Origin of the sequence: Brumimicrobium mesophilum, assembly GCF_003025005.1 — a bacterium.
GTDB classification, from domain to species: domain Bacteria; phylum Bacteroidota; class Bacteroidia; order Flavobacteriales_D; family Crocinitomicaceae; genus Brumimicrobium; species Brumimicrobium mesophilum.
In genome coordinates this window covers 57,672-173,014 of record NZ_PVSS01000008.1, presented here as the reverse complement: position 1 = coordinate 173,014, position 115,343 = coordinate 57,672, and the positions used below count along the sequence as shown (strand labels likewise).

93 protein-coding genes and 1 riboswitch (2 of these 94 cut by a window edge) are annotated in these 115,343 nt (G+C 33.8%); of the genes, 57 read left to right on the top strand and 36 right to left on the bottom strand.

The features are described from left to right. From C6368_RS10135 to C6368_RS10115, 5 genes are all read left to right on the top strand, one after another. Window positions 1-644: the 3' portion of a CvpA family protein gene (locus tag C6368_RS10135; protein WP_107039089.1), read on the top strand. 13 nt of this gene lie to the left of the window's left edge; the window shows 644 of its 657 coding nt (coding positions 14-657); its start codon lies beyond the left edge, outside the window; it ends in the stop codon at window positions 642-644. Beyond that, on the top strand, window positions 641-1,171 hold the full coding sequence (locus C6368_RS10130; RefSeq protein WP_107039088.1) for a hypothetical protein: 531 nt from the start codon (window positions 641-643) through the stop codon (window positions 1,169-1,171). Before C6368_RS10135 ends, C6368_RS10130 begins: the two co-directional genes overlap by 4 nt. Before the next feature lie 99 nt (window positions 1,172-1,270). After that, the gene (locus tag C6368_RS10125) at window positions 1,271-1,780 is read left to right on the top strand and encodes a hypothetical protein (protein ID WP_107039087.1); all 510 of its coding nucleotides are present in this window, start codon (window positions 1,271-1,273) and stop codon (window positions 1,778-1,780) included. 92 nt (window positions 1,781-1,872) lie between these two features. Continuing rightward, complete coding sequence (locus C6368_RS10120; protein WP_107039086.1) at window positions 1,873-3,147, top strand: metallophosphoesterase family protein; 1,275 nt, start codon at window positions 1,873-1,875, stop codon at window positions 3,145-3,147. 2 nt (window positions 3,148-3,149) lie between these two features. Further along, entirely contained in the window at window positions 3,150-6,053 is a 2,904-nt protein-coding gene (locus C6368_RS10115; RefSeq protein ID WP_107039085.1) for an AAA family ATPase, read from the top strand. 211 nt (window positions 6,054-6,264) lie between these two features. Here C6368_RS10115 and C6368_RS10110 read toward each other — a convergent pair whose 3' ends face one another. The 4 genes from C6368_RS10110 to C6368_RS10095 form a co-directional block, all read right to left on the bottom strand. Then, on the bottom strand, window positions 6,265-6,924 hold the full coding sequence (locus C6368_RS10110; protein ID WP_107039084.1) for a hypothetical protein: 660 nt from the start codon (window positions 6,922-6,924) through the stop codon (window positions 6,265-6,267). Between the two features lie 493 nt (window positions 6,925-7,417). After that, window positions 7,418-10,147 (bottom strand): T9SS type B sorting domain-containing protein, encoded by a 2,730-nt coding sequence (locus C6368_RS10105; RefSeq protein WP_107039083.1) that lies wholly within the window; start codon window positions 10,145-10,147, stop codon window positions 7,418-7,420. 2 nt (window positions 10,148-10,149) lie between these two features. Continuing rightward, entirely contained in the window at window positions 10,150-10,521 is a 372-nt protein-coding gene (locus C6368_RS10100) for a hypothetical protein (RefSeq protein WP_107039082.1), read from the bottom strand. A 273-nt stretch (window positions 10,522-10,794) separates the two neighbouring features. Further along, window positions 10,795-11,337 (bottom strand): hypothetical protein, encoded by a 543-nt coding sequence (locus tag C6368_RS10095; protein ID WP_107039081.1) that lies wholly within the window; start codon window positions 11,335-11,337, stop codon window positions 10,795-10,797. Window positions 11,338-11,710: 373 nt separating this feature from the next. Between C6368_RS10095 and bcp the strand changes: the two genes are divergently transcribed. The 3 genes from bcp to C6368_RS10080 all read left to right on the top strand — a co-directional run bounded on the left by bcp (window position 11,711) and on the right by C6368_RS10080 (window position 14,276). After that, entirely contained in the window at window positions 11,711-12,178 is a 468-nt protein-coding gene (bcp, locus tag C6368_RS10090; protein WP_107039080.1) for a thioredoxin-dependent thiol peroxidase, read from the top strand. A gap of 133 nt (window positions 12,179-12,311) precedes the next feature. Next, complete coding sequence (gene recA, locus C6368_RS10085; protein ID WP_107039079.1) at window positions 12,312-13,349, top strand: recombinase RecA; 1,038 nt, start codon at window positions 12,312-12,314, stop codon at window positions 13,347-13,349. A 126-nt stretch (window positions 13,350-13,475) separates the two neighbouring features. After that, window positions 13,476-14,276, top strand: coding sequence for an NAD(P)-binding domain-containing protein (locus C6368_RS10080; protein ID WP_107039078.1), 801 nt, complete (start codon window positions 13,476-13,478; stop codon window positions 14,274-14,276). A 378-nt stretch (window positions 14,277-14,654) separates the two neighbouring features. Here the strand turns inward: C6368_RS10080 and C6368_RS10075 are convergent, their stop codons facing one another. Genes C6368_RS10075 through C6368_RS10065 form a run of 3 tightly spaced genes read right to left on the bottom strand, consistent with a single transcriptional unit; the run spans window position 14,655 to window position 19,164 of the window. Beyond that, window positions 14,655-16,319 carry an MBOAT family O-acyltransferase gene (locus C6368_RS10075; RefSeq protein WP_107039077.1) on the bottom strand — a complete coding sequence of 555 codons (1,665 nt, stop codon included), beginning with the start codon at window positions 16,317-16,319 and terminating at the stop codon, window positions 14,655-14,657. Beyond that, window positions 16,320-17,738, bottom strand: coding sequence for a GDSL-type esterase/lipase family protein (locus tag C6368_RS10070; RefSeq protein WP_107039076.1), 1,419 nt, complete (start codon window positions 17,736-17,738; stop codon window positions 16,320-16,322). It abuts the gene before it with no gap. Then, entirely contained in the window at window positions 17,725-19,164 is a 1,440-nt protein-coding gene (locus tag C6368_RS10065; protein ID WP_107039075.1) for an SGNH/GDSL hydrolase family protein, read from the bottom strand. The genes C6368_RS10070 and C6368_RS10065 overlap by 14 nt, the downstream gene beginning before the upstream one ends. A 192-nt stretch (window positions 19,165-19,356) precedes the next feature. Between C6368_RS10065 and C6368_RS10060 the strand changes: the two genes are divergently transcribed. Both C6368_RS10060 and C6368_RS10055 read left to right on the top strand, forming a co-directional pair. Beyond that, on the top strand, window positions 19,357-21,519 hold the full coding sequence (locus C6368_RS10060) for a PKD domain-containing protein (RefSeq protein WP_107039074.1): 2,163 nt from the start codon (window positions 19,357-19,359) through the stop codon (window positions 21,517-21,519). 457 nt (window positions 21,520-21,976) lie between these two features. Then, the gene (locus C6368_RS10055) at window positions 21,977-22,288 is read left to right on the top strand and encodes a GIY-YIG nuclease family protein (protein WP_107039073.1); all 312 of its coding nucleotides are present in this window, start codon (window positions 21,977-21,979) and stop codon (window positions 22,286-22,288) included. Between the two features lie 11 nt (window positions 22,289-22,299). Here the strand turns inward: C6368_RS10055 and hemW are convergent, their stop codons facing one another. Further along, window positions 22,300-23,421 (bottom strand): radical SAM family heme chaperone HemW, encoded by a 1,122-nt coding sequence (gene hemW, locus C6368_RS10050; RefSeq protein WP_107039072.1) that lies wholly within the window; start codon window positions 23,419-23,421, stop codon window positions 22,300-22,302. A 247-nt stretch (window positions 23,422-23,668) separates the two neighbouring features. Next, window positions 23,669-25,957, bottom strand: coding sequence for a T9SS type A sorting domain-containing protein (locus C6368_RS10045; protein ID WP_107039071.1), 2,289 nt, complete (start codon window positions 25,955-25,957; stop codon window positions 23,669-23,671). A 328-nt stretch (window positions 25,958-26,285) separates the two neighbouring features. On the opposite strand from C6368_RS10045, the gene C6368_RS10040 reads away from it, so the two are divergent. The 3 genes from C6368_RS10040 to C6368_RS10030 all read left to right on the top strand — a co-directional run bounded on the left by C6368_RS10040 (window position 26,286) and on the right by C6368_RS10030 (window position 31,823). Then, window positions 26,286-27,512, top strand: a complete 1,227-nt coding sequence (locus C6368_RS10040) for a hypothetical protein (protein WP_107039070.1) — start codon at window positions 26,286-26,288, stop codon at window positions 27,510-27,512. 2 nt (window positions 27,513-27,514) lie between these two features. Next, window positions 27,515-28,132, top strand: coding sequence for a uridine kinase family protein (locus C6368_RS10035; RefSeq protein WP_107039069.1), 618 nt, complete (start codon window positions 27,515-27,517; stop codon window positions 28,130-28,132). Window positions 28,133-28,388: 256 nt separating this feature from the next. Next, window positions 28,389-31,823, top strand: a complete 3,435-nt coding sequence (locus C6368_RS10030; RefSeq protein ID WP_159038542.1) for an ATP-binding protein — start codon at window positions 28,389-28,391, stop codon at window positions 31,821-31,823. A gap of 221 nt (window positions 31,824-32,044) precedes the next feature. Here the strand turns inward: C6368_RS10030 and C6368_RS10025 are convergent, their stop codons facing one another. From C6368_RS10025 to C6368_RS10005, 5 genes are all read right to left on the bottom strand, one after another. Further along, a complete protein-coding gene (locus C6368_RS10025; RefSeq protein WP_107039067.1) occupies window positions 32,045-32,797 on the bottom strand; it encodes a succinate dehydrogenase/fumarate reductase iron-sulfur subunit in 753 nt (250 codons plus the stop codon). Between the two features lie 56 nt (window positions 32,798-32,853). Then, window positions 32,854-34,857, bottom strand: a complete 2,004-nt coding sequence (locus C6368_RS10020) for a fumarate reductase/succinate dehydrogenase flavoprotein subunit (RefSeq protein ID WP_107039066.1) — start codon at window positions 34,855-34,857, stop codon at window positions 32,854-32,856. 6 nt (window positions 34,858-34,863) lie between these two features. Beyond that, window positions 34,864-35,547 carry a succinate dehydrogenase cytochrome b subunit gene (locus tag C6368_RS10015; protein WP_107039065.1) on the bottom strand — a complete coding sequence of 228 codons (684 nt, stop codon included), beginning with the start codon at window positions 35,545-35,547 and terminating at the stop codon, window positions 34,864-34,866. Between the two features lie 400 nt (window positions 35,548-35,947). Then, on the bottom strand, window positions 35,948-36,874 hold the full coding sequence (locus tag C6368_RS10010) for a PorP/SprF family type IX secretion system membrane protein (RefSeq protein WP_107039064.1): 927 nt from the start codon (window positions 36,872-36,874) through the stop codon (window positions 35,948-35,950). Continuing rightward, window positions 36,871-38,148, bottom strand: coding sequence for a gliding motility-associated C-terminal domain-containing protein (locus tag C6368_RS10005; protein WP_107039063.1), 1,278 nt, complete (start codon window positions 38,146-38,148; stop codon window positions 36,871-36,873). Before C6368_RS10005 ends, C6368_RS10010 begins: the two co-directional genes overlap by 4 nt. Before the next feature lie 510 nt (window positions 38,149-38,658). On the opposite strand from C6368_RS10005, the gene C6368_RS10000 reads away from it, so the two are divergent. Further along, window positions 38,659-39,045: a hypothetical protein gene (locus tag C6368_RS10000; RefSeq protein ID WP_159038541.1), complete on the top strand. Its 387-nt coding sequence runs from the start codon at window positions 38,659-38,661 to the stop codon at window positions 39,043-39,045. 55 nt (window positions 39,046-39,100) lie between these two features. Then, window positions 39,101-39,928 (top strand): penicillin-binding transpeptidase domain-containing protein, encoded by an 828-nt coding sequence (locus C6368_RS09995; protein WP_107039109.1) that lies wholly within the window; start codon window positions 39,101-39,103, stop codon window positions 39,926-39,928. 125 nt (window positions 39,929-40,053) lie between these two features. Here the strand turns inward: C6368_RS09995 and C6368_RS09990 are convergent, their stop codons facing one another. Next, entirely contained in the window at window positions 40,054-40,914 is an 861-nt protein-coding gene (locus C6368_RS09990) for an OmpA family protein (RefSeq protein ID WP_107039061.1), read from the bottom strand. A 271-nt stretch (window positions 40,915-41,185) separates the two neighbouring features. Then, window positions 41,186-46,675, bottom strand: coding sequence for a S8 family serine peptidase (locus tag C6368_RS09985; RefSeq protein WP_107039060.1), 5,490 nt, complete (start codon window positions 46,673-46,675; stop codon window positions 41,186-41,188). A gap of 375 nt (window positions 46,676-47,050) precedes the next feature. Between C6368_RS09985 and C6368_RS09980 the strand changes: the two genes are divergently transcribed. The 18 genes from C6368_RS09980 (at window position 47,051) to C6368_RS09905 (ending at window position 60,710) form a co-directional block, all read left to right on the top strand. Beyond that, on the top strand, window positions 47,051-47,806 hold the full coding sequence (locus C6368_RS09980; RefSeq protein WP_107039059.1) for a DUF5995 family protein: 756 nt from the start codon (window positions 47,051-47,053) through the stop codon (window positions 47,804-47,806). Window positions 47,807-47,926: 120 nt separating this feature from the next. Next, entirely contained in the window at window positions 47,927-48,550 is a 624-nt protein-coding gene (locus C6368_RS09975) for an MCP four helix bundle domain-containing protein (protein WP_107039058.1), read from the top strand. A gap of 45 nt (window positions 48,551-48,595) precedes the next feature. Beyond that, entirely contained in the window at window positions 48,596-49,510 is a 915-nt protein-coding gene (locus tag C6368_RS09970) for an SMP-30/gluconolactonase/LRE family protein (RefSeq protein ID WP_107039057.1), read from the top strand. Between the two features lie 66 nt (window positions 49,511-49,576). Then, window positions 49,577-49,909, top strand: a complete 333-nt coding sequence (locus C6368_RS09965) for a hypothetical protein (protein ID WP_107039056.1) — start codon at window positions 49,577-49,579, stop codon at window positions 49,907-49,909. A 50-nt stretch (window positions 49,910-49,959) separates the two neighbouring features. Continuing rightward, a complete protein-coding gene (locus tag C6368_RS09960; RefSeq protein ID WP_199851616.1) occupies window positions 49,960-50,307 on the top strand; it encodes a ribosomal maturation YjgA family protein in 348 nt (115 codons plus the stop codon). 87 nt (window positions 50,308-50,394) lie between these two features. Next, on the top strand, window positions 50,395-50,778 hold the full coding sequence (gene rnpA / locus C6368_RS09955; protein ID WP_107039054.1) for a ribonuclease P protein component: 384 nt from the start codon (window positions 50,395-50,397) through the stop codon (window positions 50,776-50,778). A 46-nt stretch (window positions 50,779-50,824) separates the two neighbouring features. Further along, entirely contained in the window at window positions 50,825-52,462 is a 1,638-nt protein-coding gene (locus C6368_RS09950) for a S41 family peptidase (protein ID WP_107039053.1), read from the top strand. Window positions 52,463-52,472: 10 nt separating this feature from the next. After that, window positions 52,473-54,053, top strand: coding sequence for an O-antigen ligase family protein (locus C6368_RS09945; protein WP_107039052.1), 1,581 nt, complete (start codon window positions 52,473-52,475; stop codon window positions 54,051-54,053). A 192-nt stretch (window positions 54,054-54,245) separates the two neighbouring features. Beyond that, complete coding sequence (locus tag C6368_RS09940; RefSeq protein WP_159038540.1) at window positions 54,246-55,217, top strand: hypothetical protein; 972 nt, start codon at window positions 54,246-54,248, stop codon at window positions 55,215-55,217. A gap of 92 nt (window positions 55,218-55,309) precedes the next feature. Beyond that, entirely contained in the window at window positions 55,310-56,125 is an 816-nt protein-coding gene (locus C6368_RS09935; protein WP_107039050.1) for a hypothetical protein, read from the top strand. A 5-nt stretch (window positions 56,126-56,130) separates the two neighbouring features. Then, window positions 56,131-56,307 (top strand): hypothetical protein, encoded by a 177-nt coding sequence (locus C6368_RS17290; RefSeq protein ID WP_159038539.1) that lies wholly within the window; start codon window positions 56,131-56,133, stop codon window positions 56,305-56,307. Window positions 56,308-56,392: 85 nt separating this feature from the next. Further along, the gene (locus C6368_RS09930; RefSeq protein WP_107039049.1) at window positions 56,393-57,202 is read left to right on the top strand and encodes a hypothetical protein; all 810 of its coding nucleotides are present in this window, start codon (window positions 56,393-56,395) and stop codon (window positions 57,200-57,202) included. A 10-nt stretch (window positions 57,203-57,212) separates the two neighbouring features. Then, window positions 57,213-57,380: a hypothetical protein gene (locus tag C6368_RS17285; RefSeq protein WP_159038538.1), complete on the top strand. Its 168-nt coding sequence runs from the start codon at window positions 57,213-57,215 to the stop codon at window positions 57,378-57,380. Between the two features lie 57 nt (window positions 57,381-57,437). Beyond that, entirely contained in the window at window positions 57,438-58,223 is a 786-nt protein-coding gene (locus C6368_RS09925; RefSeq protein WP_107039048.1) for a hypothetical protein, read from the top strand. A 6-nt stretch (window positions 58,224-58,229) separates the two neighbouring features. Beyond that, window positions 58,230-58,682, top strand: a complete 453-nt coding sequence (locus C6368_RS09920) for a hypothetical protein (protein WP_107039047.1) — start codon at window positions 58,230-58,232, stop codon at window positions 58,680-58,682. 326 nt (window positions 58,683-59,008) lie between these two features. Then, window positions 59,009-59,455, top strand: coding sequence for a single-stranded DNA-binding protein (locus tag C6368_RS09915; protein ID WP_107039046.1), 447 nt, complete (start codon window positions 59,009-59,011; stop codon window positions 59,453-59,455). A 92-nt stretch (window positions 59,456-59,547) separates the two neighbouring features. Then, a complete protein-coding gene (locus C6368_RS09910; protein WP_159038537.1) occupies window positions 59,548-59,820 on the top strand; it encodes a hypothetical protein in 273 nt (90 codons plus the stop codon). Between the two features lie 104 nt (window positions 59,821-59,924). Continuing rightward, window positions 59,925-60,710 carry a tRNA pseudouridine synthase A gene (locus C6368_RS09905; protein ID WP_107039044.1) on the top strand — a complete coding sequence of 262 codons (786 nt, stop codon included), beginning with the start codon at window positions 59,925-59,927 and terminating at the stop codon, window positions 60,708-60,710. A 225-nt stretch (window positions 60,711-60,935) separates the two neighbouring features. On the opposite strand, the gene alaS is transcribed toward C6368_RS09905, so the two are convergent. Beyond that, window positions 60,936-63,548, bottom strand: a complete 2,613-nt coding sequence (alaS, locus tag C6368_RS09900; protein ID WP_107039043.1) for an alanine--tRNA ligase — start codon at window positions 63,546-63,548, stop codon at window positions 60,936-60,938. A gap of 105 nt (window positions 63,549-63,653) precedes the next feature. Here alaS and C6368_RS09895 point away from each other — a divergent pair, with 105 nt between their 5' ends. Together C6368_RS09895 and C6368_RS09890 are read left to right on the top strand one after the other, a co-directional pair. Further along, the gene (locus C6368_RS09895; protein WP_107039042.1) at window positions 63,654-64,625 is read left to right on the top strand and encodes a M23 family metallopeptidase; all 972 of its coding nucleotides are present in this window, start codon (window positions 63,654-63,656) and stop codon (window positions 64,623-64,625) included. Window positions 64,626-64,796: 171 nt separating this feature from the next. Continuing rightward, window positions 64,797-65,129, top strand: a complete 333-nt coding sequence (locus C6368_RS09890; RefSeq protein WP_394336210.1) for a MerR family transcriptional regulator — start codon at window positions 64,797-64,799, stop codon at window positions 65,127-65,129. A gap of 227 nt (window positions 65,130-65,356) precedes the next feature. On the opposite strand, the gene C6368_RS09885 is transcribed toward C6368_RS09890, so the two are convergent. The 4 genes from C6368_RS09885 to C6368_RS09870 all read right to left on the bottom strand — a co-directional run bounded on the left by C6368_RS09885 (window position 65,357) and on the right by C6368_RS09870 (window position 67,736). After that, on the bottom strand, window positions 65,357-65,641 hold the full coding sequence (locus C6368_RS09885; protein ID WP_107039040.1) for a hypothetical protein: 285 nt from the start codon (window positions 65,639-65,641) through the stop codon (window positions 65,357-65,359). A 75-nt stretch (window positions 65,642-65,716) separates the two neighbouring features. Further along, window positions 65,717-66,244, bottom strand: coding sequence for an AAA family ATPase (locus tag C6368_RS09880; protein WP_159038536.1), 528 nt, complete (start codon window positions 66,242-66,244; stop codon window positions 65,717-65,719). A 456-nt stretch (window positions 66,245-66,700) separates the two neighbouring features. Further along, window positions 66,701-67,054, bottom strand: a complete 354-nt coding sequence (locus tag C6368_RS09875; protein ID WP_107039038.1) for a hypothetical protein — start codon at window positions 67,052-67,054, stop codon at window positions 66,701-66,703. Between the two features lie 106 nt (window positions 67,055-67,160). Beyond that, the gene (locus C6368_RS09870; protein ID WP_107039037.1) at window positions 67,161-67,736 is read right to left on the bottom strand and encodes a hypothetical protein; all 576 of its coding nucleotides are present in this window, start codon (window positions 67,734-67,736) and stop codon (window positions 67,161-67,163) included. A gap of 177 nt (window positions 67,737-67,913) precedes the next feature. On the opposite strand from C6368_RS09870, the gene C6368_RS09865 reads away from it, so the two are divergent. Then, window positions 67,914-69,005 (top strand): transporter substrate-binding domain-containing protein, encoded by a 1,092-nt coding sequence (locus C6368_RS09865; RefSeq protein ID WP_107039036.1) that lies wholly within the window; start codon window positions 67,914-67,916, stop codon window positions 69,003-69,005. 168 nt (window positions 69,006-69,173) lie between these two features. On the opposite strand, the gene C6368_RS09860 is transcribed toward C6368_RS09865, so the two are convergent. Next, on the bottom strand, window positions 69,174-71,837 hold the full coding sequence (locus tag C6368_RS09860) for an AsmA-like C-terminal region-containing protein (RefSeq protein WP_107039035.1): 2,664 nt from the start codon (window positions 71,835-71,837) through the stop codon (window positions 69,174-69,176). 582 nt (window positions 71,838-72,419) lie between these two features. On the opposite strand from C6368_RS09860, the gene C6368_RS09855 reads away from it, so the two are divergent. The 16 genes from C6368_RS09855 to C6368_RS09775 all read left to right on the top strand — a co-directional run bounded on the left by C6368_RS09855 (window position 72,420) and on the right by C6368_RS09775 (window position 87,039). Continuing rightward, window positions 72,420-72,872, top strand: coding sequence for a hypothetical protein (locus tag C6368_RS09855; RefSeq protein WP_107039034.1), 453 nt, complete (start codon window positions 72,420-72,422; stop codon window positions 72,870-72,872). Window positions 72,873-72,982: 110 nt separating this feature from the next. Beyond that, window positions 72,983-73,699 (top strand): hypothetical protein, encoded by a 717-nt coding sequence (locus C6368_RS09850; protein WP_107039033.1) that lies wholly within the window; start codon window positions 72,983-72,985, stop codon window positions 73,697-73,699. 100 nt (window positions 73,700-73,799) lie between these two features. Next, window positions 73,800-74,729 carry a PfkB family carbohydrate kinase gene (locus C6368_RS09845; protein WP_199851619.1) on the top strand — a complete coding sequence of 310 codons (930 nt, stop codon included), beginning with the start codon at window positions 73,800-73,802 and terminating at the stop codon, window positions 74,727-74,729. An 11-nt stretch (window positions 74,730-74,740) separates the two neighbouring features. Then, complete coding sequence (locus tag C6368_RS09840) at window positions 74,741-76,444, top strand: DUF349 domain-containing protein (RefSeq protein ID WP_107039031.1); 1,704 nt, start codon at window positions 74,741-74,743, stop codon at window positions 76,442-76,444. Beyond that, window positions 76,437-77,117, top strand: coding sequence for a hypothetical protein (locus C6368_RS09835; protein WP_107039030.1), 681 nt, complete (start codon window positions 76,437-76,439; stop codon window positions 77,115-77,117). Before C6368_RS09840 ends, C6368_RS09835 begins: the two co-directional genes overlap by 8 nt. A 77-nt stretch (window positions 77,118-77,194) precedes the next feature. Continuing rightward, the gene (gene rseP, locus C6368_RS09830; RefSeq protein WP_317045980.1) at window positions 77,195-78,526 is read left to right on the top strand and encodes an RIP metalloprotease RseP; all 1,332 of its coding nucleotides are present in this window, start codon (window positions 77,195-77,197) and stop codon (window positions 78,524-78,526) included. 214 nt (window positions 78,527-78,740) lie between these two features. Next, entirely contained in the window at window positions 78,741-79,217 is a 477-nt protein-coding gene (locus C6368_RS09825; protein WP_107039028.1) for a hypothetical protein, read from the top strand. A 36-nt stretch (window positions 79,218-79,253) separates the two neighbouring features. Then, window positions 79,254-79,445 (top strand): hypothetical protein, encoded by a 192-nt coding sequence (locus C6368_RS09820; RefSeq protein ID WP_159038535.1) that lies wholly within the window; start codon window positions 79,254-79,256, stop codon window positions 79,443-79,445. A 35-nt stretch (window positions 79,446-79,480) separates the two neighbouring features. After that, the gene (locus C6368_RS09815) at window positions 79,481-80,206 is read left to right on the top strand and encodes a hypothetical protein (RefSeq protein ID WP_107039026.1); all 726 of its coding nucleotides are present in this window, start codon (window positions 79,481-79,483) and stop codon (window positions 80,204-80,206) included. A 36-nt stretch (window positions 80,207-80,242) separates the two neighbouring features. Next, window positions 80,243-81,067: a hypothetical protein gene (locus C6368_RS09810; RefSeq protein WP_107039025.1), complete on the top strand. Its 825-nt coding sequence runs from the start codon at window positions 80,243-80,245 to the stop codon at window positions 81,065-81,067. A 117-nt stretch (window positions 81,068-81,184) separates the two neighbouring features. Beyond that, a complete protein-coding gene (locus tag C6368_RS09805) occupies window positions 81,185-82,747 on the top strand; it encodes a hypothetical protein (protein ID WP_107039024.1) in 1,563 nt (520 codons plus the stop codon). A gap of 294 nt (window positions 82,748-83,041) precedes the next feature. Continuing rightward, window positions 83,042-83,695, top strand: coding sequence for a hypothetical protein (locus C6368_RS09800; protein ID WP_107039023.1), 654 nt, complete (start codon window positions 83,042-83,044; stop codon window positions 83,693-83,695). Window positions 83,696-83,713: 18 nt separating this feature from the next. Then, a complete protein-coding gene (locus tag C6368_RS09795; protein WP_107039022.1) occupies window positions 83,714-84,379 on the top strand; it encodes a hypothetical protein in 666 nt (221 codons plus the stop codon). Window positions 84,380-84,393: 14 nt separating this feature from the next. After that, entirely contained in the window at window positions 84,394-85,320 is a 927-nt protein-coding gene (locus C6368_RS09790; RefSeq protein WP_107039021.1) for an alpha/beta fold hydrolase, read from the top strand. 42 nt (window positions 85,321-85,362) lie between these two features. After that, a complete protein-coding gene (rdgB, locus tag C6368_RS09785; RefSeq protein WP_317045979.1) occupies window positions 85,363-85,953 on the top strand; it encodes an RdgB/HAM1 family non-canonical purine NTP pyrophosphatase in 591 nt (196 codons plus the stop codon). A 696-nt stretch (window positions 85,954-86,649) separates the two neighbouring features. Beyond that, window positions 86,650-87,039 (top strand): hypothetical protein, encoded by a 390-nt coding sequence (locus C6368_RS09775; RefSeq protein WP_107039019.1) that lies wholly within the window; start codon window positions 86,650-86,652, stop codon window positions 87,037-87,039. 15 nt (window positions 87,040-87,054) lie between these two features. On the opposite strand, the gene C6368_RS09770 is transcribed toward C6368_RS09775, so the two are convergent. Continuing rightward, the gene (locus C6368_RS09770; protein WP_107039018.1) at window positions 87,055-87,705 is read right to left on the bottom strand and encodes a response regulator; all 651 of its coding nucleotides are present in this window, start codon (window positions 87,703-87,705) and stop codon (window positions 87,055-87,057) included. Window positions 87,706-87,761: 56 nt separating this feature from the next. Next, on the bottom strand, window positions 87,762-89,585 hold the full coding sequence (locus tag C6368_RS09765; protein ID WP_107039017.1) for a tetratricopeptide repeat-containing sensor histidine kinase: 1,824 nt from the start codon (window positions 89,583-89,585) through the stop codon (window positions 87,762-87,764). A 310-nt stretch (window positions 89,586-89,895) separates the two neighbouring features. Between C6368_RS09765 and radA the strand changes: the two genes are divergently transcribed. Continuing rightward, entirely contained in the window at window positions 89,896-91,260 is a 1,365-nt protein-coding gene (gene radA, locus C6368_RS09760) for a DNA repair protein RadA (RefSeq protein WP_107039016.1), read from the top strand. 8 nt (window positions 91,261-91,268) lie between these two features. Here the strand turns inward: radA and C6368_RS09755 are convergent, their stop codons facing one another. From C6368_RS09755 to C6368_RS09735, 5 genes are all read right to left on the bottom strand, one after another. Further along, window positions 91,269-91,616: a Rieske (2Fe-2S) protein gene (locus tag C6368_RS09755; protein ID WP_107039015.1), complete on the bottom strand. Its 348-nt coding sequence runs from the start codon at window positions 91,614-91,616 to the stop codon at window positions 91,269-91,271. A gap of 103 nt (window positions 91,617-91,719) precedes the next feature. After that, a complete protein-coding gene (locus C6368_RS09750; RefSeq protein WP_107039014.1) occupies window positions 91,720-93,399 on the bottom strand; it encodes an AAA family ATPase in 1,680 nt (559 codons plus the stop codon). A gap of 401 nt (window positions 93,400-93,800) precedes the next feature. Next, on the bottom strand, window positions 93,801-96,506 hold the full coding sequence (gene metH / locus C6368_RS09745) for a methionine synthase (protein WP_262494873.1): 2,706 nt from the start codon (window positions 96,504-96,506) through the stop codon (window positions 93,801-93,803). Between the two features lie 111 nt (window positions 96,507-96,617). Further along, a complete protein-coding gene (locus C6368_RS09740; protein ID WP_107039012.1) occupies window positions 96,618-97,622 on the bottom strand; it encodes a homocysteine S-methyltransferase family protein in 1,005 nt (334 codons plus the stop codon). 131 nt (window positions 97,623-97,753) lie between these two features. Further along, a riboswitch (SAM riboswitch) is annotated at window positions 97,754-97,861 on the bottom strand. 128 nt (window positions 97,862-97,989) lie between these two features. Continuing rightward, a complete protein-coding gene (locus tag C6368_RS09735; RefSeq protein WP_107039011.1) occupies window positions 97,990-100,788 on the bottom strand; it encodes a CocE/NonD family hydrolase in 2,799 nt (932 codons plus the stop codon). A gap of 208 nt (window positions 100,789-100,996) precedes the next feature. On the opposite strand from C6368_RS09735, the gene C6368_RS09730 reads away from it, so the two are divergent. After that, window positions 100,997-101,338: a hypothetical protein gene (locus tag C6368_RS09730; RefSeq protein ID WP_107039010.1), complete on the top strand. Its 342-nt coding sequence runs from the start codon at window positions 100,997-100,999 to the stop codon at window positions 101,336-101,338. Window positions 101,339-102,125: 787 nt separating this feature from the next. Here the strand turns inward: C6368_RS09730 and C6368_RS09725 are convergent. Continuing rightward, window positions 102,126-103,973, bottom strand: coding sequence for a T9SS type A sorting domain-containing protein (locus C6368_RS09725; protein WP_107039009.1), 1,848 nt, complete (start codon window positions 103,971-103,973; stop codon window positions 102,126-102,128). Window positions 103,974-104,112: 139 nt separating this feature from the next. Between C6368_RS09725 and C6368_RS09720 the strand changes: the two genes are divergently transcribed. The 3 genes from C6368_RS09720 (at window position 104,113) to C6368_RS09710 (ending at window position 109,405) form a co-directional block, all read left to right on the top strand. Next, complete coding sequence (locus C6368_RS09720) at window positions 104,113-106,920, top strand: alpha/beta hydrolase family protein (protein WP_107039008.1); 2,808 nt, start codon at window positions 104,113-104,115, stop codon at window positions 106,918-106,920. A gap of 155 nt (window positions 106,921-107,075) precedes the next feature. Further along, window positions 107,076-109,160, top strand: a complete 2,085-nt coding sequence (metG, locus tag C6368_RS09715; protein WP_107039007.1) for a methionine--tRNA ligase — start codon at window positions 107,076-107,078, stop codon at window positions 109,158-109,160. Window positions 109,161-109,195: 35 nt separating this feature from the next. Then, window positions 109,196-109,405 (top strand): hypothetical protein, encoded by a 210-nt coding sequence (locus C6368_RS09710; protein ID WP_107039006.1) that lies wholly within the window; start codon window positions 109,196-109,198, stop codon window positions 109,403-109,405. A 65-nt stretch (window positions 109,406-109,470) separates the two neighbouring features. Here C6368_RS09710 and C6368_RS09705 read toward each other — a convergent pair whose 3' ends face one another. The 6 genes from C6368_RS09705 to C6368_RS09680 form a co-directional block, all read right to left on the bottom strand. Then, window positions 109,471-110,964, bottom strand: a complete 1,494-nt coding sequence (locus tag C6368_RS09705) for a glycine betaine ABC transporter substrate-binding protein (protein WP_107039005.1) — start codon at window positions 110,962-110,964, stop codon at window positions 109,471-109,473. Then, on the bottom strand, window positions 110,954-111,634 hold the full coding sequence (locus tag C6368_RS09700; protein ID WP_199851615.1) for an ATP-binding cassette domain-containing protein: 681 nt from the start codon (window positions 111,632-111,634) through the stop codon (window positions 110,954-110,956). Before C6368_RS09700 ends, C6368_RS09705 begins: the two co-directional genes overlap by 11 nt. Before the next feature lie 151 nt (window positions 111,635-111,785). Beyond that, window positions 111,786-112,700 (bottom strand): Ppx/GppA phosphatase family protein, encoded by a 915-nt coding sequence (locus tag C6368_RS09695; protein ID WP_107039003.1) that lies wholly within the window; start codon window positions 112,698-112,700, stop codon window positions 111,786-111,788. A gap of 3 nt (window positions 112,701-112,703) precedes the next feature. Next, window positions 112,704-114,014: an ABC transporter permease gene (locus tag C6368_RS09690; RefSeq protein WP_107039002.1), complete on the bottom strand. Its 1,311-nt coding sequence runs from the start codon at window positions 114,012-114,014 to the stop codon at window positions 112,704-112,706. Further along, window positions 114,007-114,936 carry an ABC transporter ATP-binding protein gene (locus C6368_RS09685; RefSeq protein WP_107039001.1) on the bottom strand — a complete coding sequence of 310 codons (930 nt, stop codon included), beginning with the start codon at window positions 114,934-114,936 and terminating at the stop codon, window positions 114,007-114,009. The genes C6368_RS09690 and C6368_RS09685 overlap by 8 nt, the downstream gene beginning before the upstream one ends. Window positions 114,937-115,003: 67 nt before the next feature. Further along, window positions 115,004-115,343, bottom strand: the 3' portion of a protein-coding gene (locus C6368_RS09680) for a Crp/Fnr family transcriptional regulator (protein ID WP_107039000.1). The gene runs 305 nt beyond the window's last position; only the last 340 of its 645 coding nucleotides appear in the window; the start codon falls outside the window, past its right edge — the gene reads right to left on this strand; it ends in the stop codon at window positions 115,004-115,006.

Sequence of the window (115,343 nt, the reverse complement as noted above, 5' to 3'; positions counted from 1 at the left end):
ATATTGTCATCCTTGTGCCGTTATTGTATGCCGCTTGGGTAGGTTTTAGAAAAGGATTAATAATTGAAGTTTTCACCTTGTTGGCTTTGTTGGTAGGTATTTATGCTGGAATTCATTTTTCTGATTGGACTTCAAACTTAATCAAAGACAAAATCAACATTGAGGGTAGATACTTACCTGTGGTGGCATTTACTTTGACTTTTTTAGGAGTTGGTGCAATGGTTTATTTCGCTGGAAAAATGATTGAGCGCATGTTGAAAGTCGTTAATTTGAGTCCAGTAAATAAAATTTTAGGATTGTTTTTCGGAGTTATCAAAATGCTTTATACTCTATCTATTTTGATCATTTTGATTGAAACTTACGATGAAAGGGGTAATTTTATTCCAAAAGACGTCAAAAATGAATCATATTTATACAATCCTGTGAGGTTAACCGCATCTGCAACTATCCCAGCAATTGAGGAAAGTACAATTTGGTTGAAAAATAGTGTAAATGATAATTTCTTTGATGGTCAAGATTTAAATCTGGATAATTTTCAAGAATTAAAAAATAAAGCAGACAGTTTGGGTTTAACACTTGAAGATTTGAAATTGCTAAAGGAGCAATACAAGGATTCATTAAATTTGAATTTAGAACAAAATTGAAAAAAGTATTTCATCTTATAGTTGTAATTAACTTAATAGTTTTGAGTCTACCTCTTTCTGCTCAAAAGTCGAATAAAAAGCCATTATTGGATCCAAGCGTTAGAAAAATGGGACCATATTTTGGAATTCAAAAAGGAGCTTTTTTTGTTGGAGAAGTAGGCATGGAAATTCAATATAAAGATATTAAATTGAGAAAGCCAAAAACACATAGCTTACATGCTGGACTGGAATATAATATACCAAATAGTGCACTCGGTCTAAATATGGGATATTGGCACAAACCAAGTAGATTAGATTTAACTTATGGATTTGATGTCGCTTTACGTTCAAATTTTGAAGTCGAACGCTTTGGGATAGCACCAGTTATTGGATATAAAATCTTTGGGTTGCACGTAAGGGCTGGATATATGTTTCTTACCCCTTCAAATATATTTACGGAAACCAATCAACTATTTATCAATGCTCGATTTACTATCATAAATAACCGAAATTTCAAGTGGAATAACCGCAGGAAGAAAAGGAAATAGATTAAACATTCCTGTCCCAACTTTTTATTTAGAGTTCTCGTGGAAATAATATTCTTTTCTAATTCTTTTGTAACTGAAGATAAAACTTAATAATGAATTGTGATAAAGGACTATGAAAAATTAGCTGCGGCATACGAAGGTGCACAATTGCAATTCAAAGATGACAAAATTAGATGCTCTTTATCAGGAGTGGTCCATTCTGTAAGTAATGTTTGGATTACGGTACCATATAAGCATCATCAAATCCATATTGACAACGAATATGGAATTAGTAATACTGCAACTGTAGAAATGAAAGTTGTAAATGGATTTATTCCAGATTTTGAAATTAGAAATAGAAGCCATTTTAGTATTCTTTTTTCCTTCAATAAATCACTTTTTTCTATTGATTGCAAAAACACCCAATTCAAATTAAAAATTGAGGAGGCGCTACAAATCTCAGGAATCCATCAAATAGCTAAAGAAAATCTATTCGAACCCAATATTAAGCTCATCAAAAAAGAAGGTATTCAGTTCATTCATTCAGAATATCACCTGCAGTTTGGAGATAAAATTGGTGCAGCTAAAGCTTTAATTGAATTTTATAAGATGATAATTGATACAATATAAAATGTCTTGCCACTATATTCGCCCAATTCATCTCCATCATCTATCCTTCAATAATTCACCCAAACTTTATTAACTTTGAATAAAGCCATTTTATGTCAAAGTTTAAATTTATTCATGCCGCCGATTTACACATTGAAAGTCCTTATAAAGGATTGAGTCAAATGAATGAGCAATTAGGTCGTTCTTTGGTTGAACATGGCGTAAAAGCATATGATAAGTTAATTGAAACAGCTTTGAATGAGCAGGTCGATTTCTTATTGATTGCTGGCGATAGTTTTGATAGTGAATCGGGAAGTTTGAGTGCTCAATATCGATTTGTGCGTGGATTAGAAAAGCTAAATAACGCACAAATTCCAGTTTTTATAATTACGGGTAATCATGACCCACTGTCCGTTTGGTCAAAGCATTTAAAACTGCCTAAGAATGTAACACTTTTTGAAGCGGATGAAGTTCAGCAACATACTGTAATTAAAAATAACGAAAAACTGGCTGAAATTTACGGTGTTAGTTATGGTAATAAGGAGGAGTTTAATCCTTTGGCAAAGCAATTTCTAAGGAATGATTCTGCCTCTTTTGCGATTGGGTTATTGCATGGAACGATTGAAGGAAACGACGCACATAATGCTTATTGTCCATTTGATATGGATACTTTGAGGGCTTCCAATATGGATTATTGGGCTTTGGGTCATATTCATAAACGGGAGGTTATTTCTAAACGAAACCCAATGGTGGTTTATGCTGGAAATATTCAAGGGAGACATTTTAATGAAACAGGTGATAAAGGCTGTTCACTGGTCACTGCGGAGCATGGACGCGTTACAAAGCATGCCTTTATTTCACTTTCAGACATTGTTTATGCTTATTTCGACTTGGATGTAAGTGAAATAAAGAATCTATCACAATTTTTTGAAGCAATTCATGAGCTTAAAAGTGATAGAACTCATCAGGATAAATCTTATTTAGTGCGTATTCGATTAAAAGGAAAGAGTGAATTACATAGTGTTTTTTCTAATCACTCCGAAATGGAAAATTTAATTCAAGAATTAAATAATGAAGTTGTTTATCAAGACCGATTTGTGTTTATCGATAAATTCATCAATGAAAGTTACCCTGAAATTGATCTTGAAGCGAGGAAAAAATCCTCTGACTTTATTGCCGATTTATTGGTGAGATTTGAAGAGTTAGAATTGGACAAAAGTGCTTCAAAAAAAATGATTTCTAATATTTTAGAGGAAGTTTCTAGCACCAAGTTTGGAAGAGAATTAAAGAAGACAGATTTCGATGAAGAAATTCTAACTGAAATGCAGCAACTATTTTCAGCAGCCAAATGGAAATGTATTGATGGTTTAATTAATAATAAAAACTAACCATGAAAATAGACAAAATTCATATAGACGGATTTGGTATTTTTCATGACCACTCTATCCAAAATTTTAAGAAAGGAATCAATGTAATTTATGGAAATAATGAAGCTGGAAAATCTACACTTTTAGATTTTATTCGTTTTACATTATTTGAATATCCGAGGTCACATGCAGAGCGAAGAAAGCCACTTTTAGGTGGAACTCACAGCGGAAGAATTTGGCTAAATAATAGTTTAAGAGAATCGCTTTCTGTTTATCGACACGGAAATGCAAAAGATTTTCTTTTAGAATATAAAGGTGAGAAATTTGAGGATGAAAAGTTGTATCATAAATTAATAGGAAATGCGTCTATCGATTTATTTAAGAATATTTATGCCATAACGATTGATGAACTTACTAGCGTTGAACAATTGGGCGAGTCAGGAATGGAAGACAGAATTTTCAGCATGGGAATGGGGCTTTCCGGAGTTGATTTTGGTGGGTTTGAGAAAAACCTTATCGATCATTCATCTGCTTATTTCAAAGCCAGGGGCTCCGTTCAAGTACTGCCTAAATTGTCCAATGATATCGTAGAAAAAGAAGAAGCGATTAATAAATTACGAAACAAACTGGGAGAATACAACAGACTTTCAGAGCAAAAAGAGAAGCTAGAAACTGATTTAACGTTGTTGAATGAAAAGCGTTCAAAGTTAGGTAAAGATAAAAATGAATATTCCGATTTATCAAAAGCTTATCCTGAATACATAAAATATAAGTCAGCACAAACACAAATTTCAGAGATTGGAAGAATTCAAATTTATTCTTCCAAAGTTTTAGAAGAATATGAATCACTTAAGTTTAAGTTGAATGCTGAGCGTGAAGAATTAGAAAAAATTCAACAACAATTAACACAAATAGAAAAGGATTTAAACGAGTTAAAATGGAATTCAGATCTTTCTAAAAAAGCTAATTTACTTGACTATTTAAAAACTAACGTGAAGCTTTATGAGGACGCAAAAGCGAAAAGAAGTCAAGAAAACGAGAAATTATTTAATGCTCATTCGCAAATTGAAACTATTTTAAAACGCTTAGGTGTCAATTTGAGTAAGACGAATTTATTAGAATTAAAAGGAACTTTTGAATTACAAACTAAAGCGATTCAAATAGGGGAGGGTCAATTAAAATTAGATCGATTAATTGACACTAAAAAAGCATCAAAAGAACGTATTTCGGATGAACTTTCTGCATTGGAAATACGCCATGAAAGTTTGATTCCAGAAACAAAGAATTTAATCATTCAAAGTGATGAGCAAAGAACTAAAGCCAATCATAGAAGAATAGAGTTAGATACGGCATTCAAATCTGCATTAGAAAATAGAAGTCTTCCATACAAAACAACAAGTAAATTTCCTTTGATTTTATCAATTGTATTCTTGTTAGTTGGAATTGGATTAATTTTCATTGATTTCATTTCTGGAGGTATCGTTATTGGAATTGCATTGATTGGTTTAATTGCTGTTCTTTTTCAAAATAGAGACACTTCTTTTTCTGGAATTCCAAATCAGAATCTAAACGATATCAATAGGGAGTTAGATGTTATAAATACATCGATTCAAGAATTTGATCAATGGAAAGAAGCTAAGGAGGAAGTCAACAATCAATTAAAATTTAAGTCTAATGAATTTCAAAAAATAGAAATAGAATTAAATAGGCTGACTAATCAATTTTCGGCGCTGGAAAGCGAATGGCAGTCATTACTCGAAAACAATCAATTGCCTTCCTCCATTGTTCCTTCTCGAATTAATGATTTCATAAGTAATGTTGAGGAAATAAAAAGACAAAATTCGAATGAAATTGAAGCTCGGAAATCCATCCAGAATATTGATTACTTAATTACTTCTTTCGAGGATAAGCTAAATGAAGTAGCTCCAGAAAATTCAGCATTAGACACTTCTTTTGTCTATACAATCATCTCTAAAATGGAAGAGAATGAGTTGATAAATTCGAAAAGAGAACGTTTTTTAAATGAAATCAGTAGTTTTTCAATTAAAAAGGATTTAAAACAAGAAAATGTAAAAAAACTAAATGAAGAAATTGATGCAATTTTTAAATCATTAAATGTAGAAAATGAATCAGCGCTTTATTATCATTTTAAACTTCAAAATAGTCTTCAAGAAGAGAAAGAAAAATTAGAAAATTCTGCTGCTACAATTCAAACCTTATGTGGAGAAAACTTATTGAAAGAAACCATCTTGAAGTTATCTAGATTCTCGCCTTCAGAGTTAAATACAAAAAAAGAAGAAACATCAGTTGATTATGAATTGGCTAAAACAAAATATGATGAATTGAACAAGGATTTAGCTGGAATTGAAGCTGACATTCGACACATTTTGGAAGTAGATGAAATGTATGGACTTCAAAACGAAAAGGAAAGTTTGCAAGCGCAATTAAAAGAAGAAACCAAAGAATGGTTGACAACAAGATTAGCGTTGGAAGTTTTGAATCAAAGTAAGCAGAAATACGAGAAGGAACGTCAACCAGAAGTGATTACCCAAACCCGGGATTATTTCCGTTCGATTACTAATAACGCTTATGAAGATATACGCATTTCGCTTAGCGAAAAACATGTGAGTATTATTGATGCTGCTGGAAATAGTAAAACCGTTCAAGAATTAAGCAGAGGAACAAGAGAACAATTGTTATTGGCTTTACGCTTGGGATTAATTGCAGAATACGAAAAAAATGCTGAACCGTTACCCGTTGCTTTTGATGATATTATGGTGAATTTTGATACTGTAAGAACAGAAAATTTGGCTAAAATTCTCATAGATTTCGCAGCTGATAGACAAGTGTTGTATTTTACATGTCATGCGCATACACGAGATATTTTTGAAGGACTTGGAGCAAATGTAGTTGAATGGGAAAAGTAGTACGGAGTATAGATTATATAGTTTTGAGTATATAGTTTGAAGTTGGACTTTGGTTAGGCTCATTCTCCTAAGGGAGAAATTTTAGAGATAGGTTTTGGGCAGATTAAAAAGTTCAAATTTTTCCTTCTGAGGCCTTGTTCTTTGGTCAACTGATGAAAAAAAAACGAGGAGCTAAATTAGCTCCTCGTTGTATCTTTTGTTAAGTAATATGTTAATCTAAATTGATAGTAGCTTCATATAATTTATTCGAACATAAATCGGATAACTGAAAGTTCGTTTTTTGACTATTGGTTTGATAATCATTAATGTAATAACTGACTTCCATTAATGGTTCTTTTCCGTAAGAATAACTACTCATCATTTTACAATTCCACATTGTGTCTATGATTATACTTTCGAATGGGCCAGCAATTTTTTTCATCCAAAAATCAGCACCATTCTGCGGATAATTGCAATCTTGATAAAACAAAGTGTCTAAATTAGAGTATGCATTCTCAACTTCGAGTTTAACAACGAAATCAAACCTAGGTAAACTAAAATACACATTTCCCAAATCAATATCTTGGAAGACAGGAATATCTCTCAGTATTTCACCGTTTTTCAGAATCTTAAAATCTGAATTTGTTCCATCTCCTCCGAGATACTTTACTTCAAAATAACCATCTTCATCTGTTTCGAAATAAATAATCATTCCCTTTTTTATACCTAATGAGACATTTTGCTTCATTGAAATGCCAGAAACGTTGGACGCTGGAGTTTCACAATCGAGCATCAATCTACCTTCGATAGTGTATTCCTTATCTTTATCTCTGCAGCCAAAAGCTATAGTTGATAGAAATATAATTGTGGCAATATATATTAATGTTTTCATAGTGTATGGTTTTTACCTTATAATTAATCTTTTAACTTCATATTTTTCCAAATTGTTAATTCTTCATAAGAATATAGTTTTAGTTCACTTTAAGGTAAACAATAATTATTTATTAATAAAATTTTATGTAAAAAATATTTGACGATATTATAGAATGGTTTACTAAGAATGATGAATAGGTATTCGAACGTTTAAAAGAGATATTACTTTTAGAAGACGAATAACTCACTCGTTCTCTCTATCTATGTTACCAACTTCTCAAATTTTGTTGCCATTCAGAGCAAAAACTACTAGGTTCTATTAGTCATTAAATATAATCCTCTCCCTCGGTCCCTCTCCAAAGAGGGATGTAGAATAGAGCGCCATTTTGAATATTATCTCGAAATCATTTTGGAGTTTTAGAGTTGACAATTAGTTGTTTTTTATTCAAAAAAAAACGAGGAACTAAATCAGCTCCTCGTTATAATATTTATCAGTCTTCGAATCTTAATTGTTATTTATCTCTAACCAATTGAACGAACCCGTGTTCTTCAATGAGGTCTGTACTGCTACCTTTAATTTTCAACGTGTAGAAATAAGTTCCATCTGTACATTCAGCACCATCGTTACCTACATTTCCATTCCATGCAAAGTTAAGATCAGAGCTTTCATAAACCAAATTACCCCATCTATTTACAATAACTACTTCAACTTCAGTTGCATATTGAGCATTGATTGTAAAGACATCATTTTGTCCATCTCCATTTGGTGTAAAAACGTTCGGAAGATCATAAGACATAGGAAAGAAAACAGTTATCGTTTTGCTAGTAATATCAGAACATGCACCTTCAGTAATTTCTAATGTCACGGTGTACACTCCTTCATTTACATAAGTTGCATATTGGTCACTCATGTCATTCACTGTGTTTCCTGTTCCATTTCCAAAGTCCCAAACATAGGTAGTTCCAGGATCTGAGTTGTTGATAAAAGTAACATCAAGAGGTGCAGCACCTTGGTTTGGAGTAGGAGTAAAGTCTGCAACTGGAGGGTCTTTTTGTTCTAAGAAAATACTATCGAGAACATTACAAACATCGTCTTTAATAGTGAAGTAGTACCATCCAGAAGGTTTATTCCCCCATACAGATGCGGTTGTGAAATCTGTATTTCCTGAACCGGGTCCTGTCCATCTGAATTGTGGGGTTCCTGTGAATCCACTTCCCATTCCTGAAAGGGTTCCGTTTTCCATGCCACAATCTGCAGGAGTTTGAATCATTGTGTCTATTGCTAGGGTTTGATTCAAAGTTATAGTTGCCGTATCTTTAACAGAAATTCCACATGCGTCGGTAACAGTTACATAATAATCAATAGATTCGTTGTTAACCGCAGCATAATAAGCAGTGTCTGATGATTGGCCATCAGCCCATTGGTAAGAAAAAGGAGAAACAGTTCCTGTAGCTTGAGCCCAAATAGCAACACTATCATCAGCACATAATAAATCTTTGCCAAAGGTGTTAACGTTAATAATAGTATCTAAAACATGTAGAACTACGGTTGTGTCGTAAGAACATCCGAAATTATCAACAACATTAAAAGTATAATCATAATCTCCTATTCCAGGTGGTTCAACTGTTATCAAAGTGTCGTTATTGGGATTAGAGGTAATTGTTGGATCAGGAGACCAAAAGGCATCAGTAATTGTATTTTGATAAAATTCATTATTTGGATAAAGTGAAGGATCAAAGAAGATACCCCATTCAAATATATATCCATCATCAGAACCAATATTATCTTGAACGTTAAGTGTCCAATCTCCATTTAAAGGACAGCCAATAAAGTCAGCCAAAGAGCCTTCTGGTTCATAAATACCATTTGGATTCATGGTGTTTCCTACAGTTGGAGCAGTAGGAGGAGTAGGGATTGTATTTGTATTCCATTCAGCTGCAAAATCTCCAAAAGTGTTGTTTATTGAAGAAAAGCAATATTCATAACCATTCCCAGGTAACCCGGTAATTGGGAAATTATCATCAGGTTCACCCAGAAAAGTACCTCCCCCACCAAATCCACCAGGAATATGTCCTGGATTATAGCCATTAAAAATAGCAACTTCGGTTCCATTTGGACATTCTAACCACATTTCTAAATCACCTAAATAACTATGCTCCATATTTACACATATACTTACAATATCTGATGCAGAAGTAACTGTAGAGCCAGGATCAAAGTCAGACATGTTAATAGAAGTAGTATAAACAGCTCCATTCCCATCAGGTAAGAAGGTTAATCCTGCAAATGTTCCTCCTAATTGAAAACTACCGAGTGGTACATCCACACCTACAGTATCGCCAGGGATTATACCTCCTAAAAGATTAGTAACTTGATTAAAACAAACACTGTCTTCAATTGGTCCTGTGGCGGAAAATAAAGGTGTTGTACTAATTCTAATTTTAGCGCTCATTGAGGTATTATGAGGATAAGTATCAGTTATGTTTAAACTAACGAAAATTCCGTTTTGACCATTTGGAACATACCAAATACTATCATTATTTGGACCAACTTGGCCATCGCTAAAATTCCACAAGTAATCAATATTTGTAAGTGTTTGAGAATAACCACTACCAGTATTTTCAAAAGAATAAGGGAAAATTGGTTTAGCAACTAATAGAACGGAATCACCTTGACAAATATCAACATATCCAGTATCTAAAGGAAACATGTTGTTTGTAGTTGAAGTGTTCACAAAAGCTTCCATATGCATTTCAATATCTTGAGAAGGAGAAATACATCTTATATTTGCGTCCCAACCCGTTCCTTGATTACTCCCATCAGAAACAAAAACAAAAGTCAAACAACCAGAAGTATTTGCCCAAGAAGCAGTATGAGAAAAACCTGTTGGAGCATTCGAACTATTGTAAGCCCCAAGCAAAGGAGAGTTCGCGTCTGGTCCGTCATAAACATAGAGTGTATCACTACTATGAACATTCCAAGTTAATCCTGTTGCATTTCCAAATGATCCTATAATTTTTAGTCCACCAGCTGTCAAGTCTGGACAAACAGTGAAAGTTTCGTTACTATTTGGAGAATAATCTGCAGCACCACCATCATCTACAAAGTTTGCAGTGAGTACATTGTAATTTGCACAATTCAAAGGGTTAGTTTGTAAATAATCAGGGTCTGTAATGCTTAATTGTCCATAAACTAGAGTAGAGAACAATAAAAATGTGAATAAACTATATAATGTTTTCATACTTATTTAATTTGAGTGATTAAATTTTTAGGACGTACAATAACCATTTTATTGGTTCCTTTGAATTTGTAGTATTGGTATCGACCATCAATTAGTTCTAACCCCAAACTAATATAAGTATGTTGTAAATTTGGGTCTTTATCGATTTCTCCGTCGAAAACAAGGTCTTTACCCTTTTCAGTTGGTATTTCACCTATAGAAATTCCAACTTCTAATGCATGATTAAGAATTTTGTATTCTTCAGGATCGGTATTTTGAAGGTTAGTAAGTTCTTCAGCCGAATATTTTTCTAATAATCGGGAGTCGTGGTTTTCTTGTGAGTAGCCTATGAAGGTTAAAGAGAACAGAAAACAAATCATAATCGTTTTTAACATAACTGGTTTTTTTTTATAAGACGTGATAGCATAGCTAAGGTTGCATTCGTGTAAATGTAAGATTTTATTGATTAAGATTGAAATTTATTTCAATCTCTAAAAAGTACTTTTTGGAAGAATAGAATTTCTTTTTCAGAACCGCCTGGCTATAAAATAGAGTACTATTTTTTAGTTAAATTATTTATTTTGAAGTGTGAAGTCCTTTAGAGAAGGGTAAAGTAAAAGAATACATCAAGATAAGTTTAACTACCTAAACTCATTTTAATCAATGGTTTACTTATTTTCACATTCAACAATCCCGAAATCCTTTTTTTTCTCTCCATTCGCAGGAAAAAGCACTAATTCTTTTGATTTCAAATCATATTCGGCCAGATAATATTCATTTCGCCAGTTTTCATACTCTTCAATTGGTAAATAATTGTTTTCGTCTTTAAATGGATCGTCATCAATAATAAAAAACACTTCGTCTTTATAGTTAGCGTACTTTTCATCTGTGAAGAATGATATATTAGACCTTTCTGTTAATTGGTAATTTCCAAAAATGTCACAAATTGCATTTTGCATAACTTCAATATTAATAGAATCAATTACTACAAATACTCTTTGTATTCGACGATCTATTGAGTCTATTAAGACTACTTTAAAATCATTGGTAAGGTTATCAGCGTTCTCTAAGGTATCTATATTTTGATGAATAGAGTTATCTTCAAATTTACCTGAACTGTTTTCATTTTTATTAATTGAGGAATCACAAGAAAGGAAAGCAAGTGAAACAATAAATAGAATCATAAAATGGTACTGAAGAATTGATTTCATAATTAAAGTTTAATTGTGAAAATAAATTTTTAAGGTACTTATCATTATCTACCACCAAGATGACATCGCACTCCCTAAATTTCCCAGTGTATTAAAAATCCACTGGAATAATGATTTTATTCTTTTAAGAATTTGTTTCATAATTTAAATTCTTAAATACCTACTAGGTAAAAGTTTCTTTCTTTACAAGAAAATAAAAATAATTGCAATTTAACTTTTTACACTTCAATTATTTCATTAACTTATATATAAACATAACATCAATTGTTGTGTTTTTTAAAAAGAAAATAATTTCGAAAATTGATGATAATTAAAATAAAGTTGTTACTTTTGATTATAATATTGTCAATAGAATGTTTAAAATAATATCAAAATGACGAATTTACAAAAAGGAGATACAGCTCCAACATTTACAGCGAAGGACCAAAACGGAAAAGAGATTTCACTTTCTGATTATAAAGGAAGGAAAGTAGCTTTATATTTCTACCCGAAAGACATGACACCAGGATGTACAAATCAAGCGTGTAATTTGAGAGACAACTATTCCGCACTAGGTAAAGAGGATGTTGTTATTTTAGGAGTGAGTCCAGATGCTGAAGCACGTCACCAAAAATTCATTGACAAATATGATTTGCCGTTTCCTTTAATTGCAGATACCGAGCATGAAGTTATAAATGCTTATGGAATTTGGGGGCCGAAAAAATTCATGGGAAAAGAATACGATGGATTACACAGAACTACTTTTTTAATTAACGAAGAAGGAAAAATTCATGATGTGATTAAAAAGCCCAAAACTAAGGCGCACGCGGAAGAAATATTAAAAAGTTTTGAAGCTGAGTAAATAAGTAGTAGGTCTTGATAATCAGGATAATATAATTGATAAAAAAGAATAGAAACCAACCAAATCATAACAATTTTATCAGGACGTAAAAAGATTACGTTCTGCACACCTAAATTTGCTAAAAATAAACGATATGGCAGAAGTTAAGAAAACAAAAGAAAAATCAAAAGTAAACGAAGACAAGCTAAAAGCGCTTCAACTTACGATGGACAAAATGGACAAAACCTACGGGAAAGGGTCTGTAATGAAATTAGGAGATAGCGCTGTAGTTGATGTAGAATCAATTTCATCTGGATCTGTTACATTAGATATTGCACTTGGTGTTGGTGGTTATCCAAAAGGTCGTGTAATTGAAATATATGGTCCTGAGTCATCAGGGAAAACAACATTGACAATTCATGCTATTGCTGAAGTTCAAAAAGCAGGTGGTATTGCTGCATTTATTGATGCAGAGCATGCCTTTGATCAATTTTACGCGAAGAGTTTAGGAGTTGATACAGATAATCTAATTATCTCTCAACCAGACAATGGAGAGCAAGCATTAGAAATTGCGGATAACTTGATTCGTTCAGGTGCTATCGATTTATTAATTGTCGATTCAGTAGCTGCACTTACACCAAAGGCAGAGATCGAAGGAGAAATGGGAGACAGTCAGATGGGACTTCAAGCACGTTTAATGTCTAAAGCATTGCGTAAATTGACTGGATCTATCCACAAAACTGGAACTTGTTGTATTTTCATTAACCAATTAAGAGATAAAATTGGTGTAATGTTCGGAAATCCAGAAACAACTACGGGAGGTAACGCATTGAAATTTTATTCTTCTGTACGTGTTGATATTCGTCGTTCAAGTCAAATTAAAGATGGGGACGAAGTAATTGGTAACCGTACAAAAGTGAAAATTGTTAAAAATAAAGTAGCTCCTCCATTTAGAAAAGCAGAGTTTGACATCATGTATGGTAAAGGAATTTCTAAAGTTGGAGAAATCCTAGATATTGGTGTCGATTTAGACATCATAAAGAAAAGTGGTTCTTGGTTCTCATACGGAGAAACACGTTTAGGACAAGGACGAGATGCAGTAAAACAAATCATTGCAGATAACGATGAGATGATGATTGAGTTAGAACAAAAAATTAAAGAAGCTCTTGATGCTCAAAAGGCACAAGCGTAATTGCATATCGTTTATGTGAGAGGTGTGGAGCAATCCACACCTTTTTTGTTTACGTTAAGTTAGAAATACTACTTGAAATTAAATGGATAATTCATAAGTTAGCTCTTTAAACTATTATAGAAAAACATGAGTGAAAAAATATACGGGGTAGTAGGTTGTGGTTGGTTAGGTCTTCCAATGGCGAAAAAATGGATTCAAGAACAAAAAACTGTTCAAGGATCAACAACTTCAAAAGACAAAATTGAGAAGTTGGAGAAAGAAGGAATTGTTGGACATATTTTGGATAGCGAAAAGACCAATGAGGAAATAAAATGGCTTTCTGAGTTAGACTATATTTTGTTGAATATTCCACCGTCAAATTTGAAGGAAGAATATGGCAATTTTATGATGAAAATTGTGAAGCAATTGAAACCAACAGCGAAAATAGTTTTCATTAGTTCAACTTCTGTTTATGCGAATAATAATCAAGAAGTCACTGAAGAAGCTGAACTCGAAGGAACCCGAAGGAATTCGGCATACATCATTAATGCTGAAAAAGCGTTGGAAGACTTTGCAAAAGACAGGTTGACTATTGTTCGATTTTCAGGATTGGTTGGTGGAGATAGAAATCCTGCAAAATACATGACAGGAAGAACAATTTCTGGTGGTGAGGAACCGGTAAACTTAATTCACCAAGAAGATTGTATGGGAATTATAGAACATATTATCGAGAATTCAATCTGGGGTAAAATTTTCAATGGATCTGCTGAAATGCATCCGTCAAAAGAGGAATATTACACCTTCGCAGCGAAAAAATTGAATATTGAACCGCCTACTTTCGATGAGAAAAATAAAGATTATAAAATTATTGATGGAAGTAAGATAACGGAGAAATTTAGGTATGAATATCAGCATAAGGATCCTTTTGATTTTCCTATGAAAAGATAATTTATATAAGGTTTCGAAAATCAGTAAAGACGTTATTAAGAAAAACGCTTGTCTATTATATCAGTAAAGAGAGGTTAGTGCGCACATCCCTCTTTGGAGAGGGAACTAGGGAGAGGATCAAATAGTTTAACTAAAGTTTCCAAGTCAGATATTAATAATGGATTGACAACAAAAATGGTTTTGTAAGGTATTCTCAAATATGCTTCCTTTCATATGAAATTTTAATAAATTCATCAAATTTAAACAGTCCTCCCCCTTAATCCCCCTCCGAAGGGGGAGGCGTTCATTAACAACAGTTTAAAGGTTAATCGCAAGTTAATTATAGTCTAACATACATTCCATTACTTAAGAAATAAATAGAAGTGCATATTCAAAAAACTAAAAATAGAAGTACACAAAATGCTTCGAGGTATCCGCAACCAATTGATAAATTCCAATCACAAACACACAACTCGCTACAATTTGTATTGCAAAAGGTGTTTTAGAGAATCGATCTTCTAACCATGTTTCACTTCTTTCTGGAAGCCAATGAAGAATCAATCCTAAAACCAAAATAATCAATGGAATTGAGAAAGTAGTACACATCAAGAGGAAGGCGTCCATATTCCATTGAAATTTAGAAACCATGTGGTTGAAATAATCGAAAGGTTCGGATTTTCCCTCCACCCTAAACCAGATTCTAGCGATGGTCATAAATGTAAATGTGGAGAATATTTTCCAAATCCGAACTAACCAATGATTTGAATTTTCATAAGGTGAAATTTTCTTCCAATGATTATAAAACACCAAACCTAATCCATTGAGCGCTCCCCAAATCAGATAGTTTTGGTTTGGATTATGCCAAAGTCCTCCCACAACCATAGTAATCAACAAGTTCATGTCGCGATAAATGATCTTTTTAGCATGTGGAAATAGCCACAGAATGGTAAAGTAAATTGCGATAAAAGCCAGCAAAACATACAATAACCAAAACCATTTCGTGAAGAAAAACAGGAATAAAAATATAATAGAAATCGTTGTTATTGATGCTAATCCACCTGTTCTGTTTCCTCCTAGCGGAATATATAAATAGCTTTTCCACCATTTACCAAGTGAAATATGCCATCTTCTCCAAAACTCGGCTGTGTTCAAGGATTTATAGGGCGAATTGAAGTTCTTCATTAATTTGAATCCCATCAATCTGGCTACTCCAGTGGCCATATCGGTATAACCAGAAAAGTCTCCATAAATTTGTAAAGAATATGCAAAAATGGCTACTAAACTCACAAATCCGGGGTAAGATTCTGGTGAATCAACAATTTTGTCAATAAAATGAACAGCGATATAATCTGCAAGAACCAACTTCTTGAATATCCCTTTTAGTATTTGAAATATGGCCCACCCAAATTCTTCTTTATTTAATGAATAAGGTTTACTGATTTGTGGAACAAACTCTTTTGCTCTCACAATTGGGCCTAAAATTAAATGCGGGAAAAAAGAAATAAAGAATGAATAATGAAAAACGTTTTTAATTGGTGGAACTTCTTTTCGGTAAACATCAACGATATACCCGATTGAGCTAAAAGTAAAGAATGAAACTCCCGCTGGAAGAAGTAATCGCCCAAAAATATCGTTTGCACCATAAGAACTAAATCCATTTTTAAAATAGGAAATCATGTTGAAAACCTCGTAATTCGTATGGAAAAAGTCGTTGAATGAAGTGGTAAAGAAATAAGCGTATTTGAAATAAGCCAATACAAATACATTCAAGATTACGCCAATAGCCAAAATAAATTTCCTTGAAGATTGTTTGGTTTGAGCGGCTATCAAATGACCAAAACTATAATTTGAGGCCAAAGCAAAAACTAGAATAAAAACAGAAAGTCCAGACGTTTTATAGTAAAAGAATAAACTAATTGCTGTGAGATAAATACTTCGAACAAGCTTGTTCTTGTGAAGGAATGAAAAGAAAATCATTACCACCAAAAAGAACAACCAGAAATCTAACCTTGAAAAGGTTAAATCCACAGGATTCAAAGAAAAAACGTCCAGCAGGCGTTGCATTTAGTTTTTATTTAAAATTGTTACCGGAGGTTTATTCTCCATTTGCTCTATCCATTTCAAAAAGGCTTCAAAAAATAAATCGCCTTTAAGGTGATAACCACCTACCGAAAAATGAACTAAATCGGATTTCATTAATTTGTTGGTTGACCAAGTTTTTGACGAACCCAATTCACCCATAATTCCATATAAATCCCAAACAGGAATCTCATATTTTTTAGCTAGCTCAATAATTACAGTTCTTTCTCTATCAATATTTTTATTCAAATACCTTCTTTTGTAATAGGAGTCATTGGGCACAGTCAAAAGAATCGCACAATCGGGATTTGCAAGCAATACTTTTTTCATCATTGCTTCCAGGTTCTTTTTATAAACTTGGGGATCAAAATCATCATAAGGGACATTGGCATCATTTGTTCCTACAGAAAAAGCGAAAAAATCTGGTGGAGCTTGAGATAATTGTTCCGTAAAATTCTCATTTTCTAAATAAGTATATAATCCAGCACCGTTAATTCCAATTGCCGTATATGAAATTCCAGGATGATTATTCATGAGTTGAAATCCATAAATATAAAGCGCTTCATTTCTTACCGAATCAGACAACAAACTATCAGCAATTTTGATAAACTCAACATCAAAAGTGGTAAATTCCTTTTTGAAATAAGTATCTGTAAACCCAAGTAGTTCATTCGTAAACTGACGAATTATCGGATTTTTAACTGAATTGTATTTAATTTCATAAGGCATTTCCCCCTTGTTATGATAAACGCGAATGTGATCAATCGGAGAGTTTTCATTATCTCCTTTGTATCTAAATGACAAATCAATTTTTGAATCTGTACAAGCAATTGCGGCTCCTAGCAATCCATAATGAACAGAATCCGGCCTGTGAATTACAGATCTATAACCTTTCCATTCATTATTTGATGTAAAAGCATAATTCCATGGATTATTTGTTCTTGCCATTTTAAAAGGAAAAACAAAAGCCCTTTCTCCAGGTAAATCATCCCAATAATTTAATAAGTATTCGCGCATATCATTAGTATAAATATCTGCTTGAATATGCGACCCTCCAATATGATAAAAATTTAACTTTCCTTTCTTCGTTTTTACCATTTGTTGAAGTTCAAAAAACAACTTTTCAAACGTCGGACTTTCTTTGGTATAAAACTGATAGTTGTTTTTATCAAATTGTATGAAAGGATATTGGTTTTGAACAGAAGTGTCGATAATTCCGAATAAATCATCATTCAAATAACCATTCAATGAATCGCTGTCTTTGCTCAATAATGATTGAGTGATTGAATCAAGCTTTTCCGACATGGATAAAGAGTCATTTTCAACTAAATCGGGCTCTTGTCCAAATAAATTGAACATTAAAAATACAAACGTAACAGATAATCTAATTTTATTTTGAATCATTGATTTTGGATAATTTATTATAAGATGTCATGAAGGCATCATAAAACTTTTGTGTTGAAATACTTGCTCCTTTCAAGGTGAAATGCACATGGTCTTGACTTGCTAAACCGTTTTCAACCCAAGCAGCCATTGCATCTTCTCCTCCCATTGCGGCGTACATATCAAAATATGCTCCACCAATTTCTTTGGTCATTTTACGAAGTTCGTCAACATAAAACGGAAGCAAAGGATAAGTTCTGTACTCTTCTTCAATAAGCGTTGACATGTCGCTAGGGCCAATCACAATAATCATTGCGTTTGGTCTTAATCGTTTTATCACGTTTAATTGTCCTTTAAAATAACCTACTACTTGAGAAACATCCGTAGAATCCTTAATGTAAGGAACCGCATTCCCTCCATATTGCATGATGAATAATTCTACATTTTGATCGTCATAAATTTGCTTTGCCAAACTGTTGTCAATTTTCCCAAAAAAAGTACCACTTGATCCTCTCATGGCGATATTGTCAACCTGTAAACCGCTAATTCCATCTAAAGTATAACCCAACACATTTGGACTCATTTTAGCAGAATATTCAAACTTTATTTTTCCAACTTGACCAGGGAAAGTGTATTTCAACTTATGGTATTTTCCATCTGGAATCAAGGAATCTGTTTTTACCAATACATCATTGTCATAAATTTTCACCTCACATTTAGCAAAAGCATCGGAATAATGTAAAGTGATACTTTGATAACTTTTTGCTTTGCTGTAACCCAATCTTCCTGGTTCAACTTCCATCCAAGCGCTAACAATTTCCAGACTGTCGCGATTTACAGAATCTCCAAATTCAGGGGTAAATCTCCCAACAGAATTCATGATTCCATATCTTTTATTGGACAACTTTTCTCCTCCGAAGTTTGTAAATCGTTGGAAATTATCTGAAACAGTTTGTGTGTAAGTTATCGTTTCGTAAACATTAACAGCGGGAATGAATCCGGGACCATTACCACCAAATTGAGTTTGTAATCTTTGCCTCAAAAATGCGGTAACTCGATCACCTTCAATTTGTGAATCTCCGTAATGCAAAATTCTAATTTTACCTGTTCCAATAGAATTCAACTGTTTAAAGAAAGCTGTGAATTTTTCTTTTCCATTTTCAGAATAAGCCAACAAATCTTCATCAGTAATTTTGTAGTTTTTCACATTGCCTAATGAATCTTCCTTTAAATCAACCATTGATGTGTCAACATCTACAAAAAGTGAATCTACATTGACTTCATTTCGCTTTTCATTCTTTAAAAGTTTGGATTGAGACAAAAAGCGGAATTCATAACCAAAAAAATCTTTTCTGCCTGAAGGAACTGCAAAAGTGACTATCCCCAAAATAATTAGGCATACTAAAATAAACAAGACAATATGAAAAGGTTTAATCTCTTTTTGCATCGCATACAAATGTAGTCAAGAAGTTGTTTATTGAACTGAACGCTTATTTAATTTTCAAAAATTTTCTACTGATTATTTAAATTAAATTTGATTTATTTCTTGTAACTCTTTATTAATCGGCATTCTTAGACCTCTATATTTTTATTAATTTCAGAATAGGTGATTAATCTGATTTTATGTAATTTAGATGCAATGAAACACCTACTTGTAATCATATTACTTATTGTTGGCTTTCAACTTAATGCTTCGCACATAGTTGGAGGTGAGATGTATTATGATTGTTTAGGTAATGATCAATACCGCGTTACCATTAAGGTTTATCGCGATTGCAATAGTAATGGGGCCGATTTTGACACGCCATTATATTTAGGTATTTTCAATAAAGCAACAAATGCGCGAATTCGAACGGAATCTGTTGGTTTTCCCGGAAGTGTTAATCTTCCCGTTATTTTTAGCAATCCATGCGTAACACCTCCAACAGACATTTGTGTTCAAGAAGCTGTTTATCAAAAGGTAATATCACTACCTTCAACGCCAGATGGCTACATTTTGGCCTATGAAAGATGTTGTCGTGGTCCTGGAATAATTAATTTAATGTCTCCGGCTGCTGAAGGTTTAACACTCACTTCGGAAGTGCCGGGCTCATCAAGTGGGGTTATTTGTAATAGTAGTCCTCGTTTTCAGAATTATCCTCCACTTTTATTATGTAATAATGACATTTTGAATTTTGACCACAGTGCAACTGACCCTGATGGAGATGTTTTAGAATATGAACTGTGTACTCCTCTACATGGTGGTTCTAGTGCTAATCCAGCACCTAATCCACCTAATTTACCTCCATATTCCAATGTCGTTTGGGAAAATGGTTTTACTGAAACTACACCTTTTGGGGCTAACGGACCAATATCAATTGACCAAAATACGGGACAATTAATTGCTGCTCCCGATTTGATTGGGAAATTTGTTGTTGGTGTTTGTGTAAAAGAATACAGAAACGGAGTTTTGATCGGTAGTACAAAAAGAGATTTCTTATTTACTGTGTTTAATTGTGATATTTCCGCAGCTGCAGAGATAGTAGCACAAGTGGATTTATCCACATACGTTGGCGAGTGTGGAGGTTTGACTATTGAATTTGAAAACAATAGTTACGGAGGTACAAATTATTTGTGGGATTTCGGTGTACCAAGTGATCCTAATGCCAATAGCACACAATTTGAGCCAACATATACTTTTCCATCAGATGGAACTTATGATGTGACCTTATATTTGAATCCAGGTTGGCCTTGTTCTGACTCTTCAGTTCAAACTTTTACTGTTTTCGATGGTATAAATGTGAGTTTTGAACCTCCCAAAGATCAATGCGTCGATGGGAATTCTTTCGATTTTGTAGGAGAAGGAGATTATGATGTTGGGGCAACTTTTGAATGGGATTTTGGAATTGACGCAACGCCTAATCAAAGTACAACCGAGGATGTTGTTGGAGTAGTTTATGCCGTTCCAGGTGTTTACCCTGTTACCTACACGGTAAATTGGAATTCTTGTGTGGGAACTTATGTGGATACAATAGAAGTACATGCTCAACCAATAATTAATTTTGGATTTGAACCTAAGCTTTTTTGTGCTCCCGGTGAAGTTCAATTTTTAGATAGCTGTATTACAACTTCTGATATGGTTTATTTATGGGATTTTGGGGATGGTTCAACTTCAACCCAAGCAAACCCAATCCATATTTATGAAAATCCAGGCTATTATGATGTATCGTTAATCATGATGACAACTGAAGGTTGTATTGATACTTTGGACTTAACAAAGCATAAACTAATTCAAGTTTTTCCTCGGCCTATTGCTGATTTTACAGTTACACCACCTGTAACAAATGTATTTGAAACGGAATTTTTTATTAGTGATCAAAGTATAGACAGTGAACAGCATTTTTATCAACTTACACCCACGGTTGATACTACAAAAAGAAATTTAAGTTATCAGTATATTGAAGGAGGTTATCATCATATATATCAAGTAGTAACTAATGAGTTTGGTTGTAAAGATACTGCCCACAACCAAGTTTATGTAGAGCCTCAAACTACTATGTATGTCCCTACTGCATTCACTCCTGATAATGATTCATACAATGGGATTTTCTTACCAATTATATTGGACGTAACCAATTACCAATTTGAAATTTATAACCGTTGGGGGAATAAAATTTTTGAAACAGACAATACTAAAGAAGGCTGGGATGGAACTTTTCAAGGTAAAATGGCACCTGATGGAGTTTATGTTTGGAGAATTAAATACAGGAATCACCGTCAAATTTTCCACGAACATCAAGGACATTTTAGTTTGTTGAGGTAGTTGGAAAGTTTGGTTACTCCAAAAACAACATCGCTGCGATATGTATTCAAAAGCACAAAAAAAGAAAACTCTATTAGTCTATATAGGCTTCGCTCTCCAACAAGATCCTTCAATCAATATAAATCTGTAATTTATATCGATCAAAGGATGACATCTCAAGTGTGTGTTTTGGATGAAAAAAGGGGATAAAAAACCTGACGCGCAGCATCAGGTTTTTTATCCCCTTTTTTCAAAAGATCATTCCATGATAATTGTCATCCCTTGTGAAAATTCTTTTATCAACTTGTTGTAAAAGAATTTTTATGAGGGATCTTGCTAGTTTTAGAGTTGGGTTATTTAGAAATGAGCTTACGCAAAATACTAAAAATACATTTTACTCTTGTGTAGAGTCATTTGTTTTTTGAGAATGCAAGTTTTTGTTTGGCTTGTTTAGAATAAATTTCATAACTTAATTGGTATGAAAACCATCAAATCATATTATGTATATATAATTACTAATAGAAATAATAAAACTCTTTATGTTGGAGTTACAAATAATTTGGCGAGGCGTATTTTTGAACATAAAACTAAAATAAATAAAGGTTTCACTTCGAAATATAATATTAATAAGTTAGTCTATTATGAAACATTTAGCTTGGTTATCGATGCAATAAAAAGAGAAAAACAATTGAAGCGTTTATCTCGTGTAAATAAAGAAGAAATAATTAATCATGTGAATTCTGATTGGAAGGAGTTAAAGCCGCCGATTCATATTTGGTCTAATCGTTAAACGAAAATATTCTACTCTAAAAACAACATCGCTGCGATATGATCTGCTTGTAATTTACCTTTTTCAGTTAAAATTATCCTTCCTTCTTCTTCAATGATTAAATCAAATTCTTTGAAGGACTCTAATTGTTTATAGAATTCTTTTGAAGGACAATGTTTGAATGACAGTGATTCTAAATTTACTCCCCATTTCGTTCTCAATCCAGTTAAAAGTAATTCGTTAAACCTATCTTTTGGGGTTAAGATCTCTTCCTCATAATAAATGGTGTTTTCAGTAATTCCTTTGATGTATTTTGGATTGTTGGCAACATTCCACCTCCTGCTTTCTCCATCAAATGAATGTGCTGAAGGTCCAATACCTAGATAATGTATTCCTTTCCAATAATTGGAATTGTGTTTTGAATAGGCTTCTTCTTTAGCGAAATTAGAAATCTCATATTGCTGATAACCTGATGATTTCATTTTACTAATCAACAATTCAAACTGGTCGGATTGGTTATCTTCACTCACTTCAGGTAATTCACCTTTTTCGATTAACTTATGAAGCGCTGTTTGTTTTTCAACTGTAAGACAATAGGCCGAAATATGATCTGGTCCTAATTTCACTAGTTTTTCAATATTGTATTCCCAATCAAATTTCGTTCTATTGGGTAAACCATAAATTAAATCTACTGTTAAAGAAAAACCATGTTCTTTTGCTAATCTTACTGCACTTTCAGATTCTTCGGCTGTATGTGCGCGATTCATCCAGTCTAAGTCTTCTTGTAAAAATGATTGGAGTCCAATACTTAATCGATTCACACCTGCGTTTTTCCACATCAACAGTTGTTCAATCGAGATATCGTCTGGATTAGCTTCTAAAGTAAATTCGATTTCCGATTCAATTCGGTAGTTTTGATAAACTGTATCTACAATTAATTTCAATTCTTCTTTGCTTAATAAAGAAGGCGTTCCACCACCAAAATAAAGCGTTGAAACTTTTTGTTTGCCTAAATAAGCTACACGACTTTCTAATTCTTTTACAATTGAATGGATCATTTTCTCGCGATAAGCGGAAAAAGTAGTACTAAAATGAAAGTCACAATATGTGCATTTTTGCTTACAAAAAGGAATATGAATATAGAGTCCAGCCATTTTTCAAAGGTACATTTATTTTAAAGGAAATAGATATTATAATGTAACTGTTACCACGAGATCCGACAGCTGTACGGATTTATCTCATGGTCTAATTTTACAACAGCGAAAGTAAGTTCCGCCATATCTTCCAGTTGTTACTTTTAGATCTATTCGGTAATGAAAAACCATCCAGACATATAAAAAAAACTGTGACCATCCTAATTAAAATCCGTGATTATCGGTGAGTTATTAAAGCGTAAAATACCTACTTCACACTAATCTTCTTCGAAACACTCTTTTCTGAGTTCCTAACATTCACAATATACATTCCAGCAGAAAGATGAGGTTTAGAAATAATCAAATAATTAGTTTTGACTTCATAGGTTCCAATAATTTGACCTGTTAATGCTACTAAAGTAACTGTTTTTTGACCTTCTAAATCCATTTCAACTTTGAAGTTTCCATCTGAAGGATTTGGGAATATTTTGAATTCTTTTTCTTCAACTTTTCCTTGGGTACAGAAATCATAGGCTATTTCAAATCCAAAATTAGCCTCGGCTTCCGAAAGAGTTGCAACGATTTCTCCACTCACTTTATTCGTTAAAGTCATGCTTCCTGTATAATTGCATTGATTATGTATTGCTCCTTCTACTCCGTCACCATAAGAATCTTTCAATACAAGTTGGTAACAACCATTCGGTAGACAAAATTCTTCAGTAACTAAATTTGCTGCATTAGCGGAAATATAATCGTCTCCAGAATACAGGATTGCTCCGTTTTCATCCTTCAATTCCCAAGACACTTCATCAGCATAACAACCTAAATAAAATTCAAAATCAAGCAGTGTTCCATTGGGTGCAGCAAAATAGCTGAGGTTCATTTGATTATCACTCATGTCTTGGTCTGCGTTACCATTAGGATTAACAATGTTAACTTCAATCGTATTTTCACCATCCATTTGAAGAATTAAAGGTAATTCAATTGTGGTGTAAGAATAAAGAGATAAACTTCCGGACCAATTCAAGGTCTGAACTGGAGCATTGTTGTAAGAATATTTTATCTCAAATGATGTTACAGTTACATCTCCATTATTCACAACCTTAACTCTTGGTGTATTAGATTCTTCACATGTTTGTCCTTCCACTCCGTAAAGGTTCTGAACGGAAATATTATAATCTAAAGGAGTATTGTAAGGATCATACCCTAAAATATCTTCTGAACCAGAACTTGTAGGGTCTAGCCAATGTTTTAATTGACTTGAGTTTTCACTTCCCAAAGGCTCCCAAGAATTATGCACTCTTCCGTAGTAATCCTGATCAAGAGAAGTTGGGCTACAACTTGCATTTCCTCCCCAAAGTTGACCAATAATTTGACCATCTTGATTGAACAATGGCGACCCTGACGAACCCCATTGAGTAGTTGTATTTCTATCCCAAATCACTCTCCATGTGCTATTTGCTTCTGTGGATCCCATTGCCTGAATTGCAATAGCTGGGTCATCATCAATTGAAATTTTCTTGATATCACCGGTTGGATGATGAATACTGTAAGACGATTGGGGAGGTGTATCTCCTCTGTCCCAACCAGCATAATAAGGGGAATATGATTCAGGAACTTTCCCATTTTCTAAACCACCCGTAATTTCAACCAATAAAAAATCTGATGGAACACGTCTTGCTCTTTCAATTGATCCAGATAAAGATTGAAAACTTGGAGATGAAGCAGGATTATTACAATCAGGTGATTGCCAATTAAATCTGAAAATCCAATTTGGAATATCACTATTCACACTAGCGAAAGTACAATGGTTTGCTGTTAGAACGTATGGTTTTCCATCAAATTGAGTGTTGTTGATTAATGCGCCGGTACAAAATCCGCTACTTCCTACAACAATCATCAATGTGCTATTTCGCTGACTTGCATAAGGAGCACCATCAGGACAGTTTACATTCATATTGCAACTTGCAGAAGTACCAAAAGCTTTAGTCTGATATTCTCTTGCTGTTCTGTATCCGTGTGTAACCTTTGAAATTTCAACGTTTCCAATAGTTTCACTGTTTCGTGCGGGAACAAAATATTCAACGTAAACCGTGTTTCCTGGAACTAATTCGGTCCCTAGTTGTCCTTTGTAAATATGATTTTGAATGAATTTGCCAAGAATAAAACTTTTGTCAGGATTGTAAATGTATAATTCATTTCCTTCAGGAATAGTGGTGTTAGAAAAAGTTAGATTTATAGTTTGAGCTTGATCAGAGGTGATTTTTAAAATTCCAATTTTATCTCCCTTTGAATTTGCCCGCCATATCGCTGAAGTCAATAAATTAATTGAAGTTGAATTATTAATTCCAAATCTCCAAGGACCATTTTTGAGAGAATCATTGATCTTATCTTCTGCTCTCAATTTCTCTACATCTGGCTTGTCAAAGTAAAAAGTTGGAATTTCTGTATCCGTTTTAATGAAATAATTATATCCATTAGGTTCACCTCCATCCCCTTGTTGTGCAAAAGCGACGAGTGAAAAAAGAAATATGAAGGAAATTAAAATCGTTTTCATTGTAAAAAATTATACAGTGCTAATCTAAAAATGTGACGCTAAATTACGAATAAATCAACATATTAATAATTGATTATTTACCTAAAATCGGCTTATGTTAATCGGTCTGCAATAAACTACTTTGCAAATATCATGCAATAGGATAATGATTTCAGATTGTAAATGGTTGCCTTTCAATATTTCGATCATTAAGAAATAACACACTTTAGCATCTCTTTATTCATTCTGTTCTAATATTTCAGTAATTTTAGAACTCGAAATACATGAAAATTAAACAAATATTGGATTAATTATCTTAGAAATATTGTTGACTAAAATCGTTTTAATTATGCTGAAGTTACCTCTTATATTATTGACTATTCTTACTTCCATTTCTTTTTCCTTCTCACAATTTGAAGTTGCAAAAGGAGAGTATCCGTTTAACAAAATTGTAGAATGGCCAGGTCAAGGTTCGATTCTATTGGCTGAAGACCCAACGGGTTCAAAAAAAGAGATTTTCATTAATTTCTTTAATAATGAGGGCGAAACGCAATGGTCAAAAAGTATATATCCTAAAACGGAAAGTTCTAAATTAATTGTTTCTGGGAAGTCAGAATATTTCTACTTTGTTGACAATTTCGAACACGAGAATAATTTTATTTATTATGCCCAATTGAATCAAAGTGGGGGAGTTGTTTCAACTAAAATAGATCTTTTGAAAGTAATTCGAGAGTATGGATATAACGTCACTGATGATATAGAAATAACTGAAGTTGTAAACACACCAAAATCTATCGTTTTCTATTTGCAATTGCCGGTGAAAGGAGAAGGAATCATTGAAAATATTTTCGTTTCTATTACGCACCATAACAATCGACTTTATCATACAAAAGGACCTTCGACAGACATGAAATTACAAAAGAAAGGAATTACTGGTCCAATTTTATTTGCAGGAGCAGATGAGTCAACGATTAATTTTGCTTATGCTTCAAATGAAGAAAGTAAAACGGATGTGAATTTTATTGCTTTCAGTCCAAAAGCTGAACCTATAGCGGATCAATTTATGAAAATTGGCTCTGCTAACGGAATCGTTTCACAGGTTAAATCTTTAAACCTTGATGGGAGTAATTATGTTGAAGATAAATCAAAATTTAATGCAAGAGGTAAAGCTATTTATTATAACAAACAATATTACTATGTAATGAATGATGCCCAAAGCAATTGTCTAAAAATATATGGTTTAAATTCGGCTAGAAAAGTTGAGCAACTAAACGAATGTAGTGGAAGACCAGTTGAAGCACGTAATCCAAATGCTTCAATTTCTTATTTCGAGTTGGATGGTGAATTGTACGTGTCAAGTGAAATTGATGGAAGTTTCAGCGCTTATAAAATTCAAAAAGATGGGGTTTCTACCTTATCCATTTCGAAAAAGGATTTAGAAAAAGTTCAATTAAACCCAAGTTCTTTCAAAATAAAAGATAATACTGCTAATTTTGTGCATCTTATTAAAGGAACTCCGTATTTCACAGACAGTAAAAATATGGAGAAACAGGAGAAAATTATATTTAAGAAATAAGCATGAAGGTTATAGGAATTTGTGGAGGAAGTGGCTCAGGAAAAACAACTTTATTAAACCGTTTGGCAGAATATTATGAGGAATATAGTCCTACGGTTTTCTCCATGGACAATTACTATAAACCTATCGAAGAACAATCTTTAGACACAAATGGAAAAGTGAATTTCGATTTGCCCACTGCTTTAGATAAAGAACGTTTAGTTAAAGATTTAACAAGATTAGTTGGTGGTAAAAGTATTGAAGTTTTTGAATATCAATTCAATGCGGGTAACAATAGAAATGTTTTGATTACACTTGAACCTTCTCCATTATTAATTGTTGAAGGTCTTTTTGTTTTTGAATATGAAGAGGTTCGTGAATTATTAGACTTCAGTATTTTTGTAGATGTAGACCCGGCGATTCAATTGGACAGAAGAATTTACCGAGATCAAGAATCTAGGGGCTATTCCCGTTCTGAAATAATGTATCAATGGGATAATCACGTAATTCCTTGTTATAATTCCTTCCTTGCTCCACATGAAACCAAGGCTGACTTTATATATCACAACGATAGCCGTTCAGAAAATGACTTTCTACGTTTGACAGGAGTTTTAGAACCTATTCTTCCAAAAGGGAAGTAATCTACTCTATATTCTTTGAAAATAGTTAGTTTTGTTTGTAATGGTATCTATTTCACACAAAACTAAATGGTTGTTGCTGGCCCTTATAAGTATAATCTTATCATGGGTTGCTTATTCTGTTTTTTACAATACCGATATTGAGAGCGAACAGGAGCGATTTCAAAATAATTTTTCGGAGTTAGAGAAAACTCAAATTTCTTTCAGGAACACACTATCTAAAGTTATTAATAGTAACACGATAGATCATTTATGGTCTATGGAAGATCTTCAAAAAAGTGAAATTTCAATTCATATTCTTCGCAATGATTCCTTAGTGTACTGGAATTCGAATGAGATTAAAATTGAAAATGAATTATCTGATATAAATAATCATTACGTTGCTAAATTCTCAAATGGCTTCTATTTGGTTGACCAATTTAGAGTGCATGATTTACAGGTTTTTATAAGCAGTAAAATCAAAAATGAGTTCTTTTATGAAAATAATGCCTTAAAAAACAACTTAACTTCAACATTTAAAACCGCAAATGATATAAGCATACAATGGGAAAAAAATGAGGATAATGTTCCTATTTTATCCTCAAAGGATAAACCCTTGTTTTATGTCACTGTTCATGAAGAAAAATCTATTGGCACATATAAACAACTGATAATTTTTAGTCTTTATGCTTTTGGGTTCTTGAGTTTCTTTATTGCACTTACGAAAAGCATCATTCCTTTTGCACGTATGCACAAATGGCTCATTGTAGTTTATCCATTGTTTTTAATCTTTTTGCGCTATCTTTCTATTGAGTTCGGTTGGATAAATTTATTTAGAGAATTTGAACTTTATGATCCCATTTTATATGCCAATAATAGTTTGATTCCCAATTTAGGTAGTTTAATCCTCACACTAATTATTACTGCAATTGTTATTTGGTGGGTCTTATATTTTCTAGGGATTTTAAAGGAGGATACCCGCAGAGGTACGCTGGTGTTGGTAGTTTCTTATTTGTCTTTATTGGTTTTCTCAGCATTAATTAGTTACATATTTGAATCATTAATTATCAATAGTTCCATATCACTGGTGATTGATGAGGTTTTTTCTTTATCACTTTATTCAGTAATTGCTTTGATCATTATTTCGTCTTTGTTCTTAGCATATTATCTTTTAGTTAGGCAAATCAGTATCAAATTAATTCGGTCGAATATTCCGCTTAATCGCCTGGCTATTTTTTGGTTTATCAGTGGAATTATCTTTGTTTTTATTGAAATAGTTTATGTTCAAAAAAATATTTTTAACGCACTTTGGCCCGTTTTATTGAATGCGTTGTTCTTTTATTTAGCCACCAAAAATCACCGATTAAACGCGTTGAAATATCACATTGCTATTGTGATAGTTATTGGGTTTTATGGGGCTGTTATTCTTTTTGAAAACAATGAATCTAACGAGCATCAAAAGAGGGAGTTGTATGCTAATCAGTTGATTACTGATCAAGATCCTAACATGGAAATTGAATATGAATCGACATTGAATAAGTTGATCGAAAATCCGAATTTTAATAAGTTAGTTAGTGAAACAGATCTTTTTTCTACTCCAAATCTTTCAAATGAAATAGAAAATTGTTGTTTCGGAGAATTTTGGGAAAGATATGAAATGAGTTTTTTCTTTTTTCGTCCAGATGGAACACCATTAATGGATTACATTTCCAATCAATCAAAAACCAAAGAAGAAATTGATCATTTAATTGATGTGCATTCTAATAAATCATCAATTGCGAAAGAATTATATTTTGTGAATGATTATTATGACCAAATTAGTTATATCGGGCGAAGAGAGATTACACTTTCAGACAACTCAAAACTTGATTTTTATATAATTTTTAAGTCTAAGAAAATTCCAGAGCAAATTGGTTTTCCTAGGTTGTTGATGAATGAGAAATCATATGCTCTTCAAGATCTAGAAGATTATTCCATAGCGCGATACTCCAATGGAAGATTAGTTATGCGTTTTGGAGATTACAACTATCCTACTAAAATGAGTTTTTTCCAAAAACAATTTGGAACTCAATCTGGTTTTACAACCATTGAAGGAATGAATCATCTCATTTACCAACAAGAAGACGGTCAATCTGCAGTAATTTCAAAACCAGAAAAGCGTTTTATTGAGCAATTAAGTACATTCTCTTATTTGGTGCTTTTCTTTGGTATTTATGCTTCAATTGTTTTATTAATATTCAATTGGTCTTCTATTTTTCCATTAAAATATTGGCAGCTTTCTCTCAAGGTTCAAGTTGTTTTAATTGGAATGGTGGTAGGGTCATTTGTGGTTTTTGCATATGTGGCCATCCAAAATGTAACACGACAATATAGTGTTTACACCACAGATAACCTTAAAGAAAAAATCTATTCAGTGCATATTGAAATTGATCAAAAAATAGGTGAAAAGAAAATTCTAGAACCTTCAATTAATGGAGATTATGTAAATTATATTCTGAAGAAGTTTTCAAATGTTTTTGTAACGGATATTAACTTTTATGGATTAGATGGTAAGTTATTTGCAACTTCTCAACCTAAAATTTATGATAAAGGATTAAGTACTAATCAAATGAATAATAAGGCGTTTTACGCAATGAAATATAATGAAAGAAGTGAGTTTATTCATTTGGAAGAAATAGGAGAACTTTCCTTTTTGTCTGCTTATTTACCGTATAAAAATCATGAGAGAAAGTTATTGGGCTACATCAATCTGCAACATTTTTCAAAGCAAAATGCTTTTGAGAATCAAATGAATGATTTTATTGTTGCGGTAATTAACATTGCTGTTTTACTACTCGTAATTACTGTTGTAGTTGCAATTTTCGTTTCGGGTTGGATTACAGCTCCATTAAGACTGATTCAGCAAAGTTTTAGAAAGGTGGAGCTGGGCAAAGAAAATAAGCCTATTGCTTATACTGGTAATGATGAAATTGGAGCATTGGTAAAAGACTATAACAATAAGCTGATTGAGCTTGAATTGAAAGCGATGCAATTGGCGAAAAGTGAAAGAGAAACTGCTTGGAGAGAAATGGCCAAACAAGTGGCACATGAGATTAAAAATCCATTGACTCCAATGAAGTTGAGCGTGCAGCATTTCCAACGTTCATTTGATGTGAATGACCCTAATGCAAAAGATAAAATGCAGCGCATTGCTAACTCATTAATTGAGCAAATAGATGCATTGACAAAGATTGCTAATGAGTTTTCAAACTTTGCCAAAATGCCAAAAGCCAATGAAGAAGAACTAAATTTGATTCCAATTCTCCATAACATCGTGGACCTTTATTCATCAAACAAAGTGCTCATAGAAGTTATAGTAGACAGAGATAAAGACTGGATAATTTTCGCGGATAAAGATTTAATTATTCGGGTATTTAATAACCTTATAAAAAATGCAATTCAAGCAACTCCAGAGAAAAGTTTAACGCGAATTACGATTGCATTCACCACAGATGAAGATCATTATATTGTCTCAGTTCATGATCAAGGAGCAGGAATTCCAATTGAAATTCAGAAAAAAATGTTCTCACCTAATTTCACGACAAAGACAACCGGGTCGGGCTTAGGATTGGCCATGGTGAAACAAATCATTAACAACCACAATGGGGAGATTTGGTTTGAATCGGATATAGGGAGCGGAACGACTTTTTATATTCGATTGCCGAAGGTTGATTAAGAATTAACTGTTATCATGGGATGAAATCTAGCGACAACAGTGTAGAACCACGACTACCGTGAGATCTTACCTCGTGGTCTGGGTTCAATCTCGTGGTCTGGGCAGAACCAATATTTAACCACAAAAAAAAGTGGAAGCCTTACGACCTCCACTTTCCAAAATATTATATGCATATTACAGTAAGGGTGATTTGCAAATCACCCTTACTGTAATCCAAACCCTTAATGCTTAACCGCGGCTTTAGCAGAAATTAATTCTCTATTCATTCTTGCAATGTTCTCCAAAGAAATTCCTTTTGGACATTCTGCTTCACATGCTCCAGTGTTTGAACAGTTTCCGAAACCTTCTTCATCCATTTGGTGAACCATATCTTGAACACGTTTCTTCGCTTCAACTTTACCTTGTGGTAACAGTGCAAACTGTGAAACTTTCGCAGAAACGAACAACATAGCCGAACTATTTTTACACGCTGCAACACATGCTCCACAACCAATACAAGTTGCTGCATCAAATGCCATATCTGCATCTTCCTTAGGAACAGGAATTGAGTTGGCATCTTGTGTGTTTCCTGAAGTATTTACAGAAACATATGCACCAGACTGTTGGATACGGTCAAATGCGCTTCTGTCAACAACTAAATCTTTAATAATTGGGAATGCCTTAGCTCTAAAAGGCTCAATGTAAATTGTGTCACCATCTTTGAAGCTACGCATGTGCAATTGACAAGTTGTAATTCCTCTATCTGGCCCATGAGGCTCTCCGTTAATATGCAAAGAACACATTCCGCAGATTCCTTCACGACAATCATGATCAAAAGCTACAGGTGTTTCATCTTTTGAGATTAAGTCTTCGTTTAAAACGTCCAGCATTTCAAGGAAAGACATATCTCCAGAGACATCGCTGATTTGATAATCAACCATTTTCCCCTTATCGTTGGAGTTTTGCTGTCTCCATATTTTTAATGTCAAATTCATATCTCTAATTTTTTATGATTTATGAAAGGCGTTCATCACACACTTTCAAATTACATTTATTTGTAGCTTCTAGTTTTAAGTTCAATGTTCTCGTAAACTAGATCTTCTTTGTGAAGGATGGCATCAGCAGGTTTACCTGTGTATTCCCACATAGCAACATATTTGAAGTTCTCATCATCACGCTTAGCTTCACCTTCATCCGATTGTGATTCTTCTCTGAAGTGACCTCCACAAGATTCTTCTCTAAGTAAAGCATCTTTGGCGAACAATTCACCTAACTCTAGATAATCTGCAACTCTTCCAGCTTTAGCTAATTCTTCGTTGAATTCATTTCTTCCTCCAGGAACTTTTACATCTTTCCAGAATTCGTCGCGCAATGCTTGGATTTCTGAAATAGCCTCTGTTAAACCTTGTCTATTACGGGCCATTCCACATTTCTCCCACATAATATGACCTAATCTTCTGTGGAAATTATCCACTGATTTAGTTCCTTTATTATTGATTAAGTGATCTAAACGTTCGATTACTTCTTTCTCAGCATCAGCAAATGCTGGATGATCAGTTGGAATTGTTCCTGTTCGAATATCATTAGATAAGTAATCACCAATTGTGTAAGGCAATACGAAATATCCATCTGCCAATCCTTGCATCAATGCAGAAGCTCCTAAACGGTTAGCTCCGTGATCTGAGAAGTTAGCTTCTCCAATTGCATATAATCCAGGAACAGTTGTCATTAAGTTGTAGTCAACCCAAATTCCACCCATTGTGTAGTGAACTGCAGGATAAATCATCATTGGAGATTCATATGGATTCTCATCAACGATTTTCTCATACATTTGGAAAAGGTTCCCGTATTTATTTGCGATAACTTCTTTTCCTAATTTAGTGACAAGTGCTTGATCATTTTCATTTAAACCTTGTACGTGCGCTGTTTCTTTTCCGTAACGCTCAATCGCAGAAGCGAAATCTAAATATACTGCTTGTCCAGTTTGATTAACACCATATCCAGCATCACAACGCTCTTTAGCCGCACGAGATGCAACATCACGAGGAACTAAGTTACCAAATGCTGGGTAGCGACGCTCTAAATAATAATCTCTTTTATCTTCTGAAAGTTGAGTTGGTTTTAATTGACCAGCTCTAATTGCCTTAACATCTTCCATGTTTTTAGGAACCCAAATACGTCCATCGTTTCTTAAAGATTCCGACATCAACGTTAGTTTCGCTTGTAGTTCACCTGCAACTGGAATACATGTTGGGTGAATTTGAGTGAAACATGGATTTGCAAAATATGCTCCTTTTTTGTGGATCTTCCAAGCTGCAGAAACGTTACTTCCCATTGCATTAGTTGATAAGAAGAATACGTTACCATATCCACCAGAACCAACTACAACAGCATGAGCACTGTGACGTTCAACTTTACCTGTAACTAAATCACGGGCAATAATTCCTCTCGCTTTTCCGTCAACTAAAACAACATCCATCATTTCGTGACGGTTGTACATTTTAATTTTTCCACGACCAATTTGACGATTCATTGCAGAATAAGCTCCTAACAATAATTGTTGTCCTGTTTGACCTTTCGCGTAGAAAGTACGTGATACCAAAACCCCTCCAAAAGAACGGTTATCTAATAATCCACCATAATCACGTGCAAAAGGAACTCCTTGAGCCACACATTGGTCAATAATATTTGCCGAAACTTCAGCCAAACGATAAACGTTAGCCTCTCTAGAACGGTAATCACCACCTTTTACTGTATCATAAAACAAGCGATAGATTGAATCTCCATCTCCTTGATAATTTTTTGCTGCATTGATTCCCCCTTGAGCCGCAATCGAGTGCGCACGTCTTGGTGAATCTTGAAATGCGAATGCTTTTACATTGTATCCTAACTCAGCTAATGTTGCTGCAGCAGATCCTCCAGCTAGTCCAGTTCCTACAACAATTACGTCAATTAAACGCTTGTTTGCTGGGTTAACTAAATTAATATTGTTTTTGTGGTTAGTCCATTTATCTTTTAACGCACCACTTGGTATTTTTGCATCTATATTTGTCATAACCTACTAGTTTAATGTCGTTACATAAAGTACAACTGCAATAAGGATAAATCCTAAAGGAACTGCAATTGAATAAATAACTCCGAATTTTTTTAATCCATCAATGTATTTGTTGTTCTGTCCCATTGATTGGAATGCAGAACCAAAACCGTGCATTAAGTGCAAAGCCAAAAGAACGAAAGCAACGATATATGCGATAACTCTAGCTGGATTTGCAAACTTTGCCAATAACTCTGGATAATATCTGTATTCTCCATGGTGAAGTCCTGATGTATCACCCACGATATATTTTGTGTTGATTTCTGGAAACCAAAAGTCAATAAAGTGAAGCACTAAAAAAGCTAAAATCACCAAACCTGAAATGATCATATTTCTCGACATCCAAGTAGAATTTGCAGAACCATTGAACTTGTTGTAAGAAACCGGTCTAGCTGTTCTATTTCGAATTTCAAGAATGAATCCCATCACGAAGTGAAAAACTACTGCGAAAATCAAAATTGGCTGCGCAAAGAATTGCACCAGTGGATTTGTCCCCATAAAGTGTGATAATTCGTTAAAAGTGTCTGGACTAATAACGGCTGTTATGTTGATAACAAGGTGTTGTAAAAGGAAAATCATAAGGAACAATGCCGATAACGCCATTGCAAATTTCCTTCCTATTGATGATTTAAATAAACCAGATTTGCTCATAATTATTTTTATATTTCTATTATAGATAGCAAAAATAAAGGTTACTTTGATTTATAGCTCATTTTTCACTTATTTATAATTGATATAGATAAGGGTTTTTGATGATAAAGGTTTAACGGGGGTAATTTTGTGTAGATTTGAGCGAAAATTTAGCCATGATTTTTATTAGAAAAAATTGGTTACATCAGAAAAAATCTGATAGTCATTTGGTCTAGAGTTGCAATCTAAAAATTGATTTAAGAGTAAAAAAAGAGATTCTTCGTTGCAATGCTCTGTCAGGAAGACGGATTTAGGAGAGGCGCTATGATTTTTAGTGATGGAGGAATCTCTTTTTTATCCTCAATGGACAGATGATTTCAAAATTAGCTTAATTCTCTAATGATAGGATATTATTAAAAAACTACTCAAACAAAGGACAAGCATTGAACGCTCGTTTTTCTTTTTTACAGCCACTAAATTGCAATGAAATTTCGTGTGTATGGAAATTTCCTCCTCGAATTGCAGAAGTTATATAATCGAAACTATAACCAATTGTAAATTTCTTAATGTTGAGTTTTAAAAACCCTATTAGTGCGTCTGTATTTCTGTATCCAATTCCAACCATGAAATTATCTTGAAAATCTAACATCAAATTAAGATCAAAACTGACTGGTCCAGCAGGAGGGAAACGAACTAAAACGCCAGGTAATAAAGATGTTTTATTGGAAAATGTAAATTTTGTTCCTGCTTGAATTTTAGTATGTAATCTGAATCTTGAAGCATATCCTATATCTTCCCATTTACTTCCTAAAAATTGATCAATAGCTCCACCAATATAGTAGTTTTTCGAATTGTACCAAACTCCAGCGCCGATTAATGGAAACAGCATCTGATTCGATGATTGGGCTACAGCTGGATCAGGGTCGATTGTGGTAACTTGAGTTTGATCGAATGCAAATTGTTGAAGCCCTCCAGACAGTCCAAAACTTATTCGATGATGATCCCCAAGGGGAAAGTGCAAGGCATAAGCTATAGTTAGTGCGAAGTTATTAAAAGGACCGAAAACATCACGTTCTATTTTGGCTCCTAAACCATGAAATGAGTCATAATAATATTTCTTCTTTTTCTTTAAAGGAGCATTAATTGTGAACAAGCCACTTGTTGGAGCGCCATCAAAACCTGCCCATTGTGCACGAACGGCTGTTCTTACTTCTAAACAGTTTTTTACTCCTGCCAAGGCTGGGTTTATTGCAAACTGGTTAAAAGACCATTGCGAATATTGAGTGGTTTGCTGACTCCATCCTGTGAAGGAAAGAATTAAGATTAGAAGTAATGCGAATTTTCTCATCTTACAATTGTAACTGTTCCTTTGAATGGTTCATCGAAGTTATCGTCTCTCAAGTCTATGACATAATAATAACTTCCTGCAGCCAAATTTCTTCCTCCCTGTGTATTTCCATCCCAAAATTTATTAGGTGAATAGCCGGTAGTTTGAAAAACCAATTGGCCCCATCGACTATAAACCTGAATATTACAATTTGGAAAAAATTCTATACCTAAAATCTCCCAGAAGTCATTTATACCATCAGCGTTAGGCGAAAATGTATTGGGAATTTCAAGTCCTTCTTCAACAAAAACGGTCATTTCATCAATTTTGGAACATTTACTGCTACTTGCCTTCAAATAATAAATAGTTGTAACTTCAGGATTCACGAATGGGTCAAGAACAGTGGTTTTACTCATATTGTAATTAGGACTCCAATTGAAGATTAACTCACTTGTATATCCTTGAAGTTGAATAGTTTCTCCTTGTTTAATGTATAGATCTGGTCCTGCATCAACTGGGAAATCAAAAACTGTAAAAGTGATTGAATTACTAGCAATAGTATCTTGACATTGAGTGAAACAAACCATCTCAGCAGTAATTACATCACCATTTGAAATTTGTTGAGATTCAAAATTTGGATCTACAGTTGTGCCTATTAAAACACCATTGGCATACCAATTAAACACCAACTGCTCATCGCAATCGGTAATCGTAGCATTAAAAACAACGTTTTCTCCCACGCAAATAACATTGGTATCTGCTTCAATCATAATTTGCGGAGTTCTCACCACACCTGTCCCTGAAATACTGATATCAAAAGTTGCTTCCGCGTTCAAAGAAGCGCCCATTGTTCCATTCACAACGACATAAAAAGTTGAATTTGGAGGAAGAGAAAGTGAATTCAAAGCGAAATTTGTTGTTCCATTGGCTTCACAATTTGAAATCAAATTGTAGGAAGAAGAAATACATGGAAGTGGAGCGGAAATTAAAGCTGCTTGCAGTCCATTTCCTTGTCCAGGATTATTTTGAAATACGATATTCGAAAAATTCACATCAACATCACCACCTGAATCATTGGTAGTAAATGTCATCCAAATGGTGTTTTCTCCCGCAAAACAAAAATTAAAGTCATCTTCACAATTGGCACAAACAGTTGAATTTGCATCAATATTATTCAAGGTAAAAGAAGAGTTAGGACACAATTCAAAAGCATCAGCGCAATTATTATACGCCTCTTGTCCGAAAATAAAGAAGGACTGAAAAAACAGAAGAAAGAAAAAGGTGTGTTTCATCATGATGCAAAGCTACTTAACTTACTTTTAATTATAAGAACGAAGATAAAATAAATTTATGGTGTAGGTGGATAAATAGTTTTTTTTGTAAATGGTTAGAATAGTGTTGTTTTTAAAGAATGAATTAGAAGTTTTATAATAGATAGTCCATTTCGAAAATAGAAACCGAAGAAATATCTTAAAAATGGAAATCATTTTAATTCATCAAGCCTTTTGTATATCATTAGCAATGGAGCTAAAATAGAAGTAATAAAGAATAATGGTGGACTACATATTTCAAGACATAGCTTCGCAATACACCTTTTAGAAAATGATAAAAACGTCCTTAATATTTAGTCATATTTAGAGCGCAGTAGGAATAATGCCACAAAGAGAAAGCTATAATTCGCAGTTGTTCAATTGAGAGCACTTAAAGTCCAATATAATCGCTAAATTTGGATTGAAAGGTACAGGTTGGTTTTGAGTAACGCCAATTTTTACAGCACTGGTAAGAATCCTTCAATTCATAAAGAGATGAAACTACAAGTAAACGAAACCATAGAAGTTCAAATACGAGCAAAGTGTAAGTGGAATTCCACGCAAATTGAAATTTCAGAAGGCGAAGAATATGAATTTATAGCAACAGGCAAGTGGACGGATTTTATCAGAAAAACAGACGCTGACGGTTATACTAATAAATACATGCAGTTATTTGACCCTAAAAAAAGAGCAAAACCATATTTGTGGTTTGCATTGATGGGATCTTTGGATAAAAATGAAGACAAGTATTTTCTCATTGGAAAAAATAATAACATTTCTTTTAATGAGAATGGAACACTCTTTTGCTTTGCCAATGATGCTAAAGGATTTTATTGGAATAATTTTGGGCATCTAACATTACTAGTTAAACGAAAACTATAAAATATTTTGACGATTTTCAATGCAAAGAAATTCGCTTACAGTTATAAACCACATTATGAAGTACATATTTATTCTATTCTTATGCATTCTTGGAGCCTGCAATCAAGAATCAAAGTCAAATATTGATACTGATCAGAATGAAAACCCAGAAATAATCAAAGAAGAATTTCAGACTATATTAGATGAAGCGGGTATTAAAGGATCTATCCTCATATGGAATGAAAATAAATATTACTCGAATGACTTCGAATTGTCCAAAAAGGGTTATCTACCTGCTTCCACATTCAAAATTCCTAACTCAATAATTGCAATTGAACTTGGTATTGTTGGAAATGACAGCACAATAATCAAGTGGGACGGCAAGTCTCGTTTTCAAAAAAGATGGGAGCAAGATTTATCATTCAAAGAAGCGTTTCATTATTCTTGTGTACCATGTTATCAGGAAATTGCTAGAACCATTGGAGTTCAACGTATGAAAACCTATTTAAACAAAATGAACTACGGGAAGATGATTTTTGACAGCACAAATTTGGATATGTTTTGGCTGCAAGGAAAGTCAAGAATTAGTCAATTTCAACAAATATCTTTCTTAAAGATATTTAATGAACAAAGGCTTCCAATTTCAAAAAGAACGCATACAATTATGCGCAGATTAATGATTATCGAAGATAATAAAGAATACACTTTACGTGGCAAAACTGGTTGGTCCGTAGTGAACGATAAAAATAACTTATGGTATGTAGGTTTTGTTGAAAATGATCATGGATTTTATTATTTCGCAACAAACATTGAACCTGGTGAAGAAACCAATTTGGACAAGTTAATTGAGCTCCGAAAAACTGTCACCAAAGAAGCATTGATAGAAATAGGAGCATTTAAATAACCATATTCCACCAATACCCAACTAGCTGAAGATCGCAATTAGAGAATCGGTTAAAGCACCAACTCGTATGTTGCGAAAACGTTATAAACAAATACAAGATACCAAACGCCAGGCTCTACTTTGAATTAATTACCTTTCAATAACTCAAACATTTCATCTAATTTTGGAGATAGAATGATTTCAGTTCTTCTGTTTTTCGCTCTACCTTCCGCTGTTTCATTTGTAGCCTTTGGATAAAATTCGCTTCTTCCAGATGCGACAACTCTTTTTGCATTTACCCCATTCGTTTCTGTTAAAATCCGAGTGATCGCAGTTGCTCTAGCTACACTTAAATCCCAATTATCTTTATAAATCGCTGTTTTAATTGGAACATTGTCCGTGTGCCCTTCCACCAAAATATCAATGTCTGGATTTTTAATTAATACTTCAGCCAAAACTTTTAGGGCTTCCGTACCTTTAGTTTCTACCGCAGCACTACCAGATCGGAACAAAAGTTTATCCGAAAGTGACACATACACTTTACCATCTATAATATCAATTGAAAGCTCATCAGAATTAAACCCTAACAAAGCATTTCTCAAAACATCATTTAGTTTTTTGGTTACTGCATCTTTCCTTGCTATGATATCTTGCAATTCTCTCAAGGTTGCTTCTCTATCTTTCAACAATTTTTCTTGCTCTTCCAAAGCCTCTGATTTTTCCTGCAAAGCTTTCCCAAACTGATCTGCTTGGTCATAATTAATAGTTTGTTGTGTTGAAAGTTTTTTCTCCAAAACAACTTTATCTGCTCTTAAATTTGACGTAGTTTGTTTTTCTTGAGCCAAATCTGTACAAAGACTATCTCTTTCCGAAATTACAGCTTGTATTCTTTTTCCTGATGGCTTTTTCTCAGGAATTGGATCGCCACATTTATATATTGGTGCGCAAGATGAAAGTATAAAAATTCCAAATAAACTTGATACAGCAATCGATTTAAATATATTCATTTTTTTATTTTTTCTTAATACAGTTTAACAAAACTAAAAAACCATTTGTCTCCAAATTCACAAAAAAATACAAAACTTATTTACGTTAAGTATTGCTGTATATAATGCTTGATTTAGTCAATATTAGGTGTAAAAAGAGAATCATTTACACTTTTCGCTAAGGAAAAGCATCAATTTATAACACTACCTTTATAGTCAACATGCATCCAAAGACCGATCTCAAAACTCAGCCTAAAAAGTAATTATCCGCCATAAATCCTAATCAAATCTTCTAAAAGTGCTTTAAAATCTCTTCTATCACCTCATCATTTCTGAAGAAGCCAAAGTGACTTGTTCCACCATCGCTTACTCTGTAAAATGGCTCATGTGATCCCTGACCTTCATTAATTAAAGCGCTATCAGTTAAAGTGACACCATCGTTTTCGCGGTTTCTAAAAATTAATTTATCCACTGCTGCGTCGCCTAGTTGCTTCAACATTTTCTCGTCAGGCTCGAAGTTGGATCCAAATACTTTTTGCTTTTCGTTTAAGGGTGTTTTCGCCAAATACCTAATTTCTAAAGATTCTTCGCTTTGATCAGCAATTCCTTTGGCCTTGAACACTAATTTTACAATAATGCTCATTCCTTTTAAAAATCCGGTAAAAACAGGCGCAGAAAGTGAAATCGCTGCCAAATTACTTACACGATTAACCAATGAAGAAAGATGTTCCGCAGAAGCCAAAGGTGTTCCTAAATGTGTTCCTGCAATTAGCGCCATTTTAGTCTTGTTTCCGAATGCTCTACGGGCCACCAAACAACCTCTACTTGATGCAATAACTTCTATCGTTGTACTCGTTTTAGAATAAATTTTCAATGGTTTTAATGCTTTGTGCAGTTCTTTTGCATTGGTTTCTACACTTGAACGAATGGTGCTCATGTTATACGCCAAAACATATTTTCCGAAACCTTTTGATTCCATTTCACTGAAAAATTCTGGTCGTTCCAGCAAATTAGCAAATGAATTTTCGGCAGAACTAAATGTTCCATGCAGCAGCAAAAGTGTTCTTTTTTGTTGCTCAATTTTTTTATCAATCGCAGCCGTTCTTTCAACCCAAGTAAATTTTCCATTTGAAATATGTCCAGCAATCAATCCTGGACGTGAAGAAAGCGCCTCATCTTTTACCGTTCTAAATATTTTAATAAAGAAGCGCTTAATTCTTCCTTTTCCTCTTGTTTTATAAATATCGACATCAAGAACAAAGGCGTTATTTTGAAGTCCAAGAGACTTAAATCCTCTTTTTCCTTCTTCTGGTTCTTCTTCTATAATCCATTGATAGTGTTTTGTTCCGTCATCATAATCTGTAACAATAACAGCAGGACTGGCCTCAAAATTACGTAAGAAATTTATTTTCGGTAAAGCAACACTTCTTGTAACAATTGGACTAACCACCAACTCATATTCTGCATATAAAGCATCATCCTCCGCTTTTTGCTCGATCAATTCAAAAGCGCATCCTTCAGCATTGATGTGATATTCACCGTCATTATCTGTTTTTAATCTGGCAGAAACATAAACATCATTTCCTAAACCACTTTCACTTCGTTCAGATTTCGGAAGTTTTATTTCGGCATTTTGACGGGCTAAAGATTTTAAATAATCTGATGCTTTATCGCTTTGCAAAATCGCTTCTCCCATGTCATCCAAAGTGGATTCTTCAGTAAAATCAAAGAATGCAGGATCGATACATGTAAGTTGCGCAATTTCTGTTTGCACCATTTCTTTAATTAAGTCATTTTCCTCAGGAGCAAAACTTCTGTTGCGCAACAAGTTGAACAAATCATCCAAGCCACTCCAACCTATGTCGTCAGCTGCTTCTTTTTTAATTTTCGACTTTGCTTTTTGAGGTGTAATCTCCAATGCGTCCAATGCTTTCAACATTCCGTTTCCAAAAACCGCGTTGTAGTCACTCGTTTCACTTTTCTTGGCTGTAGAAAAAAGCGCATGCCTTGCCATTTCGACTCTTTGCCAATCACGTTTCCCATTCAAAATTTGGTTCAGGCTTTCGCGGTGTTCGTACAACCACATTGCAGCTGCCGCAGCAACTTGAGGCGTTGCAGAAGATGTTCCGCCTCCACTTTTATCAAAAAAACTATTGTTTTTAAAATTGCTCGCCCATTGAACATTAGGAGTGTAAGCTGCCATATTTGTTCTGCTTGAGGCTTCTGGACCAAAACATGTTTGCATGAATTTACCTCCAGTATCTCGCGTTTTTATTCTCCAGTTTTCATTTTCCTTCACTAAATATGGTGTGTAATCTAGTGTAGCCCCCGTAACTCCAATAACCCTATTGAATCTTGCTGGATACATTGTTTTTTCTGGCAACAATTTTCGTCCTCCTTCTACCCAACTATTTCCGGCGGCTGAGACCACAATTACACCTTTTTCATAGGCATAATTTATTGCACGAACCATCGCTTTTGTTGGCGCACCAGCCATAGACATTGTTACAACATCACAACCAGAATCTACCGCGTATCGCAACGCTCGAGCAAATTTATTCCCAGAAAGTAACACCACATTTTCCGAAATTTTAAGCGACATCACCCTAGCAAAAGGAAAAGCGCCATAATATCCTTTAAATGAATTATCAGTATCGGAAAGATTAACATAATTTCCTGCTAGAATGGAAATTGTTCCTTGTCCGTGCCCTTGGTTTTCAATGAGCGCAGTTTTCGAATCGTAATCTGTAATGTCTTTTTTCTTACCTATGCTTCTGAATGTTCTCGATTTATCATAATCTAAGAATTTTGGAGTCGCAGGATGGTCATCTAAAATTCCAGTATCAATGTGACAAATTAAAGGAAGTTCTTCTCTTTCCTCTAAAGTTGGTTCTCCATTTCTAAATCGTTTTTTTATTTGTTCGAATGCTGTTCTTAACTGACTATATTCATCTCCCAAATGCCAGATAAATGGATTTTTTATCGAATCGAATTTATCATGTTCTGGATCTGGATAACTCTCTAAATATTTATTTTCACTGCGTTTTCCTTGCAGCTCTTCGTCATGAATTTTATAAATGTCACTGGTAATGTCTGGTTCAATAAAATCTACATCATTTTTGTTTTTCAAGGAATGATAAAATTGATAGGCACTATCCCATGGTTTCACATCTGTAAATGACGAAAGATTCACTTCTGAATTTGCAACTCTAACAGCACTCAAATCAGATTCAATTCCTCTAGAATTTTCTATCAATTCTAAATTATCCTTTGCTGTTGTCACCAACAATGTTGTTTCTAAATTAGCAAGTGGGGTTTCATCTTGAGCATCACTATTTGCAACTGGATCAGCTATGTCGGGCACCTCATCAATAGGTTGAGAATCTACCACGACATTCCCAATTTTAAAAGCTCCACCTTTAAACAAATTGTAATCACCACCGAAAAACTCAATCGCTGGATTTTGAGAGGGAGAAATAGGTTGATTTAATCTTTTGTTCGCTTCGTCAACCGTTAAAATATTTCCTGAATAATACAGTTTTTCAATTTCTGAAGTAAATAATCCTCTGCCTTTAATTTCTGCTGCATATTCTGTTTTTTTACAAGCATACATACTCCAAATAGAAGCTTTTGCATTTTGTCTTCCATTTCTTTTTAAACTGTCTAAAATAGTTCTGAAACTTGCTTTGTTTTTATCAAAAAATTCCTGTGCATCATTGGGGTTTAACTGTCTGTATTTTGGAGCATCGGGATCAAGATTGAAAAACCTAACTTGAGAATCAGAATGACAACTATCACCAATCCAAACAACCCTTACTCCAGCTGCAAATTCTAGAAAAATTTCATAGATTTCATCATCGATCAACATTCCGTCGTAAGTAATCAAAACTTGGTCGAAACCTGTTTCTTCATCACCGTCTTCATCCACAATTTGACTACCATGTCCGGCATAAGAAATAACGACTAAATCACCTGATTTTGCTGAACTTGCAAATTGTTTGACAGCCTGTTTTATTCTGCTTCTTTTTGCATTTGCGTTGGCCAAAAGTATGACTTCATCAAAATTTTCTGCCTTTGTTATTTTTTGCAACGCTTCGGCATCTTTTACGCATCCATCTAAAGCTGGGAAATTCGAATATGCCTTTGGATCGGCAATGTCCACACCAATGTGTAGCGCATATCCTTTTGGAGTGTTTGGAGTTTTCATAAGTTCTTTTGTTTTTGAAAAAGTTAATGTATTTTGAATCGTTAAGTCTGCACACAATAGCCCGAATCCATATTCTTGGCTGTATCCTTCGCTAGAATAACATTCAGGATCGCCAATTTTTTTGCAAGAAGCGATGAGAATTCTTTTTAGTTCTGCTGCTGTAAGATTTGGATTAACCGACAATGCCAATGCTGCAACACCGGCAGCACCGGGCGCAGAAGCAGATGTGCCGCCAAATTGAGAAAAATAATCTTGTTTCGTAAAACCGTCCAATCCTATTCTATCGGCAACGGTTATTCCATAAATGGTTTCGTATTGCTTTCCTGTTTTTTGAATTTCACTGCTCGGAAAAACGCAAAACAAAGGCGTTCCAAAATCAGAATATTTCGAAAGTTTATTTTCTTTATTGACTGAGCCAATTGCTAAAACATTGTGATAAGAAGCGTAGGAATCTAAATTAACTGCTTCACTTCCATTTCCTGCCGCAAAGAAAACCAAGGTTCCTTTTCCATTTCTGCCTTCGTTTACCGCATAATCAATTGCCAATCGTGTAGCTTTTGGTAACCTGTGAGAAGGCCTATCATCTGAAGGGTCATCAATATCTCCATCGGTCGGACCCCAGCTGCAAGAAATAATATCAGCGCCTTGTTTCACACCCCAATAAATGGCTTCTGATTCTAAAATGGAACCTAAACCTTTACTTCTCACTACAATTAATTGAGATTCTGGAGCTATTCCGTAGGAACGATAATCGCTTGAGCTCACAACACTAGCGCAAGCCGTTCCATGAAATTCAGAATTAAACAAATGTTTTGCTCCAGCATTATCTGCTCTCAAAACATCTCTTGAAGCAATTATTTTGTTGGGTTTATTAAATGCTGGATGATCGACATCAATTCCGTCATCGATGATGCAAACTTTTACACCTTTACCTTTGCTCACTTGCCAAGCTTTATCTAATCCAATTGCTTCACTGGCCCATTTTCTGTCTGGATCCAATATATAATCAGACTTCATTCTTTTGAATGACTTTCGTTTGACGATTAATTCTGGCTCGCAAGATTCAACTTGTGCTTTGGCATTTAATATTTCAGTCCAGCTGAAAGTGTCAATTATTTTAGAGCTTCTAGGTTCAATAAAAAAGGTGTTTTCAGAAAACTCTAGCTTGATTTTCACCTTGAGATCCCATTTTTCCAATAAGTTCAAACAAACTTCTGCTGAATATTCAGGTTTAAATTTTATGAATAAATTTTCTGTATATAATTGATATCTTTTTGTTTCAACATCTATCCATACAGAACCAATAAAAACCAATTGTGGATGTCCTTGTGAATTGACTTCTGCTTTAAATTCTGAAATCGTTTTACCGCTGTCTTTGCTAATTTTAAAAATCCACACACTTGCTTCTGGAAAGCTGTCCAGCTCTTCGTGATAGACACAACTATTGTCTTCTAGGCAGAAAGACAGTATTTCGTGAGGATTGAATCCATTTTTTGTTCTTATCACAAAAAGGGTTTGACTTTCCTCTAAAACAACCTTTTGCCCATCTCGAATGTATGATTTTCTCAATTTCATGGCCTAAATTTTAAAATTGATTGCCTGAAAAATTTATTCAGATCTCATTTAAATTTCAATGGTTCATAAATGTAAAAATGAATAGCTGGTTAAATATTAAGTGTTCAATAATAAATAATGACATTTCATAAGGTCCTTAAATTTAGAGAAATAAATGATAACATTCACTAAAACTCCATCTAAATAAAAAAAATAGAATTCGAGTTAGGAATCATTAGTTATAGTACGAGGTTTTCAATTGTTTAGTAGTTTGTCGATAGAATTTAAGAACATCATTTATTGATATAATGTTTATATTTGACTGAAAGATGTTTAGAATCATACAGTTAATTCATAAAGCTAAACACCATATTACTTTTTGTAAAAACATAAATTATGTCACGCGCAACTACCATTCAACAGGTTTTAGACCAACTTGATGTGATTATAGAAGATTGCATTGCAAACAACAGTAGATTGGGTTTGTTTGCTTACATCTACAGACGTACAACTGCAGAAATTGCCGCAGAAATTGCACTAGGAAATTTTGAAAATAATCAACGCTTAGAAGACATGGATGTAGTTTTTGCCAACCTATATCTTGATGCATACAAAGACTATAAAAATGGACAGCTTGTTAGCACCTCATGGGCGTTTGCCTTTGATCAAGAAAATGAACCTTTGACTATTCTCCAGCATATTATGTTAGGAATGAACGCCCATATCAATCTAGATCTTGGAGTGGCAACTGCTTCTACAATGTCAGGTCAGGAAATACTTGAAATAGAAGCTGACTTCAATAAAGTGAACGACATCCTTTTTCAAATCGTCAACGAAATGCAAGATCGCTTGAGTAGAGTGACCCCCATGATGTTTATTTTAGATTGGCTAGGTAAAAATAATGATGAGAAGGCAATTGATTTTAGCATGAGAAAAGCCCGCCAACAATCTTGGAATTCAGCAAATTTACTGTGGTCTTTAGGAGGTGAAAATAACAAAGAAACCATCAATAATTTAGATAATTTAGTTCTTAAGTTGAGCCAAGTAGTCAAAGCTCCTAAATCCAAATTCCTTAGATTTTTGCTCAAGTTCATGCATAAGTTTGAAACTAAAGAAGTAAACGTCATTCTTACTAGGTTAAAGTCAGATTAAATATGAATGATTGGTTTTTATTCTTAAATCAAGGAATTTATTAACTTAGTGGGTTGTGAATGAATAGAACTACTGCTTTATTTTCTGCATTATAAATCATCATTAATATTCCAGAAAAATATGAAATGGACTTACATTATAAAAAACAAAGTCACCGCCTCAGTTGCATTGATTTCATTGTGTTTATTAGCTTTGTTAAGTAATTATATTGATAGAAATCATACTGACAATGTTAAAAATATGATCAGCACGATGTATGAAGATCGATTAATTGCGGAGGAATATATTTTTAGAATGACAAGCAGTATCTATCAAATTAAGGAAGTCATTAGATCAGATGATAACAAAACTAAAAAAGTGCAAAGAATTGATGAATTACTGTTGAATATTAAAGATAAAAACCTTGCTTATCAAGAAACAAAACTTACTGAAATTGAGTTGATAAAAGCAGAAGAATTAATGATAGTTTTAAGTGAATTAGAAACGATTCATTCGAAAAATAAACAAGATAAACTTGAAATTGCAAGTGAATCGCTTGGCATCCTTGACCAACTTTCCAACATTCAGTTGGTAGAATCTAAAAAAATAATGAAAAATGCTGAGGCGTTGTATTCCTCAAGTAGAACATCTTCTCAGTTTGTGTTTGCATTGATAATTGTTATATTACTTGTACTTCAGGCGCTCGTTTTTGCTTCAAAAACACCGATAGCTCGAGGAATTGCGAAAAAACCGAATCTTAACTGATAAGAGTTGAGAGAATATTTTATGAAAAAATAAATAATTACCATTATGAAAAAGATCACATTTTTACTCGTTTCTATTGCAATTGTTTCTTGTACTAACGACTCATCAGAAGTTGAAGAGGTCCAGGAAGAGCAGGTTCAATCTGAATCATTAATTGCTTCAGATTTAGAGAAATTAGCAGATGGATTTTCATTTACAGAAGGTCCGGCAGTTGATGCGCAAGGAAATGTCTATTTTACAGATATTCCTGAAAACCTTATTTTGATTTGGACAATTGATGACCAATTAGATACTTTCCGTTTAAATAGCGGAAGAGCAAACGGTTTATACTTTGATAAAGATCAAAACTTACTGGCGTGCGAAGGGGAACAAGGACAAATTACTTCGACAACTCCAGATGGAAAATATAAGGCGATTGCAACTGAGTACGATGGAAAACGATTTAATCAAACCAATGATTTATGGCCCGATGGTAAAGGAGGTGTTTATTTCACTGACCCAAAGTTTGGTGATGATGCTTCTGAAATTCCACAAGACGGAATGCATGTTTATTATATCAAACCAGATCGTAAATCAGTGATTAGAGTTATCGATGATTTTGAAAAACCTAATGGTGTTTTAGGAACTCCCGATGGAAAAACACTTTACGTTACTGACGTAGAGGCCGGAGAAACATTTAAATATGACATTCAAGAAGACGGTACGTTGGAAAATAAAACACTCTTTGCTGAACTAGGATGTGATGGAATGACAATTGACAAATCTGGAAATATCTATTTAACGACAGATGGAAAAAATGCTGTAGATATATTTTCTCAACAAGGTGAATTATTAGAAACCATACAATTAAAAGAAAGAGTGGCAAATGTTTGTTTTGGAGGAAAAGACAGAAATCAACTATTTATATCTGCCAGAAATTCAATTTATAGGATTGACATGAATACGCAAGGAGTGGATTAGTTAACGCTTTTAATATTCGAAGCAATAATTTGAAAATTAAATAGTTAATTAATAAAACATCTTCTTATGAAAAAAGTAACTCTTTTTATTATGTTGATTTCCTTATTTACTTTTATTTCATCCTGTAATAAGGATAAAACGGAAATATTCTACTGGGACGAAACTTCGTGTTCTGATCCTTGGCAGGCAAATGCTTATGATCCTGAAGAAGAAAAAAAGGCGAGTATAAAACTCTATTTACTCAATGAAGATATTTCAGTTGAAGCTGTGAACTTTGAATTTGACTCTTCAAAAGCTCAGTTTTGCGAAGCTTGTAGTTGTACTACCGGAAATATAATCGCTATGAAAGTGTCGTCAAAGGACACGGGAAAAATGGAAGAACTTAATTTTTATCAATAGGATTGCAAAGAAATAGGATTGCATATATAGCCCTTCTTGTCATCACAATAATGTTGGGCTTATTTTCAAGAACAGAATTTGTTCCCAAAATTGTATATCCCTATTTAGGAGATTATTTTTATGCAATTATGATTTTTGTGATTGTCGGATTCCTTTTCAATAAAACCACTTCTCTAAAAGTTGCAATTGCTAGTATCCTCATTTGTTACGGAATTGAAATATTACAATTGTATCAAGCTGATTGGATTAATGAAATAAGAAGTCATAGGCTAGGCGCGCTTGTTTTAGGTTCCGGCTTTTTATGGAGCGATTTAGTTTGCTATACTTTAGGAGGAACAACGGGGTATGTTTTGGAAAGGCTTTTCTTTAGAAAAAAATGGCTAAAATCTAAACACTAAAGTTTTGATACTTTGCCACAGTAACAATCCACAAATCAACAGATTTACATTTCATCATATCATCGAAAAAACCATTACTTTTACGGCATGGATGAAAGTTTCGGCAAGAAATACAAACTCTGCAGTAAAAAAGTGATGACTTCAATTTTCGAAGAGGGAAAACAAGAAAAAGTTTACCCTTTTTTGTTGCGTTATCTTGAAGTAGATTTAAAAACTGACACCTGTTTTCAAGTTGTGATAGCTGTACCCAAACGAAAGTTTAAAAGAGCTGTAGATCGCAATAGAATCAAGCGTTTGATACGTGAAGCAGTGCGTAAAAAAAAGTACATTATTGAGCAATCAATGACGCCCGAAGAAATGCAATTGGCTTTGTTTTTAATTTACACATCTAGCCAAGAAGAATCTTACCAAAAAATTATTGATAAAATAGAAGCCCTTTTTCTGCGTTTAGTGGAAAGCAGAGGACAATAGTTAACCTCATTTTTCATTATCTTTGAAGATTAAAACAAAAATTTATATGCGAAATATTTATGCAATCGTCTTTTTATTTCTTTTTGGAATAAGTAATACCAGTTTTTCCCAATCGAATGGCTTTGAGGTGATTAAAAACCTTGAGTTGATCGACTTGATTTACATGAATTTAGATAAATATTATGTAGATGAGCCAAAAACAGGTGAGATTTCTAAAGCTGCCATTGATGCAATGCTGGTTGAGTTAGATCCATACACGGTGTATTATCACGAATCAAATATCGAAGATTACCGCTTAATGACCACAGGTCAATATGGTGGAATTGGTGCGTTAATTAGAAAATCGGGGGAGTATGTTTTTATTGCAGAACCTTATGAAAATATGCCAGCCCAAAAAGCAGGTTTAAAGGCTGGAGATAAGATTTTGTCTATCGATGGGAGAAGCATGAAAAGTGTAGATTCTGATGTTGTTTCGGATGCACTAAAAGGAGCAAAAGGTTCTTCTTTTATGTTGGAGTATGAACGTCCAAATGGAGGTGTTAACACAATTAAAGTTGAGCGTGATGAAATCAAAGTTCCTGATGTTCCTTATTTTGGAATGGTTGACGAAAAAGGGAAGATTGGTTATATAAAATTGACTTCTTTCACTCAAACTGCTTCTAAAAGTATCAAAAGTGCCTACGATGAATTAAGTAAGGAAGGAATGGAAAAGATCATTCTTGATTTACGCGGAAATGGTGGAGGATTGTTAATAGAATCTATCGATATCGTAAACTTTTTTGTAGATAAAGATGAAGTAATCGTGAAGACGAAAGGGAGAATAGAGGACGAAAACAGAATCTATAAAACCAGGAATTCTCCAATAGATTTAGAAATTCCTGTCGTTGTTTTAGTTGATGGTTATTCTGCCTCAGCTTCTGAAATTGTTTCGGGATCGCTGCAAGATTTAGATAGAGGAGTAATTATTGGAAGCACAACTTTCGGAAAGGGATTGGTGCAAAGAACGATTGATTTGAAGTATGGCGCTAAAATGAAATTAACGATTGCAAAATACTATACGCCTTCTGGAAGATGTGTTCAGAAATTGGATTATTACCATAAAAATAATGGTGAAGTCGATGAGGTTCCAGATTCATTAATCAAGATTTTCCACACTAAAAATGGTAGAGAAGTGATTGACGGAAGAGGAATTGAACCAGATATTCGCGTTGAGGAAGAAAATTTGGCAAGATTAACAGCTGTTTTAATGGGTGAAAATATCGTGTTTGATTTTGCAACGAACTTCTCTCAAGCAAATCCAGAAATCGCGTCAGCGAAAGAGTTTCAAATTACGGATAAGGTCTACAAAGATTTTAAAGATTATGTGTTGAAACAAGATTTCGAATACAAAACTGCAACTCAGGAATATTTGGAAAGAGTTTTAGAAACTGCGAAATCTGAAGGTTATGACCAAAAAATAAATGGTGAATTTAAAGCACTTCAAAAAGTAGTGAGCGCCTCGAAAGAGGATGATTTAGTTTTATTTGAAAATCAAATTAAAGAATTATTGTCCAACGAAATCGTTTCGCGTTATTACTATCAAGAAGGACGTGTGGTGAATGCTTTTCAGGATGATGAACCACTTAAAAAAGCAATCGAAGTTTTAAATGATAATGCTAAATACAAGTCACTCTTAAAACCTTAAATGAAACTGCATGCTTAACCGTTTTTTCGGTCCTAAAACGCACGACAACATTAATATGTTTGCCGTTCTTGTAGTTGCAATTGGCCTGCCGGTCACCAAAATTGCAATGTCTTTGGGTACTTTACTTTTGGCAATTAATTTTCTATTGAATGCTGATTTTAAAAACTATTGGGAAAGGACCAAAACAAATGTAGTTTTTTGGTTCGTTGTTGCTGTAATTGGATTTCACATTTTGGGCTTAATTTATACCACAGATTTCTCCTTTGCGTTCCGAGATCTAAATTCCAAATTACCGCTTTTTGCCATTCCTATTGTAATGATCGCTTACCCAATTAAGGAGCGATTTTTAAACTACATCATTTATGGATTTCTGTTGGCTTTAACAATTACATCTGTCGTGAATTTTAATGTTATGATGAATTCTGATGTAGGTGGCTACAGAGATTTTTCACTTTTTGGTTCTCATATTCGCTATGCATTATTGATTGTTACTGGAATTGTATTATCCGTTTATCTAATTCTAAAAAAGAACAATTTGCGAATAGTTTTCGCGCTATTAGGAATTTGGTTTATTTTCTATACTGTTGTAAGCAAGGTAGATAGTGGTTATGTTGCGCTTGCTTTTTTATTGCTCGGAAGCTTTATTTATTTCATCAGAGCGAGTAAGCCAAGTGGAAAAAAGAAGATGTTCGGTGTAGTGGTTGTAGGAATTAGTTTAATCGTTGGTGTTCAATTTTATGAATATATTTCACCTAAAAAAGCCAAGATTGACTTTAAAACTTTGCCAACACACAGTAAAGGTGGAGAGAAATATTTTCATGATACAACTTCAATTTGGTTTGAAAATGGACACCATATTTTATCCAATATAGCCGAAAATGAATTAAAAGAAGCTTGGAATTTACGTTCGGAAATCGATTATAATGATACCCTTTCGAATGGATATTTTCTAAACGGGATTTTGTTTCGTTACATGACTTCAAAAAACCTGACGAAAGACAAAGTAGGAATGAAAAAAATGTCTGATGAAGACATTAAAAACGTCGAAAATGGAATGACATCTATCAGGTTTACTTACGGACCTTTAGGTTCAAAATTAGCGGGTATAAAAGATGAAATCTACCATTATTCTGTGAATGGAGACCCTGATGGGAATTCTTTATTGCAACGTTTCGAACATTGGAAAGCAGGGAGAAATATAATTAAAGAAAATTGGTTGATTGGCGTTGGAACAGGTGATTTACAACAAGAATTTGACGCTGAATATGCTGATTCGAATACACAACTTGATCAAGCCAATTGGAATAGAGCACACAATCAATTTATGACGTTTTGGATTGCTTTTGGAATCTTTGGCTTTCTCGTTTTTACTGGATTTTGGCTTTGGTTTTTATACAAAAACATCAAAACGATAAACTTCATTGGAATCTGTTTTACACTCATCGCAATTGGTTCCTTCTTATCTGAAGACACGATTGAAACACAACAAGGCGTGACCTTTATTGCCTTGTTTTTGGGAATAGTTGCTTTGATGAATTCTTGGAAGAAGGAGAAAGAACTAAATTCCGGTAGTGATGTGTTGAAAAGCTAAAAATAGGAATGATTTTAGTTTTCTTCTTTTTCAAATAGTATTTTGCATTTATAAGCTTTCACCTTCTTTTATAATCGGATCATAAATTTTAACACTTTGTAGTGTGTTGCAGTTCAAATACTTACGATTTTTTTTGTGAAATACTAACAAAAAAACTTGATTTTAACTTTAACTAAACAAACACTAATTATTATGAAAAAATCACTTTTAACAGCCACTGTAGTTTTTTTAGCTTTAAGTATTCAGGCGCAATACAACACTCCTTTTCATCAAACTACCAGTAATTCTATTCAAAATGGTTATGTAGGTATAGGAACGAAACCAACTCAGAACACAACAGCAATAAAACCGAACTTCAATTTTCAGTTACACGGAGTATCTAATTATACTATAAACTTTCCAGCAGGCCCAGTTGGAATGGGAGGTGGTGGAGGTGCTGGTTATTCTATTGATTACGGAATAGCTTCTAGATTTGGAATTACAAACTCTGTAACGGGGCGAGAAGATACTGATGGAGGTGTAATTATGATGGCTGGAAATGATTTGTTCTTATTGAACAGAGAAGAAGCCGATTTAAAAATAGGTGTGCCAGGAGTTGATATGAGATTATCTACTTCAACACAAAGAATTTTTGTTGGTGGTACACCAAGTTTAGCAAATGAGTTTGCTAGGTTTAGTGTTGAAACATCTGACAATGGAATAAGTGTTAAAACTACCAACAATTCTAAATATGCTTTAAGATTAAAAGTTGCAGGTAACACTAGTAATCTTATAGAAGGGTATGGAACAGATAATGTAGAACCAAATTTTCAAGTTTCAGGTGCAGGTACTGTCCATGCAAGAAGATTCGTAACTACTCTAGACCCTTTTCCAGACTATGTTTTCCAGCCAGATTACGAATTAAGAACTTTTGCGGAGTTGAGAAATTTTATAAACACCAATAAACATCTTCCAAACATGCCAACGGCTTTTGAAGTAAAAGAGAATGGAGCTGATATAGGGGAGATCAATAGACTTTTAGTTGAAAAAATTGAGGAATTGACTTTGTATATCTTGGAATTGGAAGAGCGCGTTGTTGAAGTAGAGTCCATCGATGAAGAAGAATCTAAATTGCAAGAACGTATCACTCGCCTTGAGGAGTTAATTCTAGATTTATCAAAATAATATGTAACTTGAATTTTATAATCTTAGAGTGATTGAATTCGTAGGAACGTCATTCGTAATTGATAATTCGTCATTCGTAATTTAAAAAAGCTATGAAAACTTTAATAAAAATACTACTACTCACTTCTGTGTTTTTTCTCGTATTATTTTCTTGTAAAAAAGAACAATTAGAAATTATTAAGACAGCAGACCCTTGTGAATGTGCAAGTGAGGTGAGTGCTGATTTTGAAATACGAGAAGCGCTCAATAACGGAGCACCATCTATAAATATGTACACAGTTACAGATGACATCTTGGGCAATAAAACTGCCTTTTTTAAGGCTAAAGAAGCTGACGCTCAATACACCTGGTATATAGGGCTTGAAACAGAGACGGATAGAGAAATATCTAGATTTTTTCCGAGTCAATGGGAGGGCAGTACAATTCCAATTACATTGGTAGTAGAAAAAGAACCCAATAATACCTGTTTCCCTAATGATGATGGATATGATTCTATAACAAAATACATGGAAGTTCATAGTTTTTGCGATTCAAGTATTATGGAAGGAACATTTCGTGTCGCAGAAGAAAATTCAATTGACTCTTTTGATATTGTTTTGGATTTTGAATTGGCGTATGCCTCACCAGGGGTTTTATCAAATAGTAATTGTTCTAGATTGGATTTTTATAACTATGATGGCAACGGAAGTAATTGTGTGGGTTATGATAATGCCATGGCGCGGAATTATAGAGCCTTTAGGAAAGGTAATTTTTCAAATTGGGGAGGGGCTTCATACGAATGTGGTGATCTTGTAATTAAGAAGTGTTACTTGGATTTAAATAATCAACTGTTTTTAAGTTATGAATATTGGCATGTTAATGATCCAGAAGCAACCGAATTTAATGTTAACGGTAGAAAAATAAATTAAAAGATATGAAACATTTATATATTATATTGTGTGTGTTGACATTTGGCATGGTTATTCATGTGACTTATGGACAGTGTGAAAACAACGTGAGTACGGATCATTATTCACCTTTAAACGCTCACTTGTCGAATAACAATCCTCATTTAACACCATACGACGATTTATTTCGATATAATGCGTAACTTGAATTTTATAATCTTAGAGTGATTGAATTCGTAGGAACGTCATTCGTAATTGATAATTCGTCATTCGTCATTTAAAAAAGCTATGAAAACTTTAATAAAAATACTACTACTCACTTCTGTGTTTTTTCTCGTATTATTTTCTTGTAAAAAAGAACAATTAGAAATTAAAAAGACAGCAGATCCTTGTGATTGTGCAAGTGAGGTGAGTGCTGATTTTACAATGGAAGAATCAGCACTATGGGGTTCAACTTCAGAATGGACATCAGAAACCGATAGTATTTTAAAAGGTCGCCATGTTCGTTTTAAAGCTAAGCAAATAGATGCTGAATACAAATGGTATTTAGGAACAGAAACAGAAGTTACAAAAGAGACTTTTCGATCATTTGGTGACCCCTCCTTTTCAGGAACATCTCAACCTATCATCTTAGTTGTAAAAAAAGATCCCAACTTAATTTGTTTCCCAAATGATGATGGGTATGACTCGGTGGTTAAACAAATCGCAATAACTGAATATCCCATTAATGATTGGGCCAACAATGACAAGGATTTAGGGACTAAGGAAGGTGTGTTTAGAATGAAAGATCAAAATTCATCAGACAGTATTGAAATCATTATTGACCATATCATTGAAACCTCAAATGGACCTTTTTTTATAAACATCTATAATTTTGATGGAGATGGAACCAACTGCACTGAATCAATTAACGAATATACCTTAACATATAGAGAAACTCGCTTTCGCCATACAACAGTCGCCAATTGTAACCGTTTAAAGGGATACATGAAAACCCCTGTAAATGGCCAGGTTGAAATGTACTTTACGCAGCAAGACCCTGGAGATTCTGACTACCGTGAATTTCATTATTTTGGTAGAAGAGTTGGACCAATATAAATATTTTATTATGAAGAAAATTATTATACAAGTAATATTGTTTAGTTTCAGTTTTGAACAAAAATCTCTGTGTGGAAACAAAGTAAGTACAGATCATTATTCATCTTTAAACGCTCACTTGTCGAATAACAATCCTCATTTAACACCATACGACGATTTATTTCGAAATAATGCGTAACTTGAATTTTTTAACTTGAGAGTGATCGAATTCGGAATTCCCAATTAAACAAATGCTATGAAAACTTTAATAAAAATACTACTGCTCACTTCTGTGTTTTTACTTGTTTTATTTGCTTGTAAGAAGGATCAACTAGAAATAACTAAGACTGCTGATCCATGTGACTGTGCAAGTGAGGTGAGTGCTGATTTTGATATCTTAGAAAGACACTCTCAAATTGCAAATTCTGTCCTAATAGAAACCGATCATGTGTTTGCTAATAAACAAGTAATATTTAGGTCAAGTTTGAATGATGCAGAATACAAGTGGTATATTGGGGCACATATTGAAACCGGCCAAGAAGCATTTAAACATTTTACTACTCAATGGATAGGAAGCACCATTCCTATAACCTTAGTTGTTAAAAAAGAGCCTAATAAAATCTGCTTTCCGAATGATGATGGGTACGACTCTATTACTAAAACTTTTAATGTATATACCCATTGTCGTGAAAATTACCTTTTAGAAGGAACATTCCGTATGGCTTCAAAAAACAGTACTGATTCAATTGATATTGAATTGGAGTTTAAAGAATATACTCCATGGAATGATTGTTACAGTGTAGATATTACAAATTTTGATGGAGTTGGATCTATTTGTCCGGGTAATTATTTCAGGGTTACCAAAAGTTATAGATATTTGCATTCAGCGGGAACGGCTACTGGTAGTTGTCAAAGTCTAGGTGGTGGTTTTAGAGCATGGCATCATTTAAATGGAACGTGCGAAATGAAATACCGATATTATAAAGATAACGATATAAGCCAACAAGTTCAAAAACATCTTTTCGGGAGGAAATTAAATTAATAAATTATGAAAACAATAGCATTACTATTACTAGCAGCAGCATTCCTTTTCACAGCATGTGACAAGAACAAACGAGCTTCAAAGAAACTCATGAAAGCAGGAAACTGGGAAGTTGTAGAGCTTTCAGTTGATGGTCAAAATATTTCTCCATTACCATCTTGGGAAATTAACGATTGCGATATTTATGAAGAATTATGCACTGCATCATGGAAACTTGAAGATAAGCAAAGTCAGTTTTATTGGCAATTCAATGAAAAAGCTAAACTTTTCACCATTTCTAGAATTGTAGCTCCAGAGGATTGTGAAGATTTCTATACCGAAGAAGTGGAGCAGCAAACTTTTAAGTTTAGCGGAGATTATGAAGTTGTTGAAGATAAGCGTAAAACCAAGACTTTCGAAAGTAGCAAAACACTTGGTTATGGAGGGAAGAAAGTTGCAATTCGAATTGAGAAGAATTAAAAATAGTGATTGACTTTATTTTTCCGATTCTCATTTAGTTTTCTTCATTAAGAAACCATGAAAATTCAACTTTCGAGTCCATTAAATTTTCATATATAATTCACGCTCAAAAAATCTGCGACCATCCCGATTGAAATACGGGACAAATTCCGCGTTGCTTGCATCCTTGTTTCCGAAAAGCTTGCGGGACCGCGTGCCATTACAGCGCAAACAATGTTATTCATTTCCACGCTTTTCATTCAGCATTTGTCAATTCCTCACTGATTAACTATATTTAGAAATTAAAGACAACACAGACAATAGAAATTCAAAAGAAAAGCACAAACATGGCAACGGTATTTGAAACAAGATTAATTGGAAATTTAGGAAAAGACGCAACAGTAAGAAAAATGGATAGAGGAGTAGTGGCAATTAACTTTCCGGTGGCTCATAATAAAAATTGGAGGGACAAAAGAACAGGAGAGTCTCGCACGAAAACAACTTGGGTTAATTGTACGATTTGGAAGAAAGAAGGATCAAACATGCGAATTCTAGATTTTTTGAAAAGTGGAGCGTTGGTTGAAGTTGTGGGAACACCTTATGCCAAAGCTTTTCAGCAAGAGGATGAAACCATAAAAACTGAAATTCGATTGAATATTGCAAGAACAAATATCTTAAGATCAAGTAAAAATACAAGCACTTCTTCAGATGATAATTTTAATGGAGAAGACGATAACAACGATGAAGTTTATGGAGCTATGGATGATTTCACGCTAAACGAGGATGATTTTTAGATTTTTGTAAAAAGCGTTAAATAACTTATGGAATGAAAATTGTTTATACGTTTTTGTATTTAAAATTATATATTTACTTTAAAATTAAGACTATGAAAAAATCAATGATAATTTTAGGAGCATTTACATTATTAATTGCCGCTCCTTCGTTTGCTCAAGAGAAAACTGCTGAAACAACTAAAGAGTTGAAAACTGCTGAACCAAAACTTGAAATGAACAAAGCGAAAACTTCAGAAGAACAAGTTATGGAATCTGAAAAGGAGGGGAAAGCTAAGGTTATACCTAATAGTACTTTAAAAACGACTGAACCTTTCAAGAAAAGAGAAGTTAAATCGTCAATCAAAGCGAAAGAAGAAGATTTGTAGACATTAAAATCTACCTACATTTTTATTAAAGAGCAGTTCCCAAAAGGACTGCTTTTTTTATATCTTCAAACCCTTATTTAATCTGAAGATACATTACATTTAGTATGAGAACACGCTTTTATTATTTAATGGAAATTCAATATTTGGGATTTCGTTATCACGGTTGGCAAAAACAACCCAACGTAATTACAGTTCAAGAAATGATTACAAAAACACTCAATTGGGTGTTGCCAGATACAGCTAGTAAAGTATTAGCTTCTGGTAGAACAGATGCGAAAGTTTCTGTTAATCAAACTTATATTGAAATTTTCACGGATAAAGAAATTGAAGATTTAGATTTTTTCTTCGAAGATTTCAATACCAATTTACCCGCCGATGTAAAAGCACTTTCTGTTGTTCCAACTACTCCAGAATTCAATATTATTCAGTCAGATAAAGTAAAAGAATATCATTATTATTTTGCTTTTGGCGAGAAGTTTCATCCCTATTGTGCCGCTTTTATGTGTAACATTTTACAAGATTTGGACATTGAAATAATGCAAAAAGCAGCCCGATTATTTGAAGGAAAAAAAGATTTTTATTCTTACACTTTTCGTCCAAATCCAGAAACAAAAACAAATGGAGAAGTACTTTCCTGCGAACTCACAGAAAACACAGAATTAACAGCTTCTTTTTTTCCTGAGAAGAGTTACCTAGTAAAAGTAAAAGGAATAGGATTTAAGCGCAATCAAATACGTTTAATGATGGGAATGCTCTTTGAATTGGGGCAAGGATTAAAAACTTGGGAGGAGTTTTTGGAAACGCTCGATGGAGCGAATAAAGTTAAGCTTTCTTACAATGCTCCAGCTTCGGGCTTGCAGTTGCATGATGTTGAATTGATCGGGAAGTAACTGCAAAGATCGCAGAGTTTTTCGCAGAGATCACAAAGAAAATAGAGGTCCCTCAATCATTGAAAAGTCATAGATGTTAAATGCTTATCGGATGATAAGTCATATTGTTTATAGTCAAAAAAGGGGGAGAAAAATACTGAAGTAAAACTTCAATACTTTTCTCCCCCCTTTTTTTTCTGGGTATTTCTTTTCTCTGCGTAATTCTCTGCGGTTAAAACCTCCGAGCTAAACCATCTCTTTTACTTCAGAAATAGCATCTTTCAATCCTTCTGGTTTTTTACCTCCTGCAGTAGCAAAGAATGGTTGTCCACCACCTCCACCTTGGATGTGTTTGGCTGCCGAACGAATCATGTTTCCAGCATGTAAATCCTTCGATTTTACGATTTCTTCGTCAATGATGATACTTAACGTACATTTTCCGTCTTTTTCTCCACCAATTACGGCAAATAAGTTAGCTACTTCTCCTTTTAATTGGAAAAGTACATCTTTAATTGCTCCACCGTCTAATGGAACAATCGCTTCTAAGAAATTCATTCCGTCTTTTTCAACGATGTTATTTTTTAAATCTCCCTTGATGTTTTTAGCGCGATCTTTTTCAATTTGCTCCAACTGCTTTTGCATACGGTTGTTGCTTTCTAATATTTCTTCAACCGACTGAACAACGTTTTTGGTGTTTTTAAATAATGCATTCACATTACTCAATTGCTCCAATTTATTGTTGATGTATTTTTCTGCTGTATGATTAGAAATTGCTTCAATTCTTCTAATTCCAGAAGCAACAGAACCTTCAGAAATGATTTTAAACCATCCAATGTTTCCTGTTCCTGGAACGTGAGTTCCTCCGCACAATTCGATTGAATCACCAAACTGAATAACGCGAACTGTATCTCCGTATTTTTCACCAAAAAGCATCATTGCACCTAGCTCTTGTGCTTCCTTGATTGGTGTGTTTCTCAATTCATTCAATGGCGTGTTTTGGCGAATTAAATCATTCACAATTTGCTCAATTTGAATCAATTCTTCATCAGATACTTTTGAAAAGTGAGCGAAGTCAAAACGTAAATATTCAGGATTCACCAAAGATCCTTTTTGCACAACATGATCTCCTAGCACAGTGCGCAACGCATGGTGCAATAGGTGAGTAGCACTATGATTTGCTGCAGAAAGTGTTCTTTTTTCAGTGTTTACAACAGCTTTAAAGCTTGCATTTGGATTTTTCGGTAAGTCTTTCACTAAGTGAACAATCAGATTGTTTTCCTTTTTCGTATCAAAAATTGAAACTTTCTCTCCATCAAATTCAATGTAACCTTTGTCACCCACTTGTCCACCTCCTTCAGGATAAAATGGCGTTAAATTGAAAACCAATTGGTAGAAAGATTTTTTGTTTTGAACTACCTTTCTGTAACGTGTAATTTTTACATCCGCTTCTAAATGGTCGTAGCCAATAAATTCTTCTTTCTCGTCTACAAGAAGTTCTGTCCAATCATCAGTTTTTAATGAAGTAGCAGAACGAGAACGGTCTTTTTGTGCTTGCAATGCTTTGTCGAAACCTGCTTGATCTAATGTCATTCCGGCTTCTCGAGCCATCAATGCTGTTAAATCGAATGGAAATCCGAAAGTGTCATACAATTCAAAAACTTGTGCTCCAGGAATTTCTTTAATTCCTTCTTCTTTTTGATTTTCTATAATAATTTCAATTCGCTTAATTCCTTGTTCTAAGGTTTTGAAGAAACTCATTTCTTCTTCGCGAATCACGTTTTCGATCAATGTTTTATTATCCACTAATTCTGGGAAAGCTTCACCCATTTCAGCGATTAAAACTTTGCTTAAAGGCGCCAAGAAAGGCTCATTCATTTTCAAAGTTTGGTAACCGTAACGAACAGCTCTTCTCAAAATACGGCGAATTACATAACCTGCTCCAGTATTTGAAGGCAATTGTCCATCAGAAATAGAGAATGCAATTGCACGAACGTGATCTGCAATTACACGTAAAGCGATATCTGTTGATTCAGTTTTTCCGTATTCAAACCCAGATTGTTTCACGATTTGTGCAATCAGAGTTTGGAATAAATCGATGTCATAATTAGATTGTTTTCCTTGTAAAGCCATCGCTAAACGCTCCAATCCCATTCCTGTATCGATATGTGTTTCAGGTAGCTTTTCTAAACTTCCATCTGCTTTTCTGTTGAATTGAATAAATACTAAGTTCCAAACTTCAACTACTTGAGGATGGTCTTGATTGACCAATGTTTTACCATCAACGTTTTTCTTTTCTTCGTCTGAACGAATATCTATATGAATTTCAGAACATGGTCCACAAGGTCCCATTTCACCCATTTCCCAGAAATTATCGTCCTTATTTGCTTCGATAATGCGGTCTTCAGGAATCCATTTTTTCCAAAAATCATAAGATTCTGTATCTCTTGGAACACCATCTTTTTCGTCTCCTTCGAAAATGGTAACGTATAGATCATTTTTGTCGATTCCGTAAACCTCTGTCAATAATTCCCAAGCCCAAGCTATAGACTCTTTCTTAAAATAATCTCCGAAGGACCAGTTTCCTAGCATTTCGAACATGGTGTGGTGATAAGTATCCACACCAACTTCATCCAAGTCATTATGTTTTCCAGAAACACGCAAACATTTTTGAGTATCAGTAACACGTTTGTCCTTGGCTATGGCATTTCCTAAGAAAAATTCTTTGAATGGAACCATGCCTGCGTTCGTAAACATCAGGGTTGGATCATTTTTAATTACCATCGGTGCAGAAGGTACAATTGTGTGTCCTTTCTCTTCAAAAAAAGAGAGGAATTTATGTCTGATTTCTTCTAATTTCATTGGGTTTCCTTATAATATAATTTGGTCTTTGCTCTGTTAATCAAAGTTAACGATTTTGCAAAGTTAGATTATTTACATAATTTTGCGAAGTTTTACAGTTAAATAATGTCAAAGACAAAGTTCAGATATAACCCCAAAACACTTTCTTACGAAAAAGTGAAGCGCTCCACAGGCGAACGTATTTTACGTGGAATAATATTTATTGCTCCAACCGTTGTATTGAGTTTAATCTTTGCTTTTTTTATTGCTTACCGTATCGATTCTCCAAAAGAAAAAGCACTCAATAAAGAGTTAAATGAATTAAAGGGAGAGTTTAAAAACATTCAAGAAAGATTAGAATTAGTTGATCGCGTAACAGAGGTTATTAAAAAACGTGATGAAGATTTATACAGAACAGCCTTAGGGGCAAATGAATTTCCAGAAGAATTACGGTTAATGGGTGTTGGAGGTAGTGATGCATACGATTCGTACAAAAAAATGTCCAACAGTGAATTGCTTATCTCATCTATTTCTAAGTTAGATGAGGTTGAAAGAAAACTACATGCTCAAAGTTTGTCGTTTAAAGAGTTGATTTCCTTGGCAAAGGAACGAGAGAATAGGTTGGCTTCACTTCCAGCGATTCAACCCGTGAACAACAAAGAGCTAAAGAAAATGGCTTCTGGTTATGGATGGCGTATTGACCCTGTTTATGGAACAAGAAAAATGCATTGGGGAACAGATTTCTCGGCTGAAACTGGAACCGATGTTTACGCTACGGGAAAAGGGGTTGTTGAAGAAACTCGTGTAAACAGTTGGGGCTATGGTAGAGAAATTGTGATTAATCATGGATTTGGATACAAAACGAGATATGCACATTTAAGTTCATTCCTTGTTAAAGAAGGAGATAAAGTTAATCGTGGCGATCTTATCGGATTAGTTGGAAATACAGGGAAGTCTACTGGTGCTCACTTGCATTATGAAGTGGAAAAAGATGGGCATAAAATGAACCCAATTGATTATTTCCACTCAGATTTAACACCTGAACAGTACGAGAAAATTGTTGAGATTTCGAAGAATGCTTTAAAATCGATGGACTAAATTAATTACGAATTATCAATTACGTTCCGATATTCATTGAAATAACAATTTCCGAACCTTCTTGCAAACGCACTTCTTTAATTATTTTTCTAAAGTTGTAGATTACTCACTAAGCTTTCTCATTAGATTGCTTTATTTTCATTAATTTAGCCCTAACGAATTCAAGTTATGATTAAAGCGTCAGAATTAACAAAGTTATATTATTCTATTGGTGAGGTTGCACAAATGTTTGATGTGAATACTTCATTGATTCGCTTTTGGGAAAAAGAATTCCCTTCTATCAAGCCTAAAAAGAACAAGAAAGGTAACCGCTTATTCTCTCCAAAGAGTATTTTAGAAATTCAGAATATTTATCAATTGGTTAAAGTTGATGGTCATACCCTCGAAGGTGCAAAAAAAGCATTGAAAGGTGGCGATATTGAGATTACACAACCGGATTTTGATAAGGAGGAGTTGATTAAAAAACTGGAAGGGATTAAAGAGAAGTTGAAGGCTTTGAGATAGAATGCGGCTGTTACCTTGTCCTTTAACGATAGAAGGGATTCCACACACGCTAACCATTAGCTATTGCTTTTCCCATCTCTGCGACTTCAACACCGAAGATGTCCTCCGCGTCCCTCTGTGAAAATTTCCATTTCCTCTGAAATAAAACAACCACAATCACTTCGCAGAAGAGATTCCAACCCAATCCACGTTAAACCTTGGCCATCCAATCACTTTTCGGATAAAAATTAACCATTTACATTGCCCTTCCCAAACTTTCCTGTAAACAATGCTTTGATTTTCTTACGAAATAAAAAAGCCAAAACAGCGAGTAGAATATATGGAGAAGCCATGATATACAAAATCGCGGAATTCATGTTGTTTCCATTATTGTTGTCAAGAATACTGTCGTCAATAGAATCGCCACTTTGCTCCGCTAGTAATTTACATTGCGAACATTGTGCTTCTACATCTCCTGTAAAGAAAAAAACAAAAGCAACTAAAAGTAATATAATTGGAAGCCATTTTTTCATGATACAAAGATAGATGAAAAGAAGTTCAAACCATAAATTATTATATGAATTTCGTCAGTTTAGTCCAATTGTTAATCAAACGCAGAAACCACCTTTGGATAAACTCAATTCTTCAATAATGGAAATGGCTTTTTCCTTTCGTTCTTCAAAATTCCCCTTTAAAATTGTGAAATCGGCATTGAGTTTTTTCAATTCAGCTAAATACAATTCAAACAGTTCTTCTCTCTGATTTGGGTTTTCTCTAAGTGGATCATCCTCCCAAGGAATGTCTTCTGGACTGCATAAAAAGTAATGTGAAAAACGTTGGTTTTCCATTAATTTTTGAACGCTCTCATCACATTTATTGTATTTGAAAGTTGACCAAATGTAAAGTACAATATTCTCCGTGTCGTAAATCTTCAAGCCGCTTTCTGCATTGGCATTTCGGATTATTTCTTGGTTGATTGCAATTTGCTCAATATGACCAAACTCATACTTACCGTTCTTTTTGAGCAAATATTCGCGAGCATGTTCAGGGAACCATTGCGCATCCAAATGTTCCGCAACAGCTTTGGAAATTGTTGATTTACCCGAACTTTCAGGTCCTGTGAATGTGATTTTCAATTTTTTGAGCTTTATACATTTTATATCAAGAGAAAAAAGCAAAAATAGCAATTATGGTATAAACCATATAATGGAACCCAGATTCAATAAAAAGATCAGCTTCATAACAAAGTTATATGTAAATTGAGGTTCTAGCCCTTATGAAAAACCAACCAAATCTGTTTTTTCGAGCGATGAATGTCAAATAGAAAGTTCCTATACACCTGCCCACTCCGATGCAGATGTTGCGATTAAGCTTTGGATTACTTCATTTACTATTTCCACATCGAAAATAGTTAATTACAAATAATCATTTACGAATTACTAATTTGTTTCTTCATCAAATAAGTACTTTTTGATTTCTTTGATTTGATCTTTTTCAAAGAAGTAGTAGCTGCCTATCCATTTTTCATTCATCAAATCTAGAAATTGATCACATCCAATTTCCTCTTCAAATTTCTTAAGGTATTTTCTGGGCTAGGTCTCGCCATAAGCATCTGCATTTATCGAATAAAGTGGAATTCCAACTTTTTGATCGAGAGAGTTATTTAAACTGTGATATGAAGTCATAACCATGTACAAATTCAAATCATTTTCGTTTGCATAATCTCTTATTTGTGATAGTGGGTAACATGCATCGCTTTTGCATCCATTCTTAAAAACATAAACCAATGACTTTTCATTTTTTTCTAATTCTTTCAATAATTGTTTCCCCGAAATTTCATAAATATTTCCCGTTTTTGCTGAGTTAAAATCATCTAATTTCTTAATCTTTGATTGTTGTTTTGGGGATAAATGAGTGTAATAGTTATCATTTACAAATTCAATCATTATACAGGAAGTGAAAATAAGAAAGGAAGAAAAGAATAGAATAAAGTTCCTCATGTTTAAATGTGTTTTTTGTCAAGTTTTAATGCTGTTTTAGTTAAAAAAAAGCTTATTTATTAGCTTTCGCAGCCTTTTCCTGTTCTTCAGTTAAGTAGTTTTTACCATCAACAAGTTTATCTCCTTCATAGAAAAGATAGCTCCCCGGCCACATTCCATCCAAAGATTCTTGGTATTCATAAAAGCCAATTTCTTCTCTGAATTTTTTGTAATATTTTCTACTTTTTTCTATGCCGTAAGCTTCATTATTAATTGAATAAAGAGGTAAACCTAACTTCTTGTTTATGGTTTGAGCCATATTACTATAATTGCTCATGATTAGAAATAATTTTAGCCCATTTTCTTCTGCATATTTCTTTTCTTCATATAAATGATTTATAGAATGTGAAGGGCAACTGTTTGCAAAGGAATAAACCATAGATTTTTCATGATTTTTTAATTCTTCCATCAATTGATTTCCAGTTATTTTATATACATTTCCAGCTTTAGCATCTTCAAATGCTGAAAGATGTTTAATTCTGGCTTGTTCAATAGGAGTTAAATAACTGTAATAATTATCTGTAACAAAATGAAAGAGGCACGAAGATAATAGAAACGTTAAAAGCAAAAGAATTAGGATGTTTCTCATGAGAATAGTAGTTTTAGAATGGTTTATCAAATATATGAATAATTTCGAATGGTTTAATATATATTTTTAATGAAATAATTAATAATTACGGGGGGAGAACTGATCAGAATATGAATTCTATGTTTTTAATTCGTAATTAATTATATTAGTGTTTTACTCTTTCAAATTCATCATTTTATGACCAATAAATATTATTGTTTTATATTAGTTATTTTTTCATTTTTAATATTTCCTTCATTTTCAAATGCACAAACTACTGCAGATTTTTCAGTGCCTGACACTTTGCTGGTTGGAGTTGCAGGAAGTCAACCATTTGTTTACCCTCAAGGCAGCAATGAAAAGGGAATCGCAATTGATATTTGGGAGAGCTTAGCCGAGAAAAAGGACTGGATTTATATCTATAAATTTTTCAATACTGTTGATGAAGCGATTCATGCTTTGGAAAATGAAGGTTTAGATGTTATTGTTGGTCCAATAAGTATTACTTCTGAAAGAATAGAATATTGGCGTTTTTCTCAACCTTTTTACAATTCTAGTTTAGCTATTGTTTCTCGTCAAGGAAAACTAAATTTATGGGATAAGATAAAACCATTTTTTAGTCTGAACTTACTGTATGCTGTTTTTGTGTTCGTATTTATTTTGTCGATTGTTGGAACTTTATTTTGGTTAGCCGAACGAAAAGAGTCACCGGATCAGTTTCCTAAAGATCCCGTAAATGGAATTGGAAATGGCATGTGGATGGCGATAGTTACGATGACCACAGTTGGTTATGGCGATAAAGCCCCAATCACTTTGATGGGGAGAATAATTGCCGGTTCGTGGATGGTGATCTCCATAATTTTTGCAACTTCTATGGTGGCTGGAATAGCAAGTACCTTAACCCTAAGCTCAATGGGGACTTCTGTCGTTACAAACATTGAGGAATTATCAGGAAAAGAAGCCGCAACAATTGGAAATTCTCCTTCTGTTGGGTTCTTAAAAGAGAATAAAGTAAAACCGATTGGTGTTAATTCATTAGAAGAAGCAATGGAAATGCTGAGAAAAAAAGAAGTCGATGCGGTAGTTTATGACAGACCTCAGTTATTGTTTTATTTGGCAGAAAATCAAAAAGATAAATTTCATATTGCACAAGCTGAATATTACAAACAAGGTTATGGTTTCGCTTTTTCAATGGATTCCAAACTTGTTTATGATGTCAATAGGTTGCTTTTGGAATTAGCGGAAGAACAAGATGTTGCTGGTATTGTTGGAGAGTATTTGGAAGAATAATCAATGGATTAATTACGAATTACGAATTGAAAATTTGTGATAATAATTTAAATGTGCTGTGTTCATTTAACTTGGAATTTACAATGACAGACCTATACAAAATTGGTGAATTGACTGATTCACCCATGGTGCCATTTCGTAATTCCCTAATTCGTAATCCGTAATTGTTTAGTCGATTTCAAAAATAGTTTCTTCTTTTTCCTTTTCATTTTCTTTTTTCCAAGCATCAATTTTCTTCTGCAAAGCGCTCTTTTTCTTCTTCTTGTTTTCTGGAGAAAATTCATCTTCTTCACCTTCTTTTCCGAAGTCCATAATTACTTTTTCTTCAAGCTTTTCCTTGTCTTTTATTCTGTGAATTGAAGTGTCTTTTTTATTGATTCCAAATCCAGATTTTAAAGCACTTTTTAGATCATCTTTTGCTTGATCGACATTTTGTTCTGTTACCGCCTTTTTCGCTTCTTTGTCCCAAGCAAATTTAGGGTAGTCTATTGTTCCAAACATGCGAAGGAAAACCCTCAATCCAGTTCCGTCATCTACAATGTCGCCAAACTCCGATGATTTCGTTCCTTTAATTTCTCGAAATCTAAAATCAAGAGAATAATCTATGTCGTTTTCGAAGGAGTGTGTTCCGGAAAGATTAACATCTAAAGCATTCGAATTTATCGACATTTTTGGAATCGTAATGACACCATTTTTTACGGTAAATTCATTTTCAAAAGAATCGAATTTTAAGTTCAATAACCTTCTTTCAAATTCATCAATTCTTGATCGAGGAATAACTAAAGTTCCGCCAGATGATTTTAAACTCTTTGTGATTTCTTTAAACGCTAGAACATTAACCAATGCACCATCTGTTATTTTAATTCGAGCGGTGACATCAAATTTTTCTTTTTCAATATTTTCTTCATATAAATCAAATGGCCCTTTAAAATTTAATAGAATTGAAGCTCTTCCTTTGATGTTGTCGGATGTAATAACAGTTTGGTCAAAATTATTCCATTCTGCAAACAAAGGTTTGAAATTTACAGCATCCGAATTTAAGGTAGTTTCAACCACTAAGTACATTGGACGAACTTCGGTAATTTTTAATCGTCCATTAATCTTTGCTGTGGCACTTATTCCTTCAACCATAGGAAATGTCAATTGTCTTTTTCCAAAATCCATTCTCCCTCTTATATTGGTGTATTGGTGACCGCTATATTCTACTTTATTTAAGGAAAGAATCAATTTTCCAACAATATCATCAGGCAATAACCAGGCTTTAGTTTTACTTATTTCTTGCTCATTTGTTGTTGAAAGATCGTCCAAATACAAAGCGTTACTGCTCACACTAGCATCAACAGATAAGTTTCCAGCGCCTTTAAAATAATCTGCTAAATGATTAAATTGACCATCTAAAACGAGTGCTGAATTCCCTAGAGAAATTGCTAAATCTGTAATTCCTGCAAATTGATTTCTTATGGTAATATCACCATTTTTAATGCTCAGTTTTCTTTGATCATCTATGAATTGGGCAGTAATATTTTGTAAAGCCAATGAAATTCTCAAATCATAAATTGTAATGTCTTTTTGATTTGTTTTAGGTTGATTCATTCTTAAATCAAAATCTCCATTCAAGCCTATTGTGCCAGATAATTCTTGCATGGAAAATGGGCCAAACAAACGATGAATTGCCTTTAAGTCTAATAAACCATTCGCTTTACCCGTTAAGCGGGGTTTGTCAAAATCTGAAATCAATAAATTCCCTGAAAAGTTTTCATTTAAAGTGCGGAATTTTAAAGTGGAAAGTGAGAGTTGCTCTTTCCCAGCGATTATTCCATTCGTATACTTTCCTTTTAAATTAATGTTAGATAATGAAAATCCTTGATCTGATAAACTACCGTTTTTTACATCAAAATTAGCGTCAATTGCTGGAGAAGAGGTTTTTTCATTTGAACCTTTAATGAATAATTCAAAATTGACTTTTCCTTTTCCATTTATTTGGTCCACCACATCTAATTCCTGAAAAGAAAAGTTTTTTGCCACATCAGCCAGGTCAAGATTTTTAGCTCCAACATAGAAATCCATACTGTCATTACTCACTTTTCCCTTAACTAAAAAAGGAAGATCATTTATTGAAAGATCAGCTGAGATTATTTCAAACACATCATTGATTTGATCCATTTGAATAGATATATCACATTTGGTCTTCTTATTTTCCAATAATTTTACTGATTTTGATTGAATTGTTTTTACATCGAAATCCGTTTTCGCGCCCAAAATAAACTGTTTCTCTGTGAATGAACCGTTAAATTCTAAGGTGTTGAAATAAGCAGCATAGTATTGTTGTGTAGACTTGTTGTCATAAGTGAAATCTGTAGATGTTAGATTGATTTTTTCTAAATTAAACTCAAAAGGAGTTACGGTAGTATCTCCACTGGGTTTTAAAAAATCGTAATTTACGCTGCCATTTTCTAGAATTTTTAGATTTAGAACTGCGTTGTCAATGTCAATGCGATGTACGTCATAATTACCTCCAAGAATATCTAAAGGGTTCAGGCGTAAATCAAATTTTTTTGCGAAGATTGCAGTGTCTCCAGTTTGGATAGAATCGAATTTACTATGCACTAACACATCATCAAATGAAAGGGTTAAATCAGGAAAACTCTTCCAAATTCCAATGTCAATATAACCAATATGAACACGTTTATTTAGATATTTATTGGCCTCCTTTAATGCATATGATTTTATGTCATCTTTAAAAACCAAAAGTAATGCACTAATCAAAATCATGAGGGAAATTATGATTCCCGCAACCCATTTGAATATTTTTAATGCTTTTTTCCAGTCCATAAAACAAAAATAACAGCTTATCTATACATTTCGTATCGCTTGAGCTTTACTTATTAACGGTGAAAGTTTTAAAAGATTACGGAATACAGTATCGAGTATTGAGTTTTGCGCAATGAGGAGAAGAAATTGACTGTGTTTTGTGAATCTGCCATTCCCAAACTTACTACCCCTTACTCAAAATCTCTGTACTCAATCCTGATTCTAGGAAAAACTCTAATGTTTTTTAATGGTCGATCTTCGATAATAATTGAAAAAACAATAATTATGAAAAATTTAACTGTATTAATTTTTGCTTCTATTTTAGGTTTAACCTCTTGTAATTCAGAATTTTGAAATGATATTAAAGCTCAAATGAACCAAATGTAGAATCATTTAAAAGCATTGACTTTCCTATAAAACCATGTGATATATTATCCAAAGAAATGCTTCTCAAATATTTTGATGTGACAAGTGAGGAGGTGGAAATGAAAGATGGTACAAATAATCCAAATTACAAGTATACCCAATGTGGGTACTCTTGGAAAAAGGACAATTTCGAATAATTGCAAACTAAGCGTTCAGATTTAATGATGGCATTATACAATGCAAGGATTAAATAAAAATGCTGAAGAGGAATTAACCTTGTCCGATATTACTTCATTAGAGTCTCCAATGAATTTAGTGAAAGGTGGACATATTATTGAATACGAAAACATAGTAAGAGCTGTTAATGATTTTAATAATTCCCATAAAGTACCTTCAGAGGCTGATTTGAAATTATTGCAAAAGGAAATTGATAAAAAATCCAAGGAAGAAGAACTAGATGAAAAGGCTATAGAAATAGGAAGAAAATTAACGAGTGGAATAGCAGATAACTTAAAATTCACCAAAGTTGATGGGATAGGTGATGCTGCATATATTGATCATTTAGCAAAATCATTAGATGTACGATTTGGGACCTTTTCTTTTGCCATAACTATGGACACAGAATTGGATCTTGTTGCAAATATCAAGATAGCCAAAAAGATAGCTAATGAGGTCTTGGGGAAATTATGATTCCTTAGTTAATACAATTTAAAATGAATCTATATACCAGATATAGGGAAAACCCTTGCTAATAATTATTCTAAAAGGCCTAATTTTGAATTAAATCTAAATCAAAAACCATGAAGTATTCTCTAATTTTTATAATAGCATCTCTTTTTATTTTGTCATCGTGTGATAAAAATGGAAGTATTGATGACTCCACGTATGTGAAAGAAATGGATTTTCCAATTAACCCGATGGAGCACATTCATAGAAGTATGATTGTCTGTCACTTTGGTGTTTCAAGTGCTAAATTGGATTATGTTGAAGAGATCATTACGAATGACAATTCTTTATCTGTTTGTGGATTTGAATGGGAAAAAACTAATCATGATGAAATTCAAGACCATCGCTCAAAAATGATGATGGCTTATGCGATAAATGGAACGAGCAGAGAGGATGGTTTATCCAAGAAAGTAGATGTTTTTGACTTGAAAAAATTAAAATCTGCAAATAACTATCTGAAAATTGGGCTTTTTAGAGAATACGCCAATTTCAAATCTGCCAAAAGTGATTTTTACAATTCTCATCAAGTTTCTTCAAATATTGAAATAAATAAAAGTGCTGATATTCAAGTGGAAAGTGCTGGTTTGACAATCGTTAATAGCGGTGAAAGTCGTAAGTTTACGGCAATTGAAGGAATAGGAAATCAGGCCTATTACAATCATAATTTGAAATCACTAGATGTTCTTTTTGGTAATATTTCGTTTTCTGTTTTTATAGATTCCGAATTTGATATTGAAACGGATATTTTAATTGCCAAAAAAATTGCCTACGAAGTCTGGAAAGGTCTCTAGATTTAACTATTTATCTATTTTGTTTATAAAAAAATGACGAAAGCACCTTACTAAATGGCGTATCTATATTATTAACAATATATTTGCATCAAAATTATAGATTATGAGTTTAGTAACAGTTGGAAGTGTCGCATTTGATGCTATTGAAACACCTTTTGGTAAAACAGATAGAATTATAGGGGGAGCAGGAACTTACATTGCTTTTTCTTCTTCTTATTTCATGAAAAATCAAAATATCGTTTCTGTTGTTGGAGAAGATTTCCCACAAGAAATGCTTGATAAATTAAGCACTAAAGGTGTTAATTTGGAAGGTCTTCAAATTATCGAAGGAGAGAAATCTTTCTTTTGGTCTGGAAAGTACCACAATGACATGAATTCAAGAGACACTTTAGTAACTGAACTAAATGTTTTAGAACATTTTGATCCAATTATCCCAGCGTCTTACCAAGGATGTGAATACCTAATGTTAGGAAATTTAAGTCCAGAAGTTCAGTTGAAAGTAATCAATAGAATGGAGAAGCGACCAAAATTAGTAGCTATGGATACCATGAATTTCTGGATGGATATCGCTATGGAAGATTTGGTAAAAGCAATCAAAGAGATAGATATGTTAATCATCAATGACGAGGAAGCAAGACAACTTTCTGGTGAATATTCATTGGTTAAAGCAGCGAAGAAAATTCGTGAAATGGGACCTAAGTTTCTAGTGATTAAAAAAGGTGAGCACGGAGCTTTATTGTTCCATGAAACGAAGGTGTTTTTTGCACCAGCATTGCCATTAGAAGATGTTTTTGATCCAACAGGAGCAGGAGATACTTTCGCAGGTGGATTTATGGGGTATTTAGCGTCAACTGATGATATTTCTTTCGAAAATATGAAAAGAGGAATTATTGCAGGTTCTGCAATGGCATCTTTCTGCGTGGAGAAATTTGGAACTGAAAGATTAGAAAATTTATCGAAAAGTGAAATCGAAGACCGTATTCAAGAATTTGTTCAATTGACAAATTTTGACATGGTTCAAGCTGTATAAAGCATACTATTATGGAGAAGAGAGAATTTATTGATGCGCTTAAAGAACTAACCGAAAAAGAGAATGTCTTAAAAACGGGAAGAGAAGTAAATGAACTGCGTACGCAATTCGAAGATTATTTAATTGAAGCAACGAGACAATTTCAAATTGCTGAATTAGAGGCGAAAGATAGAAATGAAGAGTTTACTCAAGAGGAATGGATGAATCCACTCAAAGAGGAGTTTTATGAAATCTTTTCTCCATATAAAGAAAAGCGCAAAGCTATTATTGAAGCAAAACGCGGTGAAGAAGATGAAAATCTGAAGAAAAAACGAGCACTAATTTCTCAATTACAAGCTGTAATTACAGATGAAGAGAATATTGGAGCTGCTTTTTCTGCGCACAAGGAAATTAACGAGAAATGGAAAAATATTGGAGATATTCCTCGTGAAAAAAGAAATGATATTCAACAAGAATACAGCCGTTTGTTAGAGCAGTTTTTCTACAACATGAATATCTATAAGGAAATCAAAGATTATGATTTCAAAAAGAACTATGAAGCTAAGAAATTGCTTTTGGCGCAGATTAAAGAGCTGAGCAAAGTTGAGAAAATTAAAGATGTTGAAGCGAAAATCAAAAGTTTGCAAAATGAATGGGAAGACGTTGGTCCAACCAAACAAGAGCACTGGGATGAGCTGAAAGATGAATATTATTCTACAATCAACAAAATTTATGACCGTATTCGCTCATTTTACGACGATAGACGTGAGAAAATGCAAGCGAATATTGGATTGAAAAATGAACTGATTCAAAAAACTGAAGCTGTTTTAGCTCAAAGCCGTGAATCAGTTAAAGATTGGTCGAATCAAACTAAAGAAATTCTTAGTCTTCAGAAAGAATGGAAAACAATTGGATTTGGTCCTAAAAAAGAGAACGATGAAGTATGGAAAACATTCCGCGGATTATGTGACCAATTCTTCTCTATCAAAAGCGAATTCTATAAGGATATTCAGCAAGAATATGATAAGATTGCTGAAGGTAAAAAGAAGTTAATCGAAAAAGTAAATACTTTAAAAGACAATGCAGATTGGGGTCCAACAACTAAATCAATCATTGAACTTCAAAAACAATGGAAGAAAGCAGGTAGCGCAGGTCAAAAGAACGAACAAAGTTTGTGGAAAGAATTCCGTGCCGCTTGTGATTATTTCTTTGATGCTAAACAAGCTCATTTCGATGAAAAAGATAAAGCTTTCGATGACAACCTAAAAGCTAAACAAGATTTAGTTGAAGAAATTTCAACTTTCGAATTGTCTAAAGATAAAGACGAAGCGATTGCATCTTTACATGCGTTTTCTGAACGTTTTTCAGCGATTGGATTTGTTCCAACAAAAGAAAAAGACGGAATCTTTAAAGCTTATAAAGCGGCTATCGATAAACATTATGATTCTCTTGATATGAAAGGTGAAGAGAAAGAAAAAGTGATGTTTGAAGCGCGTATTAAAACGCTACGAGGAAGTGGAAATGCAGCTGAATTGTTTGAGAAAGAAAAGCAAACAATTCGCGCTGAAATAAGTACAATTCAACAAGAAATTATTCAGTTTGAAAATAATCTTGGATTCTTTGCTAACTCCAAAGGAGCAAATGCATTAAAAGACCAAGTAGAAAACAACATCAAAGCAGAGCAAGATAAGTTGTTAGCGCTTAAAGCAAAGCTTAAAATGATTCCTAATGAATAAAATTTACAATACATGGATTTTCATCATCTCCTTGCTGACTTTACCGTTCGCATTTGCAGTGGGGCTGAATGAAGTCTTTGGTATTTTTGGCCTTAAAATTCACGGAGACCAGTTCGAATATAAAGAACTGGTTTTCGGGATTGCCGCAGGTCTGATTTTCTTACTGGGAGCATCAAGATCTTCTAGAAAATGGTCAGGAATTAAAATTGTAAATCAAGTAGATCGATTTCAATTTAACTCTGTAATCAGCAATGAAAGAAAACAGAGTGTTCTTTTAAACAATAGTATTGAAATTGTCGGTTTTTTCTTAATCGGTACAGTGTTTATCATCTTTTCAAAAGATGCAATTTTTATTACATTAATTTTCCTCATTTTTATTGTCGATTCCATTATCAATACAATACGTGGAATGATAGGTAAGAAATACCGAGTAGGGATGACGAAAAAAGCAATAGTTTCCGTGGATAGGGAAGTGATTGCAATTTATTTTAAAGGTTTAAAAAGAATTTCAATTACGAAAGATCAATTGTTCTTCGAATACAATAACAATGATTTAGTTTTGGATTTTCAGCTCAATACAATTCCCGTAGAAAAACAAGAAGAATTTATGCGTCTTTTACGTATAAACGTTGATGAAACTCAGGTGTATTTCTCAGGATTTGAAGAGCAATAAATGTTAATTGTAGTTTTTCAATACTAAATTATCAATTACTAATCATCACCTTTGCATTTTAAAATTTTACTAAGATTATGGATTTTTGGATTAAAGCCGCTCAACTACTACTTTCACTAGCAATATTAGTTACAGTTCATGAGTTCGGACATTATTTGGCCGCTCGTGCTTTTAAAATTCGTGTTGAAAAATTCTATCTTTTCTTTGACCCTTGGTTTTCTTTATTGAAGAAGAAAATTGGTGATACAGAATGGGGAATCGGTTGGTTGCCTTTGGGTGGATATGTGAAAATTGCCGGAATGATTGACGAGTCTATGGACAAAGATCAAATGGCACTTCCTCCGAAAGAGGATGAATTTCGTTCAAAACCGGCATGGCAACGCTTAATTGTAATGGTTGCTGGTGTTGTGGTAAACGTAATAGTAGGATTCTTCATTTACACAATGGTAGTTTCTGCTTGGGGCGATGATGCCTTAGAGAATGATGCTTTAAAATATGGAATCGCAGTAAACAAAAACTTTGCTGAGTTGAATTTAGGGTTTGAAGATGGTGATATCATTACAGCAGTTGATGGTGAGAAAGTTGAGAATGCTCAACTCGTTAACTTGCAAATTTTCTTGAGGGGTTACAGAGAAATCGAAGTGAAAAAACCTTCTGGAGAAAAGAAAATCATTGTTCTAGATGAAGATATTAATGATTGGATGTGGGCAAATGATGCTGTTATGGCTTTTAATCCAAGAATGCCAACTATCGTCGATTCTGTTATGCAAAACAGAGACGCTTTCAAAAAAGGATTGACAAAAGGAGACAGTATTGTAAGTATAAATGGTGTTGCAACTCCATTTTTCCACGATTTACAAGCACAATTGGCAAAGCAAGAAGGAGATTCTACTTTGGCTACAGTTGGACTCTACAGAAATGGTGAGTATTTAGATTTAGATGTTTATACCGATAAAAATAAAACAATCGGATTTTTACCTCAATTTCCAGAATGGTTAAAAACTACGCATACGGATTATACTTTTGGAGAATCAATTTCTCGAGGATTTGATAGAGCAGGTTGGACAATGTATGATTATGCTGCGCAATTACCCCTTATTTTTACTGAAAGAGGTGCAACGAGTGTTGGAGGATTTGGAGCAATTGGAAATCTTTTTCCCCCTACTTGGGATTGGAGAATTTTTTGGACAAATACTGCGTTTATCTCTCTCGTTTTAGCAATTATGAATATTCTGCCAATTCCAGCTTTAGATGGTGGACATATCGTGTTCTTGTTGTATGAAATGATTACGGGAAAAGAAGCGCCGCAAAAGGTGTTAGAATACGCGCAATTGATAGGGTTTATTTTATTAATTACTATTTTCCTTTATGCCAACGGAAATGATGCTTACAAAGCAATTTTCCAATAGCTTTTTATAATAAATGATTTTTAAAATGGAGGTGCGTGATTTATTGCGTGTCTCCATTTTTTTTGGTCATAAGCGTTACTTTTATTTGATTCACTTTTTAATTTTCTCACAATTTAGTTGTATTTTCACAAAAACGCTATTGAATTAAGATGTCAGATTCCAAGTTTTAAAGACTACTTTAATCATCATTTTAACACTAAAACTATACAAGACTATGAAATCTCTACTTTCCATTTTACTTCTGGTTATTACTTTGATTGGTTTTTCACAAACCCAAACATTAATAATTGTAGATGTTTCTAAATCTTATTCAAAGGTACAATCAGATGAATACTCTAGTTCTTTTAATGAATTTGGATTTGGAATAGGTGCAAGATTAGACAAAGATAGGGGGTGTGTAGAAATAAAAGGTGTTTATAAATTGTCACGAAACTTGGGATCTTCTATTAATTTCCAAAGTTATTATTTAGGAGGTGGTCTAAAGTATGTCTTCTTTAAGAAAGAAAATCGATTCAGATCTTTTATAGGGTTTAATCTTTCAACGGAAGTGTATTCAAACTATAGAGATGCTTTCTTGGCGCCTGATAATTTCGCTGTGACCAAAATTCCTTACAAAGAACGAGATTTTAATTACTCTTACGAGTATTATTATTCATTAGATTTTTATGATTCTTCTCCTATTTATTGTTAACTAATCTTAGGTTTAGAGATAGAATTATTGAATAATTTGAATTTAGAATTAGGTGTAGGAATCGGAAGAAAGAGAGTTTTAATTAAGGAGAAATATTGGAGTCAATCTGTTCCTTTTGAAGATGTTTTAGCGGATGTAAAAGATACACCTACGATTGGAAGAGAATTTAAAATGCTTAGTTTTCAAGTAGGTATGATTTGTTCGATTAATATAAAGAACAACAAATAAAAGCATGAGATAACTCTTTTTAAAATAAATGAACTATGAAACAGATAATTATAGGATTGTTACTTGGCATTTTTCTTTTGCATGGAAACACTGTTAATTCGCAGATCAGTAAATCACTCCATTTTGGGGTTTCTGAAAGCCTTTATTCGGAAGGTGGTAAATTAAGGTTTAAAAATTTTAAATATACAAGAACTAGTGTTCAATTAGGGGTCAATCTTGATTTAGAATCTAATAATTTCCGTGTTTTTGGAGTTTATGAGTTATATGGGAATTTAAAATTTGAATCAACCACCGAAGAGTATGATAGCTTTTTATTTGCTAGTCATTTAATGGGGGTTGGTGTAGAAAATCGGTTTTGGGATGAAAAGAGGGTTTCTCTATTAGTAGGTTTTTCAGCCTTAACAGAAATTGCGTCTAATTATAGAAATGGTTACATAAGTGAAGGTTCACCAGTTTATCCAATCAGTAATTATACTTATGAATTGTTAAACTCTAATTCTATAATTCAATATCAAGACTTTTATTATTCTACTCCATTTGCTTCAAGTTTTTACATAGGAGCAGATGTCCAAATCTATAAAGGATTACATTTTAATTTGTCTTTAGAAAATAATTTTAGAATTATGAAAACGAGAGAAGTTGTCTGGGATCCATCCAGTTTCGAGGGCCGATTACTCGAAGATATAATTAATGAACAAGAAATTGAAACTACAATAATAGATCAGTTAGGATTTCGTTTTGGATTGACTTACAATCTTTAATATTACAGATTTTCGAAAATTAAATAATTAGAAATTATGAAATCATATTCAAAAATATTTATCGTTTTAGGAATGTCCTTATTGGTATTAAGCTGCAAGAAACAGGGCTGCACGGATGAGTTTGCATTAAATTATGATGTAAATGCAAAGATTGAGAATGATAATTTTTGTAGATACGCAATGCCTGAGGTGAAAAGATATGTTCCAAATTATGGAGCTAATACCGCTACATTAGCAGCTATAAATAAAGGGAAAACTCCGCACTATTGGAAGATTGGAACAAAATACTCGTGGTCATACACATTAGCAGCAAAATTTCAAGGGAACAATGGAGAATACCAATCTGCTGGATTAGTTTCATTCTGGCAGAGAATACCTAGCCCTTATTACTTCGGATTTTATTTTGAGGAGTTGGCTATATTATCTGACAATTCATATGTAAAAAACGGGACAGTTGCACCTCCATCAGTCGTATTTTCGTTCCTAGACACCGTAGTTTGGAAAGCATCTGGAAATACTTGGCCAGCTTTCGAACTATTCACTACAATCGGTACTCCAAGCGAACGTGAAATAATTTCGTCCGATCCAAGTATTGAATCATCTTATAATTTTAGGGTTAGCACCGAGTCAAATGGTGATTCTTTGGTTTTTGATATTTTTGGACAAAGAAATCACATCTCAAAAGTTATTCATGCTAGTGAATCTTCTCACCTTTTTAGTCAACAGGAAATAGAATCTCTTGGAAAAGGAGACGCTGTGCTTCAAGTTGTTTCTGTGAATTATGATGTTCAAACAGAAAATGGAAAAACGTATCATTTCTTGAATCAATCAAGAAGTCTTAAGGAAGTTTTTATTGAATAATCGATTTGAACTTAGAATTAGAGGTATTAATGAGTAAATGGTTATTTTTGGCGTCAATAAAAATGAATCCAATTAGAAATTAGGTTCAAAATTAAATTATCATTTAAACACAAAAACATGAAATCAGCACTTTTAACATTCTTAATAATTGCATTTACTTATAACAATCCATTAATTGGACAAGAGATCATTGAAGAATATGGAGAGGAGAAAGACATAATAGAAACGGTTCGATACATTCCATGGGGTACTCATGAAGGATTTAAGGTTGAAGGCGATTTTAAAGGGAAATCAATAAGAATATCTAAAGATGGGAAGAAAGTTATTGAGAAGAAAGTAGAATTCAAGACTGATGATGGAAAAGCATTTGCAGATCAAGTTATACTCAGGGACGATGAAATTGTAACTATTAGTTTAGTTAAATCAAAAAAGTCAATGGGTATTTATCTTCAAACTTTAAGTTATGACGATTTATCTCAAATTAAAGATCCAATTAAAATTGATGTAGTAGATGGGATTGCTTCAAAATATATAGTTTCAAAATCACATATAATTAATACAGGAATGTGGTTTAGTTACAGTGGGATAAATGAAAACATCTCATTAATTATAAATGGTTCTTCAGAAGAGGAAGAGTCAAGAAGATTGATCCGAATAGTGAACTTAGATAACGAGAACAATATTATTGGAGAGCCATACACTTATTATGCGAAGAACAATGAACACAAATTATCAAATGATAGGATAGTTCATTATGAAAATGGATCAATTGCTACGCTAATTGAAGAAAGTGAGGAAAGTGAGGAAGCCAATGCTAAAAATAAGGAGGTGCTTGTTAAAGAACTTACGTTCGTTTGTTTAGATCCAAAAAAAGAACCAATGGAGGAGGAAATTACTGCGGAATTTAACCGTATTGGAGGAATGAAACTTAGTGATAATTCGATAAATAATAAGATTAATTTTTCATTACTTTCTTTTGATTCAGATGACGAAACACAAGGAGCAATAACTTCGTATCAATACGATACAGAAAATGGCAATATGCAACTTAAAAAGTACAGTTCTGAAGATATTTACAGGAGTAATGAGGAATTGCAAGCCGAATTTGGTAAATACACAATTAGAGAAAATCATTTCTTGAAGGATGGTTCGAACATAGTGTTGTTAAATGTAGCTTACCAAGAGTTTAATAATTCTAAAACATACTCCAGTGAAACCGGTGGTTATACTGTTGATTATTATGATTATTTCAGAAAAGGATTTACTGTAGTAAAAATAGATAATGATAGAGAAATTGAATGGGTTTCCGAAGTAAAAAGAAACGCAAACGCATTGAATGATTGGTTTAGTCTACACTGTTTATTATATTATACTGACGATAATTTATTAGAAATTGTATTTAACACCAACAGTAATCAATTTAAGAATGGAAGTTACGATACAAATGTTTCAGACGCAGATGCAAAACTCTTAGTTAGAAAGAATGATGATTTTATTCCCACGAAAGCAGTAGTTAACTTGAACAATGGCGAGACAACTGTTGGAGAGATGAAGTTTGGAACAAAAGAAGTAAGGGCTTTAACTACTTTTATTGCTTATCCTGGCGATGAACCAGGCGTTTATACTATGAAGGCGATAATTGATGGAACTTTAAGGTCTGCAAAATTTGATCTGAAGTAAGGTACTTACTGGTGTAATAATTAATTACCTGGAATTTTATATATTTAAGTGAGGCTTTGATAAGTATAGCTAAGTAGCGAACCTACAGAAAAGCTATATTTATCAAAGTTTTTTCTTTTTTAAAACTTTAAAGAATCATATATTTTGGTTGGAAGGAAAATTGATCCAGCGAGGTGCTTTACTACGCCAATTCCAAATAAACAAGACTTAGCTCAGTTTTGTAATGTTTTAACTTCTACTTTAACCAATCAAATGATATAAAAGTTGTAATTTTAGTGTATTAAATTCTTGTTTATGAAAATTACATCTCTTTTATTTGCTTTCCTTTTTATTATAAATTCAACTTTTGCTCAAGATATGAAGCTGAAGTATGATATAGAAATAAAATCAGACGATCCTGAAATGCAATATATTTTACAACTGTCTAAAGGTTCATCATTAACTATATATGCAAAGGATGATAAGTCTCGCGTTGAAATGGTTATGGGTCAGTTAATGAAAAATACTACAATTCTCGATAATGGGAAAAAAAAGGGACTTCAATTAATTGATGGTATGGTAGGAAAACAAGCTGCAATTATTGAAGGTTCAGATTTTGAGGGATTTAATGCAGAAGAAGAGGATGTAAAGTTTGAATATCTTGATGAAACTAAAACAATTTTGGGATATAAATGTAAGAAAGCTGTTGCTCTTGTTGATAACCAAGAAATGATTTACTGGTACACCAATGAGCTCAAAGTTTCAGATGTCTACCTTAGAGAATATTCGAAATTGGGATTACAAGGTGTACCACTAGAATACAGTATAAATAGTTCAGAAGCATCAATGAAATTTGTTGCAACAGAGGTTAAAACTAATATTGATGAAAAAGGCTTGTTTGATCTTAAAATTCCAGAAGGATATACAAAAAAATCATTCGAAGAAGTTAGCAGTATGATAAATTTTTAATCTTTAAAAATAAAAAATATGAAATTAAAAGCAATTTTAGGTACCGTAGTTTTAATTCTTTCAATGACAGCATTCTCGCAGGCTACAAAAGGAAAATTATCCTATGATGTATTTGTCACCTCAGATGATGCTGCTGCCGCAGGAATGTTAAGTCAAACTGAAGGGAGCTTAATGGAACTTACTTTTATGGATGGAAAAGTGAGGACTGATTTATTCATAGGTCAAATAATGACCAAGACAGCAATAACACTTCAAGATGCCGATACTGCATTAATTCTAATAGATGCTATGTTTGGAAGGATAGCCATGAAAGTGACTGAGAATGATATGGATGAAGAAGATCGTTTAGCTTATGAGAATAGAGAAGTTGAATTGACAAATGAGACCAAAGAAATTATGGGTTATGAATGTAAAAAAGCAATTGTAACAGTTGGTGGGTCTGACGAAACTATTATTTGGTATTCTGAAGAAATTGTGCCAAATTATAGAAAAAATGAATACTTATTGAAGGAAATTCCAGGAGCTCCTTTAGAAATGTATACTACTTGGCGTAATATGGATATGAAATATGTGGCATACGAATTTAAAGAAAAACTAAAGAAAACAGATGAGATTTTTAGTACAGAAGTTCCTGAAGGATTCACTTTGAGAACGGCTGAGGAAATGAAAAGTTTTGGTCAGTAATATCTTAACTTGTAATGATTAAATTTTGGGGAATTCTCTCATTGGTTTTGCTTTTTGGAATTACAAGTTGCAAAAATATCGTTAGAAAATTCGATCAACAAGTTCACAAATCTTATCAGCGAAATAACTTTGTTAGTCAGTCAGTCGAGCTAGGTGAACATCAAGTTTTTTACTATGACAATAAGCGGGAAAATGTTCCCGTTATGTTGTTTTTGCAAGGATTTGGAGGTGATGGAAAAATCTCATGGCAAAAGCAAGCATTGGCTTTTGAAGAGGATTACCGAGTGATAATTCCAGATATTTTATGGTTTGGAAATAGTACAAGCAAAGCTCATCCTGAACTAACTTCTCAAATAGATGCCATAAATCAATTGATTGAATTTCTTAAAATTGATCAAATACATTTGGTAGGAATTTCCTACGGAGGTTTTATTAGTCTTGGAGTAGAACAAGAAAATGAAACTAAATTGGCTTCTCTAATTATTGTAGATTCTCCAGGAGTACATTTTTCAGATGATGAATTAAAAATCTTTACGGATAAAATTGGAGTAGAAAAAATTTCGGATGCTTTTGTACCTCAAAATAGTGATGAGGTGAAAAGAATGTTGAGTTTTGCGTCTTTAAAACCTCATATATTTACGAAGGATATTAGAGAGCAAATTTTAGGTTTTTATTTAAGTAAAAATCCTGAGGAACAAATTGAAATGATTAGTAATCTGCCTAAAAATAGAGTCCAGTTTGAAGATTTGAAAATTGATAAGCCAGTTTTAATTCTTTGGGGAGAAGACGATGAAGTATTCTTAATTGATGATGCTAAACAGCTTCAAGAGCAGCTCAACGCCGAACTTGTAATCATTCCAAAGGCGGGACATTCGTTGCCAGTTGAACAACCTAAAGATTTCAATAGAGCTTTAAGGAGTTTTATAGAGAAAGTTGAATAATCAAATCATTTCACTTCATTATCTTTATCAAAAATTTTCATCATGACATTAAAAAATATTGAACTTGTTTTCGCCACTCAAAATAAAAATAAAGCCTACGAAATTCAAGGACTTTTACCAGCCAATACAATTGTGAAAACACTGCAAGATATTGGATGTGATGATGATATTCCCGAAGATCAGCCAGATTTGGCAGGAAATGCAATGCAAAAAGCACGTTATGTTTATGAAAAATACAATGTAAACTGTTTTGCAGATGACACTGGATTAGAAATTGAAGCTTTAAATAACGAGCCGGGAGTTTTTAGTGCGCGTTATGCTGGACCAGAAAAGGACAGCGAAATAAACATGGATTTGGTGCTGGAAAAACTAGGGGGTAATACCAATAGAAAAGCGCAATTCAGAACAGCAATTGCATTGATTTTAGATGGTAAAGAATATCTTTTTGAAGGAAAAGTAATTGGTGAAATTCGACATGAACGTAGCGGAGAAAAAGGATTTGGTTATGACCCAATTTTTGAACCAGAGAATTATGGAAAAACCTTCGCTGAAATGACTAAAGAAGAAAAAAACGAGCGCAGTCACCGTGGAAGAGCAATAGAGGCTTTGGGTGAGTTTTTGAAAAATTTGTAGTATTCGAAATTTTGAGTTACTAAGCTAAGTCGTAATTATCTAAAAAGAGATTTAATTCTAAATTGAAATATTTAACAGGGTTTTAGGCTACAAGGAGTGAAATAATACACTTTTATCATTTGTGATTTACGACCTAACTTACTGTAAAACAATTTACTGGACTTGATTGTTGTTTCCCTTTCCTTTAAAACAAATACGCAATTTGGCTTATTGTAAAAACACCGTTCATACCTTAATTTTGATTCAATTAATAATTGAAATAATCATTAGAACAAGAAGAAAGGAATCATGGTTTTTACTTTAACCCTATCCAATACAAACTTACAACAGGCCATAGAAATGTCTGTGTATCCATGGGCATTTGCATTAGGTTTAAGTGGGTTAGTTCTTTTAATTGATCATTTTAAGCTTAAAAATGTACGGGGTAAGCAAAAGTTTTATCAAATTCTTATTTTTTTAATAGTACCATACACGATGGTCACAAGTTGTCTTTGGCTCTATTATTTCACCATCGTTTTGTGTATTCCCTTTTTTTTATTTCAACTTTTTCTAACATGGAAATTCCATAGAGTGAATTCACTAAGTAAAATGAATAGACTATTTAAAATTCTTGCTTTTCTAACACTTATTAATACTCTTAGTTCAGCTTGGTTTTTTGGAATAATTTGAAATAGACATAACACAGATTGCAAAATTATGAAAAAGATGATTTTTTTATTGGTCATGACTCTATTGTGTGCATCATGCGTGAATGATGTTTACGGACCAAAAGTAAACAAAAACGATGTCGAAGTTTACTACAAGCCTGATGCATTAAAAGCAGAAGCACAAATTTTTGCGGAGTTAATGGATTCGCTAGATTATGGTAAAAACGGTGTGGTTAGTTTTCAACTTATTCGGGATAGCATAATCAATATAAATATGGTAACTCAGGATGCTTATCATACAGATAAATCCTTGGATTATGCCCTCAATGCAATTAGTTTATACGTTGCAATGACGATTTTTGAAAAGGAAAGAGTGCAAATTCACCTCACCGACGATACTTTTAAACGTAAGCGTTCTTTAGAGATTTATGAGAAATGATATTCTTTTTTTTCTTTAAGAAATTAATTTATTCTTAATTCCTTTTTGAATGGCTTCAACTTTATTATGAACCTGCATTTTTTTGTATACATTTTCGATGTGTTTTCTCACTGTGGACGAACTGATAACCAAATTTGCTGCTATTTGATGATGATTTAATCCTTTCGCAATTTGTTCTAGAATTTCTTGTTCTCTTTTGGTGAGGTTAATTTCCTCAGTTTCTTTCTCTATTCTTGGCTCAATTGGATCCCTCAATAGATTTAGAGCCTTCAAGGCGATAGAAGGATTCATTGAAGCACCTCCATTAAGAACTTCTTTCAGGCCATTAAAAAGCATCTCAGGATCAGTGTCTTTTAGTAGATATCCATTCGCTCCAGCTTTTATTGCGTTATAAATATTTTCATCATCATTAAAAACCGTTAGCATCACAATTTTAATTTGAGGATATTTACTTCGTACAATTTCTGTTGCCTTAATCCCATCCATTAGGGGCATTTGAATATCCATTAATATTATATCTACATTGATGTCTTCTTCTAACATCTCGATTAATTCAGCTCCATTTTGAGAAATAAACTTAAGCTTTAGTTCATCAAAAATCTCAATCTTATCTGATATGGCTTTTGCTAAAAATGAATTGTCTTCTGCTACTGCTATTCTGATCATGCTTTTTATTTTTAAGTAAAACTAAACATAAATATTTTGCATTTTCACTGGTCAAATTACGTAGTTTTAGGGAATTCAACCTTGACTTGAGTTCCTTCGTCCACATGCGAAATCAAATTGTATTTCGCATTAATTTCTTCTGATCTTGCTTTCATGTTTCGTAAGCCAAATCCTTGCTTAACTGTTTTTTCATCAAACCCTAATCCGTTATCTTTTATCGTGAATACAATTGAATTATGTGATTCTTGGATTTTAATTTCAATCTTGGTTGGAGATGCATATTTTATCGCGTTGTTTACTGATTCTTGAAGAATCCTAAACAAATTGATTCCTTCATTTGGAGTGAAATTATATTCATTCTTCAAGATAGAGTTTTCTAATTTAAAATCAATGTTCTGTGTACTTTGCTTTGCAATGTCTAAGAATTCCACAATTCTAATAGCCATTTCTTCAATGGTTAATTGATCTTTGTTCATTGCCCAAATAGTATCGCGAAGTTGAGAAATTGTCACTCGAGTGTAAGTTGAAAGATCTGACAGTTTAAATTTTAGTTTGTCTTCATTTGAAATGTATTTCATATTATCCATAGAGGAAATGAGGAAAGTCAATTGAGAACCAATATTATCGTGTAAATCCCTAGAAATACGCATTCTCTCTTCATAAATTTTGTTTTTTGTTGCTTCATCCGCAATTATATCCTTCAATTCATTTTCTGTTTGCAGGTGTTTTTGTTTAGCTTTCAGCTGACGATAAATTAAAATTCCTATAAAGATTAAGGTAGCTGTAACGAGAATAACACCAATTAAAATTGCAGTTCTTCTTCTCACTTTGGCTTTTTCTTGGAGTACATTAGCCGTTTCAATTGCTAATTCTTTTTCCTTTTTTTCTGTATCAAACTGAACTTCTAATTGAGCAATAGTTTTATTACTTTGTTCATTAATTATTTTATCTTTAATGGTTTGGTTTTTATTCCTGTAAAACAATGCTTGTTTGTAATCTCCAATTTTCTCATAAGCTCGAGCTAACTGGTCACTATTTAATTGACACAGATAAGTGTAATTGATATCTTCACTAATTTTAAGTGAAGCCTTATAGTTTTCTATTGCTTTTTCAACTTTGTTTTGCTCAAAATAAACTGTACCTAAGAACCCATAATTTTCGGCTAAACCATTCATGTCTTTTTTAATCTGCCTAATTTTAAAGGCTTTTTTATAATAAGACAAGGCTTTATCATATTCTTCTTTTGCAAAAAAAGCTTGACCAATATTGTTTAAACTATATGGAATAGCAAGACTATCATTTTTTTCTTTTACAATTTCATAGCCTAAGTAAAAATAATAAAGTGCACTGTCTAAATCATCGTTAAATTGATATAAAACACCAATGTTGTTGTAAGCTGCAGATATTGCAATTTCATCATCGGTGGTTTTCAAAATGTCTAGACCTTGATGCATATATTCCATCGCTTTTGGAAGATTTCTTCGCTTCATTTGATATCCCATGGATGCATATGTAGAGCCAATTCTAACTTTGTTTCCGCTGTTGCCATAGGCATGTATTGCTTTTGTCATCGATAATACTGAAGCTTCATAGTCTCCAGAATAGTAATAGGCTAATCCCATTTTTTCATAAACAGCACCTATTCTGTCGTTGTCTTTTATTTCTGTTGCAAGTTGTAATGCAAGATTATATTTTTCTAGTGTTGCATAAACCTGACTATTCATAATTTCAAATGGAATAGCTAAAATTGTATCGATTTGCTGAGCTGAATTTAGTTTGGGCAAACTTTGGTTAAACGCTTTATAAAACTCACTTTGTGCTTGAGAAAAGCTTCCCACAAGCAGCAAAACATTTAGGAGTATTAATTTAACCAAGTTCATAAGAATAGTTCTTTCAATAAAATTAAAAATTAAAATGGTTTTCTTTTAGAATTTGCCATCAGATTAATATTCAGATGGGTAAAATTAATTCTGAACTGGTTTTTTGGTAGAATTATCCCTTAATTAGATTTTATATGTTTTATAAATTATAAATCCAACTGGTTAATTTGGGTGTAGAATGGTGGATTTTAGTTTCAATTATTCGGTTTAATTGGCTTAAACCAGAAGAAAACCTTACTTTTATTTCTTGGAAATTTTACTTCCATTGGTATTGAAATAAAATTTTTAAATTTTCTAAATAAGTTAAAACATGGCGAAGGTAAAAACAGCGCATTTCTGTCAAAATTGTGGTCACGAATCTGCTAAATGGTTGGGTCGTTGTCCTTCTTGCAATGAATGGAATACCTTTGTGGAAGAAGTCATCAGTAAAGGTAAAAACGAGATCTCTGTTTTTTCAAAAAACACTAAACGGACTGCCGTTCCTAGAGCTATTCATGAAATTCAAGATATTCCTCAACAACGTGTTCAAATGGTTGACATGGAGTTAAATCGTGTTTTAGGTGGCGGAATGGTTCCTGGATCTTTAATTCTATTTGGGGGAGAGCCAGGAATAGGAAAATCCACGCTGATGTTGCAAGTTGCCATGCAGGAAACAAGGCAAAAGATATTGTATGTTTCTGGTGAGGAAAGTGAACAACAAATCAAAATGAGGGCTGGTAGAATAGGGCAATTAAACGAAAATTGTTACCTTTTAACTGAAACGCAATTGGAAAGTGTTTTCAAACATGCTGAAGAGTTACAACCTTCGATGTTGGTTATAGATTCTATTCAAACTATTCATACGGAGGTTATTGAAAGCTCTCCTGGAAGTATTTCCCAAATTCGAGAAAGTACAGCACAATTGTTACGTTTTGCCAAGCAAACAGATACACCTGTGTTTTTGATTGGTCATATAACAAAAGAAGGTTCGCTTGCTGGACCAAAGGTTTTGGAGCATATGGTAGACACTGTTCTTCAGTTTGAAGGAGACAGAAATCATGTTTATCGATTATTAAGGAGCATCAAAAACCGATTTGGATCTACGAATGAATTAGGAATCTACGAAATGCTTGGAACGGGACTAAGACAAGTGGAAAATCCTTCAGAAATTCTTATTTCTAATAACCAAGACAAGCTTTCAGGTAGTGCAATTGCAGCGACTCTTGAAGGTTTGCGTCCAATGCTAATTGAAGTTCAGGCTTTGGTGAGTACAGCAGCTTATGGAACCCCTCAAAGGAGTGCTACTGGTTTTGATCTGCGAAGATTAAATATGTTGTTAGCCGTTATGGAAAAACGATGTGGATTTAAATTGGGTGCAAAAGATGTGTTTTTAAATATTGCTGGTGGAATAAAAGTGAACGATCCTGCAATTGATTTAGCAGTTGTAGCTTCTATTTTATCTTCAAACGAGGATTTAGCTATTGAGAAAAATATTTGCCTTTCTGCCGAAGTTGGTCTTTCTGGAGAAATTAGACCAGTAAATCGAATTGATCAACGTATTTCCGAAGCGGAAAAATTAGGGTTTGATAAAATCATTATTTCCAAAGACAACAAAGGTATTAAACAAGAGAATTTTAAAATTGAAATTATAGGATGTACAAGAATTGAGGAGGTTTTAAGAGAGTTGTTTAGATAGAATAAATTTTACTCTCCAAACCAACTAAAGTAAGTCCGTAATAGAAAGAAACCATCTTTGGTTTCTTCTAGTGGATAAAAATCAAGATATAGGCCATGTCCTCGTCCTGTTTTAACATCGAATTTGTATTTATGTACTGGACAAATCACTTGTCCTTCTTGAATTGTACAGCCTTGCATTTTTTGACCTTGATGTGGACAGTTATTGATAAAAGCATAAATTTCATCTTCTTTTCGCACAAAAAGTACTTCACCAAATGGAAAGTTTTTGGTCAATTCATTACTCTCATGAAAGTTCTGTAGAAATTCCTCACGAGAATCTGCCAAGTGATATTTTCTGGTTTTATCTGAAAACATTATGAGTGGAAGTTACGAAAATATTTCAGGGGTTTACCTTGTTCTAATTCTAAATTCGAGGCATCAACTTATTCAAATGAATCTAAAAATTAAAACATGAAGATTAACTTCTCTCTGCCTCTAAAAACCTTCTCCCTTTTTCAGTTATTCGATAACGTTGTTTTTTACTTTTTTCATTTTCTTTATCTGTAAATTCTATTAATTCCAGATCTTTTAGAGAGTTTAGATATTTACGCTTATTGATTGATTGATAACTCAATCCTAATTTTTCTTCAATTAGCTCTCGTCCTGTTCGGGGTGTTTTCAAACAGGCAGCTAAAACTTGAAGGTGCTTTTTACCCAATTCATCAATGGTCCATGGTTTTATTTCTTTTTTCTTCTTTCCATATTCTTCCATGTTTTCTGCAACAATGAATGGAGTTTTGGGTTCGTCTCCCAATTCATCAAATAGCCATTCTACGTATTTATCTATTTTGCCTGATAGATAATAGGGAAGACTTAATAAATGAAAACGCTTCCCACTCTGAGTTTTTAATTCATCTAATTGAGTTTGACCTGCATAAAGCCGTATTGCAAAATGAATTGGCGATTTGTCCATAAAAACCTGAAGTGATTTTAATGTACCTTTTGCTCCGGACTTTACTTCAATGGGGATGATTTTTCCATTGTTAACGTGTAAGAAATCAATTTCAGCGTCAGATTGTTTTTTTTGACGAATCCAAAAGTGAAGTTTGTCTAAACTGAGGGTCTTTTGTGCAAGTAATTCTTGACCAGTTAAATGTTCAATTAATGTTCCTTTGTAAACATTGTGTAGGTCTTGACTGCCTATAATATCTTTTTGTAATCCTAAGAAATAGTTGATTAAACCGCTGTCCAGAAATTGAATTCTTGGTGTTTTCTTTTGATCGGGTTCAAGGGGTAATGTGGTACTTGTTACTGGATATAAAATATGCATTAAATAGGTTCTTTCTAATGCGCGAAGTACCTCTCCAATTTCTTTGGAACTGTAATTAGAATTTCCGAAACTGATGAGCGATGTTCTGCTTCCTGCTTTTTTAAAGATTTGGTGTATACAAAATCTAATCAATTGTAGTTGGTGATCTGATTTAGCATATTTCTCTGCATCTTGAATATAGGATTGTATTAAACTGTCGTATATCGGACCGAGTGCTGTTATGTCCTTGTTCTTTCGATAATGTTGAATTATCTCTGGCATTCCGCCTATTAGGGCGTATGTATGGAATGATGATAGCAAACTTGAGTGTGCGTAGCTTTCAATTGGTAGTTTTGTATATTCTTCCAGTAATTGATCTTCACCCATTGCTAATAAATATTCTTCAAATGAAACGGGACGTAAAACCTTGTACTCAACTCTTCCTACTGGAAAGGTCACGTTTTTACCTAATAATGTTTCTAACATGCTTCCTGCAGAAATCACTGCTAGTTCGGATAAGTCTTCTTTAAAGTAACGTAAGATATTTACTGCTTCTGGCATCTCTTGAATTTCATCTATGAAAAGTAATGTTTCATTAACGAGTTCTTTTTTCATGCGATGGTGTAAAAGAATTCGTGCAAATAATTGATGTATGTCTCTAAAGTTTTCGAAGAATGAACGGTCTTGTGCGGATTCGAGATTGAGGTGTATGTATTGTTTGAATTGTTTTCCAAATTCATCTACCAAGGTTGTTTTACCTACTTGTCGAGCACCACGAATAACTAATGGTTTGCGAAAATTATCTGTTCGCCATCGTTCTAAATCTTTGATCATTCTTCGGTAAAACATATTCTTTTATATTTATAGTCGGATTATTTTTGGTACTACTATAATTCAAATATACTATTATTTTTAGGAGTAAGGGTTGTTTTTTTACATTTTCCCACTAAAGTAAGGGTTATTTTTTGATTTATATAAATAAAAGTAAGGGTTAATTATGTTGTGATTTGAAGTGAGGTAAGGGGTGTTTATTATTATTCAATGAGGAAATATCTGGTTGAAATTGATACTTTTTCCGTTGTTATTATAGTTTTGTCTCTTTTTTTAATTTATGCTTGATACTAGGTTTGCTGAGTTTCTACTGCTATGGTAAACTCCTAGTATATAAATTGTACGCTTATTCTTTCATTTTTACGCATCCTATTATGTAGAATGGTCATTTTTAGTGGGAATTCTTTTAAAACATTTTTCTAATAACTCAAGTTAGATCCCAACCATTTTTCCATTTCTTCAAAGCTTTTTCCCTTGCGTTCTGCCAAACTTTCAACTTGTTCTTTTGTGATTCTCCCAACTCCAAAATACTTCGCTTCCGGATGGCCAAAATACCAGCCTGCTACTGCCGCTGTTGGATACATTGCCATGTGCTCTGTTAGCTCTACTGTTGTGTGCTCTGTTGCATTTAGAATTTCGAATAATCCTGGCTTTTCGGTATGGTCTGGACAAGCAGGGTAACCTGGTGCTGGTCGAATTCCTTTGTATTTTTCTCTGATTAATGATTCATTGTCTAATTCTTCATCTGGAGAATAACCCCAAAATTCCTTTCTAACTCTAGCATGGAGTAATTCCGCAAATGATTCCGCTAAACGATCAGCCAATGCTTGTAATAGAATTGCGTTGTAATCATCATGGTCATCTTTAAAACGCTTGATGTGTTCATCTATTCCAATTCCTGAAGTCACAACAAATCCTCCGATATAATCTTTTATTCCACTTTCTTTTGGTGCGATGAAATCTGCTAATGCAATATTATGTGCTTTTTTTGATTTCTTTAATTGTGAGCGCATCGAACGTTGTGTGTATAAAACTTCTGTTCTGCTTTCGTCTTTGTAGATTTCTATATCGTCATTGTTGATAGAGTTGGCTGGAAATAATCCGTAAACTCCTTTGGCTGTCAACCATTTTTCGTCTACGATTTTCTTCAGCATTTCCTTTGCATCCTGAAATAATTTCGTTGCGGCTTCCCCAACTATTTCGTCTTCTAAAATTGCTGGATATCTTCCTGCCAATTCCCAAGCTTGGAAGAAAGGTGTCCAATCTGTGTATTCTAAAATATCTTCAATGCTGTAGTCTTGGAAGTCATAGACACCCAATTGGTTCGGTGTTTTAATATCTTCTTGTTTCCATTCAATTGGAAATTTATTTGTTCGAGCCTCCTCCAAGGAAATATACGTTTTGCGAGCATTATTCTTCTCATGATGATCACGTAATTTTTTGTATTCTTCTTTAATGTTTGCTACAAAAACATCACGTTTGTTTCCGAGTAAACTTTCAACTGCGGTAACAGAACGAGAAGCATCTAAAATATGAACTGTTTGATTCTTCGTATAAAATTGTTCAATTTTAACGGCTGTATGTACACGAGATGTTGTCGCGCCACCAATCAACAATGGAATGCTAATATTTGCACGTTCCATTTCTTTGGCAACAGTTACCATTTCGTCAAGTGAAGGTGTAATTAAACCACTTAACCCGATGGCATCGGCATTTTCTTCGATTGCTGTTTGAATGATTTTTGCAGCAGGAACCATTACCCCTAGATCGATTACATCATAGTTATTACAGCCTAAAACAACTCCAACAATGTTTTTTCCGATGTCATGAACGTCTCCTTTTACAGTTGCCATCACGATTTTACCATTGGGTTTGTCGTCTTCTTGTTTATCGTCTTCAATGAATGGCAATAAATATGCAACTGCTTTTTTCATAACACGAGCAGATTTTACCACTTGTGGTAAGAACATTTTACCACTTCCAAATAAGTCACCAACGATGTTCATCCCATCCATTAATGGACCTTCAATTACTTCTATTGGTCGTTTGTATTGAAGTCGACATTCTTCCGTATCCGCATCAATATATTCCGTAATTCCTTTTACTAAAGCATGGGCTAATCTCCCTTGAACAGGTTGTTCTCGCCAAGATAAATCCACAACTCTCTCTTTTCTTTCTCCTGAGAAATTTTCTGCAAAATCAAGTAATCTTTCTGTTGCGTCGTCTCTTTTATTCAACAAAACATCTTCAACACGTTCCAATAAATCTTTGTCGATATCATCATAAACTCCTAATAAAGCAGGGTTTACAATACCCATATTCATACCTCGTTTAATGGCATGGTATAAAAAAGCGGAATGCATAGCTTCACGGACGGCATCATTTCCACGGAAAGAAAAGGAAACGTTTGAAACTCCTCCTGATACACTAGCTCCAGGTAGATTTTTTCGAATCCACTCTGTTGCGTTAAAAAAGTCCAAAGCATTATTTCGATGTTCTTCCATTCCCGTTGCAACAGGGAAAATGTTTGGGTCAAAAATGATGTCTTGAGGTGGGAAATTAACCTTGTCCACCAATATGTCGTAAGAGCGTTTACAAATTTCAATTCTGCGTTCGTAATTATCTGCTTGACCAACTTCATCAAATGCCATTACGATTACTGCAGCACCTAGTCTGCGAACAATCTTAGCTCTTTCAATGAATAGCGCTTCTCCATCTTTCAATGAAATAGAATTCACAACACCTTTTCCTTGAATACATTTTAAACCTGCTTCAATAATTTCCCATTTTGAAGAATCAACCATGATTGGAACTCTTGCAATATCTGGTTCGGAAGCTATTAAATTTAAAAAACGAATCATTGCAGCCTTCCCATCGAGCATTCCTTCATCCATGTTAACATCAATGATTTGTGCTCCACCTTGAACTTGATCCAACGCAACTTCTAAAGCTTCTTCGTATTTATCTTCTTTGATTAAACGCAAGAACTTTTTTGAACCCGTCATATTCGTTCGTTCACCAACATTGATAAAGTTCGATTCTGGAGTAACTATCAAAGGTTCTAATCCTGATAATTTTAAAGGAGGAAGTATGTTCTTTTTGTTCATTTTTCTAATGTTGTTGATTTGGAAATAATCTTTAATGCTGGTCTTCAAAAGATGAAGATTTAATAAAGCTTCAATTTGAATTGGAACTTTTTACATCCCCCTTTGGAGGGAGAGTGAGGGGGAGGATACTTATTCTAACTCCACTTTCCTCACCTCGTATTTCTTCACTAGGTCTGAAATCACTCTTATGTGAGCGGGTGTAGTTCCACAACAACCACCAATAATGTTGACTAACCCTTCTTTTAAGAATTCTTCAATTTGTTGGCCCATAATTTCTGGTGTTTCCTCGTATTCACCAAATTCGTTTGGTAATCCTGCATTTGGATGCGCTGATACATAAAACGGAGCTTTTTCATCCATGATTTTTAAATATTGTCTCAGTTCTTTTGCACCCAAAGCGCAATTTAATCCAACACTAAATACGGGGAGGTGAGAAATAGAAATCAAAAAAGCTTCTGTTGTTTGACCAGTTAAAGTCCTTCCGGATGCATCAGTAATAGTACCTGATATCATAATCGGTAATTTAGTTTTCATTTCTTCTTGAACAACATCAATTGCATAAAGAGCTGCTTTAGCATTTAGGGTGTCAAAAATAGTTTCGACTAATAATAAATCTACTCCACCCTCGATAAGTGCTTTAACTTGTTGGCTATACGCTTCAACCAATTCATCGAAAGTAATTGCTCTAAAAGCAGGGTCGTTTACATCTGGAGAAATCGAACAAGTTCTATTGGTTGGACCAATTGCTCCTGCAACATATCGTGGTTTATTAGGTTCTTTAAGAGTGAATTCGTCCGCTACTTCTTTGGCTAATTTAGCGGACAGAAAATTAATGTCGTAAACAGCACTTTCTAAATCATAATCTGCTTGTGCAACCGTAGTTCCTGAGAATGTATTTGTCTCACAAATATCTGCTCCAGCAGCATAGTATTTTCCGTGAATTGCCTTGATTATTTCTGGTCTAGTTAGAGATAATAAATCATTATTTCCCTTCAAAGGTTTTTCATGGTCTTCAAACCACCCTTTACGAAAATCTTGTTCCTCTAGATCGTATTGTTGAATCATTGTTCCCATTGCACCGTCAAGAACTAATGTTCTTTCTTTCACCAATTCTCGTATATCTCTTTTCTTCATTTTGTTTTTTTTTATGCTCGAGAATGAATACAAAAACTGCCCTTTCAATCAAAATAATGACGAAAAGCTTACGTGATTGAGTAATAAAAAAAAGAAAATAGGAGAAAAAAGTCAGAATTGACTTTGTTTTCTACTTATCAATCCCGAATCTATTGGGGAAGGAATTGGCACCGGAATTAACGTATTAAAAGGTTGCCAAGGTTTCGTAGGGCCTGTCCCTCCACCTTTCTTTATAAGTATTACTTGCATTCATTAAAAGAACTTCCCAAATGTAAGAACTAATCCCTAGACAAAAAAGTTGAAGGACGGATAATTTGATGTAATACATCAAATTGTATTATTTCATAACAATCCTTTAATTAGAATTCTATTTAATCATTAACTTTTTGGTTAAATTCAATTCAGGAATCCTAACTAAATAAATTCCTGGCAGAAGATTTTGAACATCAATTAGGTCTTGCTTTTGATTTTGTGTAATTGATTTTTTAATTACTATTTTCCCGGTTAAATTGTGAATATTGATTTGACCGTTAATAGGAGTATTCCAAATAACATCTAAAAATGAATTTGCTGGATTTGGATAAATATTCAATGCTGATGAGGTTTTTATTTCTTGAGAAACGTCTGCAAAATAAGAAGTGTCTAGTTGTGGGAGCATAATGTAGCTTGGTTGACTATCATTGAAGTCATAAGTAATTTCGGCATTTTGAGGGGCTAAATCCTGACCTTGATAAGTATACAGGTCTGTACTCCCTAAATCCCACCTAAAAAACTCGCCATCTTCATTTGGTAGATGCGCATTACTTTGATATTTCGGATAATTCGAACTACTCAATAAGAACTTTAATTTGTGATTCTTTCCAAAAGTGTGACCTAAAGGGAGTAGGTCAAATTCAAAGAAATAATAAGTATCATTGTCAATATTGGTAAGAATTGTTGTTTCATTGGTGTCGTTTTGCGCAATTGATTTGGCGTATTCTCTAGATTTTGCATTTACAACCCCTTCTGTGATTAACATTTCTCGTCCATCTGGGTATACATCTAAAATTCTAACCATGATATCGAAGTCAGTTTTGGTAGTATTGTGAGTTGTTGTGTTACCTTTTGCATATATTCCGGCTTTCGGAAAACCAACATAGGTCATTGTGTCTGTCAGAGGAGCAGACACAAAACTCAATACATCTGGTCTATCCATGGTCAAAGAATTGTAAGAAGGATTAGCTAAATTCATGGAGCCCTGCGAATTTTGCCCACCACCTGGAACTTCTGGAATCATATTGTTACCGCCTATTGTAGATATTGGATTGTTTGGGTCTGCAATATAACTCAAGGTTCCTTCTTGGCCAGTTGGAGCGTTTCCATCAATGGTTTGGTTTTGGTGGAAGTAAAAATAATCTTCAGTAATTCCTCTTTTGAATGGTAATGAATCAGCTGAAAGCCAATAATTCCCTACGTTTATATTATTTGCATCATTTGTTGGGCCTGTAATGTACATGCGAATATCTTTTACTTGATCAAAGTAATTCATATCGGGAGGAGTCAATGGTGCTGAAAGATTAATCAATGCCGAATCAATTATGGGAAGATCAAAAGGAAAGGGAATAATTGTTCCATTATTGTCTAATTCTACTGGGATTCCTGCCAATTGTGATTCTCCAGCCAAATAATTTAGAAATTCATAATAAGGTATGATATAATTTTCTGATGGAATCCGAATTTGGTCAACACCTAAGCTCTGCCATTGGTTAGATTCTGGTATAATAAAATAAGGTTCACCTCCTAAATGAGTTCTAAACCAACTCAATACTTTCGAAGTATAAAGATTATTTATAATATTTGGATCATTAAGAATATCGGCTGGATCAAAGTTGAAATCTATATTCAAAATACTATTTACATTATCAGGATAAGTCATATCACCAACTTCTGTCGTCCCAATTGTTTGATGTGTCCAAGGTCCGATAACTAATTTTTGTCTCAAATTAGGATTCTCTTTTTTTGTCTTGTTATAAGTTTCAATCTGACCATTAATGAAAATATCCCACCATCCTGTCAAGTGATAAGCCGGTTGATTTAGGTTTTTATATCTTGAATTGTTTCCGTTTGCATTCGAAAAACCATTTGCATCAATTGGAGCTAAGGATGCGTCCAAGTCAGCTCGCAGTGCTGATGTAGGATGTGATCCTGAAGGCGAAGTTCCTAAATGATCAGATACATACCAATCGATTAAATCGTTAGCTAATTCTAAATTGTCAAGATATCCATAATCAGATGGACTATGGATATTATTTAAAACACTTCCGTCTGAACTATTCAAGCTGTTGTCGACGTCTAGCATTTGTCCTTTTATCCATCCGGTTGCTAAAGAATTTCGATACACTCCATTGTGAAATAATGTTGTATTATAATGTTCATTTGTTGCCACAATAGGCATAATACATTTCAGAGGGTTATTCTCAGTGAATGGTATATTGGAAAGTGCTTGATATTGGGAATTTCCCAAGGCTGAAGCACCAAACATTCCGATGTTTCCGTTGCTATAAGGGATTGAATCAATAATGCCATCCATATTTACATCCTCATATCGGTATAAATGATTCGCAATATATTTGATCGACTCACTTCCATCTTGGTGCTTTAAAGTGTGATTTGGATCTGTAATATTGGTAACATCCATTGGAATCGAAATGGAAGGGTGATAAGGTTCTTTGGCCCAACTGTCAGAATACATTGGGAAATAAACTCCTTCGCTTTCATATCTTCCTCGCATGTCTTGAATTGCATATGCGTATCCTATAAATGGGAAAAGGCTGCTTCCTAAATCGTCACCTGACCTTCCATAAGGTGTTCGGGTAAATACGAATGGTAATTGATAGCTCTGAGGTGTGATATTCACCGAATCATAAATAATGTATTGGGTATTCTTCGGAATAATTTGAATGGGATAAGTAGCTCCTCCAATTGAAAATTCTGTAATTATAGAGTCCTGAAATACTGGAATCGAAATGCTTGTTGCCAATAAAGTACCATCACTCATTGGAATATAAATAGTGTCCTTTTTTGATAGTTCATCAATGCTATCTATAGTTCCATTAGGAATTAATTGACCATAAATACTCAAATGACAAAATAGAAGGATGATCAAGAAAGAGTAATGTTGTTTCATGTTACCGAAATTAGATAATAAGTGGATGATAACCAAAGGGTCAGCTAATTTTAATTTAAGCTCTTGAATTTACCTTGTTAATTTTGGTTCTTTAAACTTTTTAGAAAATTCACTGGTTGATTAAGGTGAAATTTTGTGAAACCAATTTTTTTAAAGCACTTATTAAAATTTTCTAGTATCAATTCAGTAAATATGGTACTTTTGATTTATGACAAAATGGGGAACATATTCAATTGTAGTTGCTTTATTGGCAATGTTGCTTCCTTTTATTCTGATTGCATTTGATGTTGGAGAAATCAGCAATAATCCAATTTTTCCTTTAATTGCCCTTGTATTTGGCGGACTAGGTGTAATTATTCATATCATTGATTTGCTGAAATCGGATTCTTTTAATGCGTCGGCTCTATTATTGCTCACCAGTATACTCTCAATAATCTTCGGGTTTTCATTAAGTTCTTTAGGCATTACAAATGCTAAGTACCTTCTTTTAGTTGGAGCGTTACTGGTCGCTGTATGGGTTATCATTCCTAATAAGAGGAAGGAAGAGTAATTTTTAACTTCACACTTACCAATTCTTATTTTCTAAAATTTTTTCAAGTATAATAAATACAAAGTTGGGATAACCTATACATTTTTATTTAGCTAAAAATAAGGTTTTTATTGTTGGAGTTATTAATCTTAGAAGTGATATCTCTTTGGAATAAAAATAGGAAGGAACTTTCGCCCCTTCCTAATTAGTCTAACTAAAACTTATGAAATCTAACTATTATTACTTGATATTATAACTTATGAAATTTTCTTTTGTTGTAATGAGTTTGTGAAGGAATGTTAATAGAAATTTAATTGTAAATATTCCATTAAAAACAACAATAGAGAAAGCGGGAGCCTTCTCTATTGTTTAACACTACTACTTATGAAACCTAACGTCTTTATAACACACCAATTTTGTATATGTTGTCTTGGTTCTGTGAAGGAGTGTTAAAAAGAAATTTCATTATAAAAATTCCATTAAAAACAACAATAGAGAAAGCGGGAGCCTTCTCTATTGTTTAACACTACTACTTATGAAACCTTACGCCTTTATAACACACCAATTTTGTATATGTTGTCTTGGTTCTGTGAAGGAATGTTAATAGAAATTTAATTATAAATATTCCATTAAAAACAACAATAGAGAAAGCGGGAGCCTTCTCTATTGTTTAACACTACTACTTATGAAACCTAACATCTATATAACGCCACAGTTGTATAATTGTTTCAGAAGGTTTTCTTAAATAATGGTTAAAAAAAAAGAGGAGCCATTCGACTCCTCTTCTTTGTATGCTTTAAGATGATGATTACTTGTTTACAACGATTTTACGTGTAACAGTAGATTCACCAGCTGTAATGTTTAAGTAATAAACTCCATTAGCGAATGAAGAACCATCGATAGTGATTGAATGCTCACCAGCAAAAGTGTTTCCTTCGTTAACATCTGCAACAACTTTACCAGTTAAATCAACAACTGAGTAAGAAACTTCAGCAGTTTCTTTCAAGCTGAACTCAACAGTAGTTTCGTTAGCAAATGGGTTAGGATAGTTTTGAGAAACGTTGATGTTTGATAACTCATTGTCTTCTAATCCAACAGATGGATCAAAGTTCATACGAATTACAAAAGTACGGTTCGTTGGTGCAAGATTTGACCATGAATCATCAACTAATTGGAAGATAGATGTTCCAGCTGGAGCAGAACCAGCAGCAGCAATTGACATTACTGTAGAGAACATTTCAACTGTTGCATAATAAGTTGTATTAGCATCCAAAGTTACAGGTGTTGGGAATGCCAATGTGTGGTAAGTCATTTCATCACCTGCAGAAACTGTATAGAATTCAGTTTCTCCAACTTGTGTTTCTAAATCAGACTCATAAATTGCAGCAACAACTTGTGCACCATCTTCAATTTGATTACCGAATTGGAAGTCGATTGCAGTTACATCAGCATCAGCATATACGTCATAAGCAACAGCATATTTTTTGATAATGTTAGCTGCTCCAACAAGACCGTCTTGTCTTAATTGGTTGTAAAGAACACCGTTTTCAGCTTGTGAAGATGAATCTCTAGCATATAAATCTTCTACTACTCTAAATTTGTAAGAAGGAATCATATTGTTTGCTGGTACATCATCAACTAAATCTGCTTCGATTTCGAATTCAACTTCGTAGTTTCCAAGTCCTGATGGAGTGAAAGAAGTAGAAACGATTAATGAATCTGTTGATCCAACTAAAACTGGATCACCACCAGAAGTACCATTGTAACCAGAACCTGCTTCAGTAGCAAGTAAAGCAACACCTGTCTGATCAGAAGTTCCTTCGTTAGTTACATTAACTGTAAAGTCGATAGGAGCTATTTGAGCTTGAGGAATTTGGTAGTATGCAACACCATTTGATCCAAAGTATGATTCACTAGTAGAAATGTCATTATCTGGAAGAGTTACTAAAGCAACATTGTCAATCATCCATCCGTAAGTAATCCATGCTCCATTTGCAGTTTCTGTAGGGAATCTTGAAGTCCAAGAAAATCTAATCCAAACTTGAGTTGGAGTTGCAGAAAGATACTGCGATAAGTTAACTCTTACTTGAGTTGGGTTGTCATAAGCACTACCACCTGTAGATGTTAATGGGTCAAAATTTGAGTTATCTCCAACTGTTGTGAAAGTTGTTCCATCAGTTGAAATTTGAAACTCTTGAACATCATTAAATAAAGCTCCATATTGTAAAAACTCTAAAACGATATCCTGAGAACCTCCAGCAGCAACAACGTCAATCGGAGATGCAGTTGTCATTGTGTAAGTTACCATTTGTGCTGTAGCTGCTGATGAAGAAACACCGTTTCCTAACTCAGCGAAGTTTCCTCCACCTGGAGCAGCAACTGGTGCACCACCACTATACCATCCATCATAAGTAGGGTCAATTGTCCAACCTGTGTTTGGAGCTGTTTGACCTGCATTGTCCATTGTCCAAGTAGTTGGGTCGTCAAAATTGTCTTGCCAAACTGCAACTCCAGGAGCTTTAGTTGTAAATGCTGTAGGATTTGTAATTACCTTGTGATTTGTAGCCACTTTTTTATTTAACACAGAGTGTGTGCTTTGAGCGAAAGATAGAGACGCCGTCCCTAAAATCAACCCTAAGAAGTAAATCTTTTTCATAATATTATCTTTTAATTTCAGCAAACATAATAAATATTTTATAAAGTTTACTGTGTAATAATGCTTAGTAAGTTAAAAAATGTATATTTCTACCAAAAAATATATTTAAGTCAATTGTTTTAACAAATTTTAAATTTTTATGACCTTGTTTCAAAAAGTTATCATTTCACTACTTCTCTTTTTTAGCGTCAATACCTTACTTGCTCAAAAAAAAATTATAGACCACACAGTCTATGATTCATGGAAATCTTTAAGAAATCAAACCATCTCATCTTTTGGGAATTTTATGTCTTATGAAACCAATCCACATAGAGGAGATGGAAAATTAACTGTCTACAATGTGAAGGAAGATAGTTATGTAGAAATAGCAAAAGGGCAAAATGCCACATTTAGTCATAACGAAAAACTAATAGCTTTTAAAATTCCAGCAGGGTACGATACCTTACGTTCCTTAAAACTAGAAAAAGTAAATAAGAAAAAATGGGTGAAAGATACTTTAGGAATATATTACATGAATCAAGATAGTTTGGTCAAGTTATCTAACCTTATTGATTATTCTATAGCACCTATGGGTGATTTTTTGGCCTATACTTTAGTTAAAAGTGATGCTAATGTTCGAAAGAAAAAACGTGGATTATTTAGTAAAAAGTCGAAAACGATTACCAACGAAGAAGGAAATACATTATTTATTCTTAATGCTGAAACTGGAGAGCGTGAAAAATTTGAAAATGTGACAGATTTTAAATTTAATGACCAAGGAACTCACTTGTTTTTTGTGAAGGAATTTAAAAAGGAGAAAACGACATTGTCTAATGTACATTTATTTGATCTGAAGAGTGGTAAAGGGAAGAAGCTCTTAACTGAATTTGCAGATCTGGGAAATTACTCTTTCAGCGATAAAGGAAACGAATTTGTTTTCATGGCATCAACTGATACTTCTGAAGAATTAAGAACATATGATATTTATCAGTGGAATATTAACAGCGACCTTCCAAAAATTTTAGTTGGTAATGACAGGTCTGATCTACCATTAGGTTTAACTCCTGCGTCTAAAGGAAGGATATACTTTTCGTTGGATGAATCAAAAATCTACTTTGGATTAAAAGATCTGCCAATTGAGGAGGAAGAAGACTCCTTGTTAGATAGTGAAAAAGCTGTACTGGATATATGGCACTATAAAAACAAACGTTTGCAACCTCAGCAACTCAAAGAATTGAAAAGGGACCAAGGAAAAAGCCTTTTGTCAGTTATTCATTTAAATGAAAATACCTTGACTCAGTTAGAATCAGATACTTTGTATGTTAGAATCCTGAATCAAGGAAATAGTGATTTCGGATTAGGAGTTTCTAACGAAAGATATGCTTATGCCAACAATTGGAGATATCCATGGCCAAACGATTACTATGCGGTAAATACCAAAACCGGAGAAACAGAACTAATAAAGGAGAATATGAATTATGTTTCAGGATTAAGTCCAAACGGAAATCATTTCACTTATTTTAATAGCAAAGAAAACAACTATTACTTTATTGATTTAGATAAAAATGAAGAAAAATGTATGACTTGTTTCACCAAAGATTCAATTAATTGGAAAAGTGACATCAATGGAATGCCATTTGAAGCAAATCCGGAAGGTTCTCCTGGTTACGTGAGTAACGATGAAATAATTTTGTATTCTGAATTTGATATTTGGACTTATAATTTTTCAACTTTCGAATTAAAAGGAATTACTAATCATGAAGGAAAAAAACTAAACTCAGTTTATAGATTCGTAAGATTAGATTATGATAGTACTTATTTGGATTTAGAAGAAACCTATATTCTGGGAGTAAATCAAGATTCAAGAAATGAAAGTATCTATACTTTTGTAGATGATCGATTGAGTCCGCATTTAGTTTTATGGTATGAAACGGATCATAAACTAATGTCGTTTAAAAAAGCGGAAAATGGTGATGCTGTAATATTTCGTCAAATGGATGTTGTAGATTATCCAGAAGTGTATTTGACCAATACAAAAATTGAAAAACCTAAGAAAATTTCTGAAACAAATCCGCAACAAAATGAATACAACTGGACAACGGTAGAGCAAGTAAAATGGAATTCATATAATGGTGAAGAATTAAATGGACTGCTTTATAAACCAGAAAATTTTGACTCCACGAAATCTTATCCATTAATGGTTTATTTTTATGAAATGTATAGCGACAAAAAGAACACGCATTACATTCCAAGACCAACTGCTTCAATAATTTTCGCAACAGAATATGCTTCAGCGGGATATTTGGTTTTTATGCCGGACATTCGTTACGAACCTGGTCACCCAGCAAGAGGTGCGTACAATAGTATTATGAGCGGAACGGATAAGGTTCTTGAGTTATATCCAAATGTTGACAGCACAAGAATGGGGCTTCAAGGTCAATCTTGGGGAGGTTATCAAACGGCACAATTAATTACAATGACAGAAAGATACGCCGCTGCAATGGCAGGAGCTCCAGTAAGTAATATGGTTTCTGCGTATGGAGGAATTCGTTGGGGGAGTGGTTACAGTCGTGCCTTCCAATACGAACACACGCAAAGTAGAATTGGTCAAACTATTTGGGATTCTTTAGATTTGTATATCGAAAATTCACCGTTGTTTGGAATTCCAAAGATCGAGACACCATTGTTGATTATGCACAATGACAATGATGGAGCAGTTCCATGGTATCAGGGAATTGAAATGTTTAATGGAATGAAAAGATTGAATAAACCTGTTTGGTTATTGAACTATAATGGTGATGAACACAATTTGATGAAAAACGCAAATCGTGTGGATTTAAGCATCAGAATGCGCCAATTCTTTGATCATTATTTACAAGGGAAACCAGCTCCAGAGTGGTTAGAGATTGGTGTTCCTGCTTTGGAAAAAGGGAAGAAATATGGACTAAACAATTACGAATTAAAATAATTACGAATTACGAATTGAAAATACTGAGCATTTCCTTTATTGATAATTTAGTACTTACTCGAATTTAAATTCATTAAGAAATCCCTTTTTACCAATTCGTAATTAAACAATTCATAATTGAATAACTATCTTTGCACATTAGAAAATTGGAATCGATGGAGAAAAAGCAATATACCGTAACAGCCGCATTGCCATATGCTAATGGGCCTTTACATCTTGGACACGTAGCAGGAGTTTATTTACCTGCTGACATTTATGTGCGTTTTTTACGTCATAAAGAACATGATGTTGCGTTTATTAGCGGAAGTGATGAGCACGGTGCTGCCATTACTTTAAGAGCAAAAAAAGAAGGTATTTCTCCTCAAGAAATCGTGGATAAATACCATGGAATTATTGGAGATGCTTTTAAGAAATTCGATATCAATTTCGATATATATCACCGCACAACAGCTGAAACACATAAAGAAACAGCACAAGATTTCTTTAAAGTTTTAAATGATAAAGGTGCGTTTACTCAGAAAACTACGGAACAGTATTTCGATGAGGAACATGAACAGTTTTTAGCCGATAGATATATCAGTGGAGAATGTCCAAAGTGTGGAAATGACGGTGCTTATGGAGACCAATGTGAGAAATGTGGTAGTGCTTTGAGTCCAACAGACCTGATCAACCCAATTTCTACATTAAGTGGAAAAACGCCTGTTTTAAGAGAAACTTCTCATTGGTTCTTGCCAATGGAACGTCACGAAGAGTGGTTGAGAGAGTGGATTAAAGAAGGGACTTTAGAAGGTGTGCAACAACATGACCCGAAGAAATGGAGAAATCAAGTCAACGGACAATGTTTATCATGGATTGACGGTGGTTTGCACCCTCGTGCAATGACCAGAGATTTGGATTGGGGAATTCCTGTTCCTGTAGAAGGTGCCGACGGAAAAGTGCTTTATGTATGGTTGGATGCTCCAATAGGATATATTTCGGCAACAAAAGATTGGGCAAAAGCAGAAGGTAAAGATTGGAAGGACTATTGGACGGGAGACCGTAAATTGGTTCACTTTATTGGAAAGGACAACATCGTTTTTCATGCTATAATTTTCCCTATTCTGTTAAAAGAACACGGTGATTTAATTCTACCGGATAACGTTCCTGCATCTGAATTTTTGAATTTAGAAGGAGCAAAGCTTTCAACGTCTAGAAATTGGGCGGTTTGGTTACATGAATATTTAGAAAGACATCCGGATAAGGTGGATGAATTAAAATATACATTGACTTCAATTGCACCTGAAAGTAAAGACAGTGAATTTACTTGGTTAGATTTTCAAGCGCGTGTAAATAACGAGTTGGCTGATGTTTTGGGGAACTTTGTGAATCGTGCGTTGGTTTTAAACAACAAATACTACAATGGATCTGTTCCAGCATTGGGTGAATTAACTGAAGAAGATCAAAAAGTGATTGATGCACTTAAAGAAATTCCAGCGAAAGTAGAAGAATTACTTTACAACTATAAAATTAGAGAAGCACAAGGAGAGGTGATGGGCTTAGCAAGAATAGGAAACCGTTATTTAGCGGAAACTGAGCCTTGGAAAGTCGTGAAAACTGATCCAAAACGTGTAGAAACCATAATGCATATTGCGTTACAAATTACAGCCAACTTAGCGATATTGTTTGATCCATTTATTCCAGCAACTGCAGCGAAAATTAGAAATTTCTTGAACATGGAAACTTTCAATTGGAGTCAAGCTGGTTCCATTGATTTATTGCCAGTTGGAACGATAACAAACAAGCCTTCAATTCTTTTTCAAAAGATAGATGAAGAGTTTGTGGAAAAAGAAAAAGCAATTTTAGTAGAATCCGCAAAGGAAAATGCCGTAGCAGAAGAAGTTGAGGAAGTAGAAAAACCAACAGCTCCACAAAAAGAAGATATCGTTTTCGAGGATTTCTTAAAAATGGACATTCGCGTAGGAAAAATTCTTTCTGCCAAAAAAGTAAAGAAAGCCGATAAATTGTTGGAATTACTTGTTGATACTGGATTAGACCAAAGAACAATTGTTTCTGGAATTGCAGAACAGTTTGAAATTGATGAAATCGTTGGAAAGAAAGTTTCTGTATTGATGAATTTACCTCCAAGAAAATTACGTGGAGTAGTTTCGAATGGAATGATTTTGATGGCAGAAGATAAATCTGGGAATTTGAGCTTTATTGCGCCGGGTGAGGATATGGAAGTTGGTGCTGAAATTAGATAATTTTTGTTTAGAAATTCCATTACCTGCGTTACAAAATGTTTTGGAAAGCAGTTCCATCGGCAAGCTCAGGACACCGCATTGACAATTGTCAACTCCTTGGATTTCCAAAACAATTGCGCCTTGTTACTGAAAAATCTAATTCAAAAATTGGGTTAGCTCATAATTATTCAGGGGAATTGATTATTGAAAAGAAGGGTCAATCTAACAATCAAATAAATATTGAGCAGTTGAATAAGGGAATTTAGGTGTTTCCCTCGCTGCAGCGAGAAAGTTAAACGTAGGATCAAAAGTGTTGTTGTTAAATCTGATATTAATCTTTGTTCACTCCTTTAGGACGAACAGCTTTTTCTACAAGCGCCATTCCTTGATCTGCTGCTAGTGCTAAAATTGCTGCTGGAATTGCACCTCGAAGAATCATGTCGTTGTCATTAAGAGTTATTCCTGTGATGATGGATTCTCCCAACCCTCCCGCGCCAATAAAGGCTGCAAGGGTTGCGGTTCCTATATTGATTGTTAACGCTGTTCTAACTCCTGCCATTATCATATCCATCGCCAAAGGAAGTCTAACCTTCAAAAGGATTTGTTTTTGAGTCATTCCCATTGCTTGTCCAGCTTCTATTAGAATTGGATCAGTCGAGAGCAGGCCAGTGTAAGTGTTTCTCACAATTGGTAAAAGGGCATAAAGAAACAAAGCGATTAATGCCGGAGTAAACCCAATCCCGAACAATGGAATCATGAAACCGAGCAATGCCAAAGAGGGAATTGTTTGTATGACTCCAGTGATAGACAAAATCCAAGAAGCGGTTTTCTTTTTATAGGTGATAAATATAGCCAACGGAACCGCCAATAAAATAGCTAGAAAAGTGGCGATAAACGTCAGTTGAATGTGTTCGAGGGTTTGTCGAATTATGGGATTTGAAGTTGTTATCCCAGGTTTTTCGCTCACAATGCCTTGCTCAGATAAAAAATCGAAGGCAATGCTTGAAATGTCTTCTTTATCTATTTCATAGCGGTGATTTAACTCCTGCATTTTCTCTGCCGTAAGAATGTTTTCTAGCTGATTCAAGGCATCGCTTAACTCAGGGTGTTTTTCAATTGTACTTTTCTTAATTAATGGAAACGCACTGTAATCAGGGAAGAATCCTTTGTTGTCTTGAATGAGCTGGAAATCGTATTCAGCCAAGCGACCATCTGTGCTGTAGGCATCAGTAACATCAATTTGACCTTCTTGTAGCGCTTTATATGCAAGGCCATGTTCCATTCCACGTGGAGCTGAAAGCTGAAGGTTATAGAATTTGTTTAGTCCTTGAAATCCATCTTCACGTTTTACAAATTCATTGCTAAAACCGAGGTTTAAATCTGTTCGACCTTGTAGATCTGATATCTCATTGAGATTCAATTTTTTCTCACTGATCAAAACATAGCTATTGCTAAAACCTAAAGATTTGCCCGCGATAAATTCAAATTTACGATTTACTTCTTTGGAAATATAATCATAGATTTCTTGAGGCGATTGACCTTCATATTTTTCTTTAAGAATTGCCGTAAGAACAGTTCCTGTATATTCGATGTAAAGATCAATTTCACCTGTCTTCAGTGCTTCAAAACAAATGAGTGTTCCGCCCAATCCAAAACGACGAGTAACTGTTAAATCTGTATTTTGCTCTATTGTTTGGGCCATTATTTCTCCCAATAAAAGAGACTCTGGATGTGTTTTTGAACCAATTGAAATATCTTGGCTCCAAGAAAATCCGAAGAACATCATGAATAAGAATAGGAGAGAAAGACTTCGTTTATAATTCATATTCTGTGGCTATAAATTTTTCTACAAAATCGTTGACAGGATTGTTCATTATCTCTTTTGGAGTACCTGTTTGAATCATTTTTCCACGATCTAAAATGAGTACACGATCACCCAATAAAAATGCTTCTTTCACATCATGTGTGACAAAAACGCTTGTCATTTTTAATTTCTCCTTTAACCGCAGAATTTCTTGTTGAAGGTCGGAACGAGTAATGGGATCAAGTGCCGAAAATGGTTCGTCAAAAAGTACAAGGTCTGGTTTAGCTGCTAAAGCTCTAGCAATTCCAATGCGTTGTTTTTCTCCTCCACTTAATTCTGAAGGGTAGCGAGTACCATAATTTTTATAGGGCATTTGCATTAATTCTAAAAGTTCTTGAACTCTTTCAGCAATATTTTCCTTCGACCAACCCAATAGTTGAGGAACCAATTCAATGTTTTTTTCTATGGTCCAATGGGGGAATAATGCGGGTTCTTGTAAGACATAGCCAATTTGCCTGCGCAATTCAATAACGGGAATATCCATTATGTTTTTTCCACGAAATTCAATGTTTCCTTGAGTTGTGGAAAGTAAACGATTAAGCGTGCGCAATAAAGTGCTTTTTCCGCTTCCACTAGTTCCAATAATAGAAAGTGTTTCACCTTTATTTACGGTGAAAGAGACATCATTCAATGCAATTGTACTGCCAAAATGCTTCGATATGTTTGTGCCTTTAATGATAGATTAGAAATATAATCAAAATTAGAGGATCAATCTCGATCGATAGAATAAAATAAAGGATTTTAAGTGTTTATTCTTGCTTACTCCCTTCCGTAGCTCAGCGTTACTTCTTCTTCTTAAAAGCGGTCGCAATAATTCCTTCTTTTAAACCTGAAGGAGAGAAATAGCATGACTTAGCTCCAATTTGTTCTAACACCCATTTCGTTTTAAAAGCTGCTACATTCACCATTTCTTTTCGGTAATCTACAATCCAATAGTTTTTATCGCGTTCTGCTCTTGTGGAATGAATTAATTCATCTAGAACTTGATTTAATTCTTTCATTGGAAGTAAGTGGGTTGTATTTCTGCTGTAAGATGAGGTTTCGTTAATGAGACTGAAAAGTGTTTCGAAACTTCCTGCCGCACCAATTAAAGTATCTGCTGAAAGAGTTTTAAAATAGTCTTTGGTTTGATACTCTAGAAATAAACGAATGCGCAGTAAATCCTCGCTTGATAAAGGGTCGGATAAATCAAATAATTGTGTGATTCTAGAAATTCCAATATTGAAGGAATTTTGTTCTTGAACAACATTCTTTTTGGTGGTTGTAAATTCGGTACTTCCTCCACCAATATCCATAATGCAAGAGGTGTTTTCCGTGAAAGGATGAATACTGCTCACACCTTCATATACAAGTTCAGCTTCTTGTTTTCCATTAATGAGTCGAATTTTTAATTGATTTAGTTTTTCAACTGTATCTAAAAACTCATTTCCATTTTTTGCATCTCGCAATGCCGAAGTTCCGAAACCTCGAATTTGATCTGAGTAAACATCGAAAGATCGACAGCTATCTATAAAATGAGTTATTGAAAAGTAGGCGCGTTCCATTGCTTGAGGAGTAATAATGTTTGAATTTATCCCACCTTCACCTAAGTTAACAAAGGATTTGTCGGTATGGAGAATTTCCATCTTTCCGTCTAAAACTTCGAAGATGATTAATCCGAATGTATTCGTTCCCAAATCTATAACAGCACCCCTCATAGCTTATTTTTTAGTCCATTTTATTAACATTCGTAGTTTCAATCGGTGATTAAATCTTAGAATTCCGTTTTTGTAGATTCTACCGGCAATAATCATCATGAAAAATGCTGAAACGAAAAGTATGGAGATTGATAAAATTAATTTCCAAACGCTTCCTTCTTGAAATCCGTTGGACAATTCCACCATCATCACCATGGGTGAAGTGAAAGGAATAAATCCTAGCCAGGTGCTTAAAGTTGTGGAAGGATAATAGACCACGTAATAGCCAGATAAAACGGAAATAAATAGGAGTAAAGTCAGTGGAATAATGAATTGTTGACCGTCAGATTCTGATCCCATCGAAGCACCAATCATGGCGAAGAAAGATCCGTAGAAAATGTAACCTCCAATAAAAAACAGGGAGAAAAAGACCAACATATTCATGTACTGAATTTGGCTATAAATTAACTCAACAAAAGGACTTTGATTGGCCAAATCATAACTTATGTCAGCATTAGCGACTTCATCTGCAACGAGACTTGCACTAAACATGTCTGGGAATAATGATTGACGGAATAAATACAAGCCTGTTCCAACGATGATGGTCCAAACGGCAAATTGAACCAAAGCGGAAAAGCCTACTCCTAAAACTTTTCCTGTTAGTAATTGACGGGCATTTACACTCGACAATAAAACTTCCACAATACGGTTTGATTTTTCTCTTGAAACACTTCGAAGTATTGTCATTCCGAACATAAAAACGAAAAGAATAATGAGTGCACCAAAACTAAATCCAACCCAACTTTCGGTGGTCGATTTTTCGTTTTTTGGGTCATAAACATCCGTGAAAGTAAAGTTTAAAGATTGCTTAATTTCTCTGAATTTTTCGATCGATAAATCTGTAAATTGATCGACCATTATTTCTTCCATTCTTCGTTCAACAAGGTAAATAATTTGTCGTTGAATGCTTTCTGGTGGTCTTTCTCGGTAAGAAACGATAACCTTTTTATTGCTAACAATTTTCTCATTGATCCACACTGAAAGATCGTAATTTTGATACCTTTCTTCATGTGCAAATTCTTCATAATCAACGAAAGCATTAATAAAGTCGAAATTCAAGTTTTTTGGAGGATTGGCAGTCAATTTTGCATTAAAAATTTCTTCTTGATCCATTAATAGAACCTTCCATTCTTTGTTTGTGGAAGTTGTTGTGGACAGGAATAAATAAATCATTCCCAAAACAGCTAGAGGGCCTATAACCATTAACCATTTGAAAGAGCGATTTTGGAATCGTTCAGCAATTTCTCTTTTCGCTATTAAAATTATTTTATTCACTTATGATTTCGTTTTGAGCGTTAATAGATTTCACGAAAACATTTTCCATGCTTGGCAAAACTTCCTCAACTGCGGTTATATTCACATGGCCAATAACAGCGTTTAATAAATCATTGATTTTATTTTCTTGACGCATTTTTAGGTAAATAGTAAAAGAATCATCACTGTGAATTTCTTTATCAATGATTTCGTAACCAACCCATAATGCATTGGCAAACGCAATCATATTTCCTGTGAATGAAATTTTGTATATTCCTTCTTTAAATTGCTGACGTAAATCGTGAACTGTCCCCTCTAGAACCATTTCACCTTCATTAATTAAAATTGCCCGATCACAAATTTCTTCCACGTTATTCATATTGTGAGTAGAAATGATAATCGATTTCCCTTTCTTTTTGAAATTTAGTAATTCTTTTCTTATTAATTCGATATTTATTGGGTCAAAGCCGCTGAAGGGTTCATCTAGAATCAAGACATCCGGTTCGTGTAAAACGGTGCAAATGAATTGGACTTTTTGTGCCATTCCTTTGGAAAGCTCTTCTATTCTTTTTTTTCTCCACTCTCGAATTCCAAACCTTTCCAACCAATATTCCATTTGATTTTGGGCTTCTTTTGAAGTTAGACCTCTCAATTTGCCCAAAAACAAAATTTGTTTTTCAACTGTCATAGATTGATAAAGACCCCGTTCTTCTGGCAAATAACCAATATTGAGTAGGTGTTTTTCCTTCATCAAATCTCCGCCATAAGATACAAATCCTTTATCAGCAGAGGTGATTTGATTAATTATTCGAATTAATGTGGTTTTTCCGGCACCATTTGGACCTAAAAGACCTAAAATCTCTCCTTTTTGTAATGAAAATGAAATATCGTGTAAAATCGTTTGTCGATTAAAATATTTCGATATGTTTTCTACACTAATCATTTTTTAATTATGAATTACGAATTGACAATTACGAATTTTTCTCGCATTAAAAATTGGCAATTAAAGTTTAGTTTTTTTCTAATTCGAACGCATTCAAGAGTTTAATTTGATTGCGGTACAAGAGAAGCAAATCATCGTTTTCTAATTTTTTCAATAATCTGGAAATAACTACACGAGAAGTTGCTAAATCTCTAGCGATTTCATCGTGTGACAAATTCAATAATTTTGAGCCCGTATGTTTTGCTTTTTGTTGTAAATAGTATTTTAATCGTTCATCCAATTTTTGAAAAGCAATTTGATCAATCGTGTTGAGCATTTCACTGAAACGATCACGAATTGTACCCATCACAAAGCTTTTCCAAGTAGAATATTTCACTAACCATTCATCCATCACTGTGATGGGAATT

Bases quoted from the DNA above. Each gene is read 5' to 3' on its own strand.
- C6368_RS09800 (WP_107039023.1), top strand. From the start codon at position 83,042: ATGAAAATTACATCTCTTTTATTTGCTTTCCTTTTTATTATAAATTCA.
- C6368_RS09960 (WP_199851616.1), top strand. From the start codon at position 49,960: ATGTTGGGCTTATTTTCAAGAACAGAATTTGTTCCCAAAATTGTATAT.
- bcp (WP_107039080.1), top strand. From the start codon at position 11,711: ATGACGAATTTACAAAAAGGAGATACAGCTCCAACATTTACAGCGAAG.
- C6368_RS10005 (WP_107039063.1), bottom strand. From the start codon at position 38,148: ATGATGAAACACACCTTTTTCTTTCTTCTGTTTTTTCAGTCCTTCTTT.
- C6368_RS10110 (WP_107039084.1), bottom strand. From the start codon at position 6,924: ATGAAAACATTAATATATATTGCCACAATTATATTTCTATCAACTATA.
- C6368_RS09725 (WP_107039009.1), bottom strand. From the start codon at position 103,973: ATGAAAAAGATTTACTTCTTAGGGTTGATTTTAGGGACGGCGTCTCTA.
- C6368_RS09810 (WP_107039025.1), top strand. From the start codon at position 80,243: ATGAAATCATATTCAAAAATATTTATCGTTTTAGGAATGTCCTTATTG.
- C6368_RS09835 (WP_107039030.1), top strand. From the start codon at position 76,437: ATGAATAAAATTTACAATACATGGATTTTCATCATCTCCTTGCTGACT.
- C6368_RS10000 (WP_159038541.1), top strand. From the start codon at position 38,659: ATGAAACTACAAGTAAACGAAACCATAGAAGTTCAAATACGAGCAAAG.
- C6368_RS09855 (WP_107039034.1), top strand. From the start codon at position 72,420: ATGCAAGGATTAAATAAAAATGCTGAAGAGGAATTAACCTTGTCCGAT.
- hemW (WP_107039072.1), bottom strand. From the start codon at position 23,421: ATGGCTGGACTCTATATTCATATTCCTTTTTGTAAGCAAAAATGCACA.
- alaS (WP_107039043.1), bottom strand. From the start codon at position 63,548: ATGAAATTAGAAGAAATCAGACATAAATTCCTCTCTTTTTTTGAAGAG.
- C6368_RS10010 (WP_107039064.1), bottom strand. From the start codon at position 36,874: ATGAGAAAATTCGCATTACTTCTAATCTTAATTCTTTCCTTCACAGGA.
- C6368_RS09875 (WP_107039038.1), bottom strand. From the start codon at position 67,054: ATGATTGAATTTGTAAATGATAACTATTACACTCATTTATCCCCAAAA.
- C6368_RS09940 (WP_159038540.1), top strand. From the start codon at position 54,246: ATGAAAAAATCACTTTTAACAGCCACTGTAGTTTTTTTAGCTTTAAGT.
- C6368_RS10120 (WP_107039086.1), top strand. From the start codon at position 1,873: ATGTCAAAGTTTAAATTTATTCATGCCGCCGATTTACACATTGAAAGT.
- rnpA (WP_107039054.1), top strand. From the start codon at position 50,395: ATGGATGAAAGTTTCGGCAAGAAATACAAACTCTGCAGTAAAAAAGTG.
- C6368_RS09920 (WP_107039047.1), top strand. From the start codon at position 58,230: ATGAAAACAATAGCATTACTATTACTAGCAGCAGCATTCCTTTTCACA.
- C6368_RS09885 (WP_107039040.1), bottom strand. From the start codon at position 65,641: ATGAAAAAATGGCTTCCAATTATATTACTTTTAGTTGCTTTTGTTTTT.
- C6368_RS09840 (WP_107039031.1), top strand. From the start codon at position 74,741: ATGGAGAAGAGAGAATTTATTGATGCGCTTAAAGAACTAACCGAAAAA.
- C6368_RS09860 (WP_107039035.1), bottom strand. From the start codon at position 71,837: ATGGACTGGAAAAAAGCATTAAAAATATTCAAATGGGTTGCGGGAATC.
- C6368_RS09765 (WP_107039017.1), bottom strand. From the start codon at position 89,585: ATGAACTTGGTTAAATTAATACTCCTAAATGTTTTGCTGCTTGTGGGA.
- C6368_RS09770 (WP_107039018.1), bottom strand. From the start codon at position 87,705: ATGATCAGAATAGCAGTAGCAGAAGACAATTCATTTTTAGCAAAAGCC.
- rdgB (WP_317045979.1), top strand. From the start codon at position 85,363: ATGACATTAAAAAATATTGAACTTGTTTTCGCCACTCAAAATAAAAAT.
- C6368_RS09815 (WP_107039026.1), top strand. From the start codon at position 79,481: ATGAAACAGATAATTATAGGATTGTTACTTGGCATTTTTCTTTTGCAT.
- C6368_RS09755 (WP_107039015.1), bottom strand. From the start codon at position 91,616: ATGTTTTCAGATAAAACCAGAAAATATCACTTGGCAGATTCTCGTGAG.
- C6368_RS09930 (WP_107039049.1), top strand. From the start codon at position 56,393: ATGAAAACTTTAATAAAAATACTACTACTCACTTCTGTGTTTTTTCTC.
- C6368_RS10040 (WP_107039070.1), top strand. From the start codon at position 26,286: ATGCTGAAGTTACCTCTTATATTATTGACTATTCTTACTTCCATTTCT.
- C6368_RS09710 (WP_107039006.1), top strand. From the start codon at position 109,196: ATGTTTTGGAAAGCAGTTCCATCGGCAAGCTCAGGACACCGCATTGAC.
- C6368_RS10065 (WP_107039075.1), bottom strand. From the start codon at position 19,164: ATGCAAAAAGAGATTAAACCTTTTCATATTGTCTTGTTTATTTTAGTA.
- C6368_RS09965 (WP_107039056.1), top strand. From the start codon at position 49,577: ATGAAAAAAGTAACTCTTTTTATTATGTTGATTTCCTTATTTACTTTT.
- radA (WP_107039016.1), top strand. From the start codon at position 89,896: ATGGCGAAGGTAAAAACAGCGCATTTCTGTCAAAATTGTGGTCACGAA.
- C6368_RS09705 (WP_107039005.1), bottom strand. From the start codon at position 110,964: ATGAATTATAAACGAAGTCTTTCTCTCCTATTCTTATTCATGATGTTC.
- C6368_RS09795 (WP_107039022.1), top strand. From the start codon at position 83,714: ATGAAATTAAAAGCAATTTTAGGTACCGTAGTTTTAATTCTTTCAATG.
- C6368_RS10075 (WP_107039077.1), bottom strand. From the start codon at position 16,319: ATGCAACGCCTGCTGGACGTTTTTTCTTTGAATCCTGTGGATTTAACC.
- C6368_RS09825 (WP_107039028.1), top strand. From the start codon at position 78,741: ATGAAATCTCTACTTTCCATTTTACTTCTGGTTATTACTTTGATTGGT.
- C6368_RS09870 (WP_107039037.1), bottom strand. From the start codon at position 67,736: ATGAGAAACATCCTAATTCTTTTGCTTTTAACGTTTCTATTATCTTCG.
- recA (WP_107039079.1), top strand. From the start codon at position 12,312: ATGGCAGAAGTTAAGAAAACAAAAGAAAAATCAAAAGTAAACGAAGAC.
- C6368_RS10035 (WP_107039069.1), top strand. From the start codon at position 27,515: ATGAAGGTTATAGGAATTTGTGGAGGAAGTGGCTCAGGAAAAACAACT.
- C6368_RS09730 (WP_107039010.1), top strand. From the start codon at position 100,997: ATGACAAAATGGGGAACATATTCAATTGTAGTTGCTTTATTGGCAATG.
- C6368_RS09995 (WP_107039109.1), top strand. From the start codon at position 39,101: ATGAAGTACATATTTATTCTATTCTTATGCATTCTTGGAGCCTGCAAT.
- C6368_RS09975 (WP_107039058.1), top strand. From the start codon at position 47,927: ATGAAATGGACTTACATTATAAAAAACAAAGTCACCGCCTCAGTTGCA.
- C6368_RS09945 (WP_107039052.1), top strand. From the start codon at position 52,473: ATGCTTAACCGTTTTTTCGGTCCTAAAACGCACGACAACATTAATATG.
- C6368_RS09895 (WP_107039042.1), top strand. From the start codon at position 63,654: ATGTCAAAGACAAAGTTCAGATATAACCCCAAAACACTTTCTTACGAA.
- C6368_RS10055 (WP_107039073.1), top strand. From the start codon at position 21,977: ATGAAAACCATCAAATCATATTATGTATATATAATTACTAATAGAAAT.
- C6368_RS09750 (WP_107039014.1), bottom strand. From the start codon at position 93,399: ATGTTTTACCGAAGAATGATCAAAGATTTAGAACGATGGCGAACAGAT.
- C6368_RS09720 (WP_107039008.1), top strand. From the start codon at position 104,113: ATGACCTTGTTTCAAAAAGTTATCATTTCACTACTTCTCTTTTTTAGC.
- C6368_RS09910 (WP_159038537.1), top strand. From the start codon at position 59,548: ATGAAAAAATCAATGATAATTTTAGGAGCATTTACATTATTAATTGCC.
- C6368_RS09805 (WP_107039024.1), top strand. From the start codon at position 81,185: ATGAAATCAGCACTTTTAACATTCTTAATAATTGCATTTACTTATAAC.
- C6368_RS09985 (WP_107039060.1), bottom strand. From the start codon at position 46,675: ATGAAATTGAGAAAATCATACATTCGAGATGGGCAAAAGGTTGTTTTA.
- C6368_RS09775 (WP_107039019.1), top strand. From the start codon at position 86,650: ATGAAAAAGATGATTTTTTTATTGGTCATGACTCTATTGTGTGCATCA.
- C6368_RS09740 (WP_107039012.1), bottom strand. From the start codon at position 97,622: ATGAAGAAAAGAGATATACGAGAATTGGTGAAAGAAAGAACATTAGTT.
- C6368_RS17290 (WP_159038539.1), top strand. From the start codon at position 56,131: ATGAAACATTTATATATTATATTGTGTGTGTTGACATTTGGCATGGTT.
- C6368_RS09950 (WP_107039053.1), top strand. From the start codon at position 50,825: ATGCGAAATATTTATGCAATCGTCTTTTTATTTCTTTTTGGAATAAGT.
- rseP (WP_317045980.1), top strand. From the start codon at position 77,195: ATGGATTTTTGGATTAAAGCCGCTCAACTACTACTTTCACTAGCAATA.
- C6368_RS10045 (WP_107039071.1), bottom strand. From the start codon at position 25,957: ATGAAAACGATTTTAATTTCCTTCATATTTCTTTTTTCACTCGTCGCT.
- C6368_RS09850 (WP_107039033.1), top strand. From the start codon at position 72,983: ATGAAGTATTCTCTAATTTTTATAATAGCATCTCTTTTTATTTTGTCA.
- C6368_RS09865 (WP_107039036.1), top strand. From the start codon at position 67,914: ATGACCAATAAATATTATTGTTTTATATTAGTTATTTTTTCATTTTTA.
- C6368_RS09925 (WP_107039048.1), top strand. From the start codon at position 57,438: ATGAAAACTTTAATAAAAATACTACTGCTCACTTCTGTGTTTTTACTT.
- C6368_RS09915 (WP_107039046.1), top strand. From the start codon at position 59,009: ATGGCAACGGTATTTGAAACAAGATTAATTGGAAATTTAGGAAAAGAC.
- C6368_RS09695 (WP_107039003.1), bottom strand. From the start codon at position 112,700: ATGAGGGGTGCTGTTATAGATTTGGGAACGAATACATTCGGATTAATC.
- C6368_RS10100 (WP_107039082.1), bottom strand. From the start codon at position 10,521: ATGTTAAAAACGATTATGATTTGTTTTCTGTTCTCTTTAACCTTCATA.
- C6368_RS10030 (WP_159038542.1), top strand. From the start codon at position 28,389: ATGGAAGATCTTCAAAAAAGTGAAATTTCAATTCATATTCTTCGCAAT.
- C6368_RS17285 (WP_159038538.1), top strand. From the start codon at position 57,213: ATGAAGAAAATTATTATACAAGTAATATTGTTTAGTTTCAGTTTTGAA.
- C6368_RS09905 (WP_107039044.1), top strand. From the start codon at position 59,925: ATGAGAACACGCTTTTATTATTTAATGGAAATTCAATATTTGGGATTT.
- C6368_RS09970 (WP_107039057.1), top strand. From the start codon at position 48,596: ATGAAAAAGATCACATTTTTACTCGTTTCTATTGCAATTGTTTCTTGT.
- C6368_RS10020 (WP_107039066.1), bottom strand. From the start codon at position 34,857: ATGACAAATATAGATGCAAAAATACCAAGTGGTGCGTTAAAAGATAAA.
- C6368_RS10080 (WP_107039078.1), top strand. From the start codon at position 13,476: ATGAGTGAAAAAATATACGGGGTAGTAGGTTGTGGTTGGTTAGGTCTT.
- C6368_RS10115 (WP_107039085.1), top strand. From the start codon at position 3,150: ATGAAAATAGACAAAATTCATATAGACGGATTTGGTATTTTTCATGAC.
- C6368_RS09990 (WP_107039061.1), bottom strand. From the start codon at position 40,914: ATGAATATATTTAAATCGATTGCTGTATCAAGTTTATTTGGAATTTTT.
- C6368_RS10025 (WP_107039067.1), bottom strand. From the start codon at position 32,797: ATGAATTTGACATTAAAAATATGGAGACAGCAAAACTCCAACGATAAG.
- C6368_RS10095 (WP_107039081.1), bottom strand. From the start codon at position 11,337: ATGAAATCAATTCTTCAGTACCATTTTATGATTCTATTTATTGTTTCA.
- C6368_RS09735 (WP_107039011.1), bottom strand. From the start codon at position 100,788: ATGAAACAACATTACTCTTTCTTGATCATCCTTCTATTTTGTCATTTG.
- C6368_RS10105 (WP_107039083.1), bottom strand. From the start codon at position 10,147: ATGAAAACATTATATAGTTTATTCACATTTTTATTGTTCTCTACTCTA.
- metG (WP_107039007.1), top strand. From the start codon at position 107,076: ATGGAGAAAAAGCAATATACCGTAACAGCCGCATTGCCATATGCTAAT.
- C6368_RS09685 (WP_107039001.1), bottom strand. From the start codon at position 114,936: ATGATTAGTGTAGAAAACATATCGAAATATTTTAATCGACAAACGATT.
- C6368_RS09790 (WP_107039021.1), top strand. From the start codon at position 84,394: ATGATTAAATTTTGGGGAATTCTCTCATTGGTTTTGCTTTTTGGAATT.
- C6368_RS10070 (WP_107039076.1), bottom strand. From the start codon at position 17,738: ATGATTCAAAATAAAATTAGATTATCTGTTACGTTTGTATTTTTAATG.
- C6368_RS09935 (WP_107039050.1), top strand. From the start codon at position 55,310: ATGAAAACTTTAATAAAAATACTACTACTCACTTCTGTGTTTTTTCTC.
- C6368_RS10060 (WP_107039074.1), top strand. From the start codon at position 19,357: ATGAAACACCTACTTGTAATCATATTACTTATTGTTGGCTTTCAACTT.
- C6368_RS09980 (WP_107039059.1), top strand. From the start codon at position 47,051: ATGTCACGCGCAACTACCATTCAACAGGTTTTAGACCAACTTGATGTG.
- C6368_RS10015 (WP_107039065.1), bottom strand. From the start codon at position 35,547: ATGAGCAAATCTGGTTTATTTAAATCATCAATAGGAAGGAAATTTGCA.